Below are 115,343 nucleotides of genomic sequence, written 5' to 3'. Positions count from 1 at the left end.
TTTCGGGTGTCGGGTAAACCGGATCTATGATGTGGGTGTGGCGGGAATCCATCGTCTGATCTCCAAACTGGATGACATTCGCGAGGCTAACTGCGTGATCGCGGTCGCAGGTATGGAAGGCGCGCTTCCCGGTGTGGTCGCCGGACTCGTGGAACGCCCGGTGATCGCAGTACCGACATCGATCGGATACGGCGCAAACTTTCAGGGGATCGCGCCGCTGTTGACAATGCTTAATTCCTGTGCGGAGGGGATCGCAACCGTGAATATAGACAATGGTTTCGGAGCCGGCTATCTGGCGGCACAGATGAACCGCCTGGCGGGATCAAAATCATAGAGATGGGAGCTAATACAATGGAAGACAGAATATTATACCTGGAAGGATCGTCCGGGATCAGCGGCGATATGACAGTGGGCGCCCTGTTGGACCTGGGTGCGGATGAATCTCATCTGAGGAATGAACTGTCCAAACTGCCGCTTTCACATTATGAGATTGAGGTTGGACGAATTAAAAAGAATGGCATTGACAGCTGTGCATTCCGGGTCGCGGTGGCGGAGGAACATCAGCCGCATCGTTCCTATGGGGACATCGAACAGATGATCATGGAGTCGGAGCTTGAGGAAAAGGTAAAGAGACTGGCGGTAAAAATATTTTATGTGCTGGCGAAGGCCGAGGCGAAGGTTCACGGCGTCACTACGGATACGGTACATTTTCATGAAGTCGGTGCCGTGGATTCCATTATCGATATCGTTGCCGCTGCAATCTGCATCTGTGATCTTGGAATCACACAGACGGCAGTGGGAACGCTCCGGGAAGGCTGCGGGACGACGTGGTGCCAGCACGGGGAGATCCCCGTTCCGGTACCTGCGACTGCTGAACTGATCGCTCAGTATGGCCTGCCGGTATCACTCACAGATACGAAAGGTGAGATGATCACGCCGACCGGTGCGGCGATAGCGGCAGCGCTTCGCAGCAGAGAACTGCTTCCGGAAGAGATGGTGATCAGAGACATAGGAATCGGTGCGGGTACAAAGGAGTTCCCACATGCGAACATTCTGCGTGCGATGATCGTGTCGGAAATCAGAAAACCGGAGGATGTGTGGGTGCTGGAAACCAACGTCGATGACTGCAGCGGAGAACAGCTTGGCTTTCTGCAGGAAGAGCTTTTGAATCTGGGGGTGAAGGATGTGGTATATCTTCCGGTTTATATGAAGAAAAACAGACCGGCATATCTGCTGCAGGTTCTCTGTCAGGATGAAATGGCGGAGGCAGCGGAGGATATGATTTTCAGGGAATCTACGAGCATCGGCATCCGCAGGTACCGGGCGGGAAGAAATGTGCTGGAACGGAGAATGGAGAGGATACCGACAAAATACGGGGAAATCCGTATGAAAATCTGTTACCGAAGCAATCATGTATACACCTATCCTGAATATGAAGACATCAGACGCGCGGCAACAAAGGAAGGGATCGGCTACCGGGAGGTGTATGAGGCAGCGGTCCGGGAAGCAGGTGAGCTGTTTGACAGAGAATAGGAAAAAGGTCCGTGAACTGCTGGCTGATATCACCAGAAAAGATGTGTGCATTGCGTTTTCGGGAGGCGTGGACAGCAGCCTTCTGCTGAAGCTGGCACTGGCGGAGGCAAAAAGGCATGATACCACAGTGTATGCCGTAACTTTTGATACACAGCTGCATCCATCCTGTGATATACAGATTGCCCGTGCGGTTGCGGGAGAGATGGGGGCCAGGCATCAGGTGATAGAGGTGGATGAACTTGCAAATCCTGCGATATTAAAGAATCCGGTCGACCGTTGTTATCTCTGCAAAAAAGAATTGTTTGCGAGGCTGCTGGAGTTTGCTGACAGTAAAAATATCCGGACTGTGCTGGAAGGGACGAACCGGGACGATGATTTTCAATACCGCCCGGGAATCCGGGCCGTGGAGGAACTGGGGGTGTTGAGCCCGCTGCGTGTCTGCGGACTGTCGAAGAGGGAGATCCGCACATGGGCAAAAGAACTGGGGATAGCGGTTGCGGACAGGCCATCGACTCCGTGTATGGCAACACGGCTTCCGTATGGAACCGTTATCACCGCAGAGATTCTGAAACGTATTGAGAGCGGTGAAGAATTTTTAAAAACATTCGGCTTTCAGAATGTGAGGCTTCGTGTGCACGGAGATATTGCAAGGGTGGAGCTGGACAGGGGAGCATTTATTGAGGCGGTGGACCGGTCGGAGGAGATTCTGACGGAGCTGAAAAAGCTCGGATTTACTTATGTTACTCTGGATCTGGAAGGCTTCAGGTCAGGCAGTATGGATAAAAATCGTAACAGTTCAGACGGCGCATCTTCTTGCCCGCCGTCTGAATTGTTACGAAAAAAGCTGTGATGTCAAGAAAAAGTACTTGACAGCATCACTTTTCTATTGTATGATTGCAAAGGTGATTTGAATGGAAAAGATAGTAGAACAGGCATTATTATATGACTTTTATGGTGAATTGCTGACGGATCACCAGAGACAGATCTATGAAGCAGTCGCATTAAATGACTATTCACTCAGTGAAGTCGCACAGGACCTGGGCATCAGCCGTCAGGGGGTGCATGATATGATCAAACGCTGCAGCAGGATTCTCGCAGAGTATGAGGAAAAGCTCCATCTGGTACAGAAGTTTTTGAGTATCAGAGATAAAGTGAATCGTATTCACGCGTTGACCAAAAACTGTGAGGGTGAGACGAAAGAGTCTCTGATGAAGCAGATTGAAGAGATATCGGTAGGTATTCTGGAGGAATTATAATTCATGGCATTTGAGAGTTTATCTGAAAAACTGCAGAATGTATTTAAAAAGCTGAGAAGTAAGGGAAAACTTACAGAAGAAGATGTTAAGACTGCCCTGAAAGAAGTCAAGATGGCACTGCTCGAAGCGGATGTCAGTTTTAAAGTAGTCAAACAGTTTATTAAGTCTGTACAGGAACGGGCAGTCGGACAGGATGTCATGAACGGTCTGAATCCGGGACAGATGGTGATAAAAATTGTAAATGAAGAGTTGATCGCACTGATGGGCAGTGAGACCACGGAGCTTCCCATGAAGCAGGGAAATGCGGTTACAGTATTCATGATGGCCGGTCTTCAGGGAGCCGGTAAGACGACGACAGTGGCAAAGCTTGCCGGAAAGCTGAAGTCAAAAGGAAAACGTCCGCTGCTGGTGGCATGTGATGTATACCGCCCGGCTGCCATCAAACAGCTGGAAATGAACGGCGAAAAGCAGGGCGTGGAAGTATTCTCGATGGGGGATAAGCAAAAGCCGGTCAATATCGCAAAAGCTGCGATGGAGCATGCGAAAAACAACGGACATAACGTTGTGCTGCTGGATACGGCGGGAAGGCTTCACATAGACGAGGATATGATGGCAGAACTGGCAGAGATTAAAGGCGCAGTGGAGATAGACGCCACGGTGCTGGTAGTTGACGCCATGACAGGACAGGATGCGGTCAATGTAGCGCAGATGTTCCATGATAAAATCGGTATTGACGGAGTCATCCTGACGAAGATGGACGGCGATACAAGAGGCGGAGCGGCGCTTTCAATAAAAGCAGTCTGCGGAAAGCCGATTCTGTATGTCGGTATGGGAGAAAAGCTTTCGGATCTGGAACAGTTTTATCCGGACCGTATGGCTTCCAGAATCCTTGGGATGGGAGATGTGATGAGCCTTATCGAGAAGGCACAGGAGAGCATCGACGAAGAAAAAGCCAGGGAAATGGAACAGAAGCTGAAAAAAGCACAGTTTGGATTTGATGATTATCTCGAAAGTATGAATCAGATGAAAAACATGGGCGGACTTTCCAGTGTACTCTCCATGATGCCGGGTATCGGCGGCAAGATGAAAGATCTGGAGGGAATGGTTGACGAGAAAGATATGGCCAGAAAAGAGGCGATGATTCTTTCTATGACGCCGAAGGAACGCTCGAATCCGGATATCCTGAATGTATCCAGAAAACAGAGGATAGCCAGAGGAGCCGGAGTGGACATCAGCGAGGTAAACCGTCTGGTCAAACAGTTTGAACAGGCACGTAAAATGATGAAACAGATGCCCGGTATGATGGGCGGAAAAAGTGGTAAAAGAGGAGGCTTTAAACTTCCTTTTTAACATAAATGCATTTCATTATGAGGAGGTGAAATCAAATGGCAGTAAAGATCAGATTAAGAAGAATGGGACAGAAAAAAGCTCCTTTCTATAGAATCGTTGTAGCTGATTCCAGATCCCCGAGAGATGGAAGGTTCATCGAAGAGATCGGCACATATGATCCGACTCGGGATCCGAGCGTATACAAAATCGATGAAGAAGCAGCTAAAAAATGGCTGGCAAACGGTGCTCAGCCGACAGAAGTAGTTGGAAAACTCTTCAAATTAGCTGGAATCGAAAAATAAGATGTTATTTGCTACGCTGCTTCCTGCACTCATGCGGGAATGGAGGTATGTGATGAAAGAATTAGTGGAAGTGATTGCAAAGGCTCTGGTGGAACATCCTGAGGAAGTTGCAGTGACAGAGAGAGAAGAAGAACGTACCATCGTAGTAGAGCTGAAAGTGGCTCCTTCTGATATGGGAAAAGTGATCGGACGTCAGGGACGCATCGCAAAAGCGATCCGTACCGTTGTAAAATCAGCTTCTTCTAAATGTGACAAAAAAGTGATCGTAGATATCATGTAATGCACATACGGCGCAGTGGACAGGTTCCGGGATGAACGGAACCGGCCGCTGCGTTTCTTTTTGACTTTCACGGCAGTGCGTGAACGTTAATGATTGAAAGAATGGAGTATGAGATATGGAAAATATGCTGCAGGTGGGCGTCATTACTTCCACACATGGCCTGCGCGGTGAGGTCAAGGTGTTTCCGACGACGGATGACGCAGAGCGGTTTAAAAAATTAAAAGAAGTGATCCTGGATACCGGAAAAGAGCATAAGATTATGAAGATTCAGGGAGTGAAATTCTTCAAACAGTTCGTTATCGTGAAATTTGAGGGGCTGGATTGCATTGAGGATGTGGAAATCTACCGCCAGAGACCACTGTTTGTAACCAGGGAACATGCTGTGAAATTAAAGAAAAATGAGTATTTTATCGCGGATTTGATCGGGATGAATGTCTGTACGGAAGATGGAAACGCATTCGGTGTGATCAGAGACGTACTTCAGACGGGTGCAAATGATGTGTATGTTATAGATTCACCGGACCACGGTGAAGTTCTGATACCGGCGATCCGACAGTGCATCCTGGAAGTCAACGTGAAAGCACAGAATATGAAGATCCATCTGATGGATGGACTGGTTTAGGAGGCGCTGATGAATTATCATGTACTGACGCTCTTTCCGGAGATGGTGGAACAGGGGCTTCACACCAGCATCATCGGAAGGGCCATAGAACAGCAGCTGCTCAGCCTTTCCTGCGTGAATATCCGTGATTATGCCGGAAACAAGCACATGAAGGTGGACGATTATCCGTATGGAGGCGGAGCCGGCATGGTGATGCAGGCGGAGCCTGTGTATGCCTCGTATCAGGCGGTAAAAGAAAAGATCGGGTATCCCCCGCGTGTCGTCTACCTGACGCCGCAGGGCGGTGTTTTCAACCAGAAAATGGCACAGGAGCTGGCGCAGGAAAAAGACCTTGTGTTCCTGTGCGGGCATTACGAAGGCATCGATGAACGTGTGCTGGAGGAAATCGTGACGGATTATGTTTCCATAGGGGATTACGTGCTGACAGGCGGAGAGCTTCCGGCTATGGTGATGATCGATACGATCTCCAGGATGGTTCCGGGAGTTCTGAGCAATGAGGAGTCGGCAATGACAGAATCATTTTCAGACAATCTGCTGGAATATCCGCAGTATTCCCGCCCGGCAGTGTGGCGCGGAAAAGAAGTTCCGGAAGTGCTGCTGTCCGGACATCACGCCAACATTGAAAAGTGGCGGCATGAGCAGTCTCTGAAACGGACACGGGAGCGCCGCCCGGATCTGCTGGAGAACGGTGTAGAATGACAATTAATACCCAATATGATAACCTTTCGGAATGATATGTTCCGGAAGGTTTTTTTGTATGTTTTGTATATTGTTTTTATGTACGGAGGGTGCAAAATATTACAAATGGGATGTTGTTTTTGCGCGAATGGGCAATCAAATAGAAATATTTGTTATAATTTGGTGTAAAATGAATGATGAAGGAGACCGATGAGAGTGATAGAGGATGAAAAAAAGAAGAAACATAACAAACTGTATTTCTCTTTGATTGGCAAAGGCGAAGTCGTATTGATGCCCGGGGATATTTACTATTTTGAGCGAGTAAAACGAGTGACGATCATACATACGGTCTGGGGGGAGTATGAGACTTGGGATAAACTGGATGATATTTATAAAAAGGTGTCCGGTATGGATTTTATCAGATGCCACAACAGTTACATTGTCTATCTGCCGGCGATCAGGGAAAAACAGAAAAACACGTTTGTTCTCAGGAATGATACGAGAATCGGTATCAGCCGGGGATTTGCAAAGGCCACGAGAATTACATTTATGGAATGGGTGGGGGCGCAGACATTGTGACGAATGATGAATGCGCCTCCTGAACTGCGCAGTGATGTCCAAAAGAGATATGCCAGTTTGTATATATCACTTTACGCGGGGCAGTTGGGGTGATATAATAGAAAAAGTGAATTGTGATTAAAAAACAGCATCTGGGGAGGTCAAGAACGATGAAGAAGATGATGAAAAAAGTAATGTCGTATATGCTGATTACGGCTGTGATGATGACGAATCTGGCATTGGTACCGGTGGCAGCGTCACAGGAGGATGCGACGGGAAAGTCAGATGAGGTCCAGGAAACATCAACAGAAAATGCTGGTGCTGCGGACGTGGACAAGGCGGAAAAGAAAAATGTGGAAGATAATTCCAACACTGCGCCGGGAGCTAAGAACGGAACGGTTGAAAAGCCGACCGCTACACCGGAATCAGCCACATATAAAGGTGAGCAGACCATTAAACTCGAATGCAATACGCAGGGTGCGGAAATTTATTATACAACGGATGGCGCTGAGCCAAGCAATGACCCTGCGAATACTTCCGCTAAGAAATACGACGCGGAGTTTAAAGTGACAGCAAATACGGCAGTGAATCCGGCTGTTGCGGCAACGACTACGGTTAAGGCAATTGCCTACGTTGGAGAAGACAAAAGCGACACAGAGACGTTTCAATACACAATCGACCCGAATTTTACGATTGCAAAACCGACGGCGTCTGTTGCCTCGGGTACATATAAGGCGGCACAGACAGTAACACTTACCTGCGATACTCCGGATGTTGATATCTATTATACGACAGATGGACGGGATCCTGACCGTGAGGGAAAAGTGGGCGAGAAATATGACCCGGCGAAACCAATCACTATTGATAAAAATATGACGTTGAAAGTCAAGGCGTTTGAAGGCGATGTGAAGAGTGAACTGGCGGCGTATGAATATAAGATTGATCCAAATTTTACAGTTGCAGCGCCGACAGCTGATCCGGCAGCAGGAACTTATCAGGAATCTCAGGCTGTGAAGCTTTCCTGTGCTACACCAAATGCTGAAATTTACTATACAACAGATGGTAAAACGCCGGATAAAACTCAGAATATCGGAACAAAATATGATGGTTCCGGGATTACAGTGGCTACTTCTATGACAGTCAAAGCGATCGCATATGCGGGTGATGCCAGCAGTGAGGTTGCCGAGTATAGATATGAGATTAATGTACCGGTTACCACAGAAAATATAGAAACTGTCACAGTAAATAAACTGACTGCTGCAAAACGTGGAGAAAAGCCGGATACAGATGCTGAATCGGCAGAGCCGGCAAAGTACACCGTAGAAAAAGTTGAGTGGAAAGATGACGAAGGAAAAGCAGCTGGCGGACGTTTTGAAGCAGATTCTACGTATTATGCATATATAACTTTGACAGCGGTTAAAGGATATGAGTTTGACGGCAGCATTTTTGTTCAGAACAAGACCTGTGCTGCGGTAAAGGTTGACGGATATTCAGGAACTCCTGTCGTGACATCTTATGGTAAAGATACAATTACGGTGGCAACAGGATATAAGACGTCCAATGTAGAAACTGCCAGCGCCGACAGCAACAAAATCACCGGTATAAAATCATCCTACACGAAAAATGCTACCGTGACATTCAGTGCAATCGGTGCAGGTTCGACGAATGAAGAAGTTCACGGCAACGAAAGATATGTTCCGGTAGAATATCAGGTTGGTTCCAAATCGGTCGAGATTACAGATAATAAAGCATCCGTAACAAAGTCTTATAAAGTAGCATCTGCTGGAACCTATAAAATGCAGGTGACATTCCAGAAACAGGTATACGATGCGGATGCAGAAGAATGGAAAGATGTTGCGGATGACACAGATGTGAAAGAGGTATCTTTCAAAGTGACATCAACTGGATCTACCAGAAAGTCGGGAACGACAACTCGTAAACCTACAGCTAAGACAACCAGCACCAGGGCAAAGAACGCCAGGACGGCGGATGAGACTCCGCTCGGTGCCATGGCCGCTGTATGTGTGCTTGCGGGAACTGCCGCAGTTGTGATGACGGTCCGCAGAAGAAAGAACGGCTAAGTACCCGCGTGTAAAAGAAAAATACTTGCAAGATTCATGATTATATAGTATAATCTAATTCGTTGTGAGAAAACGAGATGGTCCTCTGTTACAGAAAGTATTAAGAACATCCAGAGAATCAAAGGAGAAGAAATATCATGAACGAAATTATCAAGAACATTGAAGCAGCACAGATGAAAGCTGAAGTTCCGGAATTCCACGTAGGTGACACCGTGAGAGTACATGGTAAGATCAAAGAGGGAAACCGTGAAAGGATTCAGATTTTCGAAGGTGTTGTACTGAAACGTCAGGGCGGAAGCAGCCGTGAGACTTTCACTGTAAGAAAGAATTCTAACGGAATCGGCGTAGAAAAAACATGGCCTCTGCATTCACCGAACGTAGAAAAGATCGAAGTCGTAAGACGCGGTAAAGTAAGACGTGCAAAACTGTACTACTTAAGAGGACGTATCGGTAAAGCTGCAAAGGTTAAAGAGTTAGTAAAATAATGGAAGTAAGACAGGGACAATTACAGTTGTAGTTTGTCCCTGTTTCCGCATACAAGAGGAAAAGATTTAATGGAAGTCAATTTAAGGTACGTAAGAGATTATTTTGCGCAGACGAAATTAAAAAGAGTTCTTGTCTGGATTCTTGAGATTGTGCTTACGATCGGTCTGGCGGCGTTGCTGTCCATGATGTTTTGCCAGACGGTTGCGATGCAGGAAGGCTCCATGGACCCGACATTTTCGGCGGGGGACAAGTTTCTTGTAAATAAGGCGGTTTACAGGGTGAGTACGCCAAAAAGAGGAGACGTGATTGCCTTTCGAACGAGCGGTGACGTAAAGGCGAGTACCCATATTAAGCGGGTGATCGGTGTTCCGGGAGATACGATACAGATTAAGGACGGGACGATTCTGATCAACGGCGAAACGTATGTAGAACAGAGAAATCTTCCTGCGATAACGAATCCGGGACTGGCAGAAGAAGGGATCAAACTTGCCAGTGATGAGTACTTTGTTCTTGGGGATAACAGAAACAGCAGTGTGGACAGCCGGTTTGCAGATATGGGTAATGTAAAACGAGAAAATATTATTGGAGAACTCTGGTTTGTGATATCACCGATGAGCAAGCTGGGTTTTGTATAGAACTGAGGTAACGATATGAATTTACAGTGGTATCCGGGGCATATGACGAAAGCAAAACGTATGATGCAGGAAGATATTAAACTGATCGACCTGATCATAGAGCTTGTAGATGCACGAATTCCGCTTTCGAGCCGAAATCCGGACATTGATGAACTTGGGAAAAATAAAGCGCGTCTGATACTTTTAAACAAGTCGGATCTGGCGGATGAACGTTATAATGAAAAGTGGTCTGCGTATTTTAAAGAGAAAGGTTACTATGCCGTAAAAGTGAACTCCAGAAGCGGCGGCGGTCTCAAGTCCATCAATGGAGTGATTCAGGACGCCTGCAGGGAAAAGATTGAACGGGACAGAAGAAGAGGGATAAAAAATCGTCCGATCCGGGCGATGGTGGTGGGAATCCCAAATGTGGGGAAATCCACATTTATTAACTCTTTTGCGGGCAAAGCCTGCACGAAAACCGGAAACAAGCCTGGAGTTACCAAGGGGAAACAGTGGATACGCCTGAATAAGAGCGTGGAGCTTCTGGATACACCCGGAATTCTCTGGCCTAAATTCGAAGATCAGAGTGTCGGTGTTAAGCTTGCGATGATAGGCTCGATTAAGGATGAAGTTGTCAATGTGGAAGAACTTGCACTGGAACTTTTGAAAAGCCTGCACAAACATTACGAAAGTATTCTGTCAAAACGTTACGATATTGAGGAGACAGAGGATTCCGTGAAGATGCTGGAACAGATCGCAGTTAAGCGCCAGTGTCTGTTGAAGGGACAGGAGCTTGATTATGAGAAGGCAGCCAGAATTGTACTGGAAGAATTCCGCAATGGAAAAATAGGACGAATTACGCTGGAGTATCCCGATGGAGCGAAAGATGAAGACGATCAGTGAGATAAAAAGAGAACTGGAAGCGGCGGCGCCCGAAGAGCGGGAGCCGCTTCTTCAAAAATATGGACAGGATAAGCGTGCGGGTGTACAGGCACTTCTGACACGTATCCGCAGACAGCAGGAAAAGTATAATAAAGAGCTTGCAAGAACTGAGCAGATGAAAGTATACGAGCGTAAATATGAACAACATGGTCATGTGTGCGGGATTGATGAGGTCGGCAGAGGTCCGCTGGCCGGCCCGGTGGTAGCGGCTGCGGTCATACTGCCCCGGGATTGCCAGATACTGTATATCAATGATTCCAAGCAGCTGACAGCGGCAAAACGTGAGGAACTCTATGAAGTGATCATGCGAGAGGCGGTGGCTGTCGGAATTGGATATGATTCGCCGGCTCGGATTGACGAGATCAATATCCTGCAGGCTACCTATGAGGCGATGCGGGGAGCGATAGGTAAATTATCTGTTGTTCCCGGGATATTGCTGAACGATGCGGTGACGATACCCGGGATAGAATTGCAGCAGGTCCCCATCATAAAAGGAGATGCCAGGAGTATATCCATAGCGGCGGCGAGTATTGTTGCCAAAGTTACAAGAGACAGGCTGATGACGGAGTATGACGAGGTACTGCCCGGATATGATTTTGCATCTAATAAAGGCTATGGATCCGCTGTACATATTAAGGCACTGAAAGAACTCGGACCCACGCCGATTCACAGAAAATCATTCATTAAGAATTTTATATGATCTTTATATAACCGAAGCCGGGGGAACGGACGGAGGGAATATGAACAGACGGATGCTGGGCAGCTGGTATGAAGAGAAAGCTGCAGAGGAACTGAAACTGCGGGGTTATAAGATTCTGGAAAAAAATTACCGCTGCAGGACGGGGGAGATCGACCTGGTTGCATGGAAGGATGGCATTCTGATCTTTGCTGAGGTTAAGTACCGGACAACGGCACACAGTGGCTATCCGGAAGAAGCAGTGGGATTACAGAAACAGCGGAGAATATCGAAGGCTGCCGCATGGTATATGTCTGAACGGCGGCTGCGCCCGGAGACACCGTGCCGGTTTGATGTGGTAGCCATCCTGGGAGAAGAAGTCAGAATATATGAGAATGCATTTGAATATCAGAGGTGAAAAAAGTGCTGAAAATAAAGTGGCATCATTCAGAAGAAGAAAAAATGGCAGTCAATCATAAGGGAGAGCTTTGCTATCTGACATGGCCGATGCTCTCTTCCATCCCGTTTGTAAAACATGCGTTTACGACGCGGTTCGGAGGGGTCAGTGAGGGTGTGCTCAGCTCTATGAACCTGAGTTTTACGCGGGGGGACCGGGAAGGCAATGTAAGAGAGAATTTCCGGAGAATCGCAGAGGCTGTCGGATTTCATGTGGAAGACATTGTCTGCTCTGACCAGACGCATACAGCAAATGTCCGGATTGTTACGGAGCAGGATCGGGGAAAAGGGGTCATAAGAGACAGAGATTATGCAGATGTGGACGGACTTGTCACGAATGTGCCGGGAATCATGCTGGCAACGTTTTATGCGGACTGTGTGCCGCTCTATCTTGTAGACCCTGTGAATCAGGCAGTGGGGCTGTCACATTCCGGATGGAAGGGGACGGTGTCCAATATTGCAAAAGCGACGCTTAAGGCTATGAAACATGCTTACGGGACAAACCCCAAAGACGTTATTGCGGCTATCGGGCCGTCAATCTGTCAGGACTGTTATGAGATTAGTGAAGATGTCGCGGCCATGTTTAAGAACGCGTATCCTGCAGCCAACTACCGTGATATGATTGTGGATAAAAAGAACGGAAAGTATCAGCTGGATCTGTGGAAAGCATGCAGCTACAATTTTATGCAGGCCGGGGTGATGAAAGATCATATTGTCGGGCCGAATCTGTGTACCTGCTGTAATCCCGAAATATTGTTTTCGCACCGTGCATCGAATGGAAAACGCGGCAATCTGGCTGCTTTTCTGGGAATCAGCCATTAATGTCCCGCAAATTTAAAATTCCGGGGACACTTCAGATTTCTGAAGTGTCCCCGGATATTATTATTTTGCTGACTGATGGCTTTCAAGCAGCTGCGTGATCTTGGAAGTAGTGGACCGCACTTTTTCGACAGACACATCGTGGTTCAGAATATCAATGATACTCGCCAGATATTTACCCATGCGTGCTTCCTCGTAATAAGAACGGGAGAGCAGTTCCGGCGGACGGTAAGTCAGATCGGTAGTGATCACTTTTTCGATCCAGCCCTGTCTGTGGTATTCATCAAATTTCCCCAGGCCTTCCGTGAACAGTCCGAAGGTGGTGCAGATAAAGACACGGTTTGCTTTTCTTTGCTTTACCTGTTTGGCAACGTCGAGCATACTCTCACCGGAAGAGATCATATCATCGATAATAATAACATCTTTCCCTTCGATGGAATCGCCGAGAAACTCATGGGCGACGATAGGATTTTTGCCATTTACCACCGTTGAATAATCACGTCGTTTATAGAACATGCCCATATCAACGCCGAGTACATTTGAAAAATATACAGCCCTGCTCATGGCACCTTCGTCGGGACTGATGATCATCAGATGTTCGTTATCAAGCAGCAGGTCGGGCACGGAACTGACGAGTGCCTGAAGGAACTGGTACGTTGGCATATAGTTGTCGAAACCCTTTAACGGGATCGCGTTCTGGACTCTGGGATCGTGTGCATCAAACGTTATGATATTGGATACACCCATATCGGAGAGCTCTTTCAGGGCCAGTGCGCAGTCCAGGGACTCACGCTGGGAGCGCTTGTGCTGACGGCTCTCATACAGGAACGGCATGATGACGTTGATGCGGTGTGCCTTTCCTGTTGCGGCGGAAATGATACGTTTCAGGTTCTGGAAATGGTCGTCCGGTGACATATGATTTTCATATCCGCAGACCGTATATGTCATGCTGTAGTTCAGAACATCGCACATGATGAATAAATCGGTTCCGCGGACAGAGTCCTTAATGCGGCCTTTCGCCTCTCCGGTTCCGAAACGGGGACATTCGCATTCGATTAAAAAGGAATCTTCAATATAACCGGCGAAAGGAAGTCCTGATTTTTCTTTTGCGAGAATCTGGCGGTATTCTGCCAGATGTTTATCAACGGTTTCGGATAAACGCTCACAGCCTGGAAGGGCAGCGATTTTCAGCGGCGCGACCGGAATGGATTTTTTCAGTAAATCTAAGTTTACCATGAGTTACCTCCATCTATCTATGTAAACATTTTTCGGTACGTACGTGTACTTTATATTTATATCACCTGCTGTGTATCACCGTCAAGGAATTTGAAGAATTATGTAAAAACAAAGTAAAAAAGGCACAGGCAGGCATCACAGCCGGATTGACAGATAAACAATTGGTCTCTATAATGAGAGAGCGGCAGTGCGACGGGAACAGTATGTGCCGTATGGAGGAAACTATGAAAAAAACACGTCACATGATCAGTGGGGTTGTAAAAGACAGTATCGCGTGGGAACTGCAGATTGAACAGGGAGACGAGCTTCTGGAGATCAGCGGGCAGCCGGTGAAGGATGTCTTTGATTACCATTATCTGACAAATGAAGAATGTCTGGAGCTTCTGATCCGAAAGCCGGATGGTGAGGAATGGGAACTGGAAATAGAAAAAGAATATGAGGATGACCTGGGTATCATATTTGAAAATGAATTCATGGATCAGTATCGTTCATGCAGTAACCGCTGTGTGTTCTGTTTCATCGATCAGATGCCTCCGGGAATGAGGGAGACACTGTATTTTAAAGACGATGATTCCAGACTGTCATTCCTGCAGGGGAATTACGTGACGCTTACCAATATGTCCGGAGAGGATATTGACCGCGTGATCCGGTATCATCTTTCTCCGATCAACATTTCATTTCACACAACAAATCCGGGTCTGCGCTGTCAGATGCTGAACAATCGTTTCGCGGGCGACATTTTTGAAAAGGTTCAGCGGCTGTATGATGCAGGGATCACGATGAATGGGCAGATTGTGCTCTGCAAAGGGCTGAATGATGGTGATGAGCTGGAGCGGAGTATTCGTGATCTGACACGATTTCTTCCCCTTCTTGAGAGTGTATCTGTCGTGCCGGTAGGGCTGACCAAATACAGAGACGGGCTGTATCCCCTTGAGTCATTTGAAAAGGAAGATGCGGCAGAGGTATTGAGAACGGTACATGCCTGGCAGGAAAGGCTCTGGACAGAGCATGGCACACATTTCGTGCACTGCAGTGATGAATGGTATATCCTCGCGGGGGAAGAGCTGCCGGATGCAGAGAGATACGACGGATATCTGCAGCTTGAGAATGGTGTCGGGATGCTGCGGCTTCTGAAGGAAGAAATAGAAGAGGCGCTGTGTGTTCGGGAAAAAAGCGGAAAAAAACGAAAAATTTCAATTGCAACCGGACAATTACCGTATGAATTTCTGAAAAAATATATTATAATGATACAAGACAAATATACTGGAATACAGGTGCAGATATATCCTGTGCGAAATGATTTTTTTGGAGAAAAGATTACGGTATCCGGACTTTTGACGGGGCAGGATCTGATGGCACAGCTTGCGGGGAAAGATCTGGGAGAAGAGCTGTTGATTCCGTGTAATATGCTGCGCGCCGGAGAACACGTATTTCTGGATAATGTGACCGTACCGCAGCTTGGGGAAAAGCTGGGAGTACCTGTGCGTATTGTGGAGGAAAGCGGAGAGGCGTTCGTGAGAGCAGTGCTGGGCGAGGCGCCGGATGGTGATATGAAAGGAAGACAAATATATGAGCAAACCGATTGTAGCAATTGTGGGCAGGCCGAATGTGGGGAAATCAACCCTGTTTAATTCGCTGGCAGGCGAAAATATTTCTATCGTGAAGGATACGCCCGGCGTTACGAGGGACAGGATCTACGCAGATGTGGACTGGCTGAATTTTCATTTCACGCTGATCGATACCGGCGGTATAGAGCCGGAGAGCAGCGATATTATTCTGTCTCAGATGAGGGAACAGGCGCAGATCGCGATTGATACGGCGGATGTGATTATCTTCATCACAGATGTACGCCAGGGACTTGTTGATTCTGACGCAAAAGTGGCAGATATGCTGCGGCGCAGTGCAAAGCCGGTGGTGCTGGCAGTCAATAAGGTGGACAATTTTGATAAATACATGATGGATGTCTATGAGTTCTATAACCTGGGAATCGGGGACCCGATGCCGATCTCTGCAGCATCAAAGCTGGGGATAGGAGATCTTCTGGATGTTGTGACACAGTACTTTGACAAGGAAAGCCTGAAGGAAGAAGAGGATGACATCCCGCATATTGCAATCGTGGGAAAACCAAACGTGGGAAAATCATCCATAGTCAACAAGCTCCTGGGACAGAACCGTGTGATCGTATCAGACGTTGCGGGGACAACAAGGGACGCGATCGATACAAGCGTGATCTGGAACAAAAGAGAGTATATTTTCATTGATACGGCAGGGCTTCGGAGAAAGAATAAAATCAGGGAAGAACTGGAACGTTACAGTATTATCCGGACTGTTACGGCTGTGGAACGGGCGGATGTTGTCATCGTTGTGATCGACGCGCAGGAAGGCGTGACAGAGCAGGATGCAAAAATAGCCGGTATTGCACATGAGCGTGGCAAGGGCATTATCATAGCAGTCAATAAGTGGGATGCTATAGAAAAAGACGATAAAACAATTTATAAGTATACGAACAAGGTAAGAGAAGTTCTGGCTTATATGCCGTATGCGGAACTGATGTTTATCTCTGCCGAGACGGGACAGAGGCTTCCGAAACTGTTTGAAACCATTGATATGGTACTTGAAAATCAGACACTCCGGGTTCAGACCGGTGTGTTGAATGAGATCATGACAGAAGCGGTCGCACTGCAGCAGCCTCCTTCAGATAAAGGAAAACGGCTGAAGCTTTATTATATCACACAGGTTTCTGTGAAACCGCCGACATTTGTGATCTTTGTCAATGATAAGGAACTCATGCATTTTTCATATACGAGATACCTCGAAAACAGAATCAGGGATGCATTTGGATTCCGGGGGACTTCACTAAAATTTATTATCAGAGAACGAAAGAATAAGGAGTAGGGGAAATGGTACGGTTATTATGTCTGGCGATAGGCTATCTGTTTGGGTTGTTTCAGACGTCTTATATTTATGGAAGGCTGCACGGAATTGATATCCGGGAACATGGAAGCGGCAATGCCGGTACGACGAATGCGCTGCGTACGCTTGGCCTGAAGGCGGGACTGATCACCTTCGCCGGAGACTGTCTGAAGTGTATACTGGCTGTAGTGACTGTAAGGCTGCTGTTTGGGCAAAGCCATGCAGAGTATATTCGTTTGCTGGGGCTTTATGCAGCTGCGGGAACGATACTGGGACATAATTTTCCGTGCTATCTGAAATTTCGCGGGGGAAAGGGAATCGCGGCGACGGCAGGTCTTATCATATCATTTGACTGGAGACTTCTGATCGCCGGGATCGTCGTTTTTTTTACTACGTTTTTCATTACCCACTATGTTTCACTTGGTTCCATGCTGGTGTACGTTATGTTTATGGGCGGAACGGTGCTTCTCGGGCAGCTCGGATACTTTGAGATGGAGCCCGGGTATCTGTATGAAATGTATGCGGTCGCTGCATTTCTGACAGCTATGGCAGTATACCGCCACCGCGCCAATATCGTAAGACTTGTACATGGAAATGAGAATAAAACATATTTAAGCAGCAAGCATAAAAAGTAACGGAACAGTTAAATAATAAAATGCGCAGGAGGAATTAGAATGGCTAAAGTAAGTGTTGTGGGAGCTGGCAGCTGGGGAACAGCCCTGGCGCTGCTGCTGCATAAAAATGGACATGAGGTGATTCTCTGGTCCGTCATCAAAGAAGAAGTAGAAATGCTCCGCATGAAAAGGGAACACGAGAGCAAACTGCCCGGGGTCAGGATCCCGGAGGAGGTTATTGTAACGGATGACCTTCAGGTGACCCTGACAGACAGGGACCTTGTCGTGCTGGCAGTGCCTTCGCCGTTTACACGCAGCACTGCACATTCTATGAAGGAGATGGTAAAGGACGGACAGATTATCGTAAATGTGGCGAAAGGGATTGAAGAAAATACGCTGATGACGCTAAGTGAGATCATTGAGGAAGAGATTCCGCAGGCGAATGTTGCGGTGCTTTCGGGTCCGAGTCATGCGGAGGAAGTGGGAAGAGGACTTCCGACCACGTGTGTCGTTGGTGCCAGGACAAGAGAGACGGCAGAATATATTCAGGGATTATTCATGTGTCCTGTATTCCGTGTGTATACAAGCCCGGATATCCTCGGGATCGAATTGGGCGGTTCCCTGAAAAATGTAATCGCACTTGCGGCGGGCATTGCTGACGGACTGGGCTGTGGAGATAATACAAAAGCGGCACTGATTACCCGCGGCATTGCAGAGATAAAACGCCTCGGAATTGCCATGGGTGCACATGCGGAGACTTTGACCGGGCTTTCCGGGATCGGAGACCTGATCGTGACCTGTGCAAGCCAGCACAGCCGAAACCGCAAGGCGGGATATCTGATGGGACAGGGATACACCATGCAGGAAGCCATGGATGAAGTTAAAATGGTTGTTGAAGGGGTATATTCCGCGAAAGCGGCGCTGACACTGTCAGAGAAATATCAGATAGATATGCCGATCGTAACAGAAGTCAATAAAGTACTGTTTGAGAACAAAAAACCTGTAGATGCACTTTCAGAACTTATGATGCGTGTGAAAAAAGATGAGGCAGGGGAGAATCTCTGGAAATAAAACGGCATTACCCGTATATAAAAGCATCCCTGCGGGCAGCATGAACATCAGGCTGCCCGCAGGGATCTTCTGTTTGATAAAAAATACGTGATAAAACTACCAGCCGAAAAGATTAAAGAAGATCCGGCGGAACCGAAGCGCTTCGAAATTTCTCGTCCATACTGTCTATAGCCCTCATCTCGTCATCGGTCAGTGAAAAATCAAAAATCTGGGCATTGGCTTCGATGCGTTCTTTCTTTGTGGATTTTGGAATAACAGAAATATTTTTCTGGACAGACCAGCGCAGGCCGACCTGTGATACACTTTTTCCGTGATTCAGGGCTATTTCAACGAGTTCCGGACGATCAAGATAAGCTCCGCGTGCTAAAGGCGCATATGCCTGAACTGCAATTCCCCTGGACTGGCAGTAGGAGATGAGTTCTGACTGGTTCCAGAGAGGGTGCACCTCGATCTGATTGACAGCCGGAACGATATCAGAAATTTTTGCCAGTTCTTCCAGCTGATAAATATCAAAATTGCTGACTCCGATGGAACGGGCTTTACCCGCTGCATAGAGCTTTTCCATCTGCCGCCAGGTCTCAAGGTAACAGCCCGGTACCGGCCAGTGGATCAGATACAGATCTACGTAGTCCAGCTGAAGACGTTCAAGACTTCTGTGAAAAGCACCTTCAATATCTCCGATACGCTGCGCGTTATTCCAGATTTTAGTGGTGACAAACAGTTTCTTCCTGGGGATGGAACTGTCTTTGAGTGCACGGCCCACACCATCTTCATTTTTATAGGCAGAAGCGGTATCGAACAGCCGGTATCCGATGTCAAGAGCGGCTGCAATGGCATCTTCCACCTCGTGTTCCCCTGTAGCTTTGTAAACGCCTAGCCCCAGGAGCGGCATTTTGGCTCCGCTGTTCAGGTCAAGGCATGATATATCAGTCATAAGGATCAATACCTCCTTTTTAAGCATACTGAATATGGTAAATTACAGTATTTTCTTCATCCCAATCGTTCCTATTATACCATATAAACGTAAAAAAGATATTAAGAAAGTAATAAAAATCGCTTTTGGTACTTTATAATGCTTTTTCGTCATTTTTTACAATTTTTCGAATTGGATAAAAAAAAATACATGATTTTGGACGATAAAACTGGATGATATCTATTGAATATTCAGTGATTATAGGATATAATAAAACATAATTGACAAATAAATGTCATATCGTTTTTTGATATGCCGGAAAGGAGCAAAAATCATGCATTTAGTACAAGATGAAAACGGTAATTCAGTAGCGCATGCCCATGGCAGTGAACATTCTCATTGTCATGAGCATTCTCATGAATGCGGACATTCCCATGAGCACGGACATGAATGTTCTTCCTGCGGCGGTGACTGCAAAAATGAGACAGTTGCGCTTTTAACTTATATGCTGCAGCATAATGAGCAGCACGCTGCAGAGTTGGAACAGATGGCGGAAAATCTGAAAAAGCTGGGGATGGATGACGCAGCAAAACAGATTTCCGAAGGCGTTTCTGAATTTCAGAAAGGAAATATGCGCCTCAGCCTGGCGCTGACACTTGTGAAAGAGCAGTTAAAGGAGGCATAAATATGTGTTTAGCTACTGTTTTTAAAGAAAGTGACAATACAGTGATCTGTAAAAATGTCAGCAGACTTGATGTGGACGGTGACAAGATCATTATTCGGGATATCATGGGCGATGAGCGCGTGGTAGAAGGTAAGATCCTCATGGTGGACCTGGCCAACAGCGTGGTAAAGCTTGAATGTAACTGAGAAAGTCCCCTGCTTTGCAGGAGAAGTAACATAGAGATACCAAATATAAGAAAGTGGAGGTTGCTGCATGAGCAAGAGATTAAGTGAAATTATGGAGGAACGGACAATACTGTCATTTGAGGTATTTCCGCCAAAGACAGACAAAGGAATGGAGAAACTGCCGGATACACTGAATCATCTTTACAAATACAATCCGGAATATGTTTCCTGTACATATGGCGCCGGTGGAACAAATGTAGGCAAGAATATGGAAGTCTGCAAATTGATCGCTGACGCTGATAACGATACAATTCCGGTAACTCATTTCACATGTATCGGTAATACCCGTGAAGGAGTTAAGGAACAGCTCCAGAATTACCTGGACAACGGAGTAGACCATATGCTGGCACTGCGCGGTGACCTTCCTTTTGGCTGGACAGGCACAGGCGGTGATTTTGCTTATGCAACAGACCTTGTGGCATATGCCCGCAAAGAATTCGGGGATAAATTTGAGATTGCGGTAGCGGGATCTCCTGAAGGCCATATCGCATGCCGCTCACTGGAAGCGGATATCACATTCCTGAAACAAAAACAGGATAATGGGGCAGACTATATCATGACGCAGCTCTGCTGGGATATGGAACAGTTCAAGTACTGGCTGGATGCGATCCGCGAGGCAGGCATCACGATGCCGGTAGATGTGGGAATCATGCCGATCCTGGATATGGCGGCTACAATCAACATGGCACTTTCACGCAACGGCTGTGTAATGCCGCGTGAACTGTGTGAGATCATTTCAAAGAACTGGATTTTCCCGAATCCGTTTGATAAAGAGCCGTTTGATGCAGCTGCAGACGAAAAGAAGGCTGCATTCAAAGAGGCGGGCAAAGAGTATACGATTCGTCAGATTGATGAGTACCGCGCATGTGGAGTAAACGGTATCCATCTGTATGCACTGAACAAATGGGAAGATGTATCTGAAATTATTGACAGATCCGGTATCTGTACACTGGTCTAAACTGTAAAGACTAACATTGTAATGATTAGGAGGCAGCATAAATGGCACATGTAATTGCAATGGCAGGAAAAGGCGGAGTCGGGAAAACTACACTCACGGGACTTCTGATCCAGGAACTCTGCAGAGAGAAAAAGGGTCCGGTCCTTGCGGTTGACGCTGACGCTAATTCTAATCTGAATGAGGTTCTCGGAGTGGAAGTGGATTATACACTTGGAGATATCAGGGAAGAAGTTGCACAGGCTGAAATGGCAGTGAAAAGTCCGATACCTCCGAGTATGAGTAAGGCGGATTATACAGAGATCAAATTCAACTCTGCTCTGATCGAGGAGGATGATTTTGATATGCTGGTCATGGGAAGAACGCAGGGAAAAGGCTGCTACTGCTTTGTGAATGGCCTTCTGCAGGCACAGCTTGCAAAGCTGCAGAATCACTATCCGTATATTGTTGTTGATAATGAAGCAGGAATGGAACATATCAGCCGCGGTATCCTGCCGAGTATGCAGACGGCCATTCTGGTAAGCGACTGTTCCAGAAGAGGCGTGCAGGCGGCTGGCAGAATCGCTGAACTGATCAGGGAATGTAATATGAAGCCGAAGACGGTCGGGCTGATTGTAAACCGGGCGCCTAAAGGAGAATTGAATGAAGGCACGAAAGAAGAGATTGAGAAACAGGGCCTTACTCTTCTGGGAATAGTGCCGCAGGACGAGACCGTTTATCAGTATGACTGTGATGGGAAACCAACGGTTGAACTTCCGGAAGATTCACCGGTCAAGCAGGCGATGAGAGACATTATTAAAAAACTTGATTTGTAAGATAATACTTGATACCAGGCTCAAAAAAACTTTTGAGCCCAACATCATAACACAGTGTTTTATCCCCTTTTAATTAAAAAAAGGGGAAAAAATAAATCATTCAAGAACCCATGGGGGCGGATGGGATGTCACCCCGTGGGGGAAGAAGCAAAAAACTATAAGGAGGCTTATAATGAGTGAATTCAAATTAACAACGGTAGAAGAATTCGAAGCAGCGACTGACCGACTGCTTGAGACAGGTGCAAAGGTAGGTGCGGATTCCTGGCAGCTGCGTGTGAAAAATCAGACACCGCATTGTAAGTTCGGTGAGCAGGGTATCTGCTGCCGTATCTGTTCTATGGGACCTTGCCGTATTACACCAAAGGCTCCACGTGGAATCTGCGGATGTGATGCACATGGTATCGTAGGCAGGAATTACCTGAAATTCACTGCAGGCGGAGCTGCTACACATTCAGATCATGGCCGTGAAATCTGCCACACTCTGTATGAATCAGCAGCAGACGGAAACTACAAGGTAAAAGATCCGGACAAACTGATCCGTATCGCAAAAGAATGGGGCATTGAGACAGAAGGAAAAGATATCTATGATCTGGCTCACGAAGTTGCTGAAACCGGTCTTATGGAATACGGTAAACCATTCGGTACACAGAGATTTTTAAAGAGAGCACCTCAGTCAACGCAGGATATCTGGGAAAGAGAAGAAGTTGCTCCAAGAGCAATCGACCGCGAAGTTGCAACTTCCTTACATATGTCACACATGGGATGTTCTTCTCTGCCGGAAGCACTGGTTCGCCAGTCTCTGCGAGCAGGTCTTTCTGATGGCTGGGGCGGTTCCATGATGGGAACAGAGTTCTCTGACGTACTGTTCGGAACTCCGAAGCCAATTGACACAGAAGCTAACCTTGGCGTTATGGTAGAGGAAAATGTCAACATCGTTGTACACGGACATGATCCTTCACTGTCAGAGATGATCTGTGAATATGCAGATGATCCTGAAATGATCGCTTATGCAAAAGAGATCGGAGCAAAGGGAATCACAGTATCCGGTGTATGCTGTACTTCTAATGAAGTGGCTATGCGCCGCGGCATTCCGATGGCAGGTAACTTCCTGCAGCAGGAAAACGTGGTTCTGACAGGTGCGTGTGAAGCAATCGTCGTAGACGTACAGTGTATCTTCCCGGCACTTGGCCCGCTCTCCAAATGTTTCCATACAAAATTCATCACAACTTCTCCGATCGCTCAGATGCCAGATTCTGAATTCATCAGATTCAACGCAAAAACAGCTGGTGAGAATGCAAAAGCTATCGTAAAAGCTGCAATCGACAACTTCAAAAACAGAAAACCGGAACTTGTTCATATCCCGGATATGAAACAGAAAGCAACGGTTGGTTACTCTGTGGAAGCGCTCGTAAAAGTTCTGGATGGCGTTACCAATACACAGGTTGATGAGACAGGGACAACAAAGCCGTTGCTGGAATGTATCACATCAGGTGTTATCCGCGGTGCAGTGGCAATGGTTGGATGTAATAACCCGAAAATCAGACCGGATACCGCTCATATCGAACTGATGAAGAAATGTATTGCAAATGATATCGTTATCATCGCATCCGGATGTTCTGCACAGGCAGCTGCAAAAGCGGGTCTGATGGACAAACGTGCGAAAGACCTCTGCGGCGCAGGCTTAAAGAGAGTTTGCGAACTGGCAGATATTCCTCCGGTACTTCATATGGGATCATGCGTTGATATCAGCCGTATGATGATCCTGGCGGCAGAACTGGCAAAAGATTCAGGTCTGAAGATCTCTCAGCTTCCGGTAGTCGGATGTGCTCCTGAGTGGATGTCAGAAAAAGCGGTATCAATCGGTAACTACGTTGTATCTACCGGTATCGACACATTCCTTGGAGTTGACCCGTATGTTGCCGGTTCTTCCGAAATGGCAGAACTGCTGACAGGCGGAATCAGGGATTGGGTAGAAGCTGCTTATACAGTAGAAACAGATATCGAAAAACTCGTTGATCTGATGATCGAAAGAATTGAAGAAAAACGTGAGGCACTTGGAATCTAGTAACACACAGAGTGTGTTACACGCGGGCAGTCGCCAAATGGGCATGCAAGCATGCCCGCTTGTCTCGTTGCCATCGCGCAATTTAGTTAAAAGGTGGATGAAATAGCATGAAAATTGCAGTAACAGGAAAAGGCGGCGTTGGAAAGACAACATTTTCTGCGACACTCGCCAGATTATATGCAGATGAAGGAAGAAACGTTTTGGCTGCAGATGTCGATCCCGATGCAAACCTGGGGCTTGCCCTTGGTTTCTCGGAGGAGGAACTGGCCGAGATCGTACCGATCAGCAGAATGCGTAAACTGGTGGAGGAGAGGACGGGAGCAACTCCGGATAATCAGTTTTATAAACTGAATCCCAGGGTTGATGATATTCCGGAAAAATATGGACGGGTATGCAATGGAGTGAGGCTTCTGGTGCTGGGAACAGTGGAAACCGGCGGCGGCGGATGTGTCTGCCCGGAACATGTGATGCTCAAGAGAATCATCAGCAACCTTGTGCTCAGGCGGGAGGATGTCGTAATCCTGGATATGGAAGCAGGACTCGAACATCTTGGACGGGGGACGACGGAAGGTGTGGACTGTTTTGTCGTTGTCATTGAACCGGGAGCGAGAAGTGTTCAGACGTACCGGAATGTGAAGCGCCTGGCTGAAGACCTCGGCGTAGCGCAGGTACGTGTCGTTGCCAATAAAGTACGGGACGAAGAAGATGAGGCATTCATCAGAGAACGTATCCCGGAAGAAGACCTGTTAGGTTTTGTTCATTATAATACCGAAATAATTGATGCAGACCGCAAAGGATGCTCACCGTATGACTTCAGTGAGTCTGCAACAGATGAAATCAGAAAAATTAAAGAGACAATTGATTCGACAATTGCCTAAAGGAGGAAAAAACAGTGACATTATTTGATCGAGTATTTGGTGGAAATGATGCTGTATATGGCTTGACAGAAGGCGCAATCGATGGTGCCATCGCTCAGTACGGCGAAGACAAAGCGGTAAGCTTTCCTAATACCGCATACAGCCTGCCATGTTACTATTCAGTGACAGGTACAAAAGTAACCAATTTAAAAGAACTGAAAGAAGCCCTTGGTGTGGTAAAAACTCTGATGACAAGAAATAAACGTCTGAACGACGCTTTCATGTCAGGTGTTGCAACAGCACTCTGTGCAGAATTCATTGAAGTTCTGAAATATATCGACGGAGCAGAACCGTACGCAGAGCCTTGCTACGGACATCTTGGAGATGCTGTGATCCGTGAACTCGGCGTACCGCTTGTAACAGGCGATATCCCGGGCGTAGCCGTAATCCTCGGCGCAGCTCCTTCTGTTGAAGAAGGCGTAGAACTCGTTAAGAGCTATCAGGCACAGGGTATCCTGGTAACACTTGTCGGCGGCATCATCGACCAGTGTGAAGAGGCAGGATACAAGACAGGTGCAAACGTGCGTGTGATCCCGCTTGGAAAAGACGTGACAAGCGTAATCCATGTCGTATCTGTTGCATTGCGTGCAGCCCTCATCTTCGGTAACATTGCACCTGGAGATGCAGGCAACCTGATGAAATATACATTTGAGCGTGTACCGGCATTCGTAAACGCATTCAAACCTCTGGACGACGTAATCGTTGCATGCGGAGCAGGTGCGATTGCACTTGGATTCCCGGTAGTCACAAATGAGACAGAGAATATCTTCCGCGTACCGAAGAGTCTGATCGTGCAGGAAGATGTCAGCAAATTCAATGCAACTTCTCTTGAAGCACGCGATATCAAAATCAAGATCACGAAGATCGATATCCCGGTAGCATTCGGTAGTGCGTTCGAAGGCGAGATCATCCGTAAAGGTGATATGCAGGTGGAATTCGACGGTTCCAGAGTGGACTGCTGCGAGCTGGTGCAGACCAAAGAGCTGGCTGAAGTGGAAGACCATCACTTTGAGCTGATCGGTAAAGACTTCGATGAATTTGAAGTGGGAAGCAAGCACAGCATCGCATACGTAGTGGAAGTTGCCGGAAAAAATATGCAGCCTGACTTTGAGCCTGTATTCGAGCGTAAATTCCATAACTATGTAAACTGTATCGAGGGCGTTATGCATACAGGACAGAGAGATATGATCCGTGTCCGTGTCAGCAAAGATGCATTCAATGCAGGATTCCGTGCGAAAGACCTCGCAGAGGTTCTGTATGCAAGAATCAAAAGCGAATTTGATGCCGTTGTTGATAAATGCCAGGTTAAGATCTACACGAATGACGAAGACTGTACAAGAATCCGTCACGAAGTTGCAATCCCTGCATTTGACAAACGTGATGAGAGAATCGGTAACATGACAGATGAATCCGTAGGCGTATACTACAGCTGTATCATGTGCCAGGCATTCTCACCATCTCACGTATGTGTGGTAACTCCGGAGAGACTGGGACTTTGCGGTGCTGTTTCATGGCTGGATGCGAAAGCAACCAACGAGCTGGATCCGGCAGGACCATGCCAGGTTATCACGAAAGAAAAAGTGATTGATGAGCGTATCGGTGAGTACGAAGATGTCAATGAAGCAGTACGTAAGTTCTCCCAGGGTGCGCTGCAGGATGTATCCCTGTACTCCATCATGGAAAAACCGATGACATCCTGTGGATGTTTCGAGTGTATCTGTGGTATCGAGCCATTCTCCAACGGTGTATGTATCGCGAACCGTGAGTATGCAGGCATGACCCCTCTTGGAATGACATTCCCTGAGCTGGCATCCATGACAGGCGGCGGTGTTCAGACACCAGGCTTCATGGGACATGGTAAACAGTTCATCTCTTCCAAGAAATTCATGAAGGCAGAGGGTGGAATCGAGAGGATTGTTTGGATGCCGAAAGAGCTGAAGGATCAGGTTGCGGAGAAACTGAATGCGACAGCGAAAGAGGTTTATGGAATTGAGAACTTCACAGATATGATCGGTGACGAGACAATTGCAGAAGATCCGGAAACATTGGTTGCATTTTTGACAGAAAAAGGCCATCCAGCCTTGTCAATGGACCCAATGATGTAGTATAATCAGTGTCAGAAATGCGCATGTACCTAATACGTGCATGCGCATATAAAATTTAAAAGGAGGCTAATGAGAATGCCGTTTAATTCTAAACCACAAAAGTTTAATGCATCTATCAAGACCGTTGAGATCGGATGCGGAGACAAAGCAATCACATTAGGAGGAGAAAGTGTATTTCCTTTCTACACATTTGATGGACCAATCGATAATGCACCGAAAGTTGGTGTTGAAATCACAGATATGGGCCTGATTAATGCAACACCGGAGTTAATTACATACTATGGTGAAAATGCATCCATGGCAGATATGGCAGCGAAAGCTACCGCTATGGAAGGTGCTGATTTTATTTACCTGAGCCTGGAAGGCGGAGATCCGAACGGGGAAAACAAGTCTGTTGAAGAACTCGTTGCAGTCGTGAATGAAGTTGCAGGTGCAACAGATCTTCCGTTGGTAGTTGCAGGATGTAAGAACGTTGAAAAAGATGCAGAACTGCTTCCGAAGGTAGCAGAAGCCCTGCAGGGTAAAAACGTTGTCATCATGCCTGCAAAAGAAGAAAACTACAAAGCAATTGGTGCTGCGGCAGGACTTGCTTACAACCAGAAACTGGGTGCTGAGTCTGCAGTAGATATCAACCTTGCAAAACAGCTGAACGTTGTTACAACACAGCTGGGCGTAAAAGCTGACAGCATCATCATGAATGTTGGTACTGCAACAGCAGGTTACGGTTATGAATATGTAGTTTCTACAATGGACAGAATCAAAGCAGCAGCTTTGTCACAGGATGATGCTATGCTCCAGATGCCAATTCTTACACCGGTTGCTTCCGAGACATGGAATGTTAAAGAATCCATGGCGACAGAAGAAGATATGCCGGAATGGGGTTCTAGAGAGGAAAGAGGAATCTCCATGGAAATTATGACAGCAGCAGCTGACTTAGTATCCGGATCCAATGCTGTAGTTTTACAACATCCTCAATCCGTTGCAACCATTTCAAAAATGATTAAAGAATTAGTGTAATCATATAAGAACAGGAGGATAAAAAACATGGCATTATCAGGTATTCAAATATTTAAAATGACACCAAAGAAAAACTGTAAGGAGTGCGGCAGCCCAACTTGTATGGCTTTCTCCATGAAAGTTGCTCAGGGTGCGGTTGACATTTCTGCATGCCCTTACATGTCGGAAGAAGCGCTTGCTTCCTTATCAGCAGCTACTGCACCGCCTATGAAGACGATCAAGGTTGGTACAGGAGAAGGCGAATATACACTTGGCGGAGAGACAGTTCTCTACAGACATGAAAAAACTTTTGTGAGCAAGACAAGATATGCAGTTGCTCTCTGCAGCTGCATGGATGACGCTGAAATTGATGCTAAGATTGCAGCAATTCCGGTTGTTGATTACGAACGTATCAGTGAAAGAATGCAGGTTGAAATGGTTTATGTAAACTATGATGCTGCTTCAGGCGCTGACAAATACGTTGCTCTTGTTAAAAAAGCGGCAGCTACAGGAAAAACTCTCGTTCTGGGATGTGATGATGTAGAAGTTGCAAAAGCTGCTCTTGCAGAATGTAAGGACGGCAAACCGGTATTAAACGGTGCAAATGCTTCCAACTATGAAGCTATGAGTGCAGTTGCCAAAGAGGCAGGTGTTGTTCTCGGTGTATCCGGAGCGGACTTAAATGAATTGTATGACACAGTTGCAGCCCTTGAAAAACTGGATAACAAAGATCTTGTTCTGGATGTGACAGGTGCAAGCATTAAAGAGGCTTTTGCAAACGCAGTTCAGGTAAGACGTGCAGCTCTGAAAGATGAAGACAGAACCTTCGGATATCCGTCTATCGTAAACACTGTAAAACTTGCAAAAGGTGATAAATACATGCAGGAAGCTCTGTCTTCTGTATTTACACTGAAATATGGTTCCATCGTTGTTATGGAAGAACTGGGATATGCGGAAGCACTTCCGCTGTTTGGTCTGCGTCAGAACGTATTCACAGATCCTCAGAAACCAATGAAAGTTGAACCGGGCATTTATCCGCTGAACGGCGCAGATGAGAATTCTATCTGCCTGACAACAGTTGACTTTGCTCTTACATATTTCATCGTTTCCGGTGAGCTGGAGAGATCCGGTGTTCCGATTAACATGCTGATCAGCGACGCGGGCGGACTTTCCGTACTGACTGCATGGGCTGCTGGAAAACTTTCTTCTGCTTCTGTAGCAAAATTCATCACAGAGAACGTAGAGGACAAGATCAAATCCAGAAAACTTATTATTCCTGGTAAAGTTGCTGTATTGAAGGGCGATATCGAATCCAAGTTACCTGACTGGGAAGTTATCGTTGCACCGAACGAGGCAGTACAGCTGGTTAAATTCCTGAAAGACATGCAGGAGAACGGCCAGTTATAAAATGTGAAAAAGGGGGTTTTTAAAGCCCCCTTTACTACAATGCCGGACGCCTGGCGCCCGTCTGCCCGAAGGGCATGGATTACGGGATGCCCGCAGGGTATTGAATATTGTATTGAGAGAAAAGGAGAAAAAGTATGGCAAAATTTGTAACTATTGGGGAAAGAATTCATTGTATTTCACCTGCAATAAAAGAAGCAATGGCTACACGTAATCCTGAAGCGATCTTAAAACGTGCAAAAGAGCAGCTGGAAGCAGGTGCTACATATCTTGACGTTAACATTGGACCTGCAGAGAGTGACGGACCGGAACTGATGCAGTGGGCTGTTAAAACAATTCAGGAAAACTTTGACAATGTTCCGCTGGCACTTGATACAGCTAATAAAGCTGCTATCGAAGCTGGTATCGCTGTATATAACAGATCCAAGGGAAAACCAATCGTTAACTCTGCGGATGCAGGTGACAGAATCAGCTATATCGATCTTGCAGCAGCAAACGATGCAATCGTAGTTGCACTCTGCTCTGACGGACCAATCGCTGCTGATAATGACGAGCGTATGGTACACTGCCAGACAATGCTGGAGCACGGTATGATGCTGGGAATGGAGCCTACAGATCTGTGGTTTGACCCGCTGTTTATCGTTGTAAAAGGTATGCAGGACAAACAGATGGAAGTTCTGGAAGCAATCAAAATGTTCAGTGATATGGGACTGAATTCTACAGGCGGACTTTCCAATAACTCCAATGGTATGCCGAAAGATATCAGACCGATCATGGATTCAGCTCTGGTTGCTATGTGTATGATGCAGGGTCTTACTTCTGCTATCGTTAACCCATGTGATAAGAGACTTATGGAAACAATCAAATCCTGTGATGTTTTCAAAAACAACACACTGTATGCAGATTCTTATCTGGAACTGTAATTAAAACAGAATTTAAAGAGGCTGAATCTATATGTACAAAGTAACTTTTCAGTTTGAGAGTGGCGAAGTGGTTGAAACCTTCGCCACTTCCGGTGAAAACCTTCTGGAGGTAGCCAGAAAAACGAATGTAGCTATCGACGCCCCATGCTCCGGCAATGCATCCTGTGGGAAGTGCCGTGTTAAGCTGGTGGGCGGGGAACTGGATTCCAAAAAAACACGTCATATTTCAGAGGAAGAGTATGAACAGGGATGGCGTCTGGCTTGTGTCAGCACCATCGAGGCAGATGTTGTGGTGATGGTTCCTGATATTGCTTCGGCTTATCGAAGCAGAATGAAAGTTGCGGATTTAAGTTCACAGGATGAGGTCGCTATTTTTGAAAAGACAAAAGCTGGTATCGAGGAGGCTGGTATTGCACTGCATAACAGCCTGAGAACCATATCCATTACGATGGATATTCCAACGCTGGACGATACAATGCCTGATAATGAAAGGCTGGTTCGTGCGCTGAAGAAAGCGACCGGTGCCGAGCGCGTGCAGCTGCCGTATACCGTAATGTGCAAACTGCCGGATGTGCTTCGCGCCAGTGACTTTACGGTTCAGTGTGTGCTCCGTACAGCTGCAAATGGTCATATCTTTGTCTATGATGTTTATGAAAAGGATGAAGATGTGGTAATTGGCGGTCTGGCGATTGATATCGGAACGACGACAGTATCCGGTCTGATCATTAACATGGAGACCGGTGAAATTATCGGGAAAGCGTCGAGCGGGAATGGGCAGATCCGGTATGGTGCCGATGTGATCAACCGGATTATCGAATCACTCAAGCCAGGCGGAAAAGAACGCCTGCAGAATGCAGTGATCCAGGAAACCATCAATCCGATGATTGAGCAGATGTGCCGTGCGAATGGATTTGATCCGAAGCATATTTACCGTATGTGTGTGGCCGGCAACACAACCATGAATCATCTGTTTGCCGGAATCAATGCGGATCCGCTCAGAATGGAACCGTATATTCCTGCATTTTTTAAGACAAACGCATTCTATGCATCCGATCTTAATATAAATATTAACCCGGATGCACATCTTATCATAGCGCCAAATATCGGAAGCTATGTGGGCGGCGATATTACTGCAGGTACGTTAGTCAGTATGATCTGGAATAAACCGGAATTTTCTCTTTTCATTGACCTTGGCACGAACGGTGAGCTTGTATTCGGAAATTCCGATTTCCTCATGAGCTGTGCGTGTTCCGCCGGGCCTGCCTTTGAGGGCGGCGACATCAGCTGCGGTATGCGTGCGACAGATGGAGCCATCGAAGCGTGCGTCATCGATAAAGACACGATGGAACCGACATTTGAGATTATCGGAGCATCGGATGAGAAACCGATCGGCCTGTGCGGTTCCGGCATTATCGATGTGATCAGTGAATTGTACCGGTGCGGTATCATCAATCCAAAAGGGAAATTTGCCCGAGAAGGAAAAAGAATCCGCCATGATAAATACGGAATGGGAAGCTATGTCCTGGCATTTCAGGAAGAGGCGGCATCGGTGAAAGATATCGAGATCACTGAAGTGGACATCGATAATTTTATCCGGGCAAAGGGAGCTATTTTCTCGGCTATCCGTACCATGCTGTCTTCTCTGGACTTTGATATCTCTATGGTAGAAGAAGTCTATGTAGCGGGCGGTATTGGAAGTGGAATCAATATGGAAAATGCGGTGAATATCGGTATGCTGCCGGATATTCCGCTGGACAAATTCCACTATATCGGTAATTCCTCTCTCTCCGGAGCATACGCGATGCTGCTTTCGACGGAGGCGGAAAAGAAGACGTACGAGGTGGCTTCCAACATGACATATCTGGAACTCAGTGCGGTGCCGACTTATATGGACGAGTTTGTTGCATCCTGCTTTATTCCGCATACAGATAACTCCATGTTTCCGTCTGTGACATTGAAGTAGGCAGCAGAGGTGACTATGAATTTTGATTATGAAAAAGACAACAAGGAACGGATTCCCTATGAGCATTATCTGGAGCGATTCCAGCAGGAGGATCCACTTGTGATCAGTGGCAGAACACAGATTCCATATGATGAAGTGAGAAAGATTTTTACACTCCGACTGATGGGAAGTACGTATGAGATTTCCTGGCCGGAGTATGAGGTTCATGCAACAGAAGACTCCATCGGATACTATCCGCTGGAACAGGCATCCAACGCCAGAATACTGGTACTGCGTTACCTGCTGGAGGGCAGTGCGGCCCCTTCCTCAGGAAATTTCCTGACATATCGGGAAATTCCATGGGGTGAAGTGTATTTTAAACAGTTTCAGGGACGCTGTATCTTTCGGCTGGCATTTGGATTTGGAAGTAAGATTCCAAAATTCCAGGAGGTTATGGAACGTCTGGGAGCAGCGAAAATCAGTTATGGTGACTGCTCGTATGAATTTGAATTTATGAATAATCTTTATCTGAGATTTATTCTCTGGGAAGGGGACGATGAGTTCCCGCCGTCGGCGCAGATTTTGTTTTCGGACAATTTTCCGGTGGCATTTCACGGGGAGGATATGGCTGTGGTGGGTGACATATCGATCGGTATGATCAAAGCACTCTCTGTCATGCAACAATAAATACGGACATGATAAAAGGACAAGGCAAATCAGAGGCCATGTCCTTTTGTTTTTTCAGGGATACAATATGTAAAAAATTATAAAATATTGAAAAAAGAAAAATCTGATGGAAATTAGAAAAATCTATAGATAAATAGAAAAATCTAATGGATTTTTAGTGCAAAACGTATTATTATTGAAGAGATGATTAATTTAAGAAGGAATAAATTGAAAAAGGAGATTATCTATGGGATTTTCTAGTCTGCAGTGTGATGAATTTGTAGAGATACTTGCTTCCAAATCAGCAGTACCGGGCGGAGGCGGAGCATCTGCACTTGTGGCCGCGATCGGTACGGCGCTTGGCAATATGGTAGGATCTCTGACGGTTGGAAAGAAAAAATATATTGATATCGAAGAAGAAATGCTGGCTCTGAAGGCGCGCTGTGATATCATGCAGAATGAGCTTTTGAATCTGGTAGAGAGAGATGCGGAATTCTTTGAGCCTCTTTCCAAGGCGTACGGTATGCCAAAGGACACAGAAGAGCAGAAGGCTGAAAAAGAACGGGTGATGGAGAACGCACTGAAAGTAGCCTGCAGCGTACCGATGGAAATTATGGCAGCATGCTGTGAGGCGATCGATATTATTGCAGACTTCGCAGGCAAAGGCTCTTCTCTGGCGGTCAGCGATGCAGGAGTAGGCATTGAATTCTGTAAAGCTGCGCTGAAAGGTGCAAGTTTAAATGTTTATATCAACACGAAAGCAATGAAAGACCGTGAATATGCGGAAGCTTTGAATGCGAAGTGTGATGCAATGCTGGATTACTATCCAAAAAAGGCAGAAAAGATTTATAACAGTATCTTAAATCGCTTGAAATGAAGAGAACACGGTGATCAGACCGCATCCACTGGAAAGGAGAACGGCATGGCTAGACAGCTGCTGGGAAAAGAAGTGACAGCTGCTTTGAATGAACGAATCAAAGCGGATGTAAAAAAACTGGAAGAAAAAGGGGTGACTCCAACACTCGGTATTATCCGGGTGGGAGAGCGTCCGGATGATGTATCATATGAGCGCGGGGCGGTAAAACGCTGTGAGACACTTGGAGTAGCTTATGAGAAGTTTCTGCTTCCTGCAGACGTGACGCAGGAAGAGCTGATGAAGACAATCGATAAAGTAAACCATAACGACGGCATTCACGGAGTGTTGATCTTCCGTCCGCTCCCGAAGCACCTGGATGAGGAAGCCGTTGTCAAAGCGCTGGCCCCGGAGAAAGATGTTGACGGCATCACAGACGGATCAATGGTTGGGGTGTTTACGAGCACACCGCAGGGATTTCCGCCATGTACACCGCAGGCGTGCATGGAGATTCTGGACCATTACGGGATCGACTGTACAGGGAAAAAGGCTGTCGTAGTCGGACGAAGCCTTGTTGTGGGAAAACCTGCAGCGATGATGCTGCTAAAGAAAAATGCCACGGTTACAATCTGTCATACGAGGACGAAGGACATGCCTTCTGTTGTAAAAGAAGCGGAGATTGTTATTGTCGCAGCCGGACGCGCGGGAGTGGTGGATGATACCTATCTTTCACCGGGCCAGATCGTGATCGATGTGGGTATCAATGTGAATGAAGAGGGCAAACTGTGCGGGGATGTTGATTTTGAAAAGGCTGAACCTGTTGTAGAAGCGATTACGCCTGTTCCGGGCGGTGTGGGCAGTGTTACCACATCTGTTCTGGTCGGACATGTTGTGGAAGCGGCTATGCGTAAAATGTACTGAGATATTTGAAAAAGCTGCAGAATGTGAAAATATTTCATGAATCCTGCAGCTTTTTAGACAGTTTTGCGGTATCAGCTTGTGCAAGTTGACGAATTAAGATACAATATTAACAGAGGGCGAAAATGTGCCCTGAGTGAAAACGAGAATACAAGGAGGAATCATTATGCTGGATCAGTCTTATTATGACGTGGCAGATGAGGTGATTGGGCGCTATGGCAAAAAAGCCGGTTCGCTGATCCCGATCATGCAGGACATCCAGGGGGTATACCGTTACCTGCCGGGGGAACTGCTGACGTATGTGGCGAAGGAAATTGGGATAAAAGAAGCAAAGGCTTACAGTGTTGCAACCTTTTATGAAAATTTCTCATTTGAGCCAAAAGGAAAATACATTATTAAGGTTTGTGACGGTACTGCCTGTCACGTGAGGAAATCCATGCCGGTTCTGGAAGCATTGTACAAAGAGCTGGGACTAAGCAAAAAGAAACGCACCACAGACGATATGTTGTTTACGGTAGAAACAGTATCCTGCCTCGGGGCATGTGGGCTGGCGCCGGCGATGACAGTCAATGACGAAGTGCATCCCAAGATGACACCGGAGAAAGCAGTGGCGGTGGTTCGTGAATTGAGAGGTGATGGCAAATGATTCTGAAAAATAAAAATGATTTGGAACAGGTCCGCCAGGCGGCACGGAAAGAAATGGAGGCGTTTGACTGCAGAATCCTCGTCTGTTCAGGGACAGGATGCGTTGCTTCCGGTGCAGAAAAGATCTATCAGACATTTCAGGATATCGTAAAAGATGCTCCAGGTGTTACACTGGAATTTGCTCCCCATGATGAAAAGGAACACGTGGGCATCAAGAAGACCGGATGCCAGGGATTCTGTGAACTTGGCCCGCTGGTGCGTATCCAGAAGGGCGACAATGTCATTCAGTACATAAAAGTGCAGCCGGACGACTGTGCAGCGATCTTTGATAAGAGTGTCAGACATGATGAGGTGATTGAAGAACTGCTGTATAAGCAGAAAGAGAAAGTTTACAGACATCCGGATGAGATTCCGTTTATCGCAAAACAGACACGGATTGTGCTGGAAAACTGCGGCAGGTATGACGCGGTATCCCTGAATGAATATATCGCGTCAGGCGGATTTTCAGCATTTGCCAGGGCGTTGTTTGAGATGAAGCCGGAGGACGTTGTCGAGGAGATCGACAAATCAGGACTTCGGGGACGCGGAGGCGGAGGATTTCCGGCTGGAAGGAAATGGAAACAGGTTGCCGGTCAGGCGGAACAGACACGCTACGTTGTGTGTAACGGAGATGAGGGAGACCCGGGTGCGTTTATGGATGGCTCTGTGATGGAAGGCGATCCCTACAAACTGCTGGAAGGCATGATGATAGCAGGATATGCAGTTTCTTCGCAGGAGGGATATATCTATGTGCGTGCAGAGTACCCGCTGTCTGTGGCTCGGCTGCGCCATGCGATTTCCGAACTGGAGTCATGCGGGCTGCTCGGCGACAATATTCTGGGAAGTGATTTTTCCTTCCATATGCATATCAACCGCGGAGCGGGCGCATTTGTCTGCGGTGAGGGAAGTGCTCTGACGGCATCCATAGAGGGCAACCGCGGAATGCCGAGAACGAAGCCGCCGAGAACCGTAGATCAGGGTCTGTGGGCAAAACCAACTGTTTTGAATAATGTTGAGACATATGCAAATGTACCGAAGATCGTATTAAACGGTGCTGACTGGTTCCGTACGATTGGCTCCGAGAAAAGCCCGGGAACGAAAACGTTTTCTATCACTGGTGCTATCGAAAATACCGGGCTGATTGAGGTTCCGATGGGCAGCACACTCCGTGAGATCATTTATGATATCGGCGGCGGGATAAAAGACGGCGCAGAATTCAAAGGCGTTCAGATCGGCGGGCCGTCGGGAGGATGCCTGACGAAGGAACATCTCGATGTAGGACTGGATTTTGATTCGGTGAAAAAATACAATGCCATTGTTGGGTCCGGCGGACTCGTTGTGATGGATGAGAATACCTGTATGGTCGAGGTGGCAAGATTCTTTATGAGCTTTACGCAGCGGGAATCCTGTGGTAAATGTACGCCGTGCCGCATCGGTACGAAGCGTATGCTGGAGATTCTGGAGCGGATTGTAGAGGGAAAAGGCAGGATGGAAGATCTGGACCGTCTGGAAGAGATCGCCGATTTTGTTAAGACGAATTCGCTTTGCGGACTCGGCAAGAGCGCACCGCTTCCGGTTATCAGCACATTAAAAACTTTCCGGGATGAGTATGTGGAACATATCGTCGATAAGAAATGCAAATCCCATACATGCCAGGCGATGAAGGTTTATAAGATTGATGCTGAGAAATGTATCGGATGTACGAAATGTGCGAAGAACTGTCCGGCTGGTGCGATCACCGGAGAAAAGAAGAAAGCACATACGATCGATATGACGAAATGTATCCGCTGTGGTGCCTGTGTAGAGGGCTGTAATTTTGATGCGGTCTGCGTTGAGTAAGGAGGAGAAACTATGATTCATGCAATAATCGATGGGATTCCTGTAGAGGTCGGGAAAGGTACGACGATCCTGCAGGCTGCCGAGGCGGCGGGTATCACAATTCCTACGTTATGTTATATCAAGGGACTGATGCCGGATGGTTCCTGCCGTATGTGTATGGTAGAAATCGAGAACCGCGGATGGAGCAAACTGGATACCGCCTGTTCCGCGCACGTGTCGGAAGGCGATGTGATCCAGACAAAGAGTGAGAAAGTCATTGCATCAAGAAGAGGGGTTTTGGATCTGCTGCTATCCAATCATAAGACAGATTGCTTTTCCTGTCCGTCAAACGGTGTCTGCAAGCTGCAGGATTACTGCTATGAGTACGGAGTGGAGAAGACATCATATGAAGGCGAGATGACGGAATTCCCGATAGACGATTCCAATCCGTTCTTCACATACAATCCGAACCTCTGTATTTTATGCCATCGCTGCGTCAATACCTGTAATAAGATCGTGGGCAGAGGTGCGATTGATACTGCAGAGCGCGGCTTTAATTCCGTGATCTCCACGCCGTTCGGTGTGGATTGGAGGAACAGCTCCTGTGAGTCCTGCGGAAACTGTGTGGCAGCCTGTCCGACGGGGGCACTGACGATGAAGCGCAGAAAAGAATACCGTCCGTGGCAGGTAGAGAAAAAAGTACTGACCACATGCCCTCACTGCGCAACGGGATGCCAGTACTATCTGGTCGTAAAGGATGGAAAAGTAGTGGATACAGAGGCGGCAGACGGTCCGTCCAACCGCGGTCTGCTCTGCGTCAAAGGCCGTTCCGGGTCCTTTGACTTCGTACATTCGCCGGAACGTCTGAAATACCCGCTGATCAAAAATAAAGAGACGGGTGAATTTGAGCGAGCAACCTGGGATGAGGCGCTCGACCTGGTGGCATCCAAGTTCATGGAGATTAAGAAAAAATACGGTCCCGACGCTCTGGCAGGATTTGCCTGCTCGCGTTCCCCGAATGAAGATATCTATATGATGCAGAAGCTGGTTCGCTGTGCCTTTGGCACCAACAATGTGGATAACTGTGCACGCGTGTGCCATTCGGCGTCGGTGGCAGGTCTTGCGATGACACTGGGATCCGGAGCCATGACCAATCCGATCGCTGATATTACGCAGAATCCCGATGTCATCATGCTGGTAGGATCCAATCCGGAGGAAGCACATCCGGTAGTGGGAATGCAGATCCGCCAGGCCGTACAGCGCGGATGCAAAATCATCGTAGCAGACCCGCGTGATATAGGGCTTGCACAGAATGCGGATATTCATCTGAAACTCCGTCCGGGAACAAACGTTGCGTTTGCAAACGGTATCATGCACGTGATCATCGAAGAGGGACTTCAGGATATGAAGTTTATCGAGGAGCGGACAGAAGGCTATGAAAAGATTAAGGAAATCGTAAAAGACTATACACCGGAAAAAGTAGGAGAGATCTGCCATATTGATCCGGAAGACTTAAGAAAAGCGGCGATCATGTATGCGAAGGCTGATAAAGCACCGATTATCTACTGTCTCGGTGTTACTGAGCATTCCACCGGTACAGAAGGGGTTATGTCCATGTCCAACATGGCGCTGCTCGTGGGCAAACTCGGCAGAGAGGGATGCGGTGTAAATCCGCTGCGCGGACAGAACAACGTACAGGGGGCCTGCGATATGGGTGCACTGCCGGGTGACTTCCCAGGCTACCAGAAAGTTAAAAATCCAGAAGTCATTGAGAAGTTCGAGAAGGCATGGGGGACAAAACTCAGCACGGAGCCGGGACTTCATGCGACAGATGTGTGGCCTAAGGCGATCCAGGGTGAGGTAAAAGGGCTGTATATCTTCGGGGAGGACCCGATCGTAACAGATCCGGATACAAGCCACATCATCAAGGCGCTGGAAACACTGGATTTTGTCGTGATGAACGAGTTGTTTATGACAGAGACGGCACAGTATGCCGACGTGATCCTGCCGGGTGTGAGCTACGCAGAAAAAGAAGGAACATTTACGAATACGGAGCGTCGCGTACAGAGAGTCAGAAAAGCCGTGACGCTGCCGGGAGAGGCAAGGCTGGATACCGATATTTTTATCGATATCATGAACCGTATGGGATATCCGCAGCCATATCTGACATCGGCCGAGATCATGGATGAGATCGCATCCGTGACACCGAGCTTTGGAGGAATCAGCCATGCCAGGCTGGATGCCGGTGAGACGCTGCAGTGGCCATGTCTTTCCAAAGATCATCCGGGAACACCGATCATGCATGTGGGCAAATTTTCCAGAGGGCTCGGCTGGTTCTATCCGGCAGAGTATGTGCCTTCCGCAGAGCTTCCGGATGAAGATTATCCGATCATCCTGATGACAGGACGTATTCTGTATCACTATACGACAAGAGCGATGACCGGAAAAACACCGGGGCTGATGGAGATTGAAGGTAAGTCCTTTATTGAAATGAATTTTAAAGATGCAGATGCACTTGGCATTAAAAACGGAGATAAAGTAAAAGTATCTTCCAGACGAGGCCAGATCGAATCGACGGCACGCGTCGGAAGAAAAGTGTCACAGGGTGAATCCTGGATGCCGTTCCACTTTCCGGATGGAAACTGTAACTGGCTGACCAACCCGGCACTGGACAAATACGCCAGAATTCCGGAGTATAAGGTCTGTGCAGTTAAAATTGAGAAGGCATAATAATGGAGGCAGAACATGAGTACGTATCCTGAAAAGGTGACATTGGAAGAAGGGATCGGGCTTTTGCTTCCCTGGGGAAATCCGGTCGAAACTGAATGGGTTCCGGTGGATAAGACGGACGGACGGGTGCTGGCCCTGGATGTGATTTCAAAGGAGAATATCCCGCCGTTTAGGCGTTCACCCTATGATGGATATGCACTGCGAGCGGCAGATACCGTGAGCGCTTCCAGAGAAACTCCGGTCCAGCTGGCGGTGACTGAAGAGGTGCCGGCGGGCAGCACTGCTGCAAGAGCGATCAGGGATGGAGAGGCGGTCAAAATTCTGACCGGCGCTCCGGTACCCGAGGGTGCTGATGCGATCGTTAAATTTGAAGATACATCATTTACCGCTGATACGGTTAAGATATTCGCCCCGTCCAAAGAGGGCAGCAATATCGTTCCGGTTGGTGAAGATGTAAAAGAGGGTGAACTGGTGCTGGAGAAGGGACGGCTGATATCGCCTGCCCTTGTCGGCCTGCTTGCGGGACTCGGATATGAGAACGTAAAGGTGCACCGGAAGGTCACAGCGGCACTGCTGAGCACCGGTGATGAGCTGATTGCCATCGGAGAGAAACTTTCGCCGGGAAAAATTCGCAACAGCAGTATCTATGCGATACATGCCTATCTGGAACAGTGGAATGTGAATACACGGGTTCTGGGTATCGAGAAGGACAACGCACAGCGCATTGCGGACCGGATGCTGGAAGGTCTGGCGGATAGTGATATGCTGATAACCACCGGTGGGGTGTCTGTCGGAGACTATGATATGGTCAAAGAAGCGCTCACGCGGATCGGAGCGAATATTTTATTCTGGAAAGTGAAAATGAAGCCTGGAATGGCATTTATTGCCGCGGTGTATCAGGGCAAGCCCATACTGGCACTTTCCGGCAATCCGTCGGCAGCAGCCGTTTCACTCTTTATGCTGGGAAGACCTCTGATACGTAAAATGTCAGGGATGAAAGAGTATCAGACGAAAGAGCTGAAGGTGAAGATGGCCGATGCATTCCCGAAAAAAAGCCCGTCCCGCAGGATGATACCGGGAACGCTGGAAATTCTCGATGGTGAGGCGTGGATTGTGTTTGCCAAAAAGCAGGGGAACGGGATGCTCAATCCGATGCGTGACTGTGAGATCCTCGGAGAGATTGAAGCCGGAAGCCCTCCGCTTCCGAAAGGAAGTATCATCAAAGCGTATCGTTTTTTCGACCGCTGATAGCAAAATGTGGAAAATTTATAACTGCTGCAAACTCTATGGCTGCTATGCCCTGGGGGTTGCAGCTGTTAACGTTCAAAGATCCTGAGGAGGCAATTATGCAGATACCAGTCAGCGCCGGCATTCTGGCGGGAGGAAAGAGTACCCGTATGGGGGAAAACAAAGCGTACCTTGAAATCAAAGATGAGTCGTTTCTGTATCACACGATCCGCATCTGCAGCTGCTGTGATGACATCTGGATATCCGTAGATGATCCGGCAAAATATCCGGCTTTGCCATATCCGATGGCGACGGATGAAATACAGGGGTATGGGCCAGTGGAAGGTATCTATCAGCTGCTTGGCCATGTCAAACACCCGTACTGCCTGATTCTGGCAACAGATATGCCGCTGCTTGCGGGCGAGCTTCTGGAAGCTCTTGTGAATCGCCTGACCGGCGATGAGGAATGCCTGATTCTGCGTGCGGACGGGAGACTTCATCCGCTGTGCGGGATTTACAGAAAAACCGTGCTACCCGTACTTGAGCAGATGCGTGAGCAGAAGGTTCACAAAATCCGGTCGTTATTTGACCGGGTAAAGACCACATATATCGATTTGGAAGAGATGGGATTTTCAGTGGACATGGTGGAAAATGTAAATACACAGCAGGAATACGAGACCCTGAAAGAGCGAAATAAGGTGAGCCAATGAAAATGTTGAATGATTTTTTTGCGAAAATGAAAGAATGCCTGATTCAGGGACCTCTGCTTGTCTGGTATCTGGATGGCTTTGGGTATCGGATGTATGAGTATGCCAGAGATGCCGGTTGTATACCGTATATTACCGGTACATTTTCTGTCAGTCCGGTATCCAGTGTCAGTCCGTCGCTTACAAACCCGGCACTGGCAACGATACTGACCGGTATGTTGCCGCAGGAGCACGGTGTTACTGACCGCAGTGTAAGGAAGCTCACGTATCCGACGATCTTTGATGTTGCTTCTGTATCGGCTGCATGGTTGGAGGGGGACAGCGTGCTCCTGAAAACTTCGTTTCGCCCAAAACTCCATACAGACTGTGATGGAGAGGGCTGTGATGCAGGGATCTGCAGGTCTGTACAGTACGAGATTGCCGCCAAAACAGAATTTATCTTTGCTCATTTGCACCAGATCGATGACTGCGGGCACACCTGCGGTCCGTATGACGGGCGGACCTTACATCAGTTACAGGAGACGGACAGCAGGATGGCCCGGATCAGCAAAGACTTTTCGGGAAATATGCTGATCATCAGTGATCACGGCATGCACGCAGGAGCCGGCGGCGGGGAACACGGAACGGACTGTGAGGAGGATATGCTGGCAGTATGGGGGGAATACCATTGGAGATAGCCGGGACATTACCGCGGGTTACTGTTACCGTGAAGAGAATGAAACACGGGGAACAACTGAAGGAGCAGTATTCCGGATATGAGGTGCGCCGGTTCAGGGAAAGCTGGGATGGCGTACAGCAGGTGGAATTCGAGTCGGAGGACGGTATGGTGACCGCGGTGCCGGTCAGAGAAATTCTGTCGGATGAGCCGGGAGAGCGGATGATACTGGCGGATAGCAGGAATAACGTACTGATGTGTGCCAGGGACGGAAGTGTGCGGTACCGGCTTGTGGCTGAGGGAGATGATACTGGCAGGCGCTGGTGCAGAGACATTATTGAAGTGGAATTCGTGGAGGAGTAAGAGTGAAAATATGCAGCATCGTAGGTATCCGCAAGTCCGGCAAAACGACAGTGGTTACTGAACTGACTAAAGAACTGAAAAAACGCGGATATCGGGTGGGAACGGTAAAAACAGTGTTTTGTCCGAATTTCAGTCTGGATGAGGAGGGCAGCAATACCGATCGTCACAAAAAAGCAGGAGCTGATATCATCGGAGTCAGGGGGAAACGTGAGATGAGCCTGATCTATCCGTATGGTATGGATGATAATGTTTTTTTTCCGATGTTTGATGTGGATATTTTACTGGCAGAAGGCGATTACGAGGCCGGGGTCCCACGGATCGTCTGTGCGCACCGCAGAGAAGACGCCGAAGAACGCATGAATCCTTACACCTTTTTGATCAGCGGCCGTATCGGGGAGAGCGAGGAGCGGTTCGGAGAAATTCCGGCGGTAAATATACTGAGGGAAGCAAACAAAGCTGCAGACCTGATCGAGGAGCTTCCTGATGTACAGTTTCCTGTCCAGATCCTCAAGACACCGGATGCGGTATCGACGTTTTGTCAATGCGGTTGTCACAAGACGGAAGCAAAGTGCAGAACGAAAAATCAGGAAACAAAGAAACGAATGACTGTCAATGCAACAAAGTTACAGTCTGAGGGAAAAATGCATATTTTCCTGACGGGTGAGAAGCAGGTTGGAAAGTCTACGATCTTAAACCGCGTGTTCGAGAAGATGGCTGTAAGGCCTACCGGATATCAGACGTTCCCGCTTTTCATTAACAGTCAGCGGAAAGGCAATTATCTTCATGGTCTGAATGGAATCCCGCCTTACGAAAATGACAGCCCGATATCCATACGTGTGGAAGAACGAAAAAGCGTTCCGCTGACGGAAACGTTTGAAACACTGGGAGTAAAAATACTGGAAGAGGCTTTGGAGTCGGATGCATGGATGCTGGCGGATGAGGTCGGGAAACTGGAACGGGACGCGAACGAGTTTCAGAAAGCGTTCTTCCGGTGTCTTGATGAGAAACCGGTTGTGCTGGGGGTGTTGCAGAAGACAGATATGCCGTTTGTAAAAGCAATTATAGAGCGGGAGGATGTATCGGTGCTGGAGGTGACGGTGGAGAACCGGGAAGCCGTTTTCAGGAAAATCTTGAATATACTACAATCAAAGGATTGATTTTACCATGCCAAGTGAGAGATGAAAATCTCTCATTTTGTTGTTTGGCAGAGGGGTATATGCATGTTCTGCCCATCCTGTGCATATAGTATATCAGTATAGGTAAGGGGGTACGCAATGGACACATTTTCTGTTTACAAAGATATACAAGCCCGTACTGGCGGACAGTTTTTAGTTGGCGTTGTAGGGCCGGTGCGCACAGGAAAATCAACATTCATCCGTCGCTTTATGGAGGTGCTCGCACTTCCGGGAACGGAAGAAGGAAAACAGTCAGAGATTAAAGATACACTACCGGTAAGCGGTTCCGGAAAACTGATCACGACAGTGGAACCGAAGTTTGTACCTAAAGAAGCGATTGACGTGACACTCGGAGAGGATGTCCATGTGAAGCTGCGTCTGATCGACTGTGTCGGATACCTCGTATCAGATGCGGTTGGAAACATGGAAGAGGGAAAAGAACGCATGGTGAAGACACCATGGTACGATTATGAGATACCGTTCCATCAGGCGGCGGAGATGGGGACTCAGAAAGTAATCCGTGATCATTCCACGATCGGACTGCTTGTGACGTGTGACGGTTCTTTCGGAGAGATTCCGAGGGAGAATTTTGTGCAGAGTGAGGAACGCACGGTGGCGGAACTCAAGGCATGTAAAAAACCATTTCTTATCATTTTAAATTCACAGATGCCATACAAAGAAGAAACGAAACAGATGGTAGCTGCAATGCAGGAGAAGTATCAGACTTCCGTAGTGGCAGTGAACTGTGAGCAGCTCAAAAAAGATGATATTATCCGGATACTGGAAAAAATCCTGTATGAATTTCCAATCCGTCAGATGGAGTTTTACATACCGAAGTGGGTAGAACTGCTTCCTGTCACACATCATCTGAAGGCTGATCTTCTGGAACACATCCGGAGTATCATGAAAAATTTCCGGTATATCCGGGACATCTATCAGAATGCAGTCACAATCGACAGTGAGTATGTGAGCGGTCTGGAAATGGCGAACGTTGACCTGGCAACGGGGATCATCAGGCTTCGTGTGGATATTGATGAAAAATACTATTATCAGATCATCAGCGAGATGACAGGTGTGGAGATTGAGGGTGAATATCAGCTGATCCACATTCTGAAAGAAATGTCACAGATGAAAAAGGAATATATGAAAGTACAGCACGCGATCGAATCCGTCCGCGGCTGCGGCTACGGTGTTGTGATTCCGGAAAAAGACGAGATTGAGCTGGAAGAACCGGCGATTATTCGTCAGGGCAGTAAGTTCGGAGTCAAGATCAAGTCAGCAAGCCCGTCTATTCATATGATCAAGGCGAATATCGAGACAGAGATCGCTCCGATCGTGGGAAGCGAGCAGCAGGCGAAAGACCTGATCGCTTATATCAAAGACAGTGCCAATCAGGAGGAAGGAATCTGGCAGACAAACATTTTTGGAAAATCGATCGAACAGCTGGTGGAGGATGGAATCCGGACGAAAATTGCACAGATCAGCGATGAAAGCCAGGTGAAGCTTCAGGATACCATGCAGAAAATTGTGAACGACAGCAAAGGCGGTCTGGTCTGCATTATTATCTGACCGAATAGATGGAATAAAAATAAAAGGCTGAATCTCTCAGGAATCCAGAGAGATTCAGCCTTTTTATGGGAAAAAATGGCATATATGACGATGTTTATAAGAAAAAAACAGATATTGTCTAGAAATAATTAAAAACAATATTGTAAAAGAAATGTAATAAATGTATAATAACGTTGAACTTAATCAAAGTACGCAGACGGATGAAATATTTTGCAGATTGAAGGCTGCAAAATAGAAAGGGAGAACATGAAACAGCATCATATGAGAAAAGGAAAACGATTACTGGCGACAGCACTGATCTGCTGCATGGCATTTTTGATGGTTCCCGGGCAGACATTCGGGGAGGATCTGAATTCTAAGACAGGGGAAGAAGCAGAAGGGCAAACTATAACAGGGGAACCAGAAATCACCGGAGAACCAACGGTCTCAGAAGAGCCGGAAACAACGGAAGAACCTGAGGTGACGGAAGAACCGGACATAACGGGAGAGACAGAGATCACAGAGTCACCGGAAATCCAGCCGGAAGGGTCAGAGATCTCCCGGGAGCCGGAAGATCTGATGATGGCTAAAGTGAAAGCCGGATGGGTAACAGCAGCAGACGGACGAATCTGGTACCAGAATCCAGACGGAAGCTATCCATCCAACGGGTGGAAGCTGATTGATTCTAAATGGTATTATTTTGATGCGGCAGGCTGGATGAAAACAGGCTGGATCACGATCAAAAGCGGTACATATTATCTGACGGAGACGGGAGCTTCGGGTATCAAAGGGGCGATGAAGACCGGCTGGCAGACCTTGAACAATCGTGTCTATTATTTCCAGAAGGGAAATGCGGATGGAAATATGGGCAAGCTGTATACCGGCTGGCGGCTGATGAATGGCAGGAAATACTATTTTCAGATCGGCGGAGGTCCCTCTGAGCGTGGGATGATGTATACTGGATGGAGGAATCTTAATGGAAACACCTATTATTTCCAGATGGGAGGAAATGAAGGTGAGAAAGGAAGGATGTATACCGGGTGGCGGACCATGAACAACAGGGTCTATTACTTCCAGAAGGGAAACGCGGATGGAAATATGGGCAAACTGTATACCGGCTGGCGGCTGATGAATGGAAAAAAATACTATTTCCAGATCGGCGGAGGCCCCTCTGAGCGTGGGATGATGTATACTGGATGGAGGACACTCGGCGAGAATACCTACTATTTCCAGATGGGAGGAAATGCGGGAGAGAAAGGTCAGATGTATAGCGGCTGGAGACACATTGCGGGGCAGGAATATCTGTTTAACGCAGAGGGTGTTCTGCAGAGCCGGAAGATGACAGATGCAGAATTTGTCGCATATATCGGTCCGATCGCGCATAAAGATATGCAAAAGACGGGCATTTTGGCCTCTGTAACAACGGCACAGGCGATACTGGAGAGCGGTTATGGATCTACGGAGCTTGCCATGCAGGCAAACAATCTGTTCGGGATGAAAGCCTCTTTGTCTGGTAATACATGGAGTTCGGACTGGAAGGGGACGACATATAATAAAAAGACGATCGAGTATGATAAGGATGGCAACATATATACCGAGGTTGCCATATTTCGGAAATATGGGACTCATGCAGCGAGCGTGAAAGATCATTCTGATTATCTGGCTGGTGCGAAGAATGGAAGCCGGCTCCGCTATCAGGGGGTCGTCGGCAATAAAAATTATAAAAAAACTATAGAATTAATAAAAAAAGGCGGTTATGCGACGGATCCAAAATATGTAGACAAGCTGTGTGATATCATAGAAAGGTGGAATCTGACGCAGTACGACTGAATGAAATACATTCGAGTCTGAAGATATTGAAACGATATTGTAAAAGAAATGAAATAATTGTATAATAACGTTGAACTTAATTAAAATACGCAGACTGATGAAATATTTTACAGATTGAAGGCTGTAAAATAGAAAGGGGAGAACATGAAACAGCATCATTTAAGAAAAGGAAAACAAATACTGGCGGCAGTACTGATCTGCTGCATGGCATTTTTGATGGTTCCCGAGCAGACGTTCGGCGCACAAAATGGTGATCAGAATTCTGAGGTGACAGCAGAACCTGAGGTGCCTGTCACAGAAGAAGCGGAAGATCCGGATATGACAGAAGAACCAGATGTTACGGAGGAGCCTCCGGCCTCTGAAGAACCAGAAGTAACGGAAGAACCAGAAGTGACGGAAGAACCTGAAGTGACAGCAGAACCTGACCTCACAGGAGAGCCGGAAGCCACCGTGACGCCGGAAAGCCAGGAGACGGAGCCGGAAGATCTAATGACCGCACGGGTGAAAGCCGGATGGGTTACAGAGGCGAATGGTGATCTCAGATATCGGTTTTCTAATGGAAGTTACTCATCTCCGGGATGGGAGAAAATCGGTAAATACTGGTACTACTTTGATTCCAGGGGCAGGCTTGAAACGGGCTGGATCACGATCCCAAGCGGCACCTATTATCTGACGGAGACAGGGGCCGCAGGCGTCAGGGGCGCAATGAAGACCGGCTGGCAGATGATTGACGGCAGTACATATTATTTCAGGGAGTCAGGCTCGGCAGAAGGCGCGGTGACGACCGGCTGGCAGACATTGAATAACCGGGTCTTTTATTTCCAGAAAAATAATACGGGCGGTCATGTTGGCAAACTAAAGACCGGCTGGCAGGAAATTGACGGCAGGAGGTATTATTTCCAGATGGGCGGCGGTCTTGGAGACCGTGGAAAGCTGTATACCGGCTGGCGGACGCTCGGTGAAAATACATATTATTTTCAGATGGGAGGGAATACAGGGGCGAAAGGCCAGATGTACACCGGCTGGCGGACGATGAATAACAGAGTCTATTATTTCCAGAAGGGAAACAGTGATGGAAATATCGGAAAACTGTATACGGGCCGCAGGACAATGAACGGTAAAATCTACTATTTCCAGATCGGTGGAGAAGCCGGAGACCGCGGAATGATGTACACCGGCTGGCGGACCCTCGGGGAAAATACATACTATTTCCAGATGGGTGGTAAAGAAGGAGAAAAGGGCCAGATGTATACCGGCTGGCGAACCATGAACAACAGAGTCTATTACTTCCAGATGGGGAACAGTGACGGAAATATCGGAAAACTGAATACTGGCTGGAGGCTGATGAACGGCAAAAGATATTATTTTCAGATCGGCGGAGGAGCCGGAGACCGGGGAATGCTGTACACCGGCTGGCGGACCCTCGGCGGAAATATCTACTATTTCCAGATGGGTGGAAATACAGGGGCGAAAGGCCAGATGTATACCGGCTGGAGGACAATGAACGGCAGAGTCTACTACTTCCAGAAGGGAAACGCCGACGGGAATATCGGCAAAATGTATACCGGCTGGCGTACAATAGACGGAAACAAGTACTTCTTTGAACGCACCGGCGCGTACGGTGTGAAAGGAATGAGATACTCCGGCGGCTACAAGACAATCGACGGCAAAAAATATTATTTTGACAGCGATGGCATCTATCGGGACATCGCCGGCAAAGATTACGTCTATGCCACGGATCCGCTCAATAATAAGACATATAAAGTGGAACCGCAGTTCTATCTGGACCCGCAGATCGGAAATGGTTCTGATCAGGTGACACAGATGGAATTCCTGGCAGCTGTTCTGTATACAGAAGCCGGGAATCAGGGACTGGAAGGCCAGATCATGGTGGCGCTCACCATCTACAACCGGATGTTGAGCAGCTCATTCCCGTCGAGCATGAATTTTGTCGTGTATGCCAATCAGCAGTTTGAAGTGGCCAGAAACGGCAGCCTGACGGATCTTCTGGAAGGGATTCGCGATAATGACAGTGAGGCACTGGGGAAAATCAACAATTACACCAGCATGAAAGCGGCAAAACAGGCGACGACGATTTACAATAACTACAAGAATGGGATAACTAAAAAACGTATCGTTCCGGGAGTTGACGAATTTGAGAATAAAGACTTCGACTGTCTGTTCTTTATGACCCATACATCGTTTGAAAAATTAAATCTGGACGAGAAGGCCTGTGGCGCCTTCAAATATAAGGGACATACATTTTTCAGAGAGTGGAAATACAAATAAACCGTTCTGAAATGTTACAGACAAATTGTTGACAGTATTCGCGAAAACCACTATAATGAATTTTGGAAAACTTAACTTTTGTGGATTATGGGGAAGCAGTTGAAACTACTGCGCAAGTCCGTTACTGTATAGCCAGATACCCATTCCATAGAGTAACATATATGTTTGCGGCCACCGAAGATATATGAAGAAACAACACAACCGTTGTCTTTTCGTAGACAACGGTTGTTTTTCGATGACACAAAGGAGAAGTGATGAGTCACAGGACAGGACTGGAAGAGCATGTTATCGTCAAGGACAACAAAACACTGCGTCTGGGGTATACCACAGGATCCTGTGCAGCGGCTGCGGGGAAGGCTGCTGCCATGATGCTGCTGACCGGGAAGATGGTGGAAGAGGTTTCGCTGATGACACCGAAAGGGATCCTTCTGCATCTTCTGATCGAGGATATCCATGTCGAAGATGCGCGGGTAAGCTGTGCGGTCAGAAAAGACGGCGGGGATGATCCGGATGCAACGAACGGAGCGCTGGTCTATGCGGCAGTTACCAGGGCAGAAGAGCCGGGTATCCATATTGACGGCGGAACGGGAGTCGGGCGTGTGACCAGACCGGGGCTGCAGCAGCCGGTAGGCGAGGCGGCGATCAACCGGGTTCCACGCAGCATGATTGCGAAAGAAGCAGCGGCAGTGTGCAGGGAACAGGGCTATCGGGGCGGACTGAACATTGTGATATCGGTTCCGAAAGGGGAAGAGATCGCAGTTCGGACCTTTAATCCGAGGCTGGGGATCGTCGGAGGCATTTCCATACTCGGCACGAGCGGGATCGTCATACCGATGAGTGAAGCAGCACTGATCGAGAGCATCCGTGTGGAGATGAAAATGCTCTGCGAAGCGGGGGCACGTTATCTCGTGATGACACCGGGAAATTATGGGGAAGTCTTTTCCAGAGAACGGATGGAGCTGGACCTGACATACAGCATGAAATGCAGCAATTATATCGGGGAGACACTGGAGATGGCGGCGGCACTGGGCGTAAAGGGCATCCTGTTTATCTCTCATATCGGAAAGTTCATCAAAGTATCCGGCGGTATCATGAATACCCATTCTCACCATGCGGACAGCCGTGCAGAGTTGATGGCGGCGCAGGCGGTTCGGGCAGGGGCAGATATCGCGTGTGTGAAACGCCTGCTGGAGACGATAACGACGGAGGAAGCGCTGGACATTCTGGCAGAGTATCAGATTCTGGAGGAGACGATGCGCATCACGATCGAAAAGATACAGTATTATCTGCGGCATCAGAAAAAGACGGATCTTGAAATTGCAACGATCATATTCTCCAATGTACACGGAACCCTTGCAAAGTCCGGGAATGCAGAGGAAATGATGGAAAAGATCAACAGACAACGTTCATAGTCGCGCATGGGCGCACCATGACTTAAAGCACGAAAAGGAGAAAGAAATGGCAGGAAAATTGTATGGTTTGGGAGTTGGACCGGGAGATCCGGAACTTCTGACTCTGAAAGCTCTTAGAATAATTCAGGAGAGTGATGTGATCGCAGTGCCGGGCAAGGTACCACAGGAGACGATCGCCTATAAGATTGTGATAAAGGCATTTCCGGAACTGGCAAAAAAAGAACTTCTTCCAATTGAGATGCCGATGACGAAAGATGCGGTTCTTCTTGAGCAGAGTCACCAGGAGGGAGCGGAAAAAATTGCAGCACTGCTGGATAAAGGAAAACAGGTTGCATTTTTGACACTTGGTGATACAACCGTATATTCTACATACCTGTATGTACACTCACGTGTGCAGGATATGGGATATGAAGTGGAGATTGTAAGCGGTATCACATCATTCTGTGCTGTTGCGGCACGTTTGAACATGGGGCTGGTTGAAAAGGCGGAACCGCTTCACGTCATCCCGGCTTCCTACCAGATTGAGGAGGCACTGAAACTGCCGGGTACCAAGGTTCTGATGAAGGCCGGGAAACAGATGCATGAGGTTAAAAAGCAGTTAAAAGAACTGAATGCCAATGTTGTGATGATTGAGAACTGCGGCATGGAGAATGAAAAGATTTTCAGGGGAGCAGATGAGATACCGGAAGACGCCGGATATTATTCCCTGATCATAGTAAAGGAGAAAAACTAAAGAGATGATACATTTTGTTGGAGCGGGCTCAGGTGCCCCTGATTTAATTACGATTCGCGGTAAAAAATATCTGGAAGAGGCAGACGTTGTGATCTATGCAGGGTCGCTGGTTAATCCACAGCTGCTGGATTACGCCAAAGAAGGCTGTGAGATTTACAACAGTGCGAAAATGACACTGGAGGAAGTACTGGATGTTATGTATGCGGCAGAGGAAAAAGGTCTTGTGACGGTGCGTCTGCATACGGGGGACCCATGTCTTTACGGGGCGATCAGGGAACAGATGGATGTCCTGGATGAGAAACAGATTGCCTATGACTCCTGTCCCGGAGTCAGCTCTTTCTGCGGTGCGGCTTCCGCGCTGAATCTGGAATACACGCTGCCTGACGTCTCACAGAGTGTCATCATCACAAGGATGGCGGGCCGCACACCGGTACCGGAAAAGGAGAGCATCGAATCATTTGCGTCACATCACGCCACGATGGTTGTGTTTTTGAGCACGGGTATGCTGGAAGAACTGAGCAGCCGCCTCATTGAGGGCGGATATACTGCGGATACTCCGGCGGCGATCGTCTATAAGGCAACCTGGGAAGATGAAAAGACGGCAGTCTGTACGGTCGGTACACTCGCGGAGACTGCCAGAAGAGAGAATATCACGAAGACGGCACTGATGATCATTGGGGATGTGGTGACACACAGCCATTATCAGCGCTCTGAACTGTATAATCCGGCGTTTACCACCGAGTTTCGCCAGGCAAGTAAATAAATAGGAGAGAAATGGACACAGGAATTATCTGTTTTACGATGAACGGATTTGTCCTTGCGGAGAAGATCGCCCGTCTTCTTGTCAGGCAGGGACATAACGTCTCTGTATTTACAAAGAGCCGTTATCTGAAGGATGTATCTGCACAGCAGGTGAAAGAACCCCTTCAGCAATGGGCAAAGAAGATGTTTGAAACCAGGGAAGCGGTTGTCTTTATTGGTGCCAGCGGCATTGCAGTGCGGGCGATTGCGCCGTGGGTGGAGGACAAAAAATATGATCCGGCTGTCCTTGTGCTGGATGAGCAGGGGGAATTCTGTATTCCACTGCTGTCCGGGCATCTGGGCGGTGCAAACGAGCTTGCCTGCCAGATCAGTGCAGGGCTCGGCGCGACACCGGTACTGACAACCGCGACAGATGTGAATCAGCGGTTTGCAGTTGACGTCTTTGCAAAGAAGAATAAGTTGTATATTTCGAATATGACACTTGCGAAAGAAATTTCAGCGAAACTTTTAAGCGGAGGTTCGATTGGATTTATCAGCGAGCTGCCGGTGGAGGGCGAGCTCCCGGAAGGACTGTATATGGACAGGGAGTCGCTGCCCCTCGGCATCTATGTTGGCGTGCATTACGACCGGCAGCCGTTTGAACAGACGCTGTGGCTGATTCCCAGATGTATAACGGCTGGGATCGGGTGCAGGAAAGGCACACAGCGGGAGCAGATTGAAGAGTTGTTTGAAGAAGTCTGCCAGATCAACGGCATTTTTCATGAGGCAGTTACACAGGTGGCAACCATTGATTTAAAGAAAGAAGAAGAAGGGCTGGCTGCATTCTGCAGAGAGATGGATCTGCCGCTCATTACGTATTCCGCGCAGGAACTGGAGCAGACGGAAGGGGAGTTCTCCCCGTCAGATTTCGTGAAATCCGTGACGGGTGTCGACAACGTGTGTGAGCGCAGCGCAGTCCGCGCAGTGACCAGCGGCAGCCTGATACAGAAAAAAATCAGAAAAAATGGCGTAACCATCGCGTTCGCCATGGAAGAATGGAGAGTTGGATTTGAATAAATTATATGTGGTGGGGATTGGACCCGGAGAGTACGAACAGATGACGATAAAGGCGGCTGAGGCACTTCGCGCCAGCGATACCATTATCGGCTATACGGTATACGTCGATCTGGTGAAACATCATTTTCCGGGCAAGGACTTTAAGACAACGCCGATGACCAGGGAAGTGGAACGATGTGAACTGGCATTTCAGGAAGCAATGAAAGGAAAAACGGTGTCCATGATCTGCAGCGGAGATGCCGGTGTGTATGGGATGTCCGGACTTATGTATGAAGTCGGAGTGAATTATCCGGAAGTTGAGCTGGAGATCATCCCCGGGGTAACAGCTGCGACAGGCGGTGCCGCTGTGCTGGGAGCACCGCTGATCCATGATTTCTGTCTGATCAGCCTGAGTGATCTGCTGACACCGTGGGAGAAGATAGAAAAACGTCTTTTGAATGCCGCGGAGGCTGATTTTGTGATCTGTCTGTACAACCCGTCCAGCAAAAAGAGACATGATTACCTGCAGAAAGCGTGCGACCTGATGATGCGCTTCAAGAAAGAAGACACGGTCTGCGGAATCGTTGGCAATATCGGACGCGACGGGGAAGAGATGAAAGTGATGTCGTTGAAAGAACTCAGGGATACGAGTGTCGATATGTTTACGACGGTATTTATCGGGAATTTACAGACGAAGGAACTGGGCGGGAAAATGGTGACTCCAAGAGGGTATCGGAATGTCTGAAGTCCTGATTTTTGCAGGTACCCTGGAAGGGCGTACCATTGCGGAGTTCTTAAGTGAATATCATATTGAGACATATGTCTGCGTGGCAACACAGTATGGTGAGAGCCTGCTTCCGAAGGGCGGAAGTCTGAGAATTTCCCATGACCGGCTGGATCAGGATCAGATGACAGCACTAATGGTGCGGGAAAACCCCAAAGCAGTCATAGATGCGACACATCCGTACGCGGCAGAAGTGACTGCAAATATCCGCTCTGCATGTGAGGCGTCCGGGAAGTCTTATCTGCGCCTGCTGCGCAGCGGTTTTCAGGTGGATGACAAAGATGTTGTGTATGTGGACAGTATTGCGGATGCCGTTGCCTACCTGCGGACAACACAGGGAAATGTTCTTGCCACGACAGGAAGTAAAGAACTGGCTGAATATACGAAGCTCGAAGATTACCGGGAACGTGTTTATGCGAGAGTACTGTCATTGCCGGAGGTTGCAGCATCGTGTGCACGGCTTGGCTTTGAAGGAAAACATCTGATCTGTATGCAGGGACCTTTTTCGAAAGAACTGAATATCGCAATGCTCAGGCAGCTGGACTGCAGATATCTTGTGACAAAAGAATCCGGAAATACCGGGGGCTTTCTGGAAAAGTATGATGCTGCCCTTCAGACGGGGGCGACACTGGTGCTGATCGGACGTCCGGTCCGTGAAGAGGGAATGACGCTCGCGCAGTGCAGGCATCATCTGAGAGAACTGTTCCATCTGCCGGTGAAGCGAAAGATAACGCTTGTGGGGATTGGAATGGGTTCTGCGGACAATATGACGAAGGAAGCTTATGAAGCGTGCAGGGAAGCCGAGCTGCTGATCGGTGCCAGGCGTATGACACAGGAAATCTCAGAAGCATCACAGGAAGTACTGCATGCATATCGGCCGCAGGAGATTGCGGACTATATTGAGGCACATCCGGAATTTGAAAAGATCGCCATCGCGCTGTCCGGTGATGTAGGTTTTTACAGCGGTGCGAAGAAACTTCTGGAGGTATTGCCGGATGGCTGTGAACTGGTTCCGGGGATATCTTCGATGATTTATTTTCTGGCACAGCTTAAAAAACCCTGGGAAGACGTGACTCCGTGCAGCATGCACGGACGGTCTGCCAATATCATCAGCATGGTGAAAGAATGCCCGAAGGTGTTTGCCATCGTCGGAGATGAGACAGGAATCGGCGGGCTGTGCAGCAGACTGTGTGCTTATGGCCTGGGGAGCGTCAGAGTCTCTGTCGGAGAACGGCTTGCATATCCGGATGAACAGATCCGGACAGGCACGGCGGAGGCATTCTCAGGCTGTAAGACAGATGCACTCAGCGTTGTTCTGATCGAGAATGAGAATGCAGCTGATCATATTGTCACGCATGGAATTCCGGACGGTGAATTCCTGCGAGACAAAGCACCTATGACGAAAGAAGAGATCCGTGATATTTCACTGTCCAAACTCAGGCTGAAAAAAGATTCAGTGATCTATGATGTGGGAGCCGGTACGGGATCTGTATCTGTGGAAATGGCATTGAAAGCCGCTTACGGCCGCGTTTATGCGATTGAAAAAAAACCGGAGGCGGTAGCGCTTCTTTATAGAAATAAAGAGAAGTTTGCGGTGGATCATCTGGAGATCATAGAGGGTCTGGCTCCTGAAGCCTGCGAAAAGCTTCCGGCACCGACACACGCATTTATCGGAGGATCTTCCGGCAACCTGAAAGAGATCATGCAGCAGCTGCTTTCCAAAAATCCGTCTGTGCGAATGGTCATCAACTGCATTACACTTGAGACGGTTGCGGAGGCACTCGATGCAGTCAAAACACTTCCGGTGACGGATGTTGACATCGCATCTGTCAGTATCGGAAAGTCCAAAAGCGTTGGCAGGTATCATATGATGATGGGACAGAATCCTGTCTACGTCATTTCCTGCGAAGGAGGCGAGGCATCATGAAACTTCCCAGATTCCTGATTACGGCGGCGGCAAGCGGGAGTGGAAAGACGCTGATTACCTGCGGGATCCTGCAGCTTTTAAAAAATCGCGGATATCAGGTGACTTCTTTCAAGTGTGGACCGGACTATATCGATCCGATGTTTCACAGCAAGGTCATCGGGATGAAGAGCCGGAATCTGGATCCCTTTTTCGCGGACCGCATAACGCTGCGGGGGCTGATGGAGAAAAATGCACAGGGAAGCGATATCGCAGTGGTGGAAGGCGTGATGGGTTATTACGACGGCCTTGCCGGGATTTCGGCCAGAGGGAGTGCCTGGAACGTAGCGGATGAGACGGATACTCCTGCCGTATTTCTTGTGAACTGCAAGGGGATGAGTCTGTCAGTCATTCCGTATATCAAGGGATTTCTGGAGTATCAGCAGGACAGCCATATCAAGGGTGTGATCCTAAACCAGCTTTCACCCATGATGTATGAGCGTCTGAAGCATCAGATCGAAGAGGAACTTCCTGTAACCGTGTGCGGCTATGTGCCGTATGTAAAAGGCTGTACGCTGGAAAGCCGTCATCTCGGTCTTGTGATGCCGGATGAGATCGGCGATCTCAGACAGAACCTGAATGAGCTGGCAGTGGTTCTTGAGAAAAGTCTCGATGTCAATGCGCTGCTCTCAATTGCAGAGGAAGCTCCGCAGATTTCGGGGAAGGATCTCAGACCGGCACGGAAATTTGCAGAACCGGTCAGAATCGGTCTTGCAGCGGATGAGGCGTTTTGCTTTTTCTATGAAGATAACCTGCAGCTTCTTCGGGAGATGGGCGCCGAGCTCGTCCCGTTTTCTCCGCTTCATGATGAGAAACTGCCGGAAGACATCTGCGGACTGCTTCTGCACGGAGGGTATCCGGAACTTTTTGCGAAAGAGCTTTCCGAGAATAAGAGTATGCGTCTGCAGATACGGGATGCCGTGAAAAATGGCCTTCCGTGTATGGCGGAGTGCGGAGGCTTTATGTATCTGCATGACAGGATGCAGGGTCAGGATGGCAGTTACCATGATATGGCAGGCGTCATAGAGGGAATTGTACATAAAACACCACGTCTACGCAGATTTGGATACATCACGCTGTCAGAGGGGACTGTATTCGGAAAAGATATCGGGACTCTTCGTTCTCACGAATTTCATTACTACGATTCTGAAAACTGCGGGGAAGCATTTTTGGCAGAGAAACCGTTGTCTGACAGAAGCTGGAGGTGCCTGCACAGCACAGATACCATGCTTGCCGGCTATCCCCATATGTATTACTACGGCAATATGAAACTGCCGGAAGTATTTCTTGCAACGTGCATGGAAAGGAAGTACAGAGGATGAATTTAAAAGAAGCACTGTGTGCTGTCGGCACACTTGATAAAACGGCGATGGAAGCTGCCGAAAAGAGGTGGTACAGCATCGCGATTCCGCTCCACAGTCTGGGCAGGCTGCAGGATGCAGTCGTTCAGATGGCGGGAATCAAACAGACATCCGATGTGAGACTGGATAAAAAAGCGCTGGTCGTGATGTGTGCGGACAACGGCGTGGTTGAAGAGGGCGTGACACAGAGCGGTCAGGATGTCACGCTGATCATTTCGGAAAACTTTTTGAAAGAGAAAGCGACTGCCAGCATTATGTGCAAAACAGTGGGGGCAGAAATTTTTCCTGTTGACATTGGAATTGCGGTGGATTCCAGGCTGATCAACCATAAGGTAATGTACGGAACACGCAACATGGCGAAAGAACCGGCCATGACGAGAGAGGAAACCATAAAGGCTGTTGAAGTCGGGATTCATATGGTGGAAGAGCTGAAAGAAAAAGGATATCAGATCATATCAACCGGAGAAATGGGAATCGGAAATACGACGACAAGCAGTGCGATCACATCGGTACTGCTTGGACAGAGCCCCGAAAAAGTAACAGGAAGAGGAGCTGGGCTTTCGAGTGCGGGGCTGGAGAAAAAAATCCAGACGATCCGTCATGCGATCGAACTCCACAGACCGGATGCGGAGGATGTGATTGATGTGCTCTCCAAGGTGGGTGGGCTTGACATCGCGGGTCTTGTCGGTGTCTTCATAGGCGGAGCTGCCTGCAGGGTGCCAATCGTCATCGATGGGTTTATCTCCGGAGTGGCTGCACTCTGCGCCGCACGCCTGGAACCCAGGACGAAAGATTTTATGATGGCGTCCCATCTGTCCCGGGAACCGGCATCTGCCATGGTGCTGGAGGCACTCGGGCTTTCCGGATGTCTGATGTGTGATATGCGTCTGGGTGAAGGTACGGGAGCGGTCACACTGTATCCGATCCTGGATATCGCGCTTGCAGTATATAACGGGATGAGTACGTTTGAAGAGAATTCCATGGAGACCTACGTTCCGCTGTCATGACGGACGTTTACGAAAAAGAAAGGGGGCGGCGTGCGATGCTGCATTTGATCACGGGAGGAAGCGGCAGCGGCAAGTCTGTATACGCGGAAAACTGTATCCTGAAGCTGGGTCTTAAGGAGCGCATCTATATCGCCACCATGTACCCTTTTGATGAGGAGAGCCACCGGCGGATCGCGCGTCACCGCGAGATGAGGAAGGAAAAGAACTTTCAGACGATAGAATGTTTTACAGGACTCAAATCCCTTGAACTTCCTCCGGACAGCAACGTGCTGCTGGAGTGTATGTCCAACCTGACGGCAAATGAGATCTATCAGCAGGATGGAGCCGGAGAGCATACGGTGCGTGAAATACTGGAGGGGGTCAGGCATCTGAGAGATCACTGTGCAAACCTTGTGATTGTGTCAAATGAGATCTTTTCAGACGGCATGGATTACGATGCGGAGACGATGCGTTACCAGAGGTATCTTGGAGACATCAATTGTCAGATCGCTGCATGGGCAGACTGCGTGACGGAAGTTGTCTATGGAATACCAATTACGATAAAAGGAGAGTCACTGCAATATGAAACGACTGATTAACAGCTTTATCATAGCATTTTCCATGTATTCGAAGATTCCGATGCCGCGCTGTGACTGGAGTGAGAAAAATATGGCGTATGCCATGTGCTTCTGGCCTTGGGTGGGTGCTGTTATCGGCGGCCTGTGCTGGCTGTGGGGAGTGATCGGCCTTCATGCATCCATGAACCCGGTCTTTTTTACGGTTATATTGCTTCTGATCTCAGTGTTTGTCACCGGGGGTATCCATCTGGACGGGCTTCTGGATACGGCGGATGCGATGAGCTCTTACCAGGAGAGGGAACGCAGGCTGGAAATACTGAAGGATTCACATGCGGGTGCCTTCGCGGTGATCACGTGTGTGGTATATTTTGCTCTGATGTTCGGTATTTACAGCCAGATGAACATGGAGGCGCTGAAAGTCATAGCACCGGGTTTTATGCTGTCACGCTCCATGAGTGCGCTGGCGATCGTAACTTTTCCGAAAGCCAGAAAAGACGGATCGGTCGCAACACTGTCCAGAGGTGCACGCACGAGGAGAGTGCGGTTCACAATGGCAGTTTACATCCTCGTACTTGCAGGCGTCCTGCTCTGGATCGATCTGATTCTGGGGACGGCGGCGCTTGCCGGTGCAGTACTTGTATACGGGTATTATCATCATATGGCGATGAAACATTTCGGAGGTACAACAGGAGATCTGGCGGGCTGGTTTTTATCAGTCTGTGAACTGGTGATGCCGCTGGCAGTTGTGGCGGTACAGATTGTGATGGGAGCACGGTTATGAAGTTGGTTATAGGTGGAACTTTTCAGGGAAAACTGTCATATGCAAAAGAACACTATCAGGTTTCGGAATGGGTGGATGGAAACACCTGCGATTTTGAGGAATTATATTCATGCCAGGGTATGAATCATTTTCACGAATATATCCGCAGGATGCTGGTCAACGGGCAGGAGGTCAGTTGCCTCCCAGCAAGGATACAGTCTGAGAATCCGGAGGTTGTGATCATTACGAACGAACTGGGGTATGGAGTTGTACCTGTTGACGCATTTGACCGGAATTACCGGGAAGCGACGGGGCGTGTCTGTACGCAGCTTGCCGAGTCGGCTGATGAGGTCTGCCGGGTGGTATGCGGGATCGGGCAGGTGATCAAGGGATGAGACTGTATCTGATTCGGCACAGTATCACGTATGGAAATACCCTGGGGCGTTATATCGGAACGACGGATGAACCGCTCTGCCAGGAGGGGATTGAACTGCTTCAGAAAAAAATATACCCTGGAGCGGATGCAGTCTATGCAAGTCCGCTGAAACGCTGCACGCAGACAGCAGAGATCATTTATCCTGAGAAACCGATTCATATCATCGAGGATCTGGCGGAATGCGACTTCGGAATATTCGAAAATAAAAACTATCTGGAGCTCGACGGAAATGAAGACTATCAGCGCTGGATTGACAGCGGAGGAACACTGCCGTTTCCCTGCGGAGAAAGTCAGGAGACATTTCGAAGCCGCTGTCTTCGGGGATTTGAACGTGTTGCGGCTGACTGTATCCGTGAGGAGAAGAGATCGGCGGCGCTGGTTGTTCATGGGGGCACGATCATGTCGATTCTGGACGGGCTTGCAGTGCCTCATGAAGACTTCTATTTCTGGCAGGTAAAAAATGCCAGGGGATATGAAATCGAGCTGGATGAGCAGCAGTGGAATAAAGGGAAAAGAGAGGTGAGCGTCTGCGGCAAACTAAAAGTGCTGACGGCAGACGCACTAAAACAACTATGATTAAATGGACATTGGCGGCCGTTATCATCGGCTTTCTCATAGATCTTGCCGTGGGAGATCCACGGTGGCTTTATCATCCGGTCCGGGTGATCGGAAATATGATCACGTTGTTTGAAAAAGTACTGCGGAAATGCTTTCCCAATAGCCAGACGGGGGAGAGGGCTGCGGGCGTGATACTGGTGATACTTACGGTTACGGTTTCGACTGCTGTTCCGTTTTTTATCCTGAGTCTTGCCTTTAGAATCCATGAATGGCTGGGATTTGTGCTGGAGACGCTGATGTGCTATCAGCTTCTTGCAACGCGGGCACTGAAAGATGAAAGTATGAAAGTCTACGATGCACTGAAGACAGGAGATATTGAGGAGTCCCGCTATGCCGTTTCCATGATTGTTGGAAGAGATACGAAAGAGCTGACAAAAGAGGGTGTGACCAAAGCGACTGTTGAGACCGTTGCGGAAAATGCATCGGACGGCGTGATCGCTCCTCTTTTCTATATGATGATCGGCGGGGCGGTTCTGGGATTTACATACAAATCCATCAATACGATGGACTCCATGGTGGGATATAAAAATGAACGGTACCGGTATTTCGGCACGTGTGCGGCTCTGCTTGACGATGTTGTAAACTTCATTCCCGCACGTCTGTCGGGACTTTTGATGGTGGTGGCCTCGGCTGTCTTTGGATTTGACGGCAGGCAGGCATTTCGGATTTTTAAACGGGACCGCAGAAATCACGCAAGTCCGAACTCTGCACAGACGGAGGCGGTCATGGCGGGGGCGTTGAATATTCAGCTGGCAGGAAATGCATGTTATTTTGGCAAACTGTATGAAAAACCGACAATCGGGGATGCCGTGCGTCCCGTGGAGATCGAGGATATCAAAAAGGCAAACCGTCTGCTGTACAGCACGGCGGTATTGTCTGTGATCGTATTCGGACTGATCCGGCTCGCCTGGATGCAGGCATTTATTATTTGAGGAGGGGCATGCTATGAAACAGATACATGGAGGAGACGTATACCGTCATCCGGATGCACTGGATTTTTCGTCCAATATCAATCCTCTGGGTACTCCGAAAGCTGTAATTGCAGCAGCAGCAGAAAGCCTCGAAAAGCTGGAACATTATCCGGATGTTTTTTATACAGAACTCAGGGAAGCGATTGCCTCTTATGAAGAGGTTGTACAGGAGTCTGTGATCTGCGGCAATGGGGCAGCGGAACTGATCTTCTCGCTGGTGCGTGCAGTGAATCCGAAAAAAGCAATGCTGCCGGCGCCAACATTTGCGGAGTACAGGCAGGCGTTGGAGGCGGTGGACTGCGGAATCTGTACATACTTCATGGAAGATTTCCGGGTGGGAGAAGATATTCTGGAAAAGCTGGATGAAAATCTTGATATGCTGTTTCTGTGTAATCCGAATAATCCTACTGGATTTCTGATTGAGCCGCAGCTTATGTGCTGTATTATGGAAAAATGCCGCAGATGCGGTATCTTCCTGATGATCGATGAATGCTTTCTGGATTTTGCAGAGCACGGCGAAGCGTATACCATGAAAGGTGAGCTGTCAAAAAACCCGGAATTTTTTATATTGAAAGCATTTACGAAACGGTATGCGATGGCGGGGATTCGTCTTGGCTACGGTTTGAGCGGCAGCCCGGGACTGCTGGAAAAGATGGAGAGGATGACGCAGCCGTGGAATGTCTCCATACCGGCACAGGCGGCAGGCTGTGCGGCGCTGAAAGAAAAGGAATACGTAAGGCAGGCGCAGCGGCTGGTAAATGAGCAGCGGGAATTTCTGAAGCGCGAGATGGGAAAGCTTCCGCTTTCGGTTTACGACTCGAAGGCAAATTATATATTTTTTAAGGGACCGGTGGATTTATATGAGCGATGTCTGGAAAAGGGAATCCTGATTCGTGACTGCAGTAACTATCCGGGGCTTGAGAGTGGTTTTTTCCGGATCGCAGTTCGGATGCCGGAGGAAAATGAACGATTACTGTCAGTGCTTGGCGAAGTGCTGTAGACAAGGAGGAAAAGACATGGCAAAGGCGATTATGGTGCAGGGCACGATGTCGAATGCGGGGAAAAGCCTGCTGACAGCAGGATTGTGCCGTATTTTTAAACAGGACGGATACCGGGTGGCGCCGTTTAAATCACAGAATATGGCACTGAATTCTTTTATCACCGAGGAAGGCCTGGAGATGGGGCGTGCACAGGTCATGCAGGCGGAGGCTGCGGGAATCAGGCCCTCCGTTCTGATGAACCCGATTCTGCTGAAACCTACGAATGAAACAGGATCACAGGTGATTGTAAACGGAGAGGTAATCGGGAATATGAATGCCCGCGATTATTTTGCATATAAGCACGAACTTGTTCCGAGAGTGATGGAGGCATTTGAGACACTTGCCTCTGAAAATGATATCATCGTGATCGAGGGGGCGGGGAGCCCGGCGGAGATCAATCTGAAGGATGACGACATCGTTAATATGGGAATGGCCAGGAGGGCCGGGGCTCCGGTGCTGCTCGTGGGTGACATTGACCGGGGCGGTGTGTTTGCGCAGCTGATCGGGACAACCATACTGCTCGATGAGGAGGAACGTTCCATGGTTAAGGGATTGATCGTCAATAAGTTCCGTGGGGATAAGACAATCCTGGAGCCGGGGCTTGCCATGCTGGAAGAGAAAGCAGGTATTCCGGTTGTCGGGGTTGCGCCGTATCTCAATATTGAAGTGGAAGACGAAGACAGCCTGACGGAACGGTTTGATGGAAATCAGGAGGTCGGTGTGATCGACATTGCAGTGATCCGGGTTCCGAGGATTTCTAACTTTACGGATTTTAACCCGTTTGAGAGCATGCCGGGCGTTTCCCTGCGTTATGTTCAGCATGTTTCGGAGCTGAAGAAACCGGATATGATCATCCTTCCGGGAACGAAAAATACGATGGAAGATCTTCTCTGGATGCGTCAGTCCGGGATGGAAGCGCTGGTGCTTAAGGCAGCGGCTACGGGGACCGTGATTTTCGGGGTCTGTGGCGGTTATCAGATGCTGGGTGAGAGCCTGAGTGATCCGAACGGCGTGGAGGCGGGCGGTTCCATGAAAGGCATGGGGCTGCTTCCGATGGATACGGTGTTCGAGGAAGAAAAGACGAGAACGCGTGTGACCGGAACGTTTGGCACTGTCAAAGGTGCCCTGCAGAAGCTAAGCGGTACCGAGCTTGCGGGATATGAGATCCATATGGGAATCTCAACGTTGAAGGACGGTGCACATCCGATGACGGATATCGAAGATTTTGTTGAACGCGACGGCGTGAAAAGGGACGGAGCGTATGCGGGAAATGTATATGGAACGTATGTACACGGAGTGTTTGACAAAGAGGGCGTTGCACGTGCGGTTGTCACAGCCCTGGGAGAGAAAAAAGGAATCGATACCTCTGATATTACCGGTGTGGATTTCCAGGAATTCAAGGAGACACAGTATGATATTCTTGCAGAGGCGCTGCGGGAACACCTCGATATGAAAAAAATTTATGATATTTTAGAGCAGGGATTGTGAGGTAGAGACGATGAAGATTGAATTGGAAAATGTAAAACCGAGAGAAATAGAGAGCCGCAGCTTCGAGATCATCACGGAGGAGCTTGGCAGCAGAGTATTTGTAAAGGATCAGGAACTGATCATCAAGAGATGCATCCACACGAGTGCAGATTTCGATTATGCAGATAATCTCTGCTTCTCGGAGGATGCAGCTTTGAAGGCCATGGAAGCCATCAAAGCGGGAGCATGTATCGTGACAGATACACAGATGGCGAAATCGGGGATTAATAAACGGGTACTGGCGAGGTACGGCGGAGAAGTCTTTTGTTTTATGTCGGATGAAGATGTCGCCGAGGTCGCAAAAAAGAACGGAACGACAAGAGCCACAGCCAGCATGGAAAAGGCAGCTGCCATGGACCGTCCGCTGATCTTTGCCATCGGAAATGCACCCACCGCACTGGTACGCCTGTATGAGCTGATCGAAGAAGGCGTTTTGAAACCGGAGCTGATCATCGGAGTTCCGGTCGGCTTTGTAAATGTGGTACAGTCCAAGGAACTCATCATGCAGACAGATGTGCCGTATATCGTAGCGCGCGGCAGAAAAGGCGGAAGTAATATTGCTGCCTGCATTGTGAATGCACTGCTGTATATGATTGACGATAACAGGGAGTGATGTTATATGCGGTGTGACTGTCATGTACATGTGTTTATGGACGGGCTGGATTACCGAAAGGCGGCCGGCCGGCACAGAGACGGCGTGGATGAATCGGTGATACGCAGTCATCTGGGAGAATATCAGAAACATCATATTACATATTTGAGAGACGGCGGCGATGCACTTTTCGTATCGCTGCGGGCCAGGGCGATCGCTCCGGAGTATGGCATCACTTACCGTACTCCGGTTTTTGCCATTCACAAAAACGGTCATTACGGGAGCATCGTCGGCAGAGGGTTTGATACGATGGAAGAGTATGCCCAGCTGGTGCGGGAAGTCCGAAGGCTTGGAGGAGATTTTATCAAGATCATGACGACCGGGATCATGGATTTTACCTGTGCAGGCAAGATTACGGGTGAAGCGCTTTCGTATGCCGATGTGAAAGAGATGGTGCATATTGCCCACGAGGAAGGATTTGCAGTCATGGCACACACGAACAGCGCCGATGCGGTGCGCACGGCTGCGCTGTGCGGTGTGGATTCCATTGAACATGGGAATTATCAGGATGAGGACAGTATCGCGGCGATGGCGGACAGCGGGACTGTCTGGGTACCGACGCTTGTGACGGTCCGTAATCTTCTGGGGAAAGGGCGCTTTACAGACGAAGTCCTCCATCAGATCGCCGATACGCAGACGCGAGGGGTGCAAATGGCCTTGGAGAAAGGCGTGCAGCTGGCAACGGGCACCGATGCGGGGGCATGGATGGTGATGCATGGTACATCGCTGGACCAGGAGTATGCGTCGTTCTATAAGATTCTGGGTGAGACGGAGGATGTGAAGCGAAAGCTTGGGGAAGGGAATCAGGACATTTTTGAAAAGTTTAAAATCAGTTAAAAACAGGCAGATTGTTTCCGGGATATCCAGAAAACAATCTGCCTGTTACTCTTCATGTTCAGCCGATCACTGTGCGGATATGATCCACAAACAGAGAACGGATCTCAGGGTACTCACCCAACCCTTTCAATATGCATTCCACCTCAAAGCCGGCGTCTTTGAACTGTGTGAACCAGGAATCCTCCTCATCACTTGCCATGTCATTTGTGGCATGGTCACCGGCGACGATCATGAACGGTGCCAGAATGACTTTTGATGCCCTGGTTTTTCTGACGGCCTTAAGCAGGGAATCCATGGTTGGATATGCCTCGACAGTTCCAAGGAATATATTCGGGAAGCCCTCATCCTGGAACTTGAAGTTTAATGCCGCATATATGGCATTGGAAAAATGTGTAGTGCCGTGCCCCATCAGTACGAGAGCTTCGTGATCCTCACGAAGATGGGAAAAATGCGCTGCGATGGTATGCACTACATGATGATTATCCTCCTCGGTTGTGAGCAGCGGATTGCCGAAGGTGATGGATGAGAAGGAAGACTGATACATCAGTGCATCTTCTGTCATCAATTCATTTTCGATACCGTTGATCACGTGAGTCGGCTGAACGATGACATCTGTAATACCGTCATCACGCATTTTCTCCATTGCTTCTCTGACATTCAGAATCTTGATTCCGTCACGTTTTAGCAGCTTTGCCATGATCATTTTACTGGTCCAGGCGCGGTAAATCAGATAGTCAGGAAAAGCGTCTGCAATTTCTTTTTCAATAGCGTCAATTGTTTTTTCTCTCGTCTCGGCAAAACTGGTACCAAAGCTGACAACCAGAATTGCTTTTTTGGATGCGTCCGGCATGGGGCGTTTTCCTCCTGTGTTTTCTACTTAGATTCGTGTTTTTTTCTCTCTACCAGACGTCCCATGACGAAGCCGAAGACTCCGGCACCAAGGCCGGCCTGAAGGCAGAAGAGAAGACTTTCAATTTCTCCGCTGGCAGGTTCCATGATAGGATCAGCCCAGGTTTCATAGCCTGGCTGAATCTCCTCGATCATTTCAGAAGCTGCACCGTCGGCACCGCCGAATTCAGCACCACTTTTCAGGAAAAGCGGTACAACAGCGATCACAACGACAAGCAGCAGAAGTATCAGTACAGTTTTAGCGTTTTTAGTCATTATGCGTTCCTCCCTCTTAAAAATCCAAGATCTGTGAGCTCAGACTTAGCGTAAGATTCCAGGCCGATGATTACGATGGCGGTCAGGATACCTTCAATGATGGCAAGCGGTACCTGAGTTGCTGCGAAAATAGCCAGGAATTTCCCAAGGGAAGCGCCGAATCCGCCGTCAGCGGATGGATAAGCGATTGCCAGCTGGATGCTGGTGATCACGTATGTAAACAGATCTCCGAGGCAGGCTGCCAGAAATACGGAAACAAGCTTCGGTACCTTCAGTTTATTACAGAGCCTGTAGATTCCATAGGATACCAGCGGTCCGGCGATTGCCATGGAAAATGTATTTGCGCCCAGAGTGGTAAGCCCTCCGTGAGCGAGCAGGATTGCCTGAAAGACCAGGACGATCAGTCCGACGATACTGACAGCAGCGGGACCAAACAGGATCGCGCCGAGACCGGTTCCTGTCATGTGGGAACAGCTTCCCGTGACAGACGGAATCTTAAGTGAGGACAGGACAAATGCATACGCACCCACCATAGCCAGGATCATGATCAGTTTCCGGTTTCCGGAAAGTGTTTTCTTTATGGAGAAGAAACCTGCGATTAAAAAAGGTACGCAGACAACACCCCAGGCAATACAGAACTTGGCCGGGAGATAACCCTCCATAATGTGCATCGCGTTTGCAGCCGGCAGGATTCCAAATGAAAGAGCAAAAACTGCGGCTATCAAAACGATTGTTCTTTGTGACTTTGTCATAACTTTCTCCTTTCTCATTCAAAAAAATAACGCCATATCTAAGGAATCCCACTTCACATAGACAGGCGCACCGAAACGGCAGCATATAAGAATTTGCCGTTTCCTTACACCAGGCCATCGTTCGTAACCGGGGTGTAAATCGCTTATGAAGGGCAGGCTTTCTGACTCAGGCGTCATCACTGTATCTTGCCTTCCCAGTTTTCACCAGTGACATCATAAGATACAGCTCTTCCATTACAGCGGCGGGACCGTGTGAGAGTTACACTCACTTTCCTCTTACCCTGCGGAGAAATACGCAGGCTCCACTTCATATTCAATTCTATGATAAATTTTATCGCGTAGTCAGGCTAATGTCAAATAGAATTTAAAAAAAGTAGAAAATAGATTTTGCATTTTCAAAAGTATGTGCTATGATGGGGAGGAATAAATTTTCGGAGGAACAAATGATGAGTATTTGTATGGTGGGTATCGATCATAACAAAGCATCGGTGGATGTACGGGCATTATTCTCCTTTACGAAGAAGAATGCGGCTGCTGCCATGGAAGAGCTGAAAAGCAGGGATGGCATATTGGGATGTATCATACTCTCAACCTGTAATCGTATGGAAATCTGGGCCAGTGTGGAAGAGGAATGGGAAGGCTCACTTGTGGAAGAACTGTGTATCATCAAGGAAGTGGATCCGACGCAGTTCGGACAGTATTTTGTCATGCGTGAGAGAAACGAAGCGGTGAACCATCTGTTCCATTTAACCTGCGGACTGAAATCCCAGATCCTCGGAGAGGATCAGATTATTACCCAGGTAAAAGATGCACTGTCACTTGCACGTGAGAATTATATGACTGACAGTGTCCTGGAAGTGCTGTTCCGCATGGCGGTGACAGCGGCAAAAAAAGTAAAAACGGATGTTACCTTCTCAAGAGCAAATTTTACCGCAATGGACCGTGCGGTTTCCATGCTCAAAGAGCAGGGGTATGAGATACAGGGAAAGACATGCATGGTGATCGGTAATGGAGAGATGGGAAAGCTGGCTGCGCAGACGATGCAGAAAGCAGGCGCCGTGGTGACTGTAACAGTCCGGCAGTACCGGAGCGGTATGGTAACGATCCCGAAGGGATGTGCCCGGATTAATTACGGAGAACGTATGGACTTGCTGCCCAAATGCCATGTGGTAGTCAGTGCGACTGCAAGTCCCAATTTTACACTCACCCGGGAACTGCTCGAAGAAGCGGACCTTACACATGATATTATTTTCATCGATCTTGCTGTGCCCAGGGATATCGAACCGGCAATCGGGGAGATGGAACATGTGACGCTGTATGACATCGATGATTTTCAGGTCACGGCAGTCGGCGATTATCTGAAAGATTCCTTTGACCAGGCTGAGGCGATTCTTCAGGAACAGCAGAAAGAATTCTATGACTGGTATGACGGAAGAGATCTGATCCCCCGTATTCAGGAAATCCAGGAGGATGCGGTGACAGATCTGGAGCTGCGTATACATAAGATCCTGGGGAAACTTCCTCTGGACGACAGGGAGAGGGAGTCACTCAGACAGTCAATTGAACTGGCGGCAGGAAAAGTAGTCGGCAAAATGATCTTCGGACTGCGGGATTCGCTGGAAAAAGAAACATTTTTAGCCTGTGTGGAAGGATTGGAAAAACTGTATGAAGAATAGTGGACAGGCGTACTTTCCGCTTTTTGTTGATATATCGGGTAAGAAAACAGTTGTTGTCGGAGCCGGAAAGATTGCATCACGGAGAATTCAGACTCTGGCGGAATTCACAGAGAATATCACCGTCATTGCGCCGCATTTCGAAGACAGTGTGCTGGATCTGGCAGAAAAAGGAAGAATACAGATACGGGAAAAGCGGTATGAGAGGGAAGATATTTACGGAGCCGATATCGTGATTGCGGGGACTGACGATGCGGGGCTTAATGAAGAAATTCACAGTGTATGCAAATGTCTGGGTATCCTTGTGAATGTTATCAGTGACGGGACGAAATGTGATTTTCATTTTCCGGGGATTGTTAAAAGAGATGTCCTTGTAGCGGGGGTCAATGCCGGAGGAAGGGACCACAGCAGGGCGAAACGTGCCAGGCAGGCGATAGAAAAAGCATTTGACGATATGATATGATACAACATCGTGCGGAGAAATCCGAGGGTATAATAATTTTACAGGAGGACGAATGATGATGGCAGCACCCCAGAAATTTTGTGTTGGCAGCCGGGAGAGTAAACTGGCGGTTATACAGAGCGAGATGGTGATCTCATACATAAAAGATACGTGTCCAAAGACCGAAGTTTCACTTTTGACGATGAAAACGACAGGTGATATCATCCTGGACCGGACGCTCGATAAAGTCGGAGGAAAAGGGTTGTTCGTGAAAGAGCTGGACAGAGCGCTGATCGACGGACGAAGTGACCTGTCTGTGCACAGTTTAAAGGATATGCCGATGGAAGTTCCGGATGAACTTCCGGTCGTTGCATTTTCGAAGCGGGAAGATCCGAGAGATGTTCTTGTATTGCCGCAGGGGGTGAAGGATATTGATTTTACGAAACCTGTCGGCTGTTCCAGCCTGAGAAGAATCCTGCAGCTTCGGGAGCTGTTTCCGAAGGCAGAATTCAAAAGTGTGCGCGGAAATGTAATCACCCGTCTGGCAAAACTCGACAGCGGGGAGTACTCTGCGCTTGTTCTGGCGGCTGCAGGCCTTAAACGGCTTGGACTCGCGGAAAGGATCAGCAGATATTTTGAACCGGAAGAGATCATTCCTTCAGCAGGACAGGGAATCCTGGCACTTCAGGGCAGAGCGGGCGAGGATTATTCGTTTCTGAAAGGATTTTCAGATCAGAACGGGACGTATGCGGCATTGGCGGAACGAGCATTTGTGCGGTATCTGGATGGTGGATGCTCTTCACCGGTAGCGGCACACGCGGTGATAGAAGACGGAACGATTCGCCTGACGGGACTCTATTATAAAGAGGAGACGGGGGAATACATAAAAGGCAGCAGACAGGGAGCCGCAGAGGAAGCAGAATCGCTCGGCGAAGAGCTTGCCAGAGAATTAAAAGAAAAGCTGGAAGGGTAGGAGAGACATGCAGACAGGAAAAGTTTGGCTGGTGGGTGCCGGCCCAGGAGATATCGGATTATTTACATTAAAGGGACAGAAAGTGCTGAAACAGGCGGAAGTTGTGGTATATGACAGCCTCGTAGGAGACGGTGTTCTTGCCATGATACCGGATACAGCACGGACGATCGATGTCGGAAAACGTGCGGGCAATCATACGATGCCCCAGGAGCAGATCAACCAGGTACTGCTTGAGGAGGCGAAAAAGGGATATCGTGTAGTGCGTCTGAAGGGCGGAGATCCTTTTCTGTTTGGCAGGGGCGGCGAGGAACTGGAGCTGTTAAGCGACGAGAATATTCCCTATGAGGTAGTGCCTGGAGTGACTTCACCGATGGCGGTTCCAGCGTATAACGGGATCCCGGTAACGCACCGCGATTACTGTTCTTCCATGCATATTATCACCGGTCATAAAAGGGCAGGAGAAGAGTATAATATTAACTTCAGAGCGCTTGTCGAGACACAGGGTACGCTGGTATTCCTGATGGGCGTGACAGCCCTGCCTGATATCTGCAGAAACCTGATGGAAGCAGGGATGGATGCGTCCATGCCGGCGGCGATTCTTCAGAAGGGGACGACTGCCGGACAGAAAAGGATCGTTGCGACCGTTTCCACGCTGGAGGCGGAGGTAAAGCGCCAGGGAATTGAGACGCCGGCGATCATCGTCGTGGGGAAGGTGTGTGAACTTTCCGACCGTTTTGCGTGGTATGAGAAGCTGCCGCTCGCGGGAAGAAAGATACTTGTGACGAGACCGCGTGACCTGATTTCAAAAATGGCTGAAAAGCTGAGGGTACAGGGGGCGGAAGTGCTGGAACTTCCTGCGATCACAACCTCTGCGATCGAAGAAAATGACAGGCTGCGGGACAGCCTTCGGAGACTGCATGAATACCAGTGGATTGCATTTACCAGTCCGACCGGTGTGCGCGTGTTCTTTGAAGAAATGGAGAAGTGTTCTGTCGATATCCGTAAAATGGCCGGGATTAAGATTGCAGCCATCGGCGAAGGCACAAAAAAAGAGCTGAAAAACCATGGATTATTCGCCGATCTTGTTCCGGAAATCAATGACGGAAAGGCACTCGGAGAACAGATGGCAAGGATATGTGAGAAGGATGCCAATCTATTGATTCCGCGCGCGGCGATCGGGAATCAGGAGATCATCCAGGCACTTTCCGGCCGGCAGGACCTGAGAGTAGATGACGTTGCCACGTATGATACGGCGTATACACAGCAGATGGTTGTGGATGAGACAGGAAAATTCATGAAGCAGGAGATCGACTGCGCGGTATTTACCAGTGCATCGACGGTTCGCGGATTTGTGGAGTCCACACCGGGACTGGATTATACGAAAGTGACGGCAGCCTGCATCGGAAAGCAGACGAAAGCAGCAGCCGATTCATACGGTATGAGGACATATATGGCGGAAAAAGCCACAATTGACAGTGTTGTGGAACTTGTAATCAAGATGTATGATACCAGGGGTTAAAAGTTGGGCAGGACAATTCGCGGTATCATACATGATCAATGACATGGACAAAAATAAAGAAGGAGAGAGGAACATGGAACTGATAAAAAGACCGAGAAGACTTCGCGGAGGAGAGACCATCAGAAGGATGGTGCGCGAGACGAGGATGGACAAGTCATCGCTGATCTATCCGTTGTTTGCGATTGACGGGGAGAATATTGAAGAAGAAATCCCGTCTATGGAAGGACAGTACCGCTACAGTGTTGACCGGCTGCCGTACGAACTGGAGCGTCTTTCAAAGGCCGGTGTATCGAGTGTCATGCTGTTTGGGATACCGGAGCATAAAGACGAAGTGGGAAGCCAGGCGTATGCCCGGGACGGAATCGTACAGCGTGCGCTTCGCGAGGCGAGAAAACAGTTCCCGGACCTCTATTACATCACAGATGTCTGTATGTGTGAATACACGTCACACGGGCATTGCGGTGTGCTGTGCGGTCATGACGTGGAAAATGACAGTACTCTGGAGCTCTTAAGCAAAACAGCACTGTCCCATGTACAGGCGGGAGCAGATATGGTTGCTCCATCCGATATGATGGACGGCAGAGTTGCGGCAATCCGTCAGATTCTCGATAAGAACGGATACAAGGAAACACCGATCATGTCATACGCCGTAAAATATGCATCCGCATTTTACGGACCGTTCCGTGACGCTGCAGGTTCTGCACCGTCCTTCGGAGACCGGAAATCCTACCAGATGGATCCGCATAATTCTCGGGAAGGCATCAAAGAGGCAGTTATGGATGTGGAAGAGGGGGCCGACATCATCATGGTAAAACCGGCGATGTCTTATCTGGACCTCGTTACGAGAGTAAAAGAGGCGACCAACGTACCGGTGGCGGCGTACAGCGTGAGTGGAGAGTATGCGATGGTAAAGGCTGCAGCGAAGATGGACTGGATCGATGAAGAGCGCATCATGTGTGAGATGGCAGTGAGTGCCTACCGTGCGGGGGCACAGATCTACCTGACATATTATGCGAAAGAGCTGGCAAAATGTATGGATGAAGGGAGAATCGGGTAATGACGAGATCGGAAACGTTATTTCAGGAAGCGGTGCAGTACATTCCGGGAGGTGTGAACAGTCCGGTGCGCGCTTATGGTTCTGTCGGTATGACGCCGCGTTTTATCAGGCAGGCTGAGGGTCCGTACGTGACAGATGTGGATGAGAACCGCTATATTGACTATATCGGTTCCTGGGGACCGATGATCCTGGGACATAACCATCCTTCGGTGCTGGAAGCCGTGACGAAGACTGCGATGGACGGATTGAGCTTCGGTGCGGCTACTGAGATCGAAGTGGAGATGGCGGAATATATCTGCAGGAATGTGCCGTCTGTCGATATGGTGCGTATGGTCAACTCCGGTACCGAGGCGGTGATGAGCGCCATCCGTGTGGCGAGAGGTTATACCGGGAAAAACAAAATCGTTAAATTTGCCGGCTGCTATCACGGACACTGTGATGCCATGCTTGTAAAAGCCGGTTCTGGTGTGATGACGGCAGGAATCCCGGACAGCGCAGGGGTTCCCGCGGGCTGTACACAGGATACACTGACGGCAGTCTACAATGATATTGAAAGTGTGAAAGCCATATTTGCAGAGTTTGACGGCCAGGTTGCCGCAGTGATCGTGGAAGCGGTCGCTGCAAATATGGGAGTGGTTCTGCCAAAAGCAGATTTTTTGCAGGAGCTGCGCAGTCTCTGTACAGAGCACGGTGCACTGCTGGTCTTTGATGAGGTGATCACCGGATTCCGCCTGGCATTCGGCGGAGCACAGGAGTATTTTGGGATTTCTGCTGATCTTGTGACATATGGCAAGATCATCGGGGCGGGGATGCCGGTAGGTGCGTACGGCGGCAGAAGAGATATCATGCAGCAGGTGGCCCCTGTCGGTCCTGTCTATCAGGCAGGTACACTTTCCGGCAATCCGGTCGCAATGGCAGCGGGACTCACTCAGCTGAAGATACTGAAGGAAAATCCGGATATTTACAGCCATATGGCATCGATGGGCGAGCGTCTGTTCGGTGGTATGAGAGCACTGCTTCGGTCATATGGCAAGGAGCAGCCGCTGAATCATACGGCATCGCTCGGATGTATGTACTTTACGGATCAGGAAGTCTGTAATTATGAAACGGCAAAGACGTCCGATACGGAGAAATTTGCGGACTATTTCCGGTTCATGCTGGAGCATGGGATTCATCTGGGGCCATCCCAGTTTGAAGCAATGTTTGTCTCAAATGCACATACAGAAGAGGTCATTGACCAGACATTGGATGTTGTGAAACAATATTTGGAAAGCAGAGTGTAAATTATGTTGGTAAAAATTTATACAGATGGTTCAGCGAGGGGGAACCCTGACGGACCCGGTGGCTACGGCTGTGTTCTGCATTATACGGACGGACAGGGGAAGCTGCATACACGGGAGTACAGTGCCGGTTATGAAAAGACAACGAATAACCGTATGGAGCTGATGGCGGCGATCGCCGGTCTGGAAGCGCTGACTCGTCCATGCCAGGTGGAGCTGTATTCGGATTCCAAATATCTCGTGGATGCCTTTAATCAGCACTGGATCGACAGCTGGCTGAAAAAAGGGTGGAAACGTGGAAAAAATGAGCCGGTGAAAAATGTAGACCTCTGGAAACGGCTGCTGAAGGCGAAAGAAATGCATCAGGTTACGTTTCACTGGGTAAAAGGACATGACGGCCATCCGGAAAATGAGCGCTGTGATGAGCTCGCGACATCAGCTGCGGACGGTGGCAACCTGCTGGTGGATGTGGTGGAAGACATTTCATAAACAGGGTTGAACGAAAAATTACAAAATGCTGAAAACAGCTTGACAAATGAAACTGCCATTTGTATACTAGGCATCAATGAATGAAATAATACAGGCTATGACGGGAACAAGTAGAACTTATACGATGTAGACAGAGAGCTGCCGGGTGGTGAGAGGCGCATACGGACATAGGATTCGAATACATCCCTGAGCTTCACACCGAATAAGAGTAGGCTGTGACGTGCTGACAGACGTTATCCATGTCAAAGTATTGAAAGCAGTACTTATGAAGGCAGACGGTGCGAGCCGGCTGTGAACAAAGGTGGTAACACGGGAATCAGCTCTCGTCCTTTCAGGAGAAATCCGGGAAGGATGGGAGCTTTTTTGTATACCAGGAAAGTACTCCAATTTGTTCTATGCGCAAAGCTATAACTTTCCTGGTATACAAAAACCCTCCGGGGGATGCACACAATGTGTATAGGAAGGCTGCTTTGCAGCTGCACATTGGCGCACAAAGTGTACAAGTCCCTCATGAGTGAGGGATTTAGGGAGTTGAAGTGGACTTGTCCACTTTGTTGTTCAGTATAAACAGCTGGCGCTATTTTTACCAGGCACGGAAGGAAGAAAGAGTGATTTGCTCGTGCAAGGGCTTGGCAGCCCCTACAAATCACTCTTTCTGCACTGCGGCGGAAGTGAATTCCGCCTGTGTGACTGGAGTTCGAGGGGGATCCCCTCGAGCACCCCCTGTTAAACAAAAAAATAAGAATAAAAGGAGAATGATGGTATGAAGATTTATGAGGAACTTAAGGCCAGAGGGCTGATTGCACAGGTTACGGATGAGGAAGAGATCCGTGAGCTTGTGAATAACGGGAAGGCAACATTTTACATCGGTTTTGATCCGACGGCGGACAGTCTGCATGTCGGACACTTTATGGCACTCTGTCTGATGAAACGACTGCAGATGGCAGGCAATAAGCCGATCGCACTGCTTGGCGGAGGGACCGGTATGATCGGGGATCCATCCGGCAGAAGTGATATGCGGCAGATGATGACAGTGGAGACCATTCAGCATAACTGCGACTGTTTTAAACAGCAGATGAGCCGTTTTATTGATTTTTCAGATGATAAGGCACTCATGGTCAACAATGCGGACTGGCTGATGGATCTGAATTATGTGGAGTTACTGCGCGAAGTGGGCCCCCACTTTTCCGTGAACCGTATGCTGGCAGCTGAATGTTACAAACAGCGGATGGAAAAAGGCTTAAGTTTCCTGGAATTTAACTACATGATCATGCAGAGTTACGATTTCTATGCACTGTATCAGAAATACGGCTGCAACATGCAGTTTGGAGGCGATGACCAGTGGAGCAACATGCTGGGCGGGACGGAGCTGATCCGCAGAAAACTTGGAAAAGATGCGTATGCGATGACAATCACCCTGCTGATGAATTCAGAGGGAAAGAAAATGGGCAAGACACAGTCGGGTGCTGTGTGGCTGGATCCGAACAAGACGTCGCCGTTTGACTTCTACCAGTACTGGAGAAATGTCGGGGATGCGGATGTGCTGAAATGCCTGCGCATGCTGACCTTCCTGCCGATCGGACAGATCGATGAGATGGACAGGTGGGAAGGCAGCCAGCTGAACCAGGCGAAGGAAATACTGGCTTACGAACTGACGGAACTGGTCCACGGAGAAGAGGAGGCGAAAAAAGCCCAGGAAGGCGCAAGGGCACTTTTCTCCAGTGGAAATGCTGAAAATATGCCGGTTGCCGAGCTGACAGAGGAAGATTTAAAAGAAGACTCGATCGATGTGATTTCCATGCTTGTTAAAGCTGAGCTTGTCACAAGCCGTTCGGAGGGAAGACGCGCCATTGAACAGGGCGGAGTATCTGTGGATGGTGAGAAGATCACGGATATCCATCACGAGATAGCAAAAGGTGCACTCGCAGGTAATGGAGTCGTGCTTAAACGCGGCAAGAAGAAATTTAAAAAAGTTTGCCTGAAGTAAGGAAATGTGATAAAATTATTATCCATGTAAATGACTGTAAAAGTCCCGGACAGCGCCTGCGTGAGCAGGGGGTAATCGACTTTTATGATTGGTGATATCTGCGTCAGCAGATACGCCGTTTAGTATGTCAGGAGCAAACGCTCCGACATCCCAGATTATAGGCCGCAGCAAGTGCGGCAAAGGAGGAACGCCTGAAAGTAAACTTTCATGCATCCCAGATTATAGGCCGCAGCAAGTGCGGCAAAGGAGGAACGCCTGAAAGTAAACTTTCATGCATCCCAGATTATAGGCCGCAGCAAGTGCGGCAAAGGAGGAAATGGAAACGTGAAGAAATATGGAGTAAATGAACTTCGCCAGATGTTCCTGGACTTTTTCGAGAGCAAGGGTCATCTGGTAATGAAGAGTTTTTCTCTGGTTCCGCTAAATGATAAGAGTCTTCTGCTTATCAATGCGGGAATGGCGCCGCTTAAGCCATATTTTACGGGTGCGGAGATTCCGCCGTGTAAACGGGTGGCAACGTGTCAGAAATGTATCCGCACCGGAGATATCGAGAATGTTGGTAAAACAGCACGTCATGGCACATTTTTTGAGATGCTCGGAAACTTTTCGTTCGGAGATTATTTTAAGAAAGAGTCCCTGGCATGGTCCTGGGAATTCCTGACAGAGGTTGTGGGCCTGGACCCGGACCGCCTTTATCCGTCCGTTTATCTCGATGACGATGAAGCGTTTGATATCTGGAATAAGGAGATCGGCATTGCGCCTGAGAGGATCTACAGATTTGGAAAAGAGGATAATTTCTGGGAACACGGGGCAGGTCCGTGCGGTCCGTGTTCGGAAGTCTATTATGACAGAGGAGAACAGTACGGCTGCGGCAGTCCGGACTGTACGGTCGGATGTGAATGTGACAGGTATATTGAAATATGGAATAATGTATTTACCCAGTTTGAAAATGACGGAAACGGAAATTATGTGACATTGGAGCATAAGAATATTGACACCGGTATGGGGCTGGAACGTCTCGCGGTTGTTGTGCAGGAAGTGGACTCGATCTTTGATGTCGATACAATCCGTGCACTCCGTGAAAAGGTCTGTGAAATTGCAGGAAAGAAATACAAAGAGGATGCGGATGATGACGTATCCATCCGCCTGATAACCGATCATATACGCTCAGCAACGTTTATGATCTCGGATGGCATCATGCCGACGAATGAAGGCAGGGGTTATGTGCTGCGCCGTCTGATCCGCCGTGCTGCAAGACATGGACGTCTGCTGGGCATCAGGGGCCAGTTCCTGGCAACCTTAAGCGCCACAGTGATCGAGGGCTCAAAAGACGGTTATCCGGAACTGGAGGAAAAGAAAGACTTTATCTTCAATGTACTGACAAACGAGGAAAGCCAGTTCAATAAGACGATCGACCAGGGACTCTTAATTCTTGCGGATATGGAACATGAGATGCAGGAAAAGGGTGAAAAAGTGCTGGATGGACAGCAGGCTTTCAAACTGTATGATACGTATGGTTTCCCGATGGATCTGACGAAAGAAATCTTGGAGGAAAAGGGATACACCATAGATGAAGACGGCTTTCATAAAGAAATGGAAGAACAGCGCGAGCGTGCAAGAAAGAGCCGGGAAGTGACAAATTATATGGGTGCGGACGCGACAGTGTACGACAGCATTGATCCGTCGGTCACGACAGAATTTGACGGTTATGGAACACTTGTACTGGACTCAGTGATCTCTGTGATGACTACGGAGACGGATATTGTGGACAGCCTGATGGAAGGGCAGAAGGGTACGATTATCGTAGAAAAGACCCCTTTTTACGGAACTATGGGAGGTCAGCAGGGTGATGTCGGAGTAATCGGGAGTCCGGACGGAGAGTTCCGGGTGGAAGATACCATTCACCTGCGCGGCGGTAAAGTCGGACATGTCGGTGAGATGGTTTCCGGTATGCTGAAAACGGGTAAAACGGTAACGCTGAAGGTAGATGATAAAAAACGCTGCGATACGGAAAAGAATCACAGTGCTACACATCTGCTGCAGAAGGCGCTGAAAACAGTGCTGGGCGCTCATGTAGAGCAGAAAGGGTCACTTGTGACACCGGGACGTCTTCGCTTTGACTTTGCTCATTTCCAGGCGATGACAACGGAAGAGCTGGAGAAGACCGAAAAACTGGTGAATCAGGAAATTCAGGCGAATCTCCCCGTTGAAACGAATGTAATGACGATTGAAGAAGCTAAGAAATCGGGGGCTATGGCACTGTTTGGAGAAAAATACGGTGAAGAGGTGCGCGTGGTTTCCATGGGAGACTTTTCCAAAGAACTCTGTGGCGGTACACACGTGAAGAACACAGCGTCGATTTCCCTGTTTAAAATTGTGTCAGAGGCGGGAATTGCTGCCGGTGTGCGCAGGATTGAGGCGCTGACAGGCGATGGAGTCCTTGCATATTATAAAGAGCTGGAAGAAAAAATTTCGTTCATCGCAAAGGCATTAAAAACTTCTACTGCCGAGATCCCTGATAAGATTGCACATCTGCAGGCGGAGATAAAAACGCTTCAGAGTGAAAACGAGTCCCTGAAAAGTAAAATGGCCCGCGAATCTCTCGGTGACGTCATGGATCAGGTCGTGGAAGTCAAAGGTGTTAAAGTTCTTGCGAGTGCGCTTGATGATGTCGATATGAATGGGCTGCGCGACCTCGGAGACCAGCTGAAAGAGAAGCTGGGAGAGGGTGTTGTTGTGCTGGCATCTGCATGCGGGGGCAAAGTCAGTCTGATGGCAATGGTGACTCCGGAGGCAATGAAAAAGGGAGCACATGCAGGTAATCTGATTAAGGCTGTGGCTGCAGTTGTCGGAGGAGGCGGAGGCGGCCGCCCGAACATGGCTCAGGCGGGAGGAAAAGATGCATCCAGGATCCCACAGGCGATCGAAACCGTAGTGTCTGTCGTGGAAGAGCAGATAAAGTAAATATCAGGTAATTTTTTTCTGAAAATGTGCAAAAGCAGTTGACGTATGGAAAAAATCTGTTATAATTACTATTAGTGCAGTAAAATATACCCAAACAGTTGTGTATGCACAATCTACAACTGGAGGGAGGTTAGGTGTGAGTCTATGTCAAACGTTATCGTAAAAGAGAACGAAACTCTGGACAGCGCTTTACGCAGATTTAAACGTAGTTGCGCAAAGGCTGGAATTCAGCAGGAGATCCGTAAAAGAGAGCATTACGAGAAACCAAGTGTTCGTCGTAAGAAAAAATCGGAAGCTGCCAGAAAACGTAAATATAATTAATGTGCCAAAAAATCCTTGACGTTTCGTCAGGGATTTTTTAGTATAGAGAGTGGGAGATAAATAACAGAGAAGGAGGGAAAAGATACGATGTGGACGATACCAATGTTCGGAACCGATTTATATCACATCATTCATTGGTTTCTGATATACAGCCTGATGGGGTGGATCGTAGAATCTATCTATATGTCACTGTGTAACCGCAAGCTGACGAACAGGGGATTCATGAGCAGCCCGATCTGTCCAATTTATGGAGTCGGAGCATTGGCGGTTTATTTTATTCTGAGACCCCTGGAGGGAAATTACATAGCCCTGTATTTTGCAGGGTGTATACTGGCCACTCTGCTGGAACTGGTAACAGGCTATCTGATGCGCTACCTGTTCGGTTCTGTATGGTGGGACTACCATGATAAACCGTTAAATTACGATGGATTGATCTGCCTGGAAAGTACTCTTGCATGGGGGCTTTATACAGTATTAATGTTTGCTTTCCTGCAGAAATTTGTTGTTCGGATCGTGGACAGCTACTCGTATAATACGGGTGCGATTGTCGGCACGGTTGCGATCATAGTATTTGGATTTGATTTTCTGGTACACCTGTATTCTGCGAAAAAGGGATCTCTGAGTGAGGGAATTGCTGAGATCAAGGAAATGATCAGGAGCATCCGGTAAATATAAAGAACTTTTTATACAATACTAACCGCGGGTCTGGACACCGCGGTTTTTTGTTTCAATGGAATCATATTTATCCGTCCTGCATCGTACATTAGAGAAAGAACAGATGTGGGGGGACAAAGATGAGAAGAAAAATAGGGATCATTCTGATCTGTATGCTGATGCTGATACAGCTGCTGTCCGGAAAATATGTGGCATGGGCAGAACCGGTATCAGAAGAAGAGCAGAATACACAGGAGGAAGGGACACAGCCGGGAAGTGAAGCGGTTGCAGTAGATGCACCTTCTGTTATTTTGATGGAATCGTCTACCGGCCAGGTTCTTTATGAAAAGAATGCAGACGAGCAGAGAAGCCCGGCCAGCATCACGAAGATCATGACGCTGTTATTGATTTTCGATGAGCTGGAGAAAGGAACCATAAAACTTACGGATGAAGCAGTCACGAGTGCCCATGCTAAAAGTATGGGAGGTTCACAGGTGTTTCTGGAAGAGGGAGAGAAGCAGACAGTTGAGACACTGATCAAATGCATTGTTATAGCGTCTGGAAATGATGCATCCGTTGTGATGGCAGAGCATATTGCAGGGAGTGAAGAAGAATTTGTCAAGAGGATGAATCAGAAGGCGGAAGAACTGGGACTGAAAGACACGCATTTTGAAGACTGCTGCGGTCTGACAGATTCAGCGGGACATTATACGACAGCCCACGATGTTGCGGTCATGTCGAAAGAGCTTATCACGAATCATCCGGAAATTCTTACATATTCTTCAATCTGGATGGAGAACATTACTCATGTGACCAGACAGGGGAGTAAAGAATTCGGCCTGACAAATACAAACAAGCTGATCAGGGGATATGACGGATGCGTAGGACTCAAGACAGGAAGTACATCTGTCGCTAAGTACTGTGTATCTGCAGTTGCTTCCAGAAATGATATAACTTTGATATCTGTAGTGATGGGTGCACCGGATGTAAAGGCGAGATTTCGCGATGCAGCCACCATGCTGAACTACGGTTTTGGTATCTGCAGCCTGTATGTCGACGACAATCAGGATAAACTTCCAAAGGTTCCTGTGGCATTCTCAATCGAGAAAGAGGGAGCCTGTGCATATGAAGAGGAGTTCAGGTATCTGGATACGGAAGGTGTGAATACAGAAAATATTGAAAAAGAAACACAGTTTAAAACGGATGCCGAAGCACCTGTACAAAAGGGTGATGTCGCCGGACGTGCGGTGTATTACCTGGATGGAAAAGAGATTGGCAGTGTCAATCTTGTGTTTACGGAAGATATTGAAAAAGCAACCTATCCGGATTATCTTTACCAGGCATGGATGCGCTTCTTAAATGGAGGAAAAACTTGAACTTGACAGAAATTTATTGTAGTATAGAGAAGATGTGAAAAGAGGAATAAAACAACCATGACAAAATGCGTGATAAAATACTATGGGGTTCACAGCAGGAAGGCAGTATCAGCAGAAGGAAGGATACGGCTGGTTTTTGTGAGTGACCTGCACAATGTATCTTACGGTCAAGAAAACCGGGAACTGGCGGAAAAAATACTGGCGTTGCATCCGGATGCTGTATTGATCGGGGGCGATCTGATCGTAGGAAAGCCGGAACAGCCGATGGATGCCGCGCTGGCATTTCTGCGGAAACTTTCCGGCCGGCTCCCCGTCTATGCGGCAAATGGGAATCACGAGTATCGTCTGCGCATTTATCCTGAAATTTACGGTGATATGTACGATACGTACCGCAGGGGATTGCTCGAGAATCATGTGACGCTGCTGGAAAATGAAAGCAGTACATTTTCAGTCAGAGGTATGAAGATCACACTCTACGGGTATGAGCTGAAGCGGGAATATTATGACCGCTTCGCACATATGGAGCTGCCGCTGTCTGAGATAACAGAAGTTTTTTCGCCGCCTGCTGAGGAGGCGTATAATATTCTGCTTGCTCATTATCCGAAATATTTTTCCACATATGTGAAGTGGAAGCCAGATCTGATTCTTTCCGGGCATTATCACGGGGGAGTCATACGGATGGGAAAAAGATGGCCGCTGATCGGAAATGATCTGACACTTTTTCCAAAATACGGGTATGGATGCCATGTAGAAGGGGACACAACGATGATCGTGAGCTCGGGGCTTGGTGATCATACGATACCTTTTCGGCTGCATAATCCAAGAGAGCTTGTTGTAGTAGACATCAGAAAGTAAGAAACAGAGGTTTGAGTATGGGGATACCCGTAAAACTGCAGGTATTTGAAGGTCCGCTGGATCTTCTGCTGCATTTGATCGATAAGAATAAAATAGATATTTATGACATACCGATTGTGGAGATCACCAATCAGTATCTGGAGTACATTCGCCAGATGCAGCGACAGGACCTGAATATTATGAGTGAGTTCATGGTAATGGCGGCAACACTGATTGATATCAAATGCCGTATGCTTCTCCCGAAAGAAGTTAATGAGGAGGGAGAAGAGGAGGATCCTCGGGATGAACTCGTACAGCAGCTGCTTGAGTATAAGATGTACAAGTATATGTCGTATGAACTGAGAGAGCGGATGGCGGCCGCTTCCAGGAGTATCTACCGTAAAAACACAATGCCTGCAGAGGTGATTTCCTACCGTCCTCCGATAGACACAAGGGAGCTTGTGGGTGATATGAACCTGGAAAAGCTTCATGCTGTCTTTTTGTCTGTGATGCGGCGTCAGGAGGACAAGCTGGATCCTATTCGAAGTAAATTTGGGAAAATTGAACAGGAGGAAGTAAGTCTTCCTGATAAAATGACATATGTGGAGACGTTTGCACGCGACCGGAAAAAGTTTTCATTCCGTGAACTCCTGGAGCGGCAGTGCAGCAAAACACAGGTTGTCGTTACATTTCTGGCAATACTGGAGCTGATGAAGACTGGACTGATCAGGATCAGCCAGGAATATATATTTGACGAGATACAGATTGAAACAGTGGGGATTGGTGAATCATGAATATAAAAAATACGGAAGCTGCCATTGAAGCAATTCTGTTTGCAATGGGTGAGTCTGTAGAGCTTTCTAAGATTGCGAAGGCGATCGAATGTGATGCGGCAACCACGCAGAAACTTATTCACGATATGATGCTTCGATATGAGCAGGAAGACCGGGGAATCAAAATCATTGAACTGGAAAATGCGTATCAGCTGTGTACGAAACAGGAGTATTACGATAACCTGGTACAGATAGCCCTGCAGCCGAAGAAAGCAGTGCTGACGGATGTAATGCTGGAAACACTCTCCATTATTGCGTATAAACAGCCCGTCACTCGGCTGGAAATAGAGAAAATCCGCGGTGTGAAGTGTGATCATGCCGTTAATAAACTGGTAGAGTATAATCTGGTACAGGAGGTCGGACGGCTTGACGCTCCCGGCCGTCCGATTCTGCTGGGGACTACAGAAGAATTTTTGAGGAGTTTCGGGGTGGAATCGACAGAGGAACTGCCTTCTATCAGTCCGGTACAGCTGGAAGACTTTAAAGCGGAGGCGGAAGAAGAGGTCCAGCTGAAACTGGATATTTAGGATACCGTCTGATCAAATCATCGGGGATATACGTTCAAAAGAGTCCGGCTTGCCGGACTCTTTCTTATATCTGATAATAAATTATATTTTTTCTCATAGAATAAAAGGAGGACATACACAAAACGGATGAGTTAATCGCATGAAAAAATGGATTGTTTTGATGGGAGTTCTTTTGACGGTCATGTGGGGCGGGCAGACCGTCTATGCCCAGGAGGAGCCGGCGGAGAGTGAACTGTATGCCCGTTCGGCATGTCTGATGGATGCTGAGTCCGGGCGGGTGCTGTATGAAAAAGACGGGGAGGAAAAACGACCCAATGCCAGTACAACAAAGATTATGACCTGCATCCTGGCTCTTGAGAACGGGAATCCTGATGATACGGTGACGGCAACAAAACGGGCGGCGGGGCAGCCCAAGGTGCATCTCGGTGTACATGAGGGCGACACATTCAGACTGAATGATCTTCTCTACTCCCTGATGCTGGAATCGCACAATGACAGTGCAGTGATGATAGCGGAGCATATTGCAGGGAGCGTGGAAGAATTTGCGGGTATGATGAATCAGAAGGCACAGGAGATCGGATGTGAGGATACTTACTTTATAACTCCGAACGGTCTGGATGATCAGAATGAACAGGGAGTACACGGGACAACGGCGCAGGATCTGGCCAGAATCATGAGATATTGTATTATGCAGTCGCCGAAGCGGGAGGAATTTCTGGCAATCACACAGACGGCGTCATACACTTTCTGGAATATGGAAGAGACGGTCATTTACAACTGTTATAATCACAACGCGTTTTTGTCAATGATGGAAGGAGCACTAAGCGGCAAGACGGGATTTACCGCTGATGCCGGATACTGTTATGTGGGAGCCCTTGAGCAGGATGGCAAAACGTTCATTGTTTCACTTCTGGCCTGCGGATGGCCCAATAACAAGAGTTATAAATGGTCAGATACGAAGAAGCTGATGACATACGGTCTCGAACATTATTCCATACAGGATGTTTTGGTGCGCGAACTTCCGGCTGCACAGCTGGAGGTACTGGAAGGACAGCACGGCGGAAGGCTCTCTGAAAAAGCTGTAGTGCCTCTGAGTTACCGCTGCGATATGGAACAGCAGTCTCTGAAGGTACTGCTGGGTGCAGATGAGGAGGTTCAGGTAGAGGAGAGCCTGCCGGATGCGCTCAGAGCGCCGGTCAAAGCCGGTACGACAGTGGGAAAAGTGTCGTATCTTCTGGATGGGGAAGTTCTGAAAACATATCCTGTCTATGCCGATGAAAGTGTAAAGAAGATTGATTTTATCTGGTGTTTTGATATAATAAAACAAAAGTATATGATGAGGGGGTGACGTCATGCAACAACGGCTGATGCCGGGGAAGCTTCTGGATGGAAACGGATGTCTGCTGGAAGCCGGCTACGCTACGCGTCCCATGAAAGAATACAGGAGAGATGCAGTTCGCCAGGGAGCACTGCGCATCAAAGAATGGGACTATTATCTCATCTGCAACGAGCATTTTGGAATTGCTCTCACGGTAGCGGACAACAGCTATATGGGACTGGTAAGTATCTCGTTCCTTGATTTTGATCAGAGAAAGGAGACCACGGTGAGCCCCATGACGCTGCTCCCGATGGGCAGGACGGGGATGCCGTCCTCCTCGGATAATGGTGACGTCAGGTTTGGCAGCCGCCGTTGTCAGTTTTCTTTTGAGAAAGAAGAAGACCGTCGAATTCTGACCGCAGGGATGAAAAACTTTAAAGACGGACAGCCGATCCGCATGAAAATCCATCTGACCCGGGAACCGGAGGACAGTATGGTGATCGCTGTTCCGTTCCGGGAGAATCCACGGGCATTTTATTATAATCAAAAGATCATCGGGATGCGTGCAAAAGGGATTGTGGAAATTGGCAGACAGCGTTTTTATTTTAAGCCGGAGGACAGTTTTGGACTGCTGGACTGGGGACGCGGCGTTTGGCCATATGATAATACCTGGTACTGGAGTGCGGCGCAGACGCTCTTGGGAGACCAGGTATTCGGTTTCAATCTGGGTTACGGTTTTGGTGACAACAGCCGTGCTACAGAAAATATGTTGTTTTTTGAGGGGCGCGCCCACAAACTGGAACATGTCCGTTTCCTGATTCCGGGAGAAAAAGAAGGTCACGCAAAGTACCTGAAAAAGTGGCAGATTGTGTCTGATGACGGACGTCTCGCGCTTACATTTACCCCGATTCTGGACAGGAGTGCACGAACTTCGGCAGGAGTTATCCTGAGTGACCAGCACCAGGTGTTCGGGCATTTTGATGGAATCGCAGTACTCGACGACGGCACGGAGGTGGTTGTAGAACACATGCAGGGATTTGCAGAAAAAGTACATAATAAATGGTAAGGACAAAGGAGGATAGGTCTGTGTATGATGCCGTAATCATCGGCGCAGGTGTGACTGGATGTGCGGCGGCGCGTGAGCTGTCACGGTACAGACTGAACATCTGTGTACTGGAAAAGGAAGAAGATATCTGTGCAGGCACTTCAAAAGCCAACAGCGGTCTGGTCCATGCAGGTTTTGATGCTGAGCCGGGGACTTTAAAAGCCAGGATGAATGTTCTGGGAAACAGAAAGATAGATGCTCTGTCAGGGGAGCTTGATATACCGTTTCGGAGGAACGGTGCAGTGGTGCTGTGCCGGGAAGGACAGGATGAAGCAGGGCTTGTACGGCTCATGGAGCAGGGCCATAAAAATGGTGTGCCGGACCTTCGGCTGCTGAGAGGGGAGGAGCTGCACAGGATGATTCCCGCTGCTGCAGACGACGTAAAAGCAGCGCTGCTGGCGCCGGGAGCCGGAATCGTCTGTCCATTTCGGATGACAGCGGGCCTCGCGGAGAATGCCTGCACCAATGGTGTGGAGTTTTGGATGGACTGTCCGGTTAAGAGGATCGAAAAACATGAGGATGGGTACTGCCTTGATACCGGGAAAGGGAAGGTATTCACCCGCTGTGTGATCAATGCGGCGGGGGTATATGCGGATGTGTTTAACAATATGGTGAGTGAAGAACTGCTTCGTATTACGCCGCGCCGGGGGGAATATCTTCTTTTGGATAAACGGGCGGGATCGTTCACACAGCGCACAATCTTCCAGATGCCCGGTCCGATGGGGAAGGGAGTGCTGATCACGCCCACTATCCACGGGAATCTGCTGGTGGGCCCAACTGCACAGGATACGGAAGACAGAGAGGCTGTCTGTACGACGGCAGAGGGACTCCTGAAGGTGCAGAAAAAGGGCATGGACGGCATCAGAGATCTGCCGCTTCACGAAACCATCACATCCTTTGCAGGACTTCGTGCCCATGAGGATGGAGGGGATTTTGTGATCGGCGAGGCAAAGGGGGCGCCGGGATTTTTTAATGCTGCAGGAATCGAATCACCGGGATTATCAGCTGCTCCGGCTATAGGATGCGAACTGGCTGAGATGACAGCGACTTATCTGAAGGCACGTAAAAACCAGGAGTTTACAGCAGTTCAAAAAAATATCTTTTCAGCTGCGCAGGCAAGTGCGGAAGAACTCAGTTTAAAGATCAGAGAGAATCCGGCGTATGGCAATGTGATCTGCCGGTGCGAGACAGTGACTGAGGGAGAGATCATCGAGGCGATCCGGAGGAAACCGGGGGCGCGTTCCCTTGACGGTGTAAAACGGCGGACGAGAGCGGGAATGGGCAGATGCCAGTCTGGATTTTGTATGCCGAAGGTGATGGAGATTCTCTGCAGAGAGCTTGACCTGGATCCTTTAAAGGTGACAAAAGCCGGAGGTACTTCTTATTTGCTGAATGGATACAGTGGGAAGGCAGGCGGGCAATGAGACCAGATGAAACAGTGAACTATGATGCAGTGATCATCGGAGGGGGCCCTGCGGGCATGGCGGCTGCAGCTGCTATGAAACGGGAGGGCATTGATAAGCTTTTGATACTGGACCGGGAGGCTGAACTTGGGGGTATTTTGAACCAGTGTATTCACAGCGGCTTTGGCCTGCATACCTTCCGGGAAGAGCTGACCGGACCGGAATATGCAGCACGTTATGTTGAAATGATTGACAGGCTTGGTATCGAATATGAGATGGAGAGTATGGTCACAGATATCTCACGGGAACGGGTTGTAACAGTTATGAGCAGGGGAAAAGGACTCCGGCGGATTGCAGGGAGGACTGTGGTCCTGGCAATGGGGTGCAGGGAACGTCCGCGCGGGTCTCTTGGCATTCCAGGATACCGGCCTGCCGGTATCTACACGGCTGGTACAGCACAGAGACTTGTAAACCGGGAAGGGCTGATTCCAGGCAGGGAAGTTGTGATCCTGGGATCGGGGGATATCGGACTTATCATGGCGCGGCGCATGACGCTCGAGGGAGCACGGGTTAAAATGGTGGTGGAAATGAAGGACAGGCCGGGAGGACTCCAGCGGAATATTGTTCAGTGCCTGGATGATTTTGAAATACCTCTGAGGCTTAAAAGCACCGTCACGGAGATACACGGCAGACAACGAATCTCCGGTGTGACAGTAGCCGGGATCGATCAGAACGGGCAGAGAATGGGAGATACAGAAGAATACGTTTCCTGTGATACACTGCTGCTGTCTGTGGGACTGATACCGGAAAATGAGCTGACAGAAAAACTTGGGGCCAGAATGGATGAGACGACACGCGGACCTAAAACGGATAAAAACTGCCGTACCAGCATAGAAGGAGTATATGCATGCGGAAATGTACGCCATGTTCATGATCTGGTCGATCATGTGAGCCGCGAAGCCGAAAGGGCGGGGAGGGCTGCGGCAGCTTACCTGAAAGGACACAGTATATGAAAAAAACATTGATATGTATCTGCTGTCCGAAAGGATGTACGCTGCATGTGACCGTTGATGAAGACAGACAGGTGTCTGATATTAACGGATACGGATGTGAAAATGGCAGAGAATATGGAATAAGGGAATGTACACAGCCTTCCAGGACGGTGACATCCACGGTGCCGGTTACAGGCGGAGTGGTTACGCGGGTTCCTGTGAAAACGGCACGGGAGATTCCAAAGGAACTCGTCCCAAAATGCATGGAGGAAATCCATCAGACCGTGGCGCGGGCACCGGTAAGGATCGGGGATATCCTGATCCGGCGCACGGCAGGGACAGATATTGATGTGATTGCGACCGGAAATGCAGCCGGGAAAGAGACAGGGGGATGACATATGGAACAGTACATGATGGCACTGGATCAGGGTACGACAAGTTCACGCTGTATTTTATTTGACAGAGCGGGAACGATGAAGAGTGTGGCACAGAAGGAATTTACACAGTATTATCCGAAGCCGGGGTGGGTGGAGCATGATCCAATGGAAATCTGGTCTTCACAGCTGAGTGTGGCGACGGAGGCTATGGGAAAAATCGGGATTGACGCCAGAAGCATTGCAGCGATCGGCATCACGAATCAGCGTGAAACTACGATCGTCTGGGACAGAAATACCGGAAAACCGGTTTATCCGGCTATTGTCTGGCAGTGCCGGAGAACAGCGGAGATGATAGACGCCGTGAAAGCGGAGGGAAAAGAAGCTTATATCCGGGAACATACAGGACTGATCCCGGACGCTTATTTTTCAGGAAGTAAGCTGGCATGGATACTGGATCACGTGGAAGGTGCAAGGCAGCGGGCGGCAAATGGTGAACTGCTGTTTGGAACGGTTGATACCTGGCTGATCTGGCAGCTGACGCAGGGCAGGGTACATGTGACGGATGTGACGAATGCATCACGGACGATGTTATATGACATTCACAGGATGCAGTGGGACGACGAGATCCTGGAACTGTTTGGGATTCCGGTCTGTATGCTGCCGCAGGTAAAGCCGAGCAGCTGTGTCTATGGTCATACCGACAGAAATGTGCTGGGCGGCGAGATTCCCATCGCGGGGGCGGCCGGTGACCAGCAGTCCGCACTGTTCGGACAGTGTTGTTTTGAGGCCGGGGATATTAAAAACACGTATGGAACAGGCTGCTTCCTGCTGATGAATACAGGGGAACAGGCTGTACGGTCAGAGTCGGGACTTTTGACCACTGTGGCGGCTAGTGCGGGCGATACGGTACAATACGCACTGGAAGGAAGCGTTTTTGTGGCGGGTGCTGCGATACAGTGGCTGCGGGATGAATTAAAGATACTGGACAGTGCCCCGCAGTCTGAGGAATACTGCAGAGCGGTGGAGGATACAGGGGGCGTCTATGTGGTGCCCGCATTTACCGGACTTGGTGCGCCTTACTGGGATCCGTATGCCCGCGGAACCATCGTCGGACTGACACGCGGGACGGGACGCGCGCATCTGATCCGTGCCACAGTGGAATCTCTGGCTTACCAGGTATCGGATGTGATCGAGGCGATGCAGAAAGACTCCGGTATCAGGACCAGAACGATAAAAGTTGACGGCGGTGCATGTGCAAATGACTTTCTGATGCAGTTTCAGTCTGACTTGCTCAACGCGGAAGTGGAAAGACCATGCTGTATTGAGACGACGGCGCTCGGGGCTTCTTATCTGGCCGGACTGGCGGTGGGGTATTGGAGTGACCGGGATGATATCAGGAAAAACTGGGCGCTGGAGCATACGTTTGTGCCGGTGATGAAGGAAGCAGAACGAAAGAAAAAACTGAAAAACTGGAAACGGGCAGTCCGATGCTCCCTGAACTGGGAGAAAGAAGAGGACTGACACAGGAGGAAAATGCATGAATAAGGCACTGCAGGTGCTGCTGAAGGCGCTGTCAGAACCGGAAGCCGATATGAACCTGAGAAGAACCAGGTATCTGATGAATTTGAAGTCCATTGATGTGTTTAAACGGTTTTACCGCACGATCGACTATAAGATATACAATAATGGGGTGGAGGTTCCGCTGCGCATTTATTTTCCGGATGAAGATTCCTTTGATACGGTGGATATTGATGCCTACTGCAGAAAACATAAAGATATTGACAGGAGAAAAATGGTAGACAACACGTATCCCGTCCTGTTGTTCTTTCACGGGGGAGGATTCGTGACGGAGAGTGTGGAAACGTATAACCGGATCTGCTGGAACATGTCCAGAAATACGCAGCACGTAGTTGTCTCCGTAGATTACAGGCTGGCGCCGGAACACCGTTTTCCCACGCCGTTTGATGACTGTTATGCGGTGGCAAAGGCTATTTTTAAAGATCAGACCATACTCCATGTGAAACCGGAGCGTATTACGATCATCGGCGACAGTGCGGGAGGAAATCTTACCGCTGCGGTCTGCCAGAAAGCCAGGGATACAGGTGATTTTAAAGTACACGGCCAGATCCTGATCTATCCGTGTACAGGTAACGACTATTCGGACAGCACACCGTTTGCATCGGTGAAGGAAAACGGTTTTGATTATCTGCTGACGCAGAAAAACCTGCAGGATTATATGAATCTCTATCAGAGCAGGGAAGAGGATCGCTTAAGTCCATACTTTTCGCCTCTGCAGGCGGAGGATTACAGTGATCTTCCAGCGGCGCTTGTGATCACAGGGGAATACGATCCCCTGCGCGATGAGGGTGAAGAATATGCCAGGCGAATGCGATCTGCGGGTGTGCCTGTCAGTTTGCACCGGATCAAGGATGCGGTCCATGGATTTTTCCTGCTGACGACGCTGTATCCGGCGGTTAAAGAAACGTATGAATATATCAACGATTTTTTGAAAGAGGTAGATAACGGTGTTCCAGGAAAAGAAAACGCGGTGGAGGAGTCTGGAGAATACGGCCAAGATCTTTCCTGCTACGAGCGGTAAAAAAGATGAACGGGTGTTTCGCTTTGCCTGTGTGCTGAAAGAGCCTGTGATAGGGGAAACACTGCAGGAGGCGCTGGACCTGGCACTTGAGGAATTTTCGATGTTCCGGTGTGTGCTGCGCAAGGGTTTCTTCTGGAATTACCTGGAAGAATCCGAAGAAAATGCAATCGTCCGTAAGGAGTACAGGCAGCCGTGCAGCCAGATTTATGTCAGAGACCAGAAAAGTCTGCTGTTCGAAGTAACCTATTATAAAAACAGAATAAATTTTGAGACTTATCACGCCCTCACGGATGGGACGGGGGCCCTCCATTTCCTGCGTGCGCTTGTCTATCACTATCTTGCGCTGCTGTATCCGGGGCAGATTGATTATGATGCCGGAAAACTGCAGCTGATCCAGACGGATGAGGATAAAGAAGAAGACAGCTTCTGGAAGTACTATGACCGTGATACCAAGCGCCAGAAAATTAAAAAATATAAGGCCTGCCAGCTGCACGGCAGAAAAATGGATTATGGACAGATGCAGCTGACGGAGGGAATCGTGTCCACGAAACAGCTGCTTACGGAAGCAAGGAAACGGGGGACAACAGTGACAGTACTGCTGACAGCCCTGTATTTGAAGGCGATTTCACAGGACATGACGGTCAGACAGAAGAAAAAACCAGTGGTCCTTATGATTCCGGTGAACCTCAGAAATTACTATCCGTCAGAATCCATGCGCAACTTTTTCGGATGGATTGATATCGGTTATTCGTTTTCAGAATCCAGTGATGAACTGGGGGATGTGATCAAAGCAGTGGATGAAATGTTTAAAAAGGAACTGCAGCCTGATAAGATTGCCGCCCGTATGTACGGGCTGATGGATTTTGAGATGAATCCGTTTGTGCGTGCACTTCCGCTGGAATTAAAGCTCTATTCCATGCAGGTTGGGGCATTTGCCAGCAAAAACACGGTGACGGCAATTTTTTCGAATGTCGGAAAAGTGGATATGCCCAGGGAGTGCATGCCACATATTGATTTCTTCGATGTGTTTACCAGTACGCCCAAACAGGAGCTTGCGATGTGTTCCTACGGGGACAAGATGGTATTCAGTTTCACGTCCGCATACGCGAATCAGAGAGTGGAAACATGTTTTTTTAAAGGCCTGGAGGCTCTGGGAGTACCCGTCAGCGTGATTGACGAGAGGGAGAGCTTTCCGGATTTAAAAAAGGAAAATTCCAGGCAGGACCTGCTTTTGAAGTGCTTCCATTTTGTCTGCGTTGCGGCAGCGGTGATCTGCGGAGTCCTGAACGGAATTATAAATCCTGACACTGAATGGAGTCTGTATGTATTCGGTGCATTGCTGTGCGGCTGGGTATTGACGACAGTTGCAGTGCACAAGCGGCGGGATATGATGAAAAATATTGTGTGGCAGACGGTACTTATTTCAATCGGACTGCTTATCTGGGATTTTGCGACGGGTTGGAGAGGCTGGTCAGTCAATATAGGATTTCCCGCCGCAGTGGGAGCAGCACTGGTTGCTATGCTGATTGTAACGGCAGTTTTCAGGCTTCCGTCGCCGCGTTATATGATTTATTTCTTTATGATATGTCTGCTGGGTATGCTGCCGTTTATTCTGCTGGCTGCCGGAATTCTTACGCTGCGCATACCGGCTATGATTTGCAGCGGAGCAAGTCTTCTGGTCCTGCTGGCGCTTCTGATCTTTCAGAGGGAAGCATTATTTAATGAACTTGCTAAAAAATTTCACATAAACCGCATGAAAGGATGAATCTTTTGATCAAATACCAGGATATTAAAAGCAATGAGACAGTCAGGACTTACATCACGAAAGCCGATGAATCACTGATTGCACTTGGTTTTACTGAACACAGCTTTGCACATGTCACGAAAGTTGCGCAGACTGCTTCCTATATACTGGAAACGCTGGGATTTAGTGAACGAGACTGTGAACTTGCAAAAATTGCGGGATTTCTACACGATATCGGCAATCTGGTGAATCGGACCGACCATGCCCAGAGCGGGGCGCTGATCGCATTCAGGCTGCTGGATCATATGGGAATGGAGGCGCAGGAGATTGCGACGATCGTCACCGCGATCGGCAATCACGATGAAGGGACGGCGGAAGCGGTGAATCCGATCGCTGCAGCACTGATACTGGCGGATAAAACAGATGTAAGGCGCAGCCGTGTAAGGAATAAGGACAAGACGACGTTTGATATACATGACAGGGTCAATTACTCTGTGAAGCGGTCGGTGGTTAAGATCAATGAAGACAGGACGCTGATTAAATTGAAACTGACGGTTGATCTTCACTACGGTTCGATTATGGATTACTTTGAGATCTTTATGGTGCGCATGCTGCTCTGCCGGAAGGCAGCGGAATCGCTTGGAATGGGATTCCGTCTGATAATTAACGAACAGCAGGTGGTCTAAGGGTGAATTTTTCAGATTCATCCTTTTTTTAAATCGAATTTAAAGGTTTTAGTTTAACATGATATTGAAATAAAGTAAAATTTGCAGTACAATTATCTACAGTGGATCTGCGGTTAACTGCAGACAATTTTATAGAAAACGGAGGGGCTTATCATGAGTGACACTACAGTGAGCGCTGCGATGGACAGAATTAATGCGCTGCTCGATGCAAACAGCTTTGTGGAAATCGGCGGGCAGATTACGGCACGCAGCACAGATTTCAACTTATCTGAAACAGAAACGCCTTCCGACGGCGTCATCACGGGATACGGTGTGATTGAGGGAAGCCTGGTCTATGTCTACAGCCAGGATGCGTCGGTATTAAAAGGAACCATCGGTGAAATGCATGCCGGAAAGATCGTGCGATTATATGAACTTGCGATGAAGACCGGAGCTCCTGTCCTTGGATTTCTGGATTGTGCGGGTATGCGCCTCCAGGAAGCGACGGATGCGCTGCATGCGCTTGGAGAAATTTACAGAAGCCAGGTCATGGCGTCCGGAGTGATCCCGCAGATCACAGGCATTTTTGGCAGCTGCGGAGGTGGTCTGGCAATAGTCCCGGGGCTTACCGATTTTACTTTTATGGAAAAAGAAGCGGGGCACCTGTTTGTCAATTCGCCGAATGCCGTTGACGGAAATGAAAAATCAAAGTGTGATACATCATCCGCTGTATTTCAGTGTGAAGAGACAGGACTTGTGGACGGTGCCGGGACAGAGGAAGAAATCCTAAGCGCGATGAGACGGCTCGTCGTAATGCTTCCGGAAAATAATGAAGATGATTCTTCTTACATCGAGTGTACGGATGATCTGAACCGGGTCTGTGAGCAGTTGGAAAACAGTGCCGGCGATGCAGTACTGATGCTCACACAGCTGGCAGATGCTCAGGAGTTTCTGGAGCTGAAGAAAGATTATGGCAGGGAAATGACAGTCGGTTTTCTGCGTCTTAACGGTATGACAGTCGGGGCTGTTGCAAACAGAAGTGAAGAGTATGATGCTGACGGAAACCTGAAAGCGTCTTATGACACTGTTCTCTCTGCGAGGGGGGCCAGAAAAGCGGCGGACTTTATAAGGTTCTGTGATGCATTCCAGATACCGCTTCTGACGATGACGAATGTGAGCGGGTTCAGGGCGACGAAGTGTGCGGAAACAAATATGGCGAAATCTGTTGCAGAGATGACGTATGCATTTGCCGAGGCAACAGTCCCGAAAGTCAACGTGATCACCAGAAAGGCATACGGAAGTGCGTACGTTGCAATGAACAGCAAGGCGCTTGGAGCAGATATGGTATTTGCGTGGAGAGAGGCAAAGATCGGTATGATGGATGCCATGGCAGCAGCTAAACTGATGTATATCGATGAGGGGATCGAGGTCATGAAACAAAAAGCGGCAGAATATGAGGCTCTTCAGGACAGTGCTGCTTCAGCGGCAAGGCGGGGATATGTAGATACGATCATTGAGCCAAAAGACACACGGAAACATGTGATCGCCGCGTTTGAGATGCTGTTCACAAAACGGGAAGACCGGCCGGGAAAAAAACATGGAACGGTTTAAGAGAGGTGAACGTATGAAACGGACATTAAAAAGAGTTACAAGTGTACTGTTGCTATTGCTCTGCACAGGCATTCTGTGTGCCTGCGGGTCTCGAAACAATACATCCGGACTCACCGATGAGGAAGCAGAAAACTGGGAGAACCAGACCGTTAATTTCGTAAGTGAACTGGCACAGATGTCCGATGAAGATCTGGATAGCCTTCTGCAGTATGGTGACTTTTATGAGAGTGCAGTCACGGCATGGAAAGATAACAGGGAGGTTCTTGGTGCTTACCAGACGACGGGAGAGACAACCTGTAAGCTGGACGGAGGTATCCTGACGGTAACCTCAGATATGCAGTTTGAAAAGAAAGCGGCGACAGTTACCCTGACGATCAACCAGGAAGAAAATACACCGACCTATCTGGCGATGGAAGTACAGCGTACGATGGGCGAAAAAATGAAAGAGGCCGGAAGCAATACGGTGCTTGGTATTCTGGTGGTGTTTGTCGTACTGATCTTCTTAAGCTTTTTGATCTACCTGTTTAAATACATCAATCTCTGGGCTATGAAACAGGAGCAGAAAAAAAGCGGACAGGTACAGCAGGTGCCTGCAGCTGTACCGCAGGCGGGAGTACAGGAAGAGGATATGACAGATGATGAGGAGCTTATCGCGGTGATCGCAGCGGCGGTTGCAGCGGCGGAGCAGACTTCCACAGACAGTTTTGTAGTGCGTTCTGTAAAAAAAGTTCATAGAAATAACTGGAAAAGAGCATAGGAGGATTCGATATGAAAAGCTATACCATCACCGTAAACGGAAATGTATATGAGGTCACTGTGGAGGAAAATACGGGCGGACCGGCAGCTGCCCCGAAGCCGACACCGGCAGCAGCACCAAAAGCTCCGGTTTCAAAACCGGCAGCGAAGCCGGCAGGCGGATCTGCCGGTGCAGTTCAGGTCACAGCCTCAGTTCCGGGAAAAGTATTCAAAGTGGAAGCTAGTACCGGTCAGAGTGTGAAAACGGGGGACACCATCGTGATCCTGGAGGCAATGAAAATGGAAATACCGGTTGTCGCTCCGCAGGACGGGACGATCGTAAGTATTGATGTAGCTGTAGGCGATACGGTAGAATCTGGAGATGCACTGGCATCCATGGATTAAGACAGGGGGTCATGAAATGTTAGAAACATTATCAAACCTGCTGCACCAGACGGCGTTTTTCAACCTGACAGGAGGGAACCTGGTGATGATCTTTATTGCCTGCGTGTTCCTGTTCCTGGCGATAAAGAAGGGTTTCGAGCCGCTTCTGCTGGTTCCGATCGCCTTTGGTATGCTGCTCGTCAATATCTATCCGGATATTATGGCGGGACCATACGTAGATGCACAGGGTGTAGAGCACGCGGCAGGTCTTCTGCATTATTTTTATAAGCTGGATGAATGGAGCATTCTGCCTTCACTGATCTTTATGGGAGTCGGCGCGATGACAGATTTTGGTCCTCTGATTGCAAACCCAAAGAGTTTCATCATGGGAGCCGCAGCTCAGCTGGGGATTTATGTTGCGTATTTCCTTGCCATTTTTCTTGGCTTCGGACCGGCAGCAGCAGCGGCGATCTCGATCATCGGAGGCGCGGACGGACCGACTTCCATCTTCCTTGCAGGAAAGCTTGGGCAGACTGCACTGCTCGGACCGATAGCGGTGGCGGCATACTCTTATATGTCCCTGGTACCGATCATACAGCCGCCGATCATGAAGCTGCTGACGACGGAAAAAGAGCGGAAAATCAAGATGGAACAGCTTCGTCCGGTATCAAAACTGGAAAAAATCCTGTTCCCGATCATTATCACGATCGTTGTGTGTATGATTCTTCCGACCACTGCGCCCCTTGTCGGAATGCTGATGCTGGGGAACCTGTTCAGAGAGTGCGGCGTTGTGAAACAGCTGACAGAGACGGCATCGAATGCACTGATGTACATCGTGGTCATACTGCTTGGAACATCTGTGGGGGCGACGACAAGTGCAGAGCGTTTTCTGAACTGGGATACGATTAAGATTGTTGCACTGGGACTCATAGCCTTTATATTCGGAACGGCGGGCGGTGTTCTGCTGGGCAAACTGATGTGCAAACTGACAAAAGGAAAAATCAATCCGCTGATTGGATCGGCTGGTGTGTCAGCAGTACCGATGGCGGCGCGTGTGTCTCAAAAAGTAGGGGCAGAGGCAGATCCGACGAATTTCCTGCTGATGCATGCCATGGGACCGAATGTGGCCGGGGTGATCGGAACGGCTGTTGCAGCGGGAACTTTTATGGCGATATTTGGAGTATAGGAGGGATAACATGGCGGATATAGAAAAGAAACCAATCAAAATAACAGAAACGATCCTGCGTGATGCACATCAGTCTCTGATTGCGACAAGAATGACAACGGAGCAGATGCTTCCTGTCGTTGATAAATTAGACAAAGTTGGTTACCATTCAGTGGAATGCTGGGGAGGTGCGACGTTTGACGCATCGCTTCGTTTTCTGAAGGAAGACCCGTGGGACCGGCTCCGCAAATTCCGGGACGGATTTAAAAATACGAAACTTCAGATGCTCTTCCGCGGACAGAATATTCTGGGGTACCGTCCGTATGCGGATGATGTAGTGGAATATTTTGTTCAGAAATCAATTGCTAACGGCATTGATATCATCCGTATCTTTGACTGTATGAATGATCTGAGGAACCTTCAGACAGCTGTGAGTGCGGCAAACAAAGAGAAAGGACATGCACAGGTTGCACTGTCTTATACCATCGGGGATGCATATACACTGGAATATTGGACCGAGATGGCGAAGAAGGTGGAAGCGATGGGGGCAAATTCGATCTGCATTAAGGATATGGCAGGACTTCTGCTTCCATATCAGGCGACAAAGCTGGTTACAGCCCTTAAAGAAGCTACCTCCATTCCTATCCAGCTTCATACGCATTACACATCAGGTGTTGCATCCATGACATATATGAAGGCGATTGAGGCGGGCGTCGATGTGATTGACACTGCAATGTCACCGTTCGCACTCGGCACTTCCCAGCCGGCGACGGAGGTTATGGTGGAGACATTTAAGGGAACACCTTATGATACCGGATTTGACCAGAATCTTCTGGCAGAAATTGCTGATTATTTTCGCCCGATCCGCGACGAAGCGCTGGACAGCGGTCTCCTGAATCCAAAGAATCTGGGTGTCAATATCAAGACACTGCTGTATCAGGTACCTGGCGGCATGCTTTCGAATCTCACATCGCAGCTGAAAGAACAGCATGCGGAAGATAAATACTATGAGGTTCTGGAGGAGGTGCCGCGTGTCAGGAAAGATCTGGGGGAATGTCCGCTTGTTACACCTTCCTCACAGATTGTGGGAACACAGGCGGTGTTTAATGTGATCATGGGAGAGCGGTATAAGATGGTCACAAAGGAGACGAAGGCAGTTTTATCCGGTCAGTATGGGGCGACCATCAAACCGTTCAATCCCGAGGTTCAGAAAAAATGCATCGGAGATACGGAACCGATCACCTGCAGGCCTGCAGATTTGATTGATGATGAACTGGATACTTTGGAAAAAGAAGTGGCACCATGGAAAGAACAGGATGAAGATGTGCTGACCTACGCACTGTTCCCGCAGGTTGCGACTGATTTTTTCAAGTACAGGGAGGCCCAGGAAAAAAAGATAGACGCGACGGCAGCTGATAAGGAAAATAAAGCTTACCCGGTATAAGAAGGATTGTTGCACGAAGTGCATGTTATTGCGCAGAAGATTCCAGAGGAATTTCCTGTGCAGATAAAAAACGGAATATGTCCATGATACGTTTGCGGCGTATTGTGGACGTATTCTTTTTTACCGTGGTTTGCGGCATGGAGGTAAACATGAAAAAGAGTGTGAAATGGATGATGGCAGCGGCAGTCTGTGCAGCGGGGGCGGTTCTTCTGACTTATCGTTTTACGGGGAACCGCGAAGCGGAAGCAGAAAACACACCGGATCAGAATGTGGAAAAGGCAGCGGAGGAAGAAAACGAAAGACAGGAAGTACAGGAAGATATACAGGAAATACGGGAAAAAGATGAGGAAACATCGGAGACTGTGTCAGCGGGTGATATCCGGCAGATGGCTGCGGAAACGGTACTGACAGAGGAACAGATTGCTTCTGTCGGGGAGGATTCATTGTTTTACCAGGAAGAGATATCAGATGTTATATTTGAACGAATGTATGGGAAATCTTTTAAAGGGGACTGTACCGTACCGAGAGAAGAACTGAGGTATGTAAGGGTTCTGCATAATGGATTTGACGGTGAGGCACATATAGGCGAACTGGTCGTCAATCAGGCGATCGCAGATGACGTGACATCGATTTTCAGGGAGCTTTACCAGTCCGGGTATCCGATTGAAAAAATCCGGCTGATCGACGACTATGACGCAGACGATGAGCAGTCTATGGCAGATAACAACAGTTCTGCATTTAATTTCCGCTTTATCTCTCACAGTACAACACTGTCTAATCATGCCAGGGGCATGGCAGTTGATATTAATCCGAAATACAATCCTTATGTGAAAATTGTGAACGGAAAGGAAAACTGTGAGCCTGCAAATGCCCGTGAATATGCCGACCGTACCGCGGAATTTTTATACAAAATAGACACCGGGGATCTGTGTTATCAGGTGTTTACAAAATACGGATTTTCATGGGGAGGAAGCTGGACGAGTGCGAAGGATTATCAGCATTTTGAAAAAGCATGAAGTCAAAAACCTTTGGGAGATTGCGTCTTGACGCAAGCTGTTCTTGTGTTATACTGAACAGATGAAAGTATACAGGAGGGGTATGACTCCTTTATGATGCATACCGCTTAGGAGAAAATAAAAGTATGGAACAATCAGAAAATTTATTGACCAGAATCAACCAGCAGTATGGAAAACTCAGCAAAGGGCAGAAACGCCTGGCAGCGTATATTACGGACAATTATGACAAGGCTGTGTTTCTGACGGCGGCAAAACTTGGAAGCGAAGTCGGGGTAAGTGAATCCACTACGGTCCGGTTCGCAGCACAGCTGGGATACCAGGGGTTTCCTGAATTTCACCGTGCGCTTGAAGAGCTGGTTATCAACAAGCTGAACTCTATCCAGAGGATGGAAGTGACCTACGGCAGGGTACCACAGGCGGAAATCCTGGATAAAGTACTTCAGGCTGATATTGACAAAATCAAGCTGACAATGGAACATCTGGATCACGAGATCTTTGACCAGGCGGTAGAGACGATCCTGCAGGCAAAGACGATCTATATCATAGGGATCAGAAGCTGTGCACCGCTTGCACATTTTCTGAGCTTTTATCTGAACCTTGTTGTGGATGATGTCCGACTGATTCAGACGAATTCGGCAAGTGAGATTTTTGAGCAGATGATACGAATCAACGAGAAGGATGTGATCATCGGAATCAGTTTTCCCCGGTATTCCATGCATACCCTCAAGGCAATGGAATTTGCAAACAACCGGAATGCAAAGGTGATCACGCTTACAGACAGTATTCATTCGCCGATGAACCTTTATTCTTCCTGCAATCTGATTGCGAGGAGTGATATGGCGTCGATCGTGGATTCACTGGTCGCACCTTTAAGCGTTATCAATGCGCTGGTAGTCGCACTCTGTATGAAAAAGCAGCAGGAAGTCGTTGATACGCTGGAGTCCATGGAGAAAATCTGGGATGAATATAAAGTTTACAGCAACGATGAGATCAATTCAATTGATGATTCGGTGAAACTTAGTTTTGCAGGTCTGGGGGAAGATGATGTCTAAGGTATTGATCATAGGGGGAGGAGCTGCCGGTATGGCCGCAGCGGTGTTTGCCGCTGAGGCAGGGCACCTCGTGCACCTTTTTGAAAAAAACGAAAAGCTGGGGAAAAAAGTCTATATCACGGGGAAAGGCCGCTGTAATTTTACGAATGCCTGTTCCATGGAGGAATTATTTGACAGTGTGATTCGCAATCCAAAATTTTTATACAGTGCATTTTATGGGTATAATAATTTTGATGCCATAGAGTTTTTTGAGCGCCTTGGGGTCAGAACGAAAATAGAACGCGGAAACCGTGCGTTTCCAGTCTCAGATCATGCGTCGGACATCATCCTCGGCATGGAACGGAGAATGAAAGAGCTGGATGTGAAGATTCATCTGCGAAGCAGTGTGAAAAAAGTGCTGACGGATGAAAAAGGTGCCGCGGGTATTCTGCTGGAAAATGATGCCGTTATCGCAGGGGATGCCGTGCTTGTTGCTACAGGAGGCCTGTCTTACCCGACGACAGGGTCAACAGGTGACGGATACCGGTTTGCCAGAGAATGCGGGCATGCTGTGACCGGGCTCAGGCCTTCCCTCGTACCCATGGAAACAGATGAGGATTATATTGCCAGGATGCAGGGACTTTCGCTGCGGAATGTAACGCTTCGGATGTATGCAGACGGGAAATGCTGTTTTGAAGACTTTGGTGAGATGCTGTTTACACATTTCGGCATTACAGGACCGTTGGTTCTTACGGCAAGTGCACGGACAGGAGAATATCTGCAGCAGGGATCTCTTTCGTGTGAAATCGACTGGAAGCCGGCACTATCAGAGGAACAGCTCGATGACCGAATTCTTCGGGATTTCACAAAAAATCAAAATAAACAGTTCAAAACGGTGGCTCAGGGACTGCTGCCGTCGAAAGCCATGTCAGTGCTCCTGGAATTGTGGGGGAGTTCTCCTGAGAAGAAGATCCATGAGATATCGAGGGAAGAGCGCCTTACCTTTGTAAAGCTTTTAAAGCATTTTCCTTTCACTGTTACCGGGCTTCGTGGATACAATGAAGCAGTCGTGACAACCGGGGGAGTTGCTGTCAAAGAAATCAACCCTAAGACAATGGAATCAAAGAAAGTAAAAGGACTCTATTTTATTGGAGAGGTGCTGGATACGGATGCGCTTACCGGCGGATTCAATCTGCAGATTGCGTGGTCAACTGCGTATGCCGCTGCCAGTGCAGTGATATAAGATCAGGATTATTACAACGGGAGGAAAACCATGAGTTTTAATATAGCAATTGACGGACCGGCAGGAGCGGGAAAAAGCACGATCGCGCGGCAGGTGGCAAAAAAGCTGGGATATATTTACGTGGATACCGGGGCAATGTACCGTGCCATGGCGTATTATCTGCTGAGGCAGGGGGTGGCGCCGGATGATGCCGGTGCGACAGAGCGGGTATGTGAATTTGCAGATATTTCAATTGCCTATGAGAATGGAGAACAGCAGGTGATACTGAACGGGGAAAATGTGACGGAGTTCCTTAGAACGGAAGAAGTGGGAAATATGGCATCAGTGAGTTCCGCCAATCCTGCAGTGCGCAGAAAACTTGTAGAACTGCAGCAGAGGATGGCCTCTGTCACTGATGTTGTGATGGACGGGCGAGACATCGGTACTCAGGTGCTTCCAGGAGCCCAGGTCAAAATTTACCTGACAGCGGGAGCCGGGATAAGAGCAATCAGGAGATATGAAGAACTGAAGGAAAAAGGGATTTTGGGGGACCTGGAACAGATACAAAGAGACATTGAACAGAGGGATTACCGGGATATGCACCGGGAGATTTCACCGCTTGTACAGGCAGAGGATGCTGTTTATCTGGATACTTCCCATATGGGTATTCAGGAAGTCGTGGAGGCGGTTCTTAAATTGTGCAAAGAGAGGCAGAACGGATAGAAGATGAAAGTGACAGTGGCAAAATCTGCAGGATTCTGTTTTGGCGTGAAACGGGCTGTGGAACAGGTTTACGAACAGGTAGCGTGCTCAAGAGATAAAGTATATACGTACGGACCCATTATACATAACGAACAGGTTGTGTCCGATCTTGAATCCAGAGGTGTCTGCGTGATAGAAACTGCAGAAGAACTTTCACAGCTGACGGAAGGCACTGTAGTCATACGGTCCCACGGGGTGCCGAAAGAGATCTATCGGATCATGGAACAGAAGGGACTGAACTGTGTTGATGCAACCTGTCCGTTTGTAAAAAAAATCCATGATATTGTGGAGCGGGAAAGCCGGGATGGTAAACAGATTGTGATCGTCGGAAATGACCGGCATCCTGAAGTGGAAGGCATCAAAGGCTGGTGTGAGACACCGGCGATTGTTATCAATACTGAACAGGAAGCGGAAAAACTGTCCGTTAAACCTGACACAAAATTATGCATTGTATCCCAAACGACATTTAATTACAACAAATTTAAAGATTTAGTTGAAATTCTTGCCAAAAAGGGTTATGATAGAATTGTTTTAAATACGATTTGCAATGCCACCCAGGAGAGACAGGAGGAAGCAAGGCTCCTGGCACGCGAGGTGGACGCTATGATTGTCATTGGTGGCAGGCATAGCTCGAATACGCAAAAACTGTATGATATATGCAGAAATGAATGTAAAAATACTTACTATATACAGACACTCGTTGATTTGGAAACCAAGCCTTTTCAATCTATCAGTCATGTAGGTATTACAGCAGGGGCATCGACCCCAAATAATATAATTGAGGAGGTTCAAAAACATGTCAGAATTAAGTTTTGAACAAATGCTGGAAGAATCATTTAAAACTATCAGAAACGGAGAAGTGGTTGAAGGTACAGTCATCGACGTTAAGCCGGATGAAATTATCTTGAACATTGGCTATAAAGCAGATGGTATCCTTACAAGAAGCGAATACACGAACGAACCAAACGTTGATCTTACGACCATCGCCCAGCCGGGTGATACCATGGAAGTAAAGGTTCTGAAAGTAAACGACGGAGAGGGACAGGTTCTGCTTACCTACAAGAGACTGGCAGCAGAAAAAGGAAACAAGAGACTGGAAGAGGCTTATGAAAATCATGAGATTCTCAAAGCAAAAGTTGCACAGGTGCTGAATGGCGGCCTGAGCGTTGTTATCGATGAAGCCAGAATCTTTATTCCTGCAAGTCTTGTTTCCGATTCTTATGAGAAAGATCTTTCCAAGTATGCGGATCAGGAAATTGAGTTTGTAATCAGCGAGTTCAATCCGAGAAGAAGACGTGTCATTGGTGACAGAAAACAGCTTCTGGTAGCTGAGAAGGCAGAGAAACAAAAAGAACTGTTTGAGAGAATCCATGCAGGTGATGTGGTAGAAGGTACGATCAAAAACGTTACAGATTTTGGTGCATTTATCGATCTCGGAGGCGCTGACGGTCTGCTCCACATTTCTGAAATGTCATGGGGAAGAGTGGAAAACCCGAAAAAAGTTTTCAAGGTTGGTGAAGCGATCACTGTTCTCATCAAAGAGATCAATGGGGATAAGATTGCACTCAGCCTGAAATTTGAAGATCAGAATCCATGGCTTGCAGCAGCTGAAAATTATGCGGTTGGAAATGTTGTGACAGGCAGGATTGCCCGCATGACAGACTTTGGTGCATTTGTTGAATTGGAGCCGGGTGTTGATGCACTGCTTCATGTTTCCCAGATTTCCAAAGAGCATGTAGAAAAACCGTCGGATGTTCTGAATGTTGGAATGGAGATTACTGCTAAAGTTGTTGATTTTAACGGCGAAGAGAGAAAAATCAGCCTGAGCATGAAGGCAATGGAACAGACAGAAGACATGGCTGAAGAGACAGAAGAATAAAATAACGTAACAGTTCAGGACGGCGGGGGAATTGGTGCAGAAAGCTGCATCAAGCTTGCTTGAAAGTCGCTTTCTGCACCAATTTCCACATCGGATGAACATCCGATGATTCTTGACCGGTTTTTTCGGTCAGGAAGATGCGCCGTCCTGAACTGTTACAAAATAACAATAAGTATTAAAAAAATGGACGGACATTTCATATGTCTGTCCATTTTTTAGATGCCTCCTGTTTCCCGGTGCGCACATATTGCAGCGCAGCATGCGCATATGATTTAAAGTCTGAGATTTCGGAAAAATCATCATAGAGGCACCATGACGGCTCCATCCTGTGATTCTGTCCAAAAACAGGGAGGGAGCAGGCATATCCCGGGGGAAGCAGTACATAGCTTCCGCTTTTTTTCTGATAACAGTTTTTCTGTGTGGCCTGGATTCTGTGTCCGCGTTCTACATAACGTCCGATACTTTTGTGGACCGCAGTGTCCTCATCCGGCAGATAATAGTAATTCCTGTAATCTGGAAAAAAGTATTTCAATGTGCCGTCAAATCTTTCAGCCGACAGAGTCAGACTGTCCGCTCTGACGGAAAGGCAGAAGCCGCTTTGTGAACAGGAAAAAGACACCGGAAGCGGATGATCCGTCTGCAGTGACAAGGTGACCGTCTTTTCCTGCTTTGTCATGTCGAGTACTTTGAATTCACCCTGGAATAAGCGGTCAAGGGTAAGAAGAGGCAGGATCCATGCCATGCCGGCCACATCTTCCCGGTTATGCCGAAGCAGCATTTCCAGAAAACGGTTATCGGCGGTACGGAGGTACTCACGGTAAACCCCGATCAGCTCTTTTCCGGATTTGTCATCTGTGCGGGGGCTTCCTGCAAGCTGCTCCAGATCCTGCTGCTTCATGGAAGATACGGAAAGCAGGGAGCGGTATGGGCGCAGCACGGAGTAGAGATCCAGTTCCGGTATCAGTGACAGAAAATCGGCAATGCCGTAGTACACACATTTATGTTTAAGGTACGGAAGGTCAAATGATCTTCCATTAAAATGTATAAGGCAGGAGGCTTCCGGGAGAGCGTCGGCGAATGAGCCGATGGCATGTTTCTCATCGAGAGGAGATTCACAGAACCACTGTGTCAGCTGCCAGGAGCCGCACTCTTTTTTCAGCATGCCGATCAGATAAAGGTAGCTTCTGCCGGGAGAGAGACCGGTGGTCTCAATGTCGAACAGGCAGAATCCTTCGGGCAGCGTATTGGCTATTTTGTCAAAAGAAGGTGGGGTTTCTACGGGGAATTTGTGTATTTGCATCATTGATTGCTCCTTTCCTCGAATTGCATTTAATTATATACTTCTTTTTTGAAAAAAAATAGTGATTTTTATAAAAATTTAGTTTATAGTATAAGTTATGATTTTATGCCTGAGGCAGTTTTACTGTGACAGGCATTTATGATGAAGGAGGTTTAGGAATGGGAATTTTAACATTTAAGGGTGGCGTTCATCCTTATGATGGGAAAGAATTGTCGAAAGACAAACCGATCCAGACGTTGAATCCAACGGGGGACCTGGTTTATCCATTATCGCAGCATATCGGCGCGCCGGCAAGACCCATCGTACAAAAGGGTGATCATGTTCTGATGGGACAGAAGATCGCAGAAGCGGGCGGTTTCGTTTCAGCGCCGATCTATGCCAGTGTTTCAGGAACTGTTAAAGGAATTGAACCGCATCTGACAACCGTTGGTTCTGTTGTAGACGCGATTGTAGTGGAAAATGATGAGAAATATGAGACCGTAGAGTTCCAGGGAATTGCATCACTGGATGAACTTTCAAAGGAAGACATACTGAAGCGCATTTCTGAAGGCGGTGTTGTGGGAATGGGCGGAGCCGGCTTTCCGACACACGTGAAGCTTGCACCTAAGGAACCGGATAAGATTGAGTATGTACTTGTCAACGGAGCAGAATGTGAGCCTTATCTGACGAGTGATTACCGCAGAATGCTGGAGGAACCTGACAAAGTGATCGGTGGTCTGAAGGTGATTCTGAAATTATTTGATCATGCAAAGGGGTACATATGCATCGAGGACAACAAACCGGACTGTATCGCTAAAATGAGCGAGATGGTGAAAGATGAACCGCGAATTGAAGTAAAAGCATTAAAAACGAAATATCCGCAGGGTGCGGAGCGTATGCTGATCTATGCGACGACAAAACGGAAGATCAATTCTTCCATGCTGCCGGCTGATGCGGGCTGTGTTGTGGACAATATTGATACCGTCGTAGCCATCTATAAATCGGTGATGCTCGGAACGCCGCTGATGCACAGAATCGTCACGGTTACCGGAGATGCGATTGCAAATCCGCAGAACTACTATGTGGCAATCGGAACAAACTACCAGGAGCTTGTGGACGCTTCAGGCGGTTTTAAAACGGAGCCGAAAAAACTGATCTCGGGAGGTCCGATGATGGGATTTTCCATGTTTGATATGAATGTTCCGGTGACAAAGACGACATCATCGCTTTTATGTCTGGTAAAAGATGATATTGCTGACAGCCCGACAACGGCATGTATTAACTGCGGACGGTGTGTCTCTGACTGCCCTGAGAACCTGGTGCCGTCAAGGCTAGCGACGGCCGCGGATCATCATGATATGGTAAAATTCGAAAAAATGAACGGCGCGGAGTGTTGTGAATGCGGCTGCTGCAGTTATGTCTGTCCGGCAAAACGTCCGCTCGCCCAGTCGATCAAGTCAATGCGCAAGGAAGTATTGGCAAGCCGCAGGAAGAAATAATAGGAGAGGGATAAGAATATGAGTGAATTATTACATGTGTCGTCATCACCGCATGCGCGTTCCAGGGTAAAGACAGATTATATCATGCTGATGGTAGTGATTGCATTGCTGCCGGCAAGTATTTTCGGTATTTACAATTTTGGTTTCCGTGCGCTGATGCTTATCTGTGTCAGTATAGCAGCCTGCGTGCTGACGGAGTTTATCTACGAGAAACTGATGAAGCAGCCGGTTACGATCGGAGACTTCAGTGCCGTTCTGACCGGGTTGTTGCTGGCGCTGAATCTTCCGGCCAGTGTATCCTGGTGGATTCCCGTTCTCGGAGGGGTATTTGCAATCCTTATCGTAAAACAGCTGTTCGGAGGCCTGGGACAGAATTTTATGAATCCGGCGCTCGCAGCGAGATGTTTTCTGCTGATTTCCTTTGCGGGACAGATGACAAACTATGCCGTACCGGGCGGCGCGTTTGGAAATATTGCGGTGGACACTGTATCGGGAGCAACCCCGCTGCTGGCTCTGAAAACAGGCGGAAGTGTTGATCTGATGAGCATGTTTGTCGGCAATGTACAGGGAACGATTGGTGAGACATCCGTGATTGCACTCTTGATCGGCGCGATTTTCCTGGTTTGCCTGCGCATCATTGATCTTCGGATTCCGCTTACATATATTGTTACGCTTCTGATTTTTGCAGCAATCTTCGGAGGTCACGGACTGGACCCGACCTACCTTCTCGGGCAGCTGTTCGGAGGCGGACTGATGCTTGGTGCATGGTTCATGGCAACCGATTACGTGACTTCACCGATCACGAAAAAAGGAAAGATTGTCTACGGTATCATACTTGGTATTCTGACAGGTATTTTCCGGCTTTTCGGAGGTACAGCGGAGGGCGTATCTTATGCGATCATCTTTGGCAACCTTCTTGTTCCGCTGATTGAGCGTGTGACGATGCCTGTTGCATTCGGTCTGGAAAAAGGAGGGAAGCGTAATGGGTAAAATTATCAAAGATGCCGCGGCACTGCTGGCGATCACACTTGTTGCGGGATTTCTGCTGGGACTTGTGTATGATGTGACACTGGAACCAATCCAGGTACAGGAAGAACTTGCCAAAAAAGAGGCATGTCAGGAAGTATTTGCAGATGCGGCTGATTTTAAAGAGAGCGATGTGGATCTCAAGGCGATCGCTTCCCATAACATCGAAAACGGCTGGGATAAACAGACAGTCGATGAGGTCATGGAAGCTCAGGGTGCAGACGGTGAGACAATCGGATACGTCATTACCGTGACGGATTCTGAAGGTTACGGCGGAGATATCCAGTTTTCCATGGGTGTAAAAATGGACGGGACGATGAATGGTATTTCAATCCTCAGTATCAATGAGACCGCGGGTCTCGGCATGAAGGCGGATACAGATGAATTCAAAAACCAGTTCAAAGATAAAAATGTAGAGAAATTCGAGTATACAAAAACCGGCGCAGCAAGTGATGCACAGATCGATGCACTCAGCGGTGCCACGATCACGACGAATGCCGTTACAAACGGCGTGAATGCCGGTCTTTCGGCATTCCAGTATCTGAAGGGAGGTAACTAGGATGAAAGTGAATTCACCGATGGAACGTCTGTATAATGGTATAATCAGGGAAAACCCGACCTTCGTACTGATGCTGGGTATGTGTCCGACACTTGCAGTTACCACTTCCGCCATAAATGGTCTGGGAATGGGACTGACAACTGCTGTCATTCTTACACTGTCGAATCTGATGATCTCACTGCTGAGAAAGGTGATACCGGACGGTGTCCGCATGCCGGCTTACATTGTCGTGGTTGCGTCTTTTGTGACAATTGTAGAATTGCTGCTGGAAGGATTTATTCCGAGCCTTTATTCTGCTCTCGGTATCTATATTCCTTTGATCGTAGTAAACTGTATTATCCTTGGCCGTGCTGAATCCTACGCATCCAAGAATAAAGTTGTGTCATCGATTTTCGATGGTCTTGGAATGGGATTTGGATTTACGATCGCTCTGACACTGATCGGATTATTCCGGGAGGTGCTGGGCGCGGGACAGATTTTCGGATTCCAGATTATGCCTGCTTCCTATCAGCCGATCACAATCTTCATTCTGGCACCGGGAGCATTCTTCGTGCTTGCAATGCTGGTAGCCTTCCAGAACAAATTCAAGATCGGAAGCGCACGCGTAAAAGAAGACGGAACGAAAGCATGTTCCAAAGACAGCTGTATGAACTGTACAAATACGATGTGCGGTGGAAAAGCACTGGCTGATTCAGCGCGGGACAAAGAATAGGAGGTAGTGCAAAATGAAAGAATTATTGATTATTGCTATCGGCGCTGCCATGGTGAATAACGTTGTGTTAAGTCAGTTCCTGGGACTGTGTCCGTTTCTGGGGGTATCCAAGAAGACGGATACGGCTGCCGGAATGGGCGGTGCAGTTATTTTCGTTATCACGATCGCATCACTGTGCACCAGCCTGATCTATAAATTCATACTGGTGCCGCTGGATATGACATATCTGAAGACAATCGCATTCATTCTTGTGATCGCAGCACTCGTTCAGCTTGTGGAGATGATCCTGAAGAAAACCATGCCGTCCCTGTATCAGGCGCTCGGTGTGTATCTTCCGCTGATTACGACAAACTGTGCGGTTCTGGGTGTCGCATTGACCAACGTTCAGAATGATTATAACGTACTCGAGGGGACCATCTGCGGACTGGCGACGGCAGTCGGCTTTACGATCGCGATCGTACTGATGGCCGGTCTTCGGGAAAAAATTGAATACAATGATATTCCGGAAGCTTTCCAGGGAATGCCGATCGTTCTTCTGACGGCGGGGCTGATGTCCATCGCATTCTTTGGATTCGCCGGACTGGTATAAGGAGGTTCGGGTGATATGGAAATTATTTTAATATCGGCAGTCATCATCGGCGGCATCGGCCTCGTGATCGGTCTGCTGCTGGGACTTGCGGGAAAAAAATTTGCGGTTGAGGTAGACGAAAGAGAAGTAGCTGTGCGGGATGCACTTCCGGGAAATAACTGCGGAGGCTGTGGTTATCCGGGATGTGACGGTCTGGCTGCGGCAATTGTAAAGGGTGAAGCCGCTGTGAATGCATGTCCGGTGGGCGGAGCAGAATCAGCTGCCGTCATTGGAAAAGTTATGGGGCAGGAAGTCTCCGAAACTGCGAGACAGGTTGCCTTTGTACGCTGCGGTGGAAGCTGCTCCAAAGCAAAGAATGAATATGAATATTACGGTGTGGAAGACTGTAATATGATGATCTATGTGCCGAACGGAGGAGCGAAAATCTGTAATGAGGGATGCCTCGGTTTTGGAAGCTGTGTGAAGGCGTGTGCTTTTGACGCGCTTCATATTGAGGATGGAATCGCAGTCGTAGACCGTGAGAAATGTAAGGCATGCGGTAAATGCATCAGTGCATGTCCGCAGCATCTGATCGACCTTGTACCTTATGAGCAGAAGACACTTGTGAAATGTAAATGTGAGCAAAAAGGCAAAGCAGTCATCACGGGATGTGATGCAGGATGTATCAGCTGTATGAAATGCGTGAAAAACTGTCCTGCTGATGCGATCACGATGGAGAACAACGTTGCAAAAATTGATTTTGAAAAATGCACGAACTGTGGCACATGTCAGGAAGTCTGCCCGCGCCACTGTATTGTCAGTGAATTTTAAAACAATCATAAAAACCGGAGTACTGGCGGCATTGCTGCTGGTACCTGGCTTTTTCATTTCCGGCTGCGGCAGTAAGCAGCCGGAAATGGTTTCTAAACAGGGATTTTACTTTGACACCGTTATCGGTATTGAAGCATATGGGAACCCGGACGACGCAAAGGATGCGATCGAGCATGCGTTTGCGCTATGCCAGGATATGGAAAAGACGTTCAGCCGCACGCGCAGTGACAGTGAACTCTATGCACTGAATCACCGCACAGAACAGTCTGTTGAAGTGTCAGATGAGCTTGCAGAGGTCATCAGTGCCGGACTTTCTTATTATGAACTCTCGGAAGGCAGATTTGACATTACGATCGCTCCGGTCAGCGAACTCTGGGATTTTAAAAGTGAAAACCCCAGGGTGCCGGATGATGATTCGATTGCGGAAGCGGTGGCAAAGGTAGATGCGCGGAAAGTCCATGTACAGGGGAATACCATAACATTTGACAGTCCCGACACGATGATTGATCTCGGAGCTATTGTTAAAGGATATGCGGCTGACAGGCTGAAGGAACGTATGGAGGAAGACGGCATCACATCCGGCATGATTAACCTCGGAGGAAATGTCATGACCATCGGCAGTAAACCGGACGGAACAGACTGGGGAGTCGGAATCCAGAAACCATTTGCAGAACGGAATGAGACCATTGCCACGGTCCGGGCTTCAGACTGTTCTGTCGTCAGCTCCGGAGTATATGAACGTTATTTTGAGACGGATGGCATACGGTATTCGCATATTCTGGACGCATCGACGGGTTATCCCGCAGACACGGACCTGTGGCAGGCTACGGTAGTGACAGATTCCTCCATGCAGGGAGATGTACTCAGCACGGTATGCATGCTGCTGGGCTATGAGAAGGCAAGGCAGCTGACGGGGCAGCTGGATGGAATACGGCAGGTATTGTTTGTAGGAGACGGCGGCGTGCTTTTAGAACCGTAGCTTATCAGATGGGAGAAGGAGAGGCCAGAACAATGGACGTCTCCTTTTTTGCGGTCCTGCTGCGATAACCGAATAGGTGTTTGCATTTTAAGGGTCCCTATGATATGATAGAACAAGTTCCTGAAACTGGAGTACATAATCTGCACTGCAGGGAGGTTACGATGAAAAAAAGAGACATGATCTTAATCGGAGCTGTTCTGGCGGCGGCACTTATATTCTGGGTGGTTTCACGGGCGCTGATACCGGCCGAGGGCAGTATGCTCCGTATCACGGTGGACAATAAAGTGTACGGCGAATACCCGCTTGACCAGGATCAGACGATTACGATCAATGATACGAATATATGTGAGATAAAAGATGGAAGAGTAAAGATGACCAGGGCCGACTGCCCGGATCATCTCTGCATAAAAACAGCGGCTGTAACGAAAAATGGCGGAACGATCGTATGCCTGCCGAACCGGGTGTTCCTGGAGGTTGTACATCCTGCGGATTCGGATGAAGTTCCGGATGCAGTCGCATCCTGATGGAGAAGGGTTATGAAAAATAAAACGGCAGTACTCGGACTGTTCGCAGCTCTTGCGATTCTACTTGGATATGTGGAGTCTCTGATTCCGTTTTTTGCCGGAGTGTATGGCGTAAAGATTGGTCTGTCCAACCTGATGATTGTTTTTCTGCTGTATCTGTACGGATGGAGGGAGGCGATCCTGATTTCCGTCATTCGGATTCTTGTGATCGGTTTTTTATTTGGCAATCTGTTCAGTATTCTGTTCAGTCTCGCGGGTGCATCCTTAAGCCTGCTTGTCATGGGACTGCTGAAAAAAGCTCCGGGATTTACAGTGATCGGTGTGAGCGTCGCCGGAGGTGTGGCGCATAATACCGCGCAGATGGCAGTGGCGGTATGTCTTGTCAGTACGTTTAAACTGATGTATTATTTTCCCGTTCTTCTGGTATCAGGTGTGGTGACCGGAGCAGTGATCGGGATTGTGAGCAGGGAGATGATCCGGCGCCTGGAGCCGGTGTTTCAGAAGAATAAGAGGACATAAAGTATGATCGTGTTTGTAAGAGGCGAAGTTGCAGAGCTCGCCGAAAACCATGTGGTGATTGATAATAACGGAATCGGCTATGAAATTTTCATGCCGTCCTCCATGCTGGCATGCCTGCGGCAGGGAGAAGAAGTCCGGATCCATACATACCAGCATGTGAAGGAAGATGCCATGCAGCTGTTCGGATTTCTGACAAAAGGGGATATGCAGGTCTTTCAGCTG

Annotated in this window: 113 protein-coding genes, 1 pseudogene, 1 riboswitch and 1 other annotated feature (2 of these 116 cut by a window edge); of the genes and pseudogenes, 108 read left to right on the top strand and 6 right to left on the bottom strand. The window is 48.4% G+C overall.

All coding sequences use genetic code 11. From position 1 onward, the window contains the following. The 17 genes from larB to pgeF all read left to right on the top strand — a co-directional run. Positions 1–334, top strand: the 3' end of a protein-coding gene (gene larB, locus MCG98_RS14055; protein WP_240302562.1) for a nickel pincer cofactor biosynthesis protein LarB. Its footprint begins 416 nt before the window's first position; 334 of the gene's 750 nt are visible here — the last part of the coding sequence; the start codon falls outside the window, past its left edge; its stop codon occupies positions 332–334. 17 nt (positions 335–351) lie between these two features. Continuing rightward, positions 352–1,533: a nickel pincer cofactor biosynthesis protein LarC gene (gene larC / locus MCG98_RS14050; RefSeq protein WP_240302561.1), complete on the top strand. Its 1,182-nt coding sequence runs from the start codon at positions 352–354 to the stop codon at positions 1,531–1,533. Next, on the top strand, positions 1,520–2,383 hold the full coding sequence (larE, locus tag MCG98_RS14045; protein WP_240302560.1) for an ATP-dependent sacrificial sulfur transferase LarE: 864 nt from the start codon (positions 1,520–1,522) through the stop codon (positions 2,381–2,383). The genes larC and larE overlap by 14 nt, the downstream gene beginning before the upstream one ends. A gap of 61 nt (positions 2,384–2,444) precedes the next feature. Further along, on the top strand, positions 2,445–2,789 hold the full coding sequence (gene ylxM / locus MCG98_RS14040; RefSeq protein WP_240302559.1) for a YlxM family DNA-binding protein: 345 nt from the start codon (positions 2,445–2,447) through the stop codon (positions 2,787–2,789). Between the two features lie 3 nt (positions 2,790–2,792). Continuing rightward, entirely contained in the window at positions 2,793–4,139 is a 1,347-nt protein-coding gene (ffh, locus tag MCG98_RS14035) for a signal recognition particle protein (RefSeq protein WP_240302558.1), read from the top strand. Between the two features lie 35 nt (positions 4,140–4,174). Beyond that, on the top strand, positions 4,175–4,420 hold the full coding sequence (gene rpsP / locus MCG98_RS14030; protein WP_028528931.1) for a 30S ribosomal protein S16: 246 nt from the start codon (positions 4,175–4,177) through the stop codon (positions 4,418–4,420). A 52-nt stretch (positions 4,421–4,472) separates the two neighbouring features. Continuing rightward, positions 4,473–4,700: a KH domain-containing protein gene (locus tag MCG98_RS14025; RefSeq protein WP_028528932.1), complete on the top strand. Its 228-nt coding sequence runs from the start codon at positions 4,473–4,475 to the stop codon at positions 4,698–4,700. Positions 4,701–4,815: 115 nt separating this feature from the next. Then, positions 4,816–5,322: a ribosome maturation factor RimM gene (rimM, locus tag MCG98_RS14020; protein WP_240302557.1), complete on the top strand. Its 507-nt coding sequence runs from the start codon at positions 4,816–4,818 to the stop codon at positions 5,320–5,322. Between the two features lie 9 nt (positions 5,323–5,331). Beyond that, on the top strand, positions 5,332–6,021 hold the full coding sequence (gene trmD / locus MCG98_RS14015; RefSeq protein WP_240302556.1) for a tRNA (guanosine(37)-N1)-methyltransferase TrmD: 690 nt from the start codon (positions 5,332–5,334) through the stop codon (positions 6,019–6,021). Between the two features lie 189 nt (positions 6,022–6,210). Further along, positions 6,211–6,579, top strand: a complete 369-nt coding sequence (locus MCG98_RS14010) for a LytTR family DNA-binding domain-containing protein (protein WP_240302555.1) — start codon at positions 6,211–6,213, stop codon at positions 6,577–6,579. A 149-nt stretch (positions 6,580–6,728) separates the two neighbouring features. After that, entirely contained in the window at positions 6,729–8,639 is a 1,911-nt protein-coding gene (locus tag MCG98_RS14005) for a chitobiase/beta-hexosaminidase C-terminal domain-containing protein (protein ID WP_240302554.1), read from the top strand. Positions 8,640–8,776: 137 nt separating this feature from the next. Continuing rightward, the gene (rplS, locus tag MCG98_RS14000) at positions 8,777–9,124 is read left to right on the top strand and encodes a 50S ribosomal protein L19 (protein WP_240302553.1); all 348 of its coding nucleotides are present in this window, start codon (positions 8,777–8,779) and stop codon (positions 9,122–9,124) included. A 69-nt stretch (positions 9,125–9,193) separates the two neighbouring features. Then, positions 9,194–9,760, top strand: a complete 567-nt coding sequence (gene lepB / locus MCG98_RS13995) for a signal peptidase I (RefSeq protein ID WP_240302552.1) — start codon at positions 9,194–9,196, stop codon at positions 9,758–9,760. A 15-nt stretch (positions 9,761–9,775) separates the two neighbouring features. Next, positions 9,776–10,642, top strand: a complete 867-nt coding sequence (ylqF, locus tag MCG98_RS13990) for a ribosome biogenesis GTPase YlqF (RefSeq protein ID WP_240302551.1) — start codon at positions 9,776–9,778, stop codon at positions 10,640–10,642. Further along, positions 10,614–11,381, top strand: a complete 768-nt coding sequence (locus MCG98_RS13985; RefSeq protein WP_345891667.1) for a ribonuclease HII — start codon at positions 10,614–10,616, stop codon at positions 11,379–11,381. The genes ylqF and MCG98_RS13985 overlap by 29 nt, the downstream gene beginning before the upstream one ends. Positions 11,382–11,421: 40 nt before the next feature. Continuing rightward, on the top strand, positions 11,422–11,775 hold the full coding sequence (locus MCG98_RS13980) for a YraN family protein (protein ID WP_240302550.1): 354 nt from the start codon (positions 11,422–11,424) through the stop codon (positions 11,773–11,775). Positions 11,776–11,780: 5 nt separating this feature from the next. After that, positions 11,781–12,635 (top strand): peptidoglycan editing factor PgeF, encoded by an 855-nt coding sequence (gene pgeF, locus MCG98_RS13975; protein ID WP_345891666.1) that lies wholly within the window; start codon positions 11,781–11,783, stop codon positions 12,633–12,635. 60 nt (positions 12,636–12,695) lie between these two features. Here the strand turns inward: pgeF and MCG98_RS13970 are convergent, their stop codons facing one another. Next, complete coding sequence (locus MCG98_RS13970) at positions 12,696–13,868, bottom strand: ribose-phosphate pyrophosphokinase (protein WP_240302549.1); 1,173 nt, start codon at positions 13,866–13,868, stop codon at positions 12,696–12,698. A 224-nt stretch (positions 13,869–14,092) separates the two neighbouring features. Between MCG98_RS13970 and MCG98_RS13965 the strand changes: the two genes are divergently transcribed. Genes MCG98_RS13965 through MCG98_RS13950 form a run of 4 tightly spaced genes read left to right on the top strand, consistent with a single transcriptional unit; the run spans position 14,093 to position 18,466 of the window. After that, positions 14,093–15,499: a DUF512 domain-containing protein gene (locus tag MCG98_RS13965; protein WP_240302548.1), complete on the top strand. Its 1,407-nt coding sequence runs from the start codon at positions 14,093–14,095 to the stop codon at positions 15,497–15,499. Further along, entirely contained in the window at positions 15,438–16,763 is a 1,326-nt protein-coding gene (gene der, locus MCG98_RS13960) for a ribosome biogenesis GTPase Der (RefSeq protein WP_240302547.1), read from the top strand. Before MCG98_RS13965 ends, der begins: the two co-directional genes overlap by 62 nt. Positions 16,764–16,768: 5 nt before the next feature. Continuing rightward, positions 16,769–17,416 carry a glycerol-3-phosphate 1-O-acyltransferase PlsY gene (gene plsY / locus MCG98_RS13955; protein ID WP_240302546.1) on the top strand — a complete coding sequence of 216 codons (648 nt, stop codon included), beginning with the start codon at positions 16,769–16,771 and terminating at the stop codon, positions 17,414–17,416. A gap of 39 nt (positions 17,417–17,455) precedes the next feature. Beyond that, on the top strand, positions 17,456–18,466 hold the full coding sequence (locus tag MCG98_RS13950; RefSeq protein WP_240302545.1) for an NAD(P)H-dependent glycerol-3-phosphate dehydrogenase: 1,011 nt from the start codon (positions 17,456–17,458) through the stop codon (positions 18,464–18,466). Positions 18,467–18,578: 112 nt separating this feature from the next. On the opposite strand, the gene MCG98_RS13945 is transcribed toward MCG98_RS13950, so the two are convergent. Further along, on the bottom strand, positions 18,579–19,400 hold the full coding sequence (locus MCG98_RS13945; RefSeq protein ID WP_240302544.1) for an aldo/keto reductase: 822 nt from the start codon (positions 19,398–19,400) through the stop codon (positions 18,579–18,581). A gap of 313 nt (positions 19,401–19,713) precedes the next feature. Between MCG98_RS13945 and MCG98_RS13940 the strand changes: the two genes are divergently transcribed. The 42 genes from MCG98_RS13940 (at position 19,714) to MCG98_RS13735 (ending at position 66,328) form a co-directional block, all read left to right on the top strand. Next, positions 19,714–20,064 carry a cobalt transporter gene (locus MCG98_RS13940; RefSeq protein WP_028528948.1) on the top strand — a complete coding sequence of 117 codons (351 nt, stop codon included), beginning with the start codon at positions 19,714–19,716 and terminating at the stop codon, positions 20,062–20,064. Positions 20,065–20,066: 2 nt separating this feature from the next. Continuing rightward, positions 20,067–20,249: a CooT family nickel-binding protein gene (locus MCG98_RS13935; protein WP_028528949.1), complete on the top strand. Its 183-nt coding sequence runs from the start codon at positions 20,067–20,069 to the stop codon at positions 20,247–20,249. Positions 20,250–20,316: 67 nt separating this feature from the next. After that, a complete protein-coding gene (locus MCG98_RS13930) occupies positions 20,317–21,246 on the top strand; it encodes a methylenetetrahydrofolate reductase (RefSeq protein WP_240302543.1) in 930 nt (309 codons plus the stop codon). 41 nt (positions 21,247–21,287) lie between these two features. After that, on the top strand, positions 21,288–22,058 hold the full coding sequence (locus tag MCG98_RS13925) for an AAA family ATPase (protein WP_240302542.1): 771 nt from the start codon (positions 21,288–21,290) through the stop codon (positions 22,056–22,058). A gap of 172 nt (positions 22,059–22,230) precedes the next feature. Next, complete coding sequence (gene cooS, locus MCG98_RS13920; RefSeq protein ID WP_240302541.1) at positions 22,231–24,123, top strand: anaerobic carbon-monoxide dehydrogenase catalytic subunit; 1,893 nt, start codon at positions 22,231–22,233, stop codon at positions 24,121–24,123. A gap of 107 nt (positions 24,124–24,230) precedes the next feature. Next, complete coding sequence (locus tag MCG98_RS13915; protein WP_240302540.1) at positions 24,231–25,001, top strand: carbon monoxide dehydrogenase accessory protein CooC; 771 nt, start codon at positions 24,231–24,233, stop codon at positions 24,999–25,001. Positions 25,002–25,015: 14 nt separating this feature from the next. Beyond that, on the top strand, positions 25,016–27,145 hold the full coding sequence (gene acsB / locus MCG98_RS13910) for an acetyl-CoA decarbonylase/synthase complex subunit alpha/beta (RefSeq protein WP_240302539.1): 2,130 nt from the start codon (positions 25,016–25,018) through the stop codon (positions 27,143–27,145). A 75-nt stretch (positions 27,146–27,220) separates the two neighbouring features. Next, entirely contained in the window at positions 27,221–28,162 is a 942-nt protein-coding gene (gene acsD / locus MCG98_RS13905; protein ID WP_240302538.1) for an acetyl-CoA decarbonylase/synthase complex subunit delta, read from the top strand. Between the two features lie 27 nt (positions 28,163–28,189). Further along, positions 28,190–29,548, top strand: coding sequence for an acetyl-CoA decarbonylase/synthase complex subunit gamma (gene acsC / locus MCG98_RS13900; protein WP_240302537.1), 1,359 nt, complete (start codon positions 28,190–28,192; stop codon positions 29,546–29,548). A gap of 134 nt (positions 29,549–29,682) precedes the next feature. Beyond that, complete coding sequence (gene acsE, locus MCG98_RS13895) at positions 29,683–30,468, top strand: carbon monoxide dehydrogenase/acetyl-CoA synthase methytransferase subunit (RefSeq protein WP_240302536.1); 786 nt, start codon at positions 29,683–29,685, stop codon at positions 30,466–30,468. Between the two features lie 31 nt (positions 30,469–30,499). Then, complete coding sequence (gene acsV / locus MCG98_RS13890; protein ID WP_240302535.1) at positions 30,500–32,431, top strand: corrinoid activation/regeneration protein AcsV; 1,932 nt, start codon at positions 30,500–30,502, stop codon at positions 32,429–32,431. Positions 32,432–32,446: 15 nt separating this feature from the next. Then, positions 32,447–33,097 carry a DUF3786 domain-containing protein gene (locus MCG98_RS13885; protein WP_240302534.1) on the top strand — a complete coding sequence of 217 codons (651 nt, stop codon included), beginning with the start codon at positions 32,447–32,449 and terminating at the stop codon, positions 33,095–33,097. Between the two features lie 226 nt (positions 33,098–33,323). Next, positions 33,324–33,953, top strand: coding sequence for a cyclodeaminase/cyclohydrolase family protein (locus MCG98_RS13880; protein ID WP_028528960.1), 630 nt, complete (start codon positions 33,324–33,326; stop codon positions 33,951–33,953). A gap of 45 nt (positions 33,954–33,998) precedes the next feature. Further along, the gene (locus tag MCG98_RS13875) at positions 33,999–34,850 is read left to right on the top strand and encodes a bifunctional 5,10-methylenetetrahydrofolate dehydrogenase/5,10-methenyltetrahydrofolate cyclohydrolase (RefSeq protein WP_240302533.1); all 852 of its coding nucleotides are present in this window, start codon (positions 33,999–34,001) and stop codon (positions 34,848–34,850) included. A gap of 163 nt (positions 34,851–35,013) precedes the next feature. Next, a complete protein-coding gene (locus tag MCG98_RS13870; RefSeq protein ID WP_240302532.1) occupies positions 35,014–35,493 on the top strand; it encodes an NAD(P)H-dependent oxidoreductase subunit E in 480 nt (159 codons plus the stop codon). Then, on the top strand, positions 35,490–37,370 hold the full coding sequence (locus MCG98_RS13865) for an NADH-ubiquinone oxidoreductase-F iron-sulfur binding region domain-containing protein (protein ID WP_240302531.1): 1,881 nt from the start codon (positions 35,490–35,492) through the stop codon (positions 37,368–37,370). The genes MCG98_RS13870 and MCG98_RS13865 overlap by 4 nt, the downstream gene beginning before the upstream one ends. A gap of 12 nt (positions 37,371–37,382) precedes the next feature. Next, complete coding sequence (gene fdhF / locus MCG98_RS13860) at positions 37,383–40,079, top strand: formate dehydrogenase subunit alpha (protein ID WP_240302530.1); 2,697 nt, start codon at positions 37,383–37,385, stop codon at positions 40,077–40,079. A 15-nt stretch (positions 40,080–40,094) separates the two neighbouring features. Then, a complete protein-coding gene (glp, locus tag MCG98_RS13855; RefSeq protein ID WP_240302529.1) occupies positions 40,095–41,327 on the top strand; it encodes a gephyrin-like molybdotransferase Glp in 1,233 nt (410 codons plus the stop codon). Between the two features lie 98 nt (positions 41,328–41,425). Further along, positions 41,426–42,016 (top strand): molybdenum cofactor guanylyltransferase, encoded by a 591-nt coding sequence (locus MCG98_RS13850; RefSeq protein ID WP_240302528.1) that lies wholly within the window; start codon positions 41,426–41,428, stop codon positions 42,014–42,016. After that, the gene (locus MCG98_RS13845) at positions 42,013–42,690 is read left to right on the top strand and encodes an alkaline phosphatase family protein (RefSeq protein ID WP_240302527.1); all 678 of its coding nucleotides are present in this window, start codon (positions 42,013–42,015) and stop codon (positions 42,688–42,690) included. Before MCG98_RS13850 ends, MCG98_RS13845 begins: the two co-directional genes overlap by 4 nt. Beyond that, entirely contained in the window at positions 42,666–43,031 is a 366-nt protein-coding gene (locus tag MCG98_RS13840) for a hypothetical protein (RefSeq protein WP_240302526.1), read from the top strand. Before MCG98_RS13845 ends, MCG98_RS13840 begins: the two co-directional genes overlap by 25 nt. Positions 43,032–43,033: 2 nt before the next feature. After that, the gene (locus tag MCG98_RS18975) at positions 43,034–44,188 is read left to right on the top strand and encodes a molybdopterin-guanine dinucleotide biosynthesis protein MobB (RefSeq protein WP_240302525.1); all 1,155 of its coding nucleotides are present in this window, start codon (positions 43,034–43,036) and stop codon (positions 44,186–44,188) included. Positions 44,189–44,305: 117 nt separating this feature from the next. Then, positions 44,306–45,775, top strand: a complete 1,470-nt coding sequence (gene spoIVA, locus MCG98_RS13830) for a stage IV sporulation protein A (RefSeq protein ID WP_240302524.1) — start codon at positions 44,306–44,308, stop codon at positions 45,773–45,775. Between the two features lie 246 nt (positions 45,776–46,021). Beyond that, entirely contained in the window at positions 46,022–47,584 is a 1,563-nt protein-coding gene (locus MCG98_RS13825; protein ID WP_240302523.1) for a glucosaminidase domain-containing protein, read from the top strand. A gap of 144 nt (positions 47,585–47,728) precedes the next feature. Then, positions 47,729–49,873, top strand: a complete 2,145-nt coding sequence (locus MCG98_RS13820) for a cell wall hydrolase (protein WP_240302522.1) — start codon at positions 47,729–47,731, stop codon at positions 49,871–49,873. Between the two features lie 254 nt (positions 49,874–50,127). Next, a complete protein-coding gene (cbiD, locus tag MCG98_RS13815) occupies positions 50,128–51,285 on the top strand; it encodes a cobalt-precorrin-5B (C(1))-methyltransferase CbiD (protein ID WP_240302521.1) in 1,158 nt (385 codons plus the stop codon). Between the two features lie 46 nt (positions 51,286–51,331). Further along, positions 51,332–52,018 carry a precorrin-2 C(20)-methyltransferase gene (cobI, locus tag MCG98_RS13810; protein WP_240302520.1) on the top strand — a complete coding sequence of 229 codons (687 nt, stop codon included), beginning with the start codon at positions 51,332–51,334 and terminating at the stop codon, positions 52,016–52,018. Between the two features lie 4 nt (positions 52,019–52,022). Beyond that, positions 52,023–52,781: a precorrin-4 C(11)-methyltransferase gene (gene cobM / locus MCG98_RS13805; RefSeq protein WP_240302519.1), complete on the top strand. Its 759-nt coding sequence runs from the start codon at positions 52,023–52,025 to the stop codon at positions 52,779–52,781. Between the two features lie 11 nt (positions 52,782–52,792). Beyond that, positions 52,793–53,836: a cobalt-precorrin 5A hydrolase gene (locus MCG98_RS13800; protein WP_240302518.1), complete on the top strand. Its 1,044-nt coding sequence runs from the start codon at positions 52,793–52,795 to the stop codon at positions 53,834–53,836. After that, positions 53,829–54,560 carry a precorrin-3B C(17)-methyltransferase gene (gene cobJ / locus MCG98_RS13795; protein WP_240302517.1) on the top strand — a complete coding sequence of 244 codons (732 nt, stop codon included), beginning with the start codon at positions 53,829–53,831 and terminating at the stop codon, positions 54,558–54,560. Before MCG98_RS13800 ends, cobJ begins: the two co-directional genes overlap by 8 nt. Further along, positions 54,553–56,526 carry a precorrin-6A reductase gene (gene cobK / locus MCG98_RS13790; RefSeq protein WP_240302516.1) on the top strand — a complete coding sequence of 658 codons (1,974 nt, stop codon included), beginning with the start codon at positions 54,553–54,555 and terminating at the stop codon, positions 56,524–56,526. The genes cobJ and cobK overlap by 8 nt, the downstream gene beginning before the upstream one ends. After that, positions 56,523–57,884, top strand: a complete 1,362-nt coding sequence (locus tag MCG98_RS13785; RefSeq protein WP_240302515.1) for a cobyrinate a,c-diamide synthase — start codon at positions 56,523–56,525, stop codon at positions 57,882–57,884. The genes cobK and MCG98_RS13785 overlap by 4 nt, the downstream gene beginning before the upstream one ends. Beyond that, a complete protein-coding gene (gene cobT, locus MCG98_RS13780; protein ID WP_240302514.1) occupies positions 57,881–58,930 on the top strand; it encodes a nicotinate-nucleotide--dimethylbenzimidazole phosphoribosyltransferase in 1,050 nt (349 codons plus the stop codon). Before MCG98_RS13785 ends, cobT begins: the two co-directional genes overlap by 4 nt. 35 nt (positions 58,931–58,965) lie before the next feature. Then, positions 58,966–59,508, top strand: coding sequence for a bifunctional adenosylcobinamide kinase/adenosylcobinamide-phosphate guanylyltransferase (locus MCG98_RS13775; RefSeq protein ID WP_240302513.1), 543 nt, complete (start codon positions 58,966–58,968; stop codon positions 59,506–59,508). Continuing rightward, positions 59,492–60,268 (top strand): adenosylcobinamide-GDP ribazoletransferase, encoded by a 777-nt coding sequence (locus tag MCG98_RS13770; protein WP_240302512.1) that lies wholly within the window; start codon positions 59,492–59,494, stop codon positions 60,266–60,268. Before MCG98_RS13775 ends, MCG98_RS13770 begins: the two co-directional genes overlap by 17 nt. Next, complete coding sequence (locus MCG98_RS13765; RefSeq protein WP_240302511.1) at positions 60,265–60,642, top strand: bifunctional adenosylcobinamide kinase/adenosylcobinamide-phosphate guanylyltransferase; 378 nt, start codon at positions 60,265–60,267, stop codon at positions 60,640–60,642. The genes MCG98_RS13770 and MCG98_RS13765 overlap by 4 nt, the downstream gene beginning before the upstream one ends. Further along, the gene (locus tag MCG98_RS13760; protein WP_240302510.1) at positions 60,639–61,259 is read left to right on the top strand and encodes a histidine phosphatase family protein; all 621 of its coding nucleotides are present in this window, start codon (positions 60,639–60,641) and stop codon (positions 61,257–61,259) included. Before MCG98_RS13765 ends, MCG98_RS13760 begins: the two co-directional genes overlap by 4 nt. Then, positions 61,256–62,233: an adenosylcobinamide-phosphate synthase CbiB gene (cbiB, locus tag MCG98_RS13755; RefSeq protein ID WP_240302509.1), complete on the top strand. Its 978-nt coding sequence runs from the start codon at positions 61,256–61,258 to the stop codon at positions 62,231–62,233. Before MCG98_RS13760 ends, cbiB begins: the two co-directional genes overlap by 4 nt. A 13-nt stretch (positions 62,234–62,246) precedes the next feature. Continuing rightward, on the top strand, positions 62,247–63,272 hold the full coding sequence (gene cobD / locus MCG98_RS13750) for a threonine-phosphate decarboxylase CobD (protein ID WP_240302508.1): 1,026 nt from the start codon (positions 62,247–62,249) through the stop codon (positions 63,270–63,272). Between the two features lie 16 nt (positions 63,273–63,288). Then, a complete protein-coding gene (locus tag MCG98_RS13745) occupies positions 63,289–64,800 on the top strand; it encodes a cobyric acid synthase (protein WP_240302507.1) in 1,512 nt (503 codons plus the stop codon). A gap of 10 nt (positions 64,801–64,810) precedes the next feature. Then, a complete protein-coding gene (locus MCG98_RS13740) occupies positions 64,811–65,452 on the top strand; it encodes a precorrin-8X methylmutase (protein ID WP_240302506.1) in 642 nt (213 codons plus the stop codon). 6 nt (positions 65,453–65,458) lie between these two features. Beyond that, positions 65,459–66,328: an amidohydrolase family protein gene (locus MCG98_RS13735; protein ID WP_240302505.1), complete on the top strand. Its 870-nt coding sequence runs from the start codon at positions 65,459–65,461 to the stop codon at positions 66,326–66,328. Between the two features lie 58 nt (positions 66,329–66,386). Here the strand turns inward: MCG98_RS13735 and MCG98_RS13730 are convergent, their stop codons facing one another. Genes MCG98_RS13730 through MCG98_RS13720 form a run of 3 tightly spaced genes read right to left on the bottom strand, consistent with a single transcriptional unit; the run spans position 66,387 to position 68,244 of the window. Continuing rightward, entirely contained in the window at positions 66,387–67,178 is a 792-nt protein-coding gene (locus MCG98_RS13730) for a sirohydrochlorin cobaltochelatase (protein WP_240302504.1), read from the bottom strand. A gap of 23 nt (positions 67,179–67,201) precedes the next feature. Next, on the bottom strand, positions 67,202–67,492 hold the full coding sequence (locus MCG98_RS13725) for an energy-coupling factor ABC transporter substrate-binding protein (protein ID WP_240302503.1): 291 nt from the start codon (positions 67,490–67,492) through the stop codon (positions 67,202–67,204). Beyond that, the gene (locus tag MCG98_RS13720; RefSeq protein WP_240302502.1) at positions 67,492–68,244 is read right to left on the bottom strand and encodes an energy-coupling factor ABC transporter permease; all 753 of its coding nucleotides are present in this window, start codon (positions 68,242–68,244) and stop codon (positions 67,492–67,494) included. The genes MCG98_RS13725 and MCG98_RS13720 overlap by 1 nt, the downstream gene beginning before the upstream one ends. A gap of 133 nt (positions 68,245–68,377) precedes the next feature. Beyond that, a riboswitch (cobalamin riboswitch) is annotated at positions 68,378–68,566 on the bottom strand. A 121-nt stretch (positions 68,567–68,687) separates the two neighbouring features. On the opposite strand from MCG98_RS13720, the gene hemA reads away from it, so the two are divergent. The 35 genes and pseudogenes from hemA to rpsA all read left to right on the top strand — a co-directional run bounded on the left by hemA (position 68,688) and on the right by rpsA (position 106,625). Beyond that, positions 68,688–69,920 carry a glutamyl-tRNA reductase gene (hemA, locus tag MCG98_RS13715; RefSeq protein ID WP_345891665.1) on the top strand — a complete coding sequence of 411 codons (1,233 nt, stop codon included), beginning with the start codon at positions 68,688–68,690 and terminating at the stop codon, positions 69,918–69,920. Next, positions 69,910–70,380 carry a bifunctional precorrin-2 dehydrogenase/sirohydrochlorin ferrochelatase gene (locus MCG98_RS13710; protein WP_240302501.1) on the top strand — a complete coding sequence of 157 codons (471 nt, stop codon included), beginning with the start codon at positions 69,910–69,912 and terminating at the stop codon, positions 70,378–70,380. Before hemA ends, MCG98_RS13710 begins: the two co-directional genes overlap by 11 nt. Before the next feature lie 55 nt (positions 70,381–70,435). Further along, positions 70,436–71,332, top strand: coding sequence for a hydroxymethylbilane synthase (hemC, locus tag MCG98_RS13705; protein WP_345891725.1), 897 nt, complete (start codon positions 70,436–70,438; stop codon positions 71,330–71,332). Positions 71,333–71,339: 7 nt separating this feature from the next. Continuing rightward, entirely contained in the window at positions 71,340–72,851 is a 1,512-nt protein-coding gene (gene cobA, locus MCG98_RS13700; protein ID WP_240302499.1) for a uroporphyrinogen-III C-methyltransferase, read from the top strand. Between the two features lie 73 nt (positions 72,852–72,924). Then, positions 72,925–73,908: a porphobilinogen synthase gene (hemB, locus tag MCG98_RS13695; protein ID WP_240302498.1), complete on the top strand. Its 984-nt coding sequence runs from the start codon at positions 72,925–72,927 to the stop codon at positions 73,906–73,908. After that, the gene (gene hemL, locus MCG98_RS13690) at positions 73,908–75,191 is read left to right on the top strand and encodes a glutamate-1-semialdehyde 2,1-aminomutase (protein ID WP_240302497.1); all 1,284 of its coding nucleotides are present in this window, start codon (positions 73,908–73,910) and stop codon (positions 75,189–75,191) included. The genes hemB and hemL overlap by 1 nt, the downstream gene beginning before the upstream one ends. Positions 75,192–75,194: 3 nt before the next feature. Continuing rightward, entirely contained in the window at positions 75,195–75,677 is a 483-nt protein-coding gene (gene rnhA / locus MCG98_RS13685) for a ribonuclease HI (protein ID WP_240302496.1), read from the top strand. Positions 75,678–75,765: 88 nt separating this feature from the next. Next, positions 75,766–76,011, top strand: a binding site (T-box leader). Between the two features lie 429 nt (positions 76,012–76,440). After that, positions 76,441–77,664: a tyrosine--tRNA ligase gene (gene tyrS, locus MCG98_RS13680; RefSeq protein ID WP_240302495.1), complete on the top strand. Its 1,224-nt coding sequence runs from the start codon at positions 76,441–76,443 to the stop codon at positions 77,662–77,664. 357 nt (positions 77,665–78,021) lie between these two features. Further along, the gene (gene alaS, locus MCG98_RS13675) at positions 78,022–80,628 is read left to right on the top strand and encodes an alanine--tRNA ligase (protein WP_275891427.1); all 2,607 of its coding nucleotides are present in this window, start codon (positions 78,022–78,024) and stop codon (positions 80,626–80,628) included. Positions 80,629–80,772: 144 nt separating this feature from the next. After that, on the top strand, positions 80,773–80,949 hold the full coding sequence (gene rpsU, locus MCG98_RS13670) for a 30S ribosomal protein S21 (RefSeq protein WP_004222305.1): 177 nt from the start codon (positions 80,773–80,775) through the stop codon (positions 80,947–80,949). Between the two features lie 87 nt (positions 80,950–81,036). After that, positions 81,037–81,618, top strand: coding sequence for a putative ABC transporter permease (locus MCG98_RS13665; RefSeq protein WP_240302493.1), 582 nt, complete (start codon positions 81,037–81,039; stop codon positions 81,616–81,618). Between the two features lie 125 nt (positions 81,619–81,743). Further along, positions 81,744–82,979, top strand: coding sequence for a D-alanyl-D-alanine carboxypeptidase family protein (locus MCG98_RS13660; RefSeq protein WP_240302492.1), 1,236 nt, complete (start codon positions 81,744–81,746; stop codon positions 82,977–82,979). Between the two features lie 57 nt (positions 82,980–83,036). Beyond that, positions 83,037–83,834 carry a metallophosphoesterase gene (locus tag MCG98_RS13655; protein WP_240302491.1) on the top strand — a complete coding sequence of 266 codons (798 nt, stop codon included), beginning with the start codon at positions 83,037–83,039 and terminating at the stop codon, positions 83,832–83,834. Positions 83,835–83,851: 17 nt separating this feature from the next. After that, entirely contained in the window at positions 83,852–84,607 is a 756-nt protein-coding gene (locus tag MCG98_RS13650) for a segregation/condensation protein A (RefSeq protein ID WP_240302490.1), read from the top strand. Continuing rightward, positions 84,604–85,173, top strand: coding sequence for an SMC-Scp complex subunit ScpB (gene scpB, locus MCG98_RS13645; RefSeq protein WP_240302489.1), 570 nt, complete (start codon positions 84,604–84,606; stop codon positions 85,171–85,173). Before MCG98_RS13650 ends, scpB begins: the two co-directional genes overlap by 4 nt. A 139-nt stretch (positions 85,174–85,312) precedes the next feature. Further along, positions 85,313–86,521 carry a D-alanyl-D-alanine carboxypeptidase family protein gene (locus MCG98_RS13640; protein WP_240302488.1) on the top strand — a complete coding sequence of 403 codons (1,209 nt, stop codon included), beginning with the start codon at positions 85,313–85,315 and terminating at the stop codon, positions 86,519–86,521. Between the two features lie 4 nt (positions 86,522–86,525). Next, positions 86,526–87,557, top strand: a complete 1,032-nt coding sequence (locus MCG98_RS13635) for a DUF2804 domain-containing protein (protein WP_240302487.1) — start codon at positions 86,526–86,528, stop codon at positions 87,555–87,557. 20 nt (positions 87,558–87,577) lie between these two features. Beyond that, positions 87,578–89,020 (top strand): NAD(P)/FAD-dependent oxidoreductase, encoded by a 1,443-nt coding sequence (locus MCG98_RS13630; protein ID WP_240302486.1) that lies wholly within the window; start codon positions 87,578–87,580, stop codon positions 89,018–89,020. Then, a pseudogene (locus MCG98_RS13625) lies at positions 89,017–89,997 on the top strand (FAD-dependent oxidoreductase); the annotation flags it as partial. The gene MCG98_RS13630 and the pseudogene MCG98_RS13625, both read left to right, overlap by 4 nt. Before the next feature lie 11 nt (positions 89,998–90,008). After that, on the top strand, positions 90,009–90,386 hold the full coding sequence (locus MCG98_RS13620) for a DUF1667 domain-containing protein (RefSeq protein WP_240302485.1): 378 nt from the start codon (positions 90,009–90,011) through the stop codon (positions 90,384–90,386). A 3-nt stretch (positions 90,387–90,389) separates the two neighbouring features. Continuing rightward, complete coding sequence (gene glpK, locus MCG98_RS13615) at positions 90,390–91,889, top strand: glycerol kinase GlpK (RefSeq protein ID WP_240302484.1); 1,500 nt, start codon at positions 90,390–90,392, stop codon at positions 91,887–91,889. Positions 91,890–91,905: 16 nt separating this feature from the next. Further along, positions 91,906–92,967 (top strand): alpha/beta hydrolase, encoded by a 1,062-nt coding sequence (locus MCG98_RS13610; RefSeq protein WP_240302483.1) that lies wholly within the window; start codon positions 91,906–91,908, stop codon positions 92,965–92,967. Next, positions 92,894–94,732 carry a DUF6320 domain-containing protein gene (locus tag MCG98_RS18970; protein ID WP_240302482.1) on the top strand — a complete coding sequence of 613 codons (1,839 nt, stop codon included), beginning with the start codon at positions 92,894–92,896 and terminating at the stop codon, positions 94,730–94,732. Before MCG98_RS13610 ends, MCG98_RS18970 begins: the two co-directional genes overlap by 74 nt. Beyond that, positions 94,729–95,397, top strand: coding sequence for an HD domain-containing protein (locus MCG98_RS13600; RefSeq protein WP_240302481.1), 669 nt, complete (start codon positions 94,729–94,731; stop codon positions 95,395–95,397). The genes MCG98_RS18970 and MCG98_RS13600 overlap by 4 nt, the downstream gene beginning before the upstream one ends. Positions 95,398–95,550: 153 nt before the next feature. Beyond that, the gene (locus tag MCG98_RS13595; protein ID WP_240302480.1) at positions 95,551–96,987 is read left to right on the top strand and encodes a carboxyl transferase domain-containing protein; all 1,437 of its coding nucleotides are present in this window, start codon (positions 95,551–95,553) and stop codon (positions 96,985–96,987) included. A gap of 13 nt (positions 96,988–97,000) precedes the next feature. Beyond that, positions 97,001–97,744, top strand: coding sequence for an OadG family protein (locus MCG98_RS13590; protein WP_240302479.1), 744 nt, complete (start codon positions 97,001–97,003; stop codon positions 97,742–97,744). Positions 97,745–97,755: 11 nt separating this feature from the next. Beyond that, positions 97,756–98,127, top strand: a complete 372-nt coding sequence (locus MCG98_RS13585) for a biotin/lipoyl-binding carrier protein (RefSeq protein ID WP_240302478.1) — start codon at positions 97,756–97,758, stop codon at positions 98,125–98,127. 16 nt (positions 98,128–98,143) lie between these two features. Further along, complete coding sequence (locus MCG98_RS13580; protein ID WP_240302477.1) at positions 98,144–99,292, top strand: sodium ion-translocating decarboxylase subunit beta; 1,149 nt, start codon at positions 98,144–98,146, stop codon at positions 99,290–99,292. 10 nt (positions 99,293–99,302) lie between these two features. Beyond that, positions 99,303–100,715: an oxaloacetate decarboxylase subunit alpha gene (locus tag MCG98_RS13575; protein ID WP_240302476.1), complete on the top strand. Its 1,413-nt coding sequence runs from the start codon at positions 99,303–99,305 to the stop codon at positions 100,713–100,715. A gap of 149 nt (positions 100,716–100,864) precedes the next feature. Continuing rightward, positions 100,865–101,731, top strand: coding sequence for a M15 family metallopeptidase (locus MCG98_RS13570; protein ID WP_240302475.1), 867 nt, complete (start codon positions 100,865–100,867; stop codon positions 101,729–101,731). Positions 101,732–101,856: 125 nt separating this feature from the next. Then, on the top strand, positions 101,857–102,783 hold the full coding sequence (locus MCG98_RS13565) for a MurR/RpiR family transcriptional regulator (protein WP_240302474.1): 927 nt from the start codon (positions 101,857–101,859) through the stop codon (positions 102,781–102,783). Then, the gene (locus tag MCG98_RS13560; RefSeq protein WP_240302473.1) at positions 102,776–104,005 is read left to right on the top strand and encodes an NAD(P)/FAD-dependent oxidoreductase; all 1,230 of its coding nucleotides are present in this window, start codon (positions 102,776–102,778) and stop codon (positions 104,003–104,005) included. Before MCG98_RS13565 ends, MCG98_RS13560 begins: the two co-directional genes overlap by 8 nt. Before the next feature lie 30 nt (positions 104,006–104,035). Then, complete coding sequence (gene cmk, locus MCG98_RS13555) at positions 104,036–104,707, top strand: (d)CMP kinase (RefSeq protein WP_240302472.1); 672 nt, start codon at positions 104,036–104,038, stop codon at positions 104,705–104,707. A gap of 3 nt (positions 104,708–104,710) precedes the next feature. After that, positions 104,711–105,562 (top strand): 4-hydroxy-3-methylbut-2-enyl diphosphate reductase, encoded by an 852-nt coding sequence (gene ispH, locus MCG98_RS13550; RefSeq protein ID WP_240302471.1) that lies wholly within the window; start codon positions 104,711–104,713, stop codon positions 105,560–105,562. Continuing rightward, on the top strand, positions 105,543–106,625 hold the full coding sequence (rpsA, locus tag MCG98_RS13545; protein WP_240302470.1) for a 30S ribosomal protein S1: 1,083 nt from the start codon (positions 105,543–105,545) through the stop codon (positions 106,623–106,625). The genes ispH and rpsA overlap by 20 nt, the downstream gene beginning before the upstream one ends. Positions 106,626–106,821: 196 nt before the next feature. On the opposite strand, the gene MCG98_RS13540 is transcribed toward rpsA, so the two are convergent. Beyond that, the gene (locus MCG98_RS13540; RefSeq protein ID WP_240302469.1) at positions 106,822–107,928 is read right to left on the bottom strand and encodes a ribonuclease H-like domain-containing protein; all 1,107 of its coding nucleotides are present in this window, start codon (positions 107,926–107,928) and stop codon (positions 106,822–106,824) included. Between the two features lie 155 nt (positions 107,929–108,083). Between MCG98_RS13540 and rsxC the strand changes: the two genes are divergently transcribed. The 10 genes from rsxC to ruvA form a co-directional block, all read left to right on the top strand. Beyond that, positions 108,084–109,403, top strand: a complete 1,320-nt coding sequence (rsxC, locus tag MCG98_RS13535; RefSeq protein ID WP_240302468.1) for an electron transport complex subunit RsxC — start codon at positions 108,084–108,086, stop codon at positions 109,401–109,403. Positions 109,404–109,421: 18 nt separating this feature from the next. Beyond that, positions 109,422–110,393 carry an RnfABCDGE type electron transport complex subunit D gene (locus MCG98_RS13530; RefSeq protein ID WP_240302467.1) on the top strand — a complete coding sequence of 324 codons (972 nt, stop codon included), beginning with the start codon at positions 109,422–109,424 and terminating at the stop codon, positions 110,391–110,393. Next, positions 110,386–110,988, top strand: a complete 603-nt coding sequence (locus MCG98_RS13525) for an RnfABCDGE type electron transport complex subunit G (protein WP_240302466.1) — start codon at positions 110,386–110,388, stop codon at positions 110,986–110,988. The genes MCG98_RS13530 and MCG98_RS13525 overlap by 8 nt, the downstream gene beginning before the upstream one ends. A 7-nt stretch (positions 110,989–110,995) precedes the next feature. Continuing rightward, complete coding sequence (locus MCG98_RS13520) at positions 110,996–111,700, top strand: electron transport complex subunit E (RefSeq protein WP_345891724.1); 705 nt, start codon at positions 110,996–110,998, stop codon at positions 111,698–111,700. Between the two features lie 13 nt (positions 111,701–111,713). Beyond that, positions 111,714–112,289, top strand: coding sequence for an electron transport complex subunit RsxA (gene rsxA, locus MCG98_RS13515; protein WP_240302464.1), 576 nt, complete (start codon positions 111,714–111,716; stop codon positions 112,287–112,289). 15 nt (positions 112,290–112,304) lie between these two features. Next, positions 112,305–113,099, top strand: coding sequence for an RnfABCDGE type electron transport complex subunit B (locus MCG98_RS13510; RefSeq protein WP_240302463.1), 795 nt, complete (start codon positions 112,305–112,307; stop codon positions 113,097–113,099). Next, positions 113,014–114,078, top strand: coding sequence for an FAD:protein FMN transferase (locus MCG98_RS13505; protein ID WP_240302462.1), 1,065 nt, complete (start codon positions 113,014–113,016; stop codon positions 114,076–114,078). The genes MCG98_RS13510 and MCG98_RS13505 overlap by 86 nt, the downstream gene beginning before the upstream one ends. 161 nt (positions 114,079–114,239) lie before the next feature. Beyond that, positions 114,240–114,602, top strand: coding sequence for a NusG domain II-containing protein (locus MCG98_RS13500; RefSeq protein WP_240302461.1), 363 nt, complete (start codon positions 114,240–114,242; stop codon positions 114,600–114,602). 12 nt (positions 114,603–114,614) lie between these two features. Then, positions 114,615–115,121: a Gx transporter family protein gene (locus MCG98_RS13495; RefSeq protein WP_240302460.1), complete on the top strand. Its 507-nt coding sequence runs from the start codon at positions 114,615–114,617 to the stop codon at positions 115,119–115,121. Between the two features lie 3 nt (positions 115,122–115,124). Beyond that, positions 115,125–115,343: the 5' portion of a Holliday junction branch migration protein RuvA gene (gene ruvA, locus MCG98_RS13490; RefSeq protein WP_240302459.1), read on the top strand. The gene runs 387 nt beyond the window's last position; only the first 219 of its 606 coding nucleotides appear in the window; it begins with the start codon at positions 115,125–115,127; the stop codon falls past the right edge of the window.

Origin of the sequence: Ruminococcus sp. OA3 (genome assembly GCF_022440845.1) — a bacterium.
GTDB lineage: Bacteria > Bacillota > Clostridia > Lachnospirales > Lachnospiraceae > Ruminococcus_G.
The sequence above is the reverse complement of the archived record's forward strand: the minus strand, read 5'-3'. Positions and strand labels throughout refer to the sequence as shown.

Excerpts from the sequence above, each read along its gene's own strand:
- MCG98_RS13950 (WP_240302545.1), top strand. The coding sequence starts at position 17,456 with ATGGCTAAAGTAAGTGTTGTGGGAGCTGGCAGCTGGGGAACAGCCCTG.
- acsD (WP_240302538.1), top strand. The coding sequence starts at position 27,221 with ATGCCGTTTAATTCTAAACCACAAAAGTTTAATGCATCTATCAAGACC.
- cbiD (WP_240302521.1), top strand. The coding sequence starts at position 50,128 with ATGAGTCACAGGACAGGACTGGAAGAGCATGTTATCGTCAAGGACAAC.
- scpB (WP_240302489.1), top strand. The coding sequence starts at position 84,604 with ATGAATATAAAAAATACGGAAGCTGCCATTGAAGCAATTCTGTTTGCA.
- MCG98_RS13575 (WP_240302476.1), top strand. The coding sequence starts at position 99,303 with ATGGCGGATATAGAAAAGAAACCAATCAAAATAACAGAAACGATCCTG.
- trmD (WP_240302556.1), top strand. The coding sequence starts at position 5,332 with ATGAATTATCATGTACTGACGCTCTTTCCGGAGATGGTGGAACAGGGG.
- MCG98_RS13945 (WP_240302544.1), bottom strand. The coding sequence starts at position 19,400 with ATGACTGATATATCATGCCTTGACCTGAACAGCGGAGCCAAAATGCCG.
- rpsU (WP_004222305.1), top strand. The coding sequence starts at position 80,773 with ATGTCAAACGTTATCGTAAAAGAGAACGAAACTCTGGACAGCGCTTTA.
- ffh (WP_240302558.1), top strand. The coding sequence starts at position 2,793 with ATGGCATTTGAGAGTTTATCTGAAAAACTGCAGAATGTATTTAAAAAG.
- der (WP_240302547.1), top strand. The coding sequence starts at position 15,438 with ATGAGCAAACCGATTGTAGCAATTGTGGGCAGGCCGAATGTGGGGAAA.
- MCG98_RS13565 (WP_240302474.1), top strand. The coding sequence starts at position 101,857 with ATGGAACAATCAGAAAATTTATTGACCAGAATCAACCAGCAGTATGGA.
- MCG98_RS13640 (WP_240302488.1), top strand. The coding sequence starts at position 85,313 with ATGAAAAAATGGATTGTTTTGATGGGAGTTCTTTTGACGGTCATGTGG.
- MCG98_RS13965 (WP_240302548.1), top strand. The coding sequence starts at position 14,093 with ATGAAAAAAACACGTCACATGATCAGTGGGGTTGTAAAAGACAGTATC.
- hemC (WP_345891725.1), top strand. The coding sequence starts at position 70,436 with ATGATGGCAGCACCCCAGAAATTTTGTGTTGGCAGCCGGGAGAGTAAA.
- MCG98_RS13865 (WP_240302531.1), top strand. The coding sequence starts at position 35,490 with ATGATTCTGAAAAATAAAAATGATTTGGAACAGGTCCGCCAGGCGGCA.
- MCG98_RS13600 (WP_240302481.1), top strand. The coding sequence starts at position 94,729 with ATGAATCTTTTGATCAAATACCAGGATATTAAAAGCAATGAGACAGTC.
- MCG98_RS13740 (WP_240302506.1), top strand. The coding sequence starts at position 64,811 with ATGAAGATTGAATTGGAAAATGTAAAACCGAGAGAAATAGAGAGCCGC.
- hemA (WP_345891665.1), top strand. The coding sequence starts at position 68,688 with ATGATGAGTATTTGTATGGTGGGTATCGATCATAACAAAGCATCGGTG.
- MCG98_RS13620 (WP_240302485.1), top strand. The coding sequence starts at position 90,009 with ATGAAAAAAACATTGATATGTATCTGCTGTCCGAAAGGATGTACGCTG.
- MCG98_RS13970 (WP_240302549.1), bottom strand. The coding sequence starts at position 13,868 with ATGGTAAACTTAGATTTACTGAAAAAATCCATTCCGGTCGCGCCGCTG.
- MCG98_RS13825 (WP_240302523.1), top strand. The coding sequence starts at position 46,022 with ATGAAACAGCATCATATGAGAAAAGGAAAACGATTACTGGCGACAGCA.
- larC (WP_240302561.1), top strand. The coding sequence starts at position 352 with ATGGAAGACAGAATATTATACCTGGAAGGATCGTCCGGGATCAGCGGC.
- MCG98_RS13915 (WP_240302540.1), top strand. The coding sequence starts at position 24,231 with ATGAAAATTGCAGTAACAGGAAAAGGCGGCGTTGGAAAGACAACATTT.
- cobI (WP_240302520.1), top strand. The coding sequence starts at position 51,332 with ATGGCAGGAAAATTGTATGGTTTGGGAGTTGGACCGGGAGATCCGGAA.
- glp (WP_240302529.1), top strand. The coding sequence starts at position 40,095 with ATGAGTACGTATCCTGAAAAGGTGACATTGGAAGAAGGGATCGGGCTT.
- MCG98_RS13785 (WP_240302515.1), top strand. The coding sequence starts at position 56,523 with ATGAAACTTCCCAGATTCCTGATTACGGCGGCGGCAAGCGGGAGTGGA.
- rpsA (WP_240302470.1), top strand. The coding sequence starts at position 105,543 with ATGTCAGAATTAAGTTTTGAACAAATGCTGGAAGAATCATTTAAAACT.
- MCG98_RS13760 (WP_240302510.1), top strand. The coding sequence starts at position 60,639 with ATGAGACTGTATCTGATTCGGCACAGTATCACGTATGGAAATACCCTG.
- MCG98_RS13980 (WP_240302550.1), top strand. The coding sequence starts at position 11,422 with ATGAACAGACGGATGCTGGGCAGCTGGTATGAAGAGAAAGCTGCAGAG.
- MCG98_RS13570 (WP_240302475.1), top strand. The coding sequence starts at position 100,865 with ATGAAAAAGAGTGTGAAATGGATGATGGCAGCGGCAGTCTGTGCAGCG.
- MCG98_RS13650 (WP_240302490.1), top strand. The coding sequence starts at position 83,852 with ATGGGGATACCCGTAAAACTGCAGGTATTTGAAGGTCCGCTGGATCTT.
- cmk (WP_240302472.1), top strand. The coding sequence starts at position 104,036 with ATGAGTTTTAATATAGCAATTGACGGACCGGCAGGAGCGGGAAAAAGC.
- fdhF (WP_240302530.1), top strand. The coding sequence starts at position 37,383 with ATGATTCATGCAATAATCGATGGGATTCCTGTAGAGGTCGGGAAAGGT.
- MCG98_RS13660 (WP_240302492.1), top strand. The coding sequence starts at position 81,744 with ATGAGAAGAAAAATAGGGATCATTCTGATCTGTATGCTGATGCTGATA.
- MCG98_RS13885 (WP_240302534.1), top strand. The coding sequence starts at position 32,447 with ATGAATTTTGATTATGAAAAAGACAACAAGGAACGGATTCCCTATGAG.
- MCG98_RS13500 (WP_240302461.1), top strand. The coding sequence starts at position 114,240 with ATGAAAAAAAGAGACATGATCTTAATCGGAGCTGTTCTGGCGGCGGCA.
- hemL (WP_240302497.1), top strand. The coding sequence starts at position 73,908 with ATGACGAGATCGGAAACGTTATTTCAGGAAGCGGTGCAGTACATTCCG.
- tyrS (WP_240302495.1), top strand. The coding sequence starts at position 76,441 with ATGAAGATTTATGAGGAACTTAAGGCCAGAGGGCTGATTGCACAGGTT.
- rplS (WP_240302553.1), top strand. The coding sequence starts at position 8,777 with ATGAACGAAATTATCAAGAACATTGAAGCAGCACAGATGAAAGCTGAA.
- rsxC (WP_240302468.1), top strand. The coding sequence starts at position 108,084 with ATGGGAATTTTAACATTTAAGGGTGGCGTTCATCCTTATGATGGGAAA.
- MCG98_RS13665 (WP_240302493.1), top strand. The coding sequence starts at position 81,037 with ATGTGGACGATACCAATGTTCGGAACCGATTTATATCACATCATTCAT.
- lepB (WP_240302552.1), top strand. The coding sequence starts at position 9,194 with ATGGAAGTCAATTTAAGGTACGTAAGAGATTATTTTGCGCAGACGAAA.
- MCG98_RS13850 (WP_240302528.1), top strand. The coding sequence starts at position 41,426 with ATGCAGATACCAGTCAGCGCCGGCATTCTGGCGGGAGGAAAGAGTACC.
- MCG98_RS13870 (WP_240302532.1), top strand. The coding sequence starts at position 35,014 with ATGCTGGATCAGTCTTATTATGACGTGGCAGATGAGGTGATTGGGCGC.
- acsC (WP_240302537.1), top strand. The coding sequence starts at position 28,190 with ATGGCATTATCAGGTATTCAAATATTTAAAATGACACCAAAGAAAAAC.
- cobD (WP_240302508.1), top strand. The coding sequence starts at position 62,247 with ATGAAACAGATACATGGAGGAGACGTATACCGTCATCCGGATGCACTG.
- MCG98_RS13770 (WP_240302512.1), top strand. The coding sequence starts at position 59,492 with ATGAAACGACTGATTAACAGCTTTATCATAGCATTTTCCATGTATTCG.
- rnhA (WP_240302496.1), top strand. The coding sequence starts at position 75,195 with ATGTTGGTAAAAATTTATACAGATGGTTCAGCGAGGGGGAACCCTGAC.
- MCG98_RS13985 (WP_345891667.1), top strand. The coding sequence starts at position 10,614 with ATGGAGCGAAAGATGAAGACGATCAGTGAGATAAAAAGAGAACTGGAA.
- alaS (WP_275891427.1), top strand. The coding sequence starts at position 78,022 with ATGTTCCTGGACTTTTTCGAGAGCAAGGGTCATCTGGTAATGAAGAGT.
- ispH (WP_240302471.1), top strand. The coding sequence starts at position 104,711 with ATGAAAGTGACAGTGGCAAAATCTGCAGGATTCTGTTTTGGCGTGAAA.
- MCG98_RS13735 (WP_240302505.1), top strand. The coding sequence starts at position 65,459 with ATGCGGTGTGACTGTCATGTACATGTGTTTATGGACGGGCTGGATTAC.
- acsV (WP_240302535.1), top strand. The coding sequence starts at position 30,500 with ATGTACAAAGTAACTTTTCAGTTTGAGAGTGGCGAAGTGGTTGAAACC.
- cobA (WP_240302499.1), top strand. The coding sequence starts at position 71,340 with ATGCAGACAGGAAAAGTTTGGCTGGTGGGTGCCGGCCCAGGAGATATC.
- MCG98_RS14025 (WP_028528932.1), top strand. The coding sequence starts at position 4,473 with ATGAAAGAATTAGTGGAAGTGATTGCAAAGGCTCTGGTGGAACATCCT.
- cooS (WP_240302541.1), top strand. The coding sequence starts at position 22,231 with ATGAGTGAATTCAAATTAACAACGGTAGAAGAATTCGAAGCAGCGACT.
- MCG98_RS13800 (WP_240302518.1), top strand. The coding sequence starts at position 52,793 with ATGGACACAGGAATTATCTGTTTTACGATGAACGGATTTGTCCTTGCG.
- MCG98_RS13595 (WP_240302480.1), top strand. The coding sequence starts at position 95,551 with ATGAGTGACACTACAGTGAGCGCTGCGATGGACAGAATTAATGCGCTG.
- MCG98_RS13510 (WP_240302463.1), top strand. The coding sequence starts at position 112,305 with ATGGAAATTATTTTAATATCGGCAGTCATCATCGGCGGCATCGGCCTC.
- ylxM (WP_240302559.1), top strand. The coding sequence starts at position 2,445 with ATGGAAAAGATAGTAGAACAGGCATTATTATATGACTTTTATGGTGAA.
- spoIVA (WP_240302524.1), top strand. The coding sequence starts at position 44,306 with ATGGACACATTTTCTGTTTACAAAGATATACAAGCCCGTACTGGCGGA.
- MCG98_RS13935 (WP_028528949.1), top strand. The coding sequence starts at position 20,067 with ATGTGTTTAGCTACTGTTTTTAAAGAAAGTGACAATACAGTGATCTGT.
- MCG98_RS13585 (WP_240302478.1), top strand. The coding sequence starts at position 97,756 with ATGAAAAGCTATACCATCACCGTAAACGGAAATGTATATGAGGTCACT.
- hemB (WP_240302498.1), top strand. The coding sequence starts at position 72,925 with ATGGAACTGATAAAAAGACCGAGAAGACTTCGCGGAGGAGAGACCATC.
- MCG98_RS13560 (WP_240302473.1), top strand. The coding sequence starts at position 102,776 with ATGTCTAAGGTATTGATCATAGGGGGAGGAGCTGCCGGTATGGCCGCA.
- ylqF (WP_240302551.1), top strand. The coding sequence starts at position 9,776 with ATGAATTTACAGTGGTATCCGGGGCATATGACGAAAGCAAAACGTATG.
- MCG98_RS13710 (WP_240302501.1), top strand. The coding sequence starts at position 69,910 with ATGAAGAATAGTGGACAGGCGTACTTTCCGCTTTTTGTTGATATATCG.
- MCG98_RS13725 (WP_240302503.1), bottom strand. The coding sequence starts at position 67,492 with ATGACTAAAAACGCTAAAACTGTACTGATACTTCTGCTGCTTGTCGTT.
- MCG98_RS13840 (WP_240302526.1), top strand. The coding sequence starts at position 42,666 with ATGGGGGGAATACCATTGGAGATAGCCGGGACATTACCGCGGGTTACT.
- MCG98_RS13525 (WP_240302466.1), top strand. The coding sequence starts at position 110,386 with ATGGGTAAAATTATCAAAGATGCCGCGGCACTGCTGGCGATCACACTT.
- MCG98_RS13635 (WP_240302487.1), top strand. The coding sequence starts at position 86,526 with ATGCAACAACGGCTGATGCCGGGGAAGCTTCTGGATGGAAACGGATGT.
- acsE (WP_240302536.1), top strand. The coding sequence starts at position 29,683 with ATGGCAAAATTTGTAACTATTGGGGAAAGAATTCATTGTATTTCACCT.
- MCG98_RS14005 (WP_240302554.1), top strand. The coding sequence starts at position 6,729 with ATGAAGAAGATGATGAAAAAAGTAATGTCGTATATGCTGATTACGGCT.
- MCG98_RS13540 (WP_240302469.1), bottom strand. The coding sequence starts at position 107,928 with ATGATGCAAATACACAAATTCCCCGTAGAAACCCCACCTTCTTTTGAC.
- MCG98_RS13925 (WP_240302542.1), top strand. The coding sequence starts at position 21,288 with ATGGCACATGTAATTGCAATGGCAGGAAAAGGCGGAGTCGGGAAAACT.
- cobK (WP_240302516.1), top strand. The coding sequence starts at position 54,553 with ATGTCTGAAGTCCTGATTTTTGCAGGTACCCTGGAAGGGCGTACCATT.
- MCG98_RS13730 (WP_240302504.1), bottom strand. The coding sequence starts at position 67,178 with ATGCCGGACGCATCCAAAAAAGCAATTCTGGTTGTCAGCTTTGGTACC.
- MCG98_RS13590 (WP_240302479.1), top strand. The coding sequence starts at position 97,001 with ATGAAACGGACATTAAAAAGAGTTACAAGTGTACTGTTGCTATTGCTC.
- MCG98_RS13940 (WP_028528948.1), top strand. The coding sequence starts at position 19,714 with ATGCATTTAGTACAAGATGAAAACGGTAATTCAGTAGCGCATGCCCAT.
- MCG98_RS13495 (WP_240302460.1), top strand. The coding sequence starts at position 114,615 with ATGAAAAATAAAACGGCAGTACTCGGACTGTTCGCAGCTCTTGCGATT.
- rsxA (WP_240302464.1), top strand. The coding sequence starts at position 111,714 with ATGAAAGAATTATTGATTATTGCTATCGGCGCTGCCATGGTGAATAAC.
- MCG98_RS13880 (WP_028528960.1), top strand. The coding sequence starts at position 33,324 with ATGGGATTTTCTAGTCTGCAGTGTGATGAATTTGTAGAGATACTTGCT.
- MCG98_RS13775 (WP_240302513.1), top strand. The coding sequence starts at position 58,966 with ATGCTGCATTTGATCACGGGAGGAAGCGGCAGCGGCAAGTCTGTATAC.
- cobM (WP_240302519.1), top strand. The coding sequence starts at position 52,023 with ATGATACATTTTGTTGGAGCGGGCTCAGGTGCCCCTGATTTAATTACG.
- MCG98_RS13845 (WP_240302527.1), top strand. The coding sequence starts at position 42,013 with ATGAAAATGTTGAATGATTTTTTTGCGAAAATGAAAGAATGCCTGATT.
- MCG98_RS13745 (WP_240302507.1), top strand. The coding sequence starts at position 63,289 with ATGGCAAAGGCGATTATGGTGCAGGGCACGATGTCGAATGCGGGGAAA.
- glpK (WP_240302484.1), top strand. The coding sequence starts at position 90,390 with ATGGAACAGTACATGATGGCACTGGATCAGGGTACGACAAGTTCACGC.
- MCG98_RS13930 (WP_240302543.1), top strand. The coding sequence starts at position 20,317 with ATGAGCAAGAGATTAAGTGAAATTATGGAGGAACGGACAATACTGTCA.
- rimM (WP_240302557.1), top strand. The coding sequence starts at position 4,816 with ATGGAAAATATGCTGCAGGTGGGCGTCATTACTTCCACACATGGCCTG.
- MCG98_RS13580 (WP_240302477.1), top strand. The coding sequence starts at position 98,144 with ATGTTAGAAACATTATCAAACCTGCTGCACCAGACGGCGTTTTTCAAC.
- MCG98_RS13720 (WP_240302502.1), bottom strand. The coding sequence starts at position 68,244 with ATGACAAAGTCACAAAGAACAATCGTTTTGATAGCCGCAGTTTTTGCT.
- cbiB (WP_240302509.1), top strand. The coding sequence starts at position 61,256 with ATGATTAAATGGACATTGGCGGCCGTTATCATCGGCTTTCTCATAGAT.
- MCG98_RS13530 (WP_240302467.1), top strand. The coding sequence starts at position 109,422 with ATGAGTGAATTATTACATGTGTCGTCATCACCGCATGCGCGTTCCAGG.
- MCG98_RS14010 (WP_240302555.1), top strand. The coding sequence starts at position 6,211 with ATGAGAGTGATAGAGGATGAAAAAAAGAAGAAACATAACAAACTGTAT.
- plsY (WP_240302546.1), top strand. The coding sequence starts at position 16,769 with ATGGTACGGTTATTATGTCTGGCGATAGGCTATCTGTTTGGGTTGTTT.
- MCG98_RS13610 (WP_240302483.1), top strand. The coding sequence starts at position 91,906 with ATGAATAAGGCACTGCAGGTGCTGCTGAAGGCGCTGTCAGAACCGGAA.
- MCG98_RS13875 (WP_240302533.1), top strand. The coding sequence starts at position 33,999 with ATGGCTAGACAGCTGCTGGGAAAAGAAGTGACAGCTGCTTTGAATGAA.
- cobT (WP_240302514.1), top strand. The coding sequence starts at position 57,881 with ATGAATTTAAAAGAAGCACTGTGTGCTGTCGGCACACTTGATAAAACG.
- MCG98_RS13765 (WP_240302511.1), top strand. The coding sequence starts at position 60,265 with ATGAAGTTGGTTATAGGTGGAACTTTTCAGGGAAAACTGTCATATGCA.
- rpsP (WP_028528931.1), top strand. The coding sequence starts at position 4,175 with ATGGCAGTAAAGATCAGATTAAGAAGAATGGGACAGAAAAAAGCTCCT.
- MCG98_RS13820 (WP_240302522.1), top strand. The coding sequence starts at position 47,729 with ATGAAACAGCATCATTTAAGAAAAGGAAAACAAATACTGGCGGCAGTA.
- MCG98_RS13655 (WP_240302491.1), top strand. The coding sequence starts at position 83,037 with ATGACAAAATGCGTGATAAAATACTATGGGGTTCACAGCAGGAAGGCA.